The 115,343-nt window shown below is 63.1% G+C and carries 93 protein-coding genes, 4 tRNA genes, 6 pseudogenes and 2 riboswitches (1 of these 105 running past the window's edge); of the genes and pseudogenes, 63 read left to right on the top strand and 40 right to left on the bottom strand.

Features of this window, described 5'->3' with window-relative positions; translation table 11 throughout:
- Window positions 1–1,434, bottom strand: the start of a protein-coding gene (locus HGO92_RS16470) for a GH25 family lysozyme (RefSeq protein ID WP_169996706.1). Its footprint begins 1,443 nt before the window's first position; 1,434 of the gene's 2,877 nt are visible here — the first part of the coding sequence; it begins with the start codon at window positions 1,432–1,434; its stop codon lies beyond the left edge, outside the window.
- 96 nt (window positions 1,435–1,530) lie between these two features.
- Here HGO92_RS16470 and HGO92_RS16465 point away from each other — a divergent pair, with 96 nt between their 5' ends.
- Window positions 1,531–2,574 (top strand): substrate-binding domain-containing protein, encoded by a 1,044-nt coding sequence (locus tag HGO92_RS16465; RefSeq protein ID WP_169996770.1) that lies wholly within the window; start codon window positions 1,531–1,533, stop codon window positions 2,572–2,574.
- On the opposite strand, the gene HGO92_RS16460 is transcribed toward HGO92_RS16465, so the two are convergent.
- From HGO92_RS16460 to HGO92_RS16435, 6 genes are all read right to left on the bottom strand, one after another.
- Window positions 2,571–3,080 carry a gluconokinase gene (locus HGO92_RS16460; protein WP_346768990.1) on the bottom strand — a complete coding sequence of 170 codons (510 nt, stop codon included), beginning with the start codon at window positions 3,078–3,080 and terminating at the stop codon, window positions 2,571–2,573. The genes HGO92_RS16465 and HGO92_RS16460 overlap by 4 nt on opposite strands.
- Complete coding sequence (gene manD, locus HGO92_RS16455) at window positions 3,077–4,306, bottom strand: D-mannonate dehydratase ManD (RefSeq protein ID WP_169996704.1); 1,230 nt, start codon at window positions 4,304–4,306, stop codon at window positions 3,077–3,079. The genes HGO92_RS16460 and manD overlap by 4 nt, the downstream gene beginning before the upstream one ends.
- A 104-nt stretch (window positions 4,307–4,410) precedes the next feature.
- Window positions 4,411–5,853, bottom strand: a complete 1,443-nt coding sequence (locus HGO92_RS16450) for a mannitol dehydrogenase family protein (protein ID WP_169996702.1) — start codon at window positions 5,851–5,853, stop codon at window positions 4,411–4,413.
- A complete protein-coding gene (gene uxaC, locus HGO92_RS16445) occupies window positions 5,850–7,256 on the bottom strand; it encodes a glucuronate isomerase (protein ID WP_169996700.1) in 1,407 nt (468 codons plus the stop codon). Before uxaC ends, HGO92_RS16450 begins: the two co-directional genes overlap by 4 nt.
- A 61-nt stretch (window positions 7,257–7,317) precedes the next feature.
- A complete protein-coding gene (locus HGO92_RS16440) occupies window positions 7,318–9,255 on the bottom strand; it encodes a glycosyltransferase (RefSeq protein WP_169996698.1) in 1,938 nt (645 codons plus the stop codon).
- Between the two features lie 69 nt (window positions 9,256–9,324).
- Window positions 9,325–9,397, bottom strand: a tRNA-Arg gene (locus tag HGO92_RS16435).
- 195 nt (window positions 9,398–9,592) lie between these two features.
- On the opposite strand from HGO92_RS16435, the gene HGO92_RS16430 reads away from it, so the two are divergent.
- The 3 genes from HGO92_RS16430 to ettA all read left to right on the top strand — a co-directional run bounded on the left by HGO92_RS16430 (window position 9,593) and on the right by ettA (window position 12,486).
- Window positions 9,593–10,159, top strand: a complete 567-nt coding sequence (locus HGO92_RS16430; protein WP_169996696.1) for a single-stranded DNA-binding protein — start codon at window positions 9,593–9,595, stop codon at window positions 10,157–10,159.
- A 34-nt stretch (window positions 10,160–10,193) separates the two neighbouring features.
- A complete protein-coding gene (locus tag HGO92_RS23825) occupies window positions 10,194–10,697 on the top strand; it encodes a DUF6993 domain-containing protein (RefSeq protein ID WP_240974693.1) in 504 nt (167 codons plus the stop codon).
- A 106-nt stretch (window positions 10,698–10,803) separates the two neighbouring features.
- Entirely contained in the window at window positions 10,804–12,486 is a 1,683-nt protein-coding gene (ettA, locus tag HGO92_RS16420; RefSeq protein ID WP_169996694.1) for an energy-dependent translational throttle protein EttA, read from the top strand.
- A 132-nt stretch (window positions 12,487–12,618) separates the two neighbouring features.
- Here the strand turns inward: ettA and HGO92_RS16415 are convergent, their stop codons facing one another.
- The gene (locus HGO92_RS16415; RefSeq protein ID WP_169996692.1) at window positions 12,619–13,521 is read right to left on the bottom strand and encodes an acyl-CoA thioesterase; all 903 of its coding nucleotides are present in this window, start codon (window positions 13,519–13,521) and stop codon (window positions 12,619–12,621) included.
- A gap of 124 nt (window positions 13,522–13,645) precedes the next feature.
- Between HGO92_RS16415 and HGO92_RS16410 the strand changes: the two genes are divergently transcribed.
- Together HGO92_RS16410 and HGO92_RS16405 are read left to right on the top strand one after the other, a co-directional pair.
- Window positions 13,646–14,134 carry an acyl-CoA thioesterase gene (locus HGO92_RS16410; RefSeq protein ID WP_169996691.1) on the top strand — a complete coding sequence of 163 codons (489 nt, stop codon included), beginning with the start codon at window positions 13,646–13,648 and terminating at the stop codon, window positions 14,132–14,134.
- A 19-nt stretch (window positions 14,135–14,153) separates the two neighbouring features.
- On the top strand, window positions 14,154–14,795 hold the full coding sequence (locus HGO92_RS16405; RefSeq protein WP_169996764.1) for a DUF8185 domain-containing protein: 642 nt from the start codon (window positions 14,154–14,156) through the stop codon (window positions 14,793–14,795).
- 37 nt (window positions 14,796–14,832) lie between these two features.
- Here HGO92_RS16405 and HGO92_RS16400 read toward each other — a convergent pair whose 3' ends face one another.
- Window positions 14,833–15,252, bottom strand: coding sequence for a globin (locus HGO92_RS16400; protein WP_240974700.1), 420 nt, complete (start codon window positions 15,250–15,252; stop codon window positions 14,833–14,835).
- 266 nt (window positions 15,253–15,518) lie between these two features.
- Here HGO92_RS16400 and HGO92_RS16395 point away from each other — a divergent pair, with 266 nt between their 5' ends.
- The gene (locus HGO92_RS16395; protein WP_169996687.1) at window positions 15,519–15,962 is read left to right on the top strand and encodes an SRPBCC domain-containing protein; all 444 of its coding nucleotides are present in this window, start codon (window positions 15,519–15,521) and stop codon (window positions 15,960–15,962) included.
- A 71-nt stretch (window positions 15,963–16,033) separates the two neighbouring features.
- On the opposite strand, the gene HGO92_RS16390 is transcribed toward HGO92_RS16395, so the two are convergent.
- From HGO92_RS16390 to pepN, 3 genes are all read right to left on the bottom strand, one after another.
- The gene (locus HGO92_RS16390; RefSeq protein WP_169996685.1) at window positions 16,034–16,504 is read right to left on the bottom strand and encodes an OsmC family protein; all 471 of its coding nucleotides are present in this window, start codon (window positions 16,502–16,504) and stop codon (window positions 16,034–16,036) included.
- A 17-nt stretch (window positions 16,505–16,521) separates the two neighbouring features.
- The gene (locus HGO92_RS16385; RefSeq protein ID WP_346768989.1) at window positions 16,522–18,558 is read right to left on the bottom strand and encodes a DUF6541 family protein; all 2,037 of its coding nucleotides are present in this window, start codon (window positions 18,556–18,558) and stop codon (window positions 16,522–16,524) included.
- A 125-nt stretch (window positions 18,559–18,683) separates the two neighbouring features.
- Window positions 18,684–21,236: an aminopeptidase N gene (gene pepN / locus HGO92_RS16380; RefSeq protein WP_169996762.1), complete on the bottom strand. Its 2,553-nt coding sequence runs from the start codon at window positions 21,234–21,236 to the stop codon at window positions 18,684–18,686.
- A 261-nt stretch (window positions 21,237–21,497) separates the two neighbouring features.
- On the opposite strand from pepN, the gene HGO92_RS16375 reads away from it, so the two are divergent.
- The 10 genes from HGO92_RS16375 (at window position 21,498) to HGO92_RS16330 (ending at window position 29,770) form a co-directional block, all read left to right on the top strand.
- The gene (locus HGO92_RS16375) at window positions 21,498–21,971 is read left to right on the top strand and encodes a ribose-5-phosphate isomerase (RefSeq protein WP_169996681.1); all 474 of its coding nucleotides are present in this window, start codon (window positions 21,498–21,500) and stop codon (window positions 21,969–21,971) included.
- 5 nt (window positions 21,972–21,976) lie between these two features.
- Window positions 21,977–22,864: an Fpg/Nei family DNA glycosylase gene (locus HGO92_RS16370; protein WP_169996679.1), complete on the top strand. Its 888-nt coding sequence runs from the start codon at window positions 21,977–21,979 to the stop codon at window positions 22,862–22,864.
- A 62-nt stretch (window positions 22,865–22,926) separates the two neighbouring features.
- Window positions 22,927–22,997, top strand: a tRNA-Gly gene (locus tag HGO92_RS16365).
- A 111-nt stretch (window positions 22,998–23,108) separates the two neighbouring features.
- Window positions 23,109–23,181 (top strand) — tRNA-Pro (locus HGO92_RS16360).
- A gap of 54 nt (window positions 23,182–23,235) precedes the next feature.
- Entirely contained in the window at window positions 23,236–24,672 is a 1,437-nt protein-coding gene (gene tig / locus HGO92_RS16355) for a trigger factor (protein ID WP_169996677.1), read from the top strand.
- A 252-nt stretch (window positions 24,673–24,924) separates the two neighbouring features.
- Window positions 24,925–25,524: an ATP-dependent Clp protease proteolytic subunit gene (locus HGO92_RS16350; protein ID WP_169996759.1), complete on the top strand. Its 600-nt coding sequence runs from the start codon at window positions 24,925–24,927 to the stop codon at window positions 25,522–25,524.
- 51 nt (window positions 25,525–25,575) lie between these two features.
- A complete protein-coding gene (locus HGO92_RS16345) occupies window positions 25,576–26,250 on the top strand; it encodes an ATP-dependent Clp protease proteolytic subunit (protein WP_169996675.1) in 675 nt (224 codons plus the stop codon).
- Between the two features lie 206 nt (window positions 26,251–26,456).
- Complete coding sequence (gene clpX / locus HGO92_RS16340) at window positions 26,457–27,749, top strand: ATP-dependent Clp protease ATP-binding subunit ClpX (protein ID WP_169996673.1); 1,293 nt, start codon at window positions 26,457–26,459, stop codon at window positions 27,747–27,749.
- 51 nt (window positions 27,750–27,800) lie between these two features.
- Complete coding sequence (clpX, locus tag HGO92_RS16335; protein WP_169996671.1) at window positions 27,801–29,093, top strand: ATP-dependent Clp protease ATP-binding subunit ClpX; 1,293 nt, start codon at window positions 27,801–27,803, stop codon at window positions 29,091–29,093.
- Between the two features lie 56 nt (window positions 29,094–29,149).
- On the top strand, window positions 29,150–29,770 hold the full coding sequence (locus HGO92_RS16330) for a mycothiol-dependent nitroreductase Rv2466c family protein (RefSeq protein WP_169996669.1): 621 nt from the start codon (window positions 29,150–29,152) through the stop codon (window positions 29,768–29,770).
- 292 nt (window positions 29,771–30,062) lie between these two features.
- On the opposite strand, the gene valS is transcribed toward HGO92_RS16330, so the two are convergent.
- Window positions 30,063–32,684: a valine--tRNA ligase gene (valS, locus tag HGO92_RS16325; protein WP_169996667.1), complete on the bottom strand. Its 2,622-nt coding sequence runs from the start codon at window positions 32,682–32,684 to the stop codon at window positions 30,063–30,065.
- 103 nt (window positions 32,685–32,787) lie between these two features.
- Here valS and HGO92_RS16320 point away from each other — a divergent pair, with 103 nt between their 5' ends.
- From HGO92_RS16320 to ndk, 6 genes are all read left to right on the top strand, one after another.
- Window positions 32,788–33,147, top strand: a complete 360-nt coding sequence (locus HGO92_RS16320) for a DUF488 domain-containing protein (protein ID WP_169996665.1) — start codon at window positions 32,788–32,790, stop codon at window positions 33,145–33,147.
- An 18-nt stretch (window positions 33,148–33,165) separates the two neighbouring features.
- Window positions 33,166–33,909 carry an SDR family NAD(P)-dependent oxidoreductase gene (locus HGO92_RS16315; protein ID WP_169996663.1) on the top strand — a complete coding sequence of 248 codons (744 nt, stop codon included), beginning with the start codon at window positions 33,166–33,168 and terminating at the stop codon, window positions 33,907–33,909.
- A 348-nt stretch (window positions 33,910–34,257) separates the two neighbouring features.
- Entirely contained in the window at window positions 34,258–37,545 is a 3,288-nt protein-coding gene (gene ileS, locus HGO92_RS16310; protein ID WP_440915782.1) for an isoleucine--tRNA ligase, read from the top strand.
- Window positions 37,542–38,894: a bifunctional folylpolyglutamate synthase/dihydrofolate synthase gene (locus HGO92_RS16305; RefSeq protein ID WP_169996660.1), complete on the top strand. Its 1,353-nt coding sequence runs from the start codon at window positions 37,542–37,544 to the stop codon at window positions 38,892–38,894. Before ileS ends, HGO92_RS16305 begins: the two co-directional genes overlap by 4 nt.
- Before the next feature lie 3 nt (window positions 38,895–38,897).
- A complete protein-coding gene (locus tag HGO92_RS16300; RefSeq protein WP_169996658.1) occupies window positions 38,898–39,365 on the top strand; it encodes a DUF4233 domain-containing protein in 468 nt (155 codons plus the stop codon).
- A 70-nt stretch (window positions 39,366–39,435) separates the two neighbouring features.
- Entirely contained in the window at window positions 39,436–39,852 is a 417-nt protein-coding gene (gene ndk / locus HGO92_RS16295) for a nucleoside-diphosphate kinase (RefSeq protein WP_169996656.1), read from the top strand.
- Between the two features lie 107 nt (window positions 39,853–39,959).
- Here the strand turns inward: ndk and HGO92_RS16290 are convergent, their stop codons facing one another.
- Window positions 39,960–40,544 (bottom strand): vitamin K epoxide reductase family protein, encoded by a 585-nt coding sequence (locus HGO92_RS16290; protein WP_169996757.1) that lies wholly within the window; start codon window positions 40,542–40,544, stop codon window positions 39,960–39,962.
- Between the two features lie 495 nt (window positions 40,545–41,039).
- On the opposite strand from HGO92_RS16290, the gene HGO92_RS16285 reads away from it, so the two are divergent.
- From HGO92_RS16285 to metE, 14 genes are all read left to right on the top strand, one after another.
- The gene (locus HGO92_RS16285; RefSeq protein WP_169996654.1) at window positions 41,040–44,420 is read left to right on the top strand and encodes a ribonuclease E/G; all 3,381 of its coding nucleotides are present in this window, start codon (window positions 41,040–41,042) and stop codon (window positions 44,418–44,420) included.
- An 82-nt stretch (window positions 44,421–44,502) separates the two neighbouring features.
- A riboswitch (TPP riboswitch) is annotated at window positions 44,503–44,601 on the top strand.
- Between the two features lie 67 nt (window positions 44,602–44,668).
- Window positions 44,669–46,144 carry a bifunctional hydroxymethylpyrimidine kinase/phosphomethylpyrimidine kinase gene (gene thiD, locus HGO92_RS16280; protein WP_169996652.1) on the top strand — a complete coding sequence of 492 codons (1,476 nt, stop codon included), beginning with the start codon at window positions 44,669–44,671 and terminating at the stop codon, window positions 46,142–46,144.
- Between the two features lie 222 nt (window positions 46,145–46,366).
- Window positions 46,367–46,675, top strand: coding sequence for a 50S ribosomal protein L21 (gene rplU / locus HGO92_RS16275; RefSeq protein ID WP_169996755.1), 309 nt, complete (start codon window positions 46,367–46,369; stop codon window positions 46,673–46,675).
- Window positions 46,676–46,730: 55 nt separating this feature from the next.
- Entirely contained in the window at window positions 46,731–46,994 is a 264-nt protein-coding gene (rpmA, locus tag HGO92_RS16270) for a 50S ribosomal protein L27 (protein ID WP_169996650.1), read from the top strand.
- Between the two features lie 131 nt (window positions 46,995–47,125).
- Window positions 47,126–48,706, top strand: a complete 1,581-nt coding sequence (gene obgE, locus HGO92_RS16265; RefSeq protein ID WP_169996648.1) for a GTPase ObgE — start codon at window positions 47,126–47,128, stop codon at window positions 48,704–48,706.
- Window positions 48,696–49,826, top strand: coding sequence for a glutamate 5-kinase (gene proB, locus HGO92_RS16260; RefSeq protein ID WP_169996646.1), 1,131 nt, complete (start codon window positions 48,696–48,698; stop codon window positions 49,824–49,826). Before obgE ends, proB begins: the two co-directional genes overlap by 11 nt.
- A gap of 58 nt (window positions 49,827–49,884) precedes the next feature.
- Window positions 49,885–51,204 (top strand): glutamate-5-semialdehyde dehydrogenase, encoded by a 1,320-nt coding sequence (locus HGO92_RS16255; RefSeq protein WP_169996644.1) that lies wholly within the window; start codon window positions 49,885–49,887, stop codon window positions 51,202–51,204.
- A 134-nt stretch (window positions 51,205–51,338) separates the two neighbouring features.
- Window positions 51,339–51,566, top strand: a complete 228-nt coding sequence (locus tag HGO92_RS16250) for a hypothetical protein (protein ID WP_169996642.1) — start codon at window positions 51,339–51,341, stop codon at window positions 51,564–51,566.
- Between the two features lie 7 nt (window positions 51,567–51,573).
- Window positions 51,574–52,242 (top strand): nicotinate-nucleotide adenylyltransferase, encoded by a 669-nt coding sequence (gene nadD, locus HGO92_RS16245; protein ID WP_205834579.1) that lies wholly within the window; start codon window positions 51,574–51,576, stop codon window positions 52,240–52,242.
- Window positions 52,243–52,279: 37 nt separating this feature from the next.
- On the top strand, window positions 52,280–53,710 hold the full coding sequence (locus tag HGO92_RS16240) for a hypothetical protein (protein ID WP_169996638.1): 1,431 nt from the start codon (window positions 52,280–52,282) through the stop codon (window positions 53,708–53,710).
- Window positions 53,711–53,741: 31 nt separating this feature from the next.
- Window positions 53,742–54,131 carry a ribosome silencing factor gene (rsfS, locus tag HGO92_RS16235; RefSeq protein WP_169996636.1) on the top strand — a complete coding sequence of 130 codons (390 nt, stop codon included), beginning with the start codon at window positions 53,742–53,744 and terminating at the stop codon, window positions 54,129–54,131.
- A gap of 345 nt (window positions 54,132–54,476) precedes the next feature.
- Window positions 54,477–54,549, top strand: a tRNA-Ala gene (locus HGO92_RS16230).
- Between the two features lie 429 nt (window positions 54,550–54,978).
- On the top strand, window positions 54,979–55,929 hold the full coding sequence (locus HGO92_RS16225; RefSeq protein ID WP_169996635.1) for a methylenetetrahydrofolate reductase: 951 nt from the start codon (window positions 54,979–54,981) through the stop codon (window positions 55,927–55,929).
- Between the two features lie 79 nt (window positions 55,930–56,008).
- The gene (gene metE / locus HGO92_RS16220; RefSeq protein ID WP_169996633.1) at window positions 56,009–58,348 is read left to right on the top strand and encodes a 5-methyltetrahydropteroyltriglutamate--homocysteine S-methyltransferase; all 2,340 of its coding nucleotides are present in this window, start codon (window positions 56,009–56,011) and stop codon (window positions 58,346–58,348) included.
- 88 nt (window positions 58,349–58,436) lie between these two features.
- Here metE and HGO92_RS16215 read toward each other — a convergent pair whose 3' ends face one another.
- Window positions 58,437–59,360 (bottom strand): LysR family transcriptional regulator, encoded by a 924-nt coding sequence (locus HGO92_RS16215; protein ID WP_169996631.1) that lies wholly within the window; start codon window positions 59,358–59,360, stop codon window positions 58,437–58,439.
- A gap of 512 nt (window positions 59,361–59,872) precedes the next feature.
- Here HGO92_RS16215 and nrdH point away from each other — a divergent pair.
- From nrdH to nrdF, 4 genes are all read left to right on the top strand, one after another.
- A complete protein-coding gene (gene nrdH / locus HGO92_RS16210; RefSeq protein WP_074702172.1) occupies window positions 59,873–60,118 on the top strand; it encodes a glutaredoxin-like protein NrdH in 246 nt (81 codons plus the stop codon).
- Window positions 60,119–60,146: 28 nt separating this feature from the next.
- Window positions 60,147–60,632 carry a class Ib ribonucleoside-diphosphate reductase assembly flavoprotein NrdI gene (gene nrdI / locus HGO92_RS16205; protein ID WP_169996628.1) on the top strand — a complete coding sequence of 162 codons (486 nt, stop codon included), beginning with the start codon at window positions 60,147–60,149 and terminating at the stop codon, window positions 60,630–60,632.
- Window positions 60,633–60,649: 17 nt separating this feature from the next.
- On the top strand, window positions 60,650–62,770 hold the full coding sequence (gene nrdE / locus HGO92_RS16200; RefSeq protein ID WP_169996753.1) for a class 1b ribonucleoside-diphosphate reductase subunit alpha: 2,121 nt from the start codon (window positions 60,650–60,652) through the stop codon (window positions 62,768–62,770).
- Window positions 62,771–62,928: 158 nt separating this feature from the next.
- On the top strand, window positions 62,929–63,903 hold the full coding sequence (gene nrdF, locus HGO92_RS16195; RefSeq protein ID WP_101632650.1) for a class 1b ribonucleoside-diphosphate reductase subunit beta: 975 nt from the start codon (window positions 62,929–62,931) through the stop codon (window positions 63,901–63,903).
- Window positions 63,904–63,989: 86 nt separating this feature from the next.
- Here the strand turns inward: nrdF and HGO92_RS16190 are convergent, their stop codons facing one another.
- From HGO92_RS16190 to HGO92_RS16180, 3 genes are all read right to left on the bottom strand, one after another.
- Window positions 63,990–64,589, bottom strand: coding sequence for a recombinase family protein (locus HGO92_RS16190; protein ID WP_169996626.1), 600 nt, complete (start codon window positions 64,587–64,589; stop codon window positions 63,990–63,992).
- A 484-nt stretch (window positions 64,590–65,073) separates the two neighbouring features.
- The gene (locus HGO92_RS16185) at window positions 65,074–66,027 is read right to left on the bottom strand and encodes a M20/M25/M40 family metallo-hydrolase (RefSeq protein ID WP_169996624.1); all 954 of its coding nucleotides are present in this window, start codon (window positions 66,025–66,027) and stop codon (window positions 65,074–65,076) included.
- A gap of 738 nt (window positions 66,028–66,765) precedes the next feature.
- On the bottom strand, window positions 66,766–67,437 hold the full coding sequence (locus HGO92_RS16180) for a coiled-coil domain-containing protein (RefSeq protein ID WP_169996622.1): 672 nt from the start codon (window positions 67,435–67,437) through the stop codon (window positions 66,766–66,768).
- 470 nt (window positions 67,438–67,907) lie between these two features.
- Here HGO92_RS16180 and HGO92_RS16175 point away from each other — a divergent pair, with 470 nt between their 5' ends.
- Window positions 67,908–70,244, top strand: a complete 2,337-nt coding sequence (locus tag HGO92_RS16175; RefSeq protein WP_169996620.1) for a transglutaminase TgpA family protein — start codon at window positions 67,908–67,910, stop codon at window positions 70,242–70,244.
- 27 nt (window positions 70,245–70,271) lie between these two features.
- On the opposite strand, the pseudogene HGO92_RS16170 reads toward HGO92_RS16175, so the two are convergent.
- Both HGO92_RS16170 and HGO92_RS16165 read right to left on the bottom strand, forming a co-directional pair.
- Window positions 70,272–70,736 (bottom strand): annotated as a pseudogene (locus tag HGO92_RS16170) (transposase); the annotation flags it as partial.
- 8 nt (window positions 70,737–70,744) lie between these two features.
- Window positions 70,745–71,128, bottom strand: a pseudogene (locus HGO92_RS16165) (cation diffusion facilitator family transporter); the annotation flags it as partial.
- An 86-nt stretch (window positions 71,129–71,214) separates the two neighbouring features.
- On the opposite strand from HGO92_RS16165, the gene HGO92_RS16160 reads away from it, so the two are divergent.
- The 5 genes from HGO92_RS16160 (at window position 71,215) to HGO92_RS16140 (ending at window position 73,559) form a co-directional block, all read left to right on the top strand.
- Window positions 71,215–71,658, top strand: a complete 444-nt coding sequence (locus HGO92_RS16160) for a hypothetical protein (protein ID WP_169996618.1) — start codon at window positions 71,215–71,217, stop codon at window positions 71,656–71,658.
- A 188-nt stretch (window positions 71,659–71,846) separates the two neighbouring features.
- Window positions 71,847–72,179, top strand: coding sequence for a hypothetical protein (locus HGO92_RS16155; RefSeq protein ID WP_169996616.1), 333 nt, complete (start codon window positions 71,847–71,849; stop codon window positions 72,177–72,179).
- Window positions 72,176–72,472 (top strand): DUF3105 domain-containing protein, encoded by a 297-nt coding sequence (locus HGO92_RS16150; RefSeq protein WP_169996751.1) that lies wholly within the window; start codon window positions 72,176–72,178, stop codon window positions 72,470–72,472. The genes HGO92_RS16155 and HGO92_RS16150 overlap by 4 nt, the downstream gene beginning before the upstream one ends.
- A gap of 64 nt (window positions 72,473–72,536) precedes the next feature.
- Window positions 72,537–72,848, top strand: a complete 312-nt coding sequence (locus tag HGO92_RS16145) for a hypothetical protein (protein ID WP_205834578.1) — start codon at window positions 72,537–72,539, stop codon at window positions 72,846–72,848.
- Between the two features lie 123 nt (window positions 72,849–72,971).
- Window positions 72,972–73,559, top strand: coding sequence for a DUF3093 domain-containing protein (locus HGO92_RS16140; protein WP_169996614.1), 588 nt, complete (start codon window positions 72,972–72,974; stop codon window positions 73,557–73,559).
- Between the two features lie 236 nt (window positions 73,560–73,795).
- Here the strand turns inward: HGO92_RS16140 and HGO92_RS23820 are convergent.
- A pseudogene (locus HGO92_RS23820) lies at window positions 73,796–74,302 on the bottom strand (divalent metal cation transporter); the annotation flags it as partial.
- Between the two features lie 707 nt (window positions 74,303–75,009).
- The gene (locus tag HGO92_RS16135) at window positions 75,010–75,414 is read right to left on the bottom strand and encodes a hypothetical protein (protein ID WP_169996612.1); all 405 of its coding nucleotides are present in this window, start codon (window positions 75,412–75,414) and stop codon (window positions 75,010–75,012) included.
- A gap of 936 nt (window positions 75,415–76,350) precedes the next feature.
- Window positions 76,351–76,523: riboswitch (cyclic di-AMP (ydaO/yuaA leader) on the top strand.
- A gap of 4 nt (window positions 76,524–76,527) precedes the next feature.
- On the opposite strand from HGO92_RS16135, the gene HGO92_RS16130 reads away from it, so the two are divergent.
- Window positions 76,528–77,421, top strand: a complete 894-nt coding sequence (locus tag HGO92_RS16130) for a C40 family peptidase (RefSeq protein WP_240974692.1) — start codon at window positions 76,528–76,530, stop codon at window positions 77,419–77,421.
- Between the two features lie 358 nt (window positions 77,422–77,779).
- On the opposite strand, the gene HGO92_RS16125 is transcribed toward HGO92_RS16130, so the two are convergent.
- Complete coding sequence (locus tag HGO92_RS16125) at window positions 77,780–78,202, bottom strand: four-helix bundle copper-binding protein (RefSeq protein WP_169996610.1); 423 nt, start codon at window positions 78,200–78,202, stop codon at window positions 77,780–77,782.
- A gap of 174 nt (window positions 78,203–78,376) precedes the next feature.
- Here HGO92_RS16125 and HGO92_RS16120 point away from each other — a divergent pair, with 174 nt between their 5' ends.
- The 5 genes and pseudogenes from HGO92_RS16120 to HGO92_RS16100 form a co-directional block, all read left to right on the top strand.
- Window positions 78,377–79,060 (top strand): DUF305 domain-containing protein, encoded by a 684-nt coding sequence (locus HGO92_RS16120; RefSeq protein ID WP_169996608.1) that lies wholly within the window; start codon window positions 78,377–78,379, stop codon window positions 79,058–79,060.
- 302 nt (window positions 79,061–79,362) lie between these two features.
- A complete protein-coding gene (locus HGO92_RS16115; RefSeq protein ID WP_169996606.1) occupies window positions 79,363–79,536 on the top strand; it encodes a hypothetical protein in 174 nt (57 codons plus the stop codon).
- 189 nt (window positions 79,537–79,725) lie between these two features.
- Complete coding sequence (locus HGO92_RS16110; protein ID WP_169996604.1) at window positions 79,726–80,406, top strand: DsbA family protein; 681 nt, start codon at window positions 79,726–79,728, stop codon at window positions 80,404–80,406.
- 1,041 nt (window positions 80,407–81,447) lie between these two features.
- A complete protein-coding gene (locus HGO92_RS16105) occupies window positions 81,448–82,638 on the top strand; it encodes a heparan-alpha-glucosaminide N-acetyltransferase domain-containing protein (protein ID WP_169996602.1) in 1,191 nt (396 codons plus the stop codon).
- 199 nt (window positions 82,639–82,837) lie between these two features.
- Window positions 82,838–84,061 (top strand): annotated as a pseudogene (locus HGO92_RS16100) (ISAzo13 family transposase); the annotation flags it as partial.
- Window positions 84,062–84,329: 268 nt separating this feature from the next.
- Here the strand turns inward: HGO92_RS16100 and HGO92_RS16095 are convergent.
- The 3 genes from HGO92_RS16095 to HGO92_RS16085 form a co-directional block, all read right to left on the bottom strand.
- Window positions 84,330–85,625: a prolipoprotein diacylglyceryl transferase gene (locus HGO92_RS16095; RefSeq protein ID WP_169996598.1), complete on the bottom strand. Its 1,296-nt coding sequence runs from the start codon at window positions 85,623–85,625 to the stop codon at window positions 84,330–84,332.
- Between the two features lie 93 nt (window positions 85,626–85,718).
- Window positions 85,719–86,027, bottom strand: coding sequence for a hypothetical protein (locus HGO92_RS16090; RefSeq protein ID WP_169996596.1), 309 nt, complete (start codon window positions 86,025–86,027; stop codon window positions 85,719–85,721).
- A gap of 485 nt (window positions 86,028–86,512) precedes the next feature.
- Window positions 86,513–87,496, bottom strand: coding sequence for a hypothetical protein (locus tag HGO92_RS16085; RefSeq protein WP_169996594.1), 984 nt, complete (start codon window positions 87,494–87,496; stop codon window positions 86,513–86,515).
- A gap of 696 nt (window positions 87,497–88,192) precedes the next feature.
- Between HGO92_RS16085 and HGO92_RS16080 the strand changes: the two genes are divergently transcribed.
- Together HGO92_RS16080 and HGO92_RS16075 are read left to right on the top strand one after the other, a co-directional pair.
- Window positions 88,193–88,588, top strand: a complete 396-nt coding sequence (locus tag HGO92_RS16080) for a VOC family protein (protein ID WP_346768988.1) — start codon at window positions 88,193–88,195, stop codon at window positions 88,586–88,588.
- Window positions 88,589–88,970: 382 nt separating this feature from the next.
- A complete protein-coding gene (locus HGO92_RS16075; RefSeq protein ID WP_169996590.1) occupies window positions 88,971–89,174 on the top strand; it encodes a hypothetical protein in 204 nt (67 codons plus the stop codon).
- Window positions 89,175–90,319: 1,145 nt separating this feature from the next.
- Here HGO92_RS16075 and HGO92_RS16070 read toward each other — a convergent pair.
- The 9 genes and pseudogenes from HGO92_RS16070 to HGO92_RS16035 all read right to left on the bottom strand — a co-directional run.
- Window positions 90,320–90,528 (bottom strand): annotated as a pseudogene (locus tag HGO92_RS16070) (transposase); the annotation flags it as partial.
- 75 nt (window positions 90,529–90,603) lie between these two features.
- Entirely contained in the window at window positions 90,604–91,623 is a 1,020-nt protein-coding gene (ccsB, locus tag HGO92_RS16065; protein WP_169996588.1) for a c-type cytochrome biogenesis protein CcsB, read from the bottom strand.
- Entirely contained in the window at window positions 91,620–93,254 is a 1,635-nt protein-coding gene (gene resB, locus HGO92_RS16060; protein ID WP_169996586.1) for a cytochrome c biogenesis protein ResB, read from the bottom strand. Before resB ends, ccsB begins: the two co-directional genes overlap by 4 nt.
- A complete protein-coding gene (locus tag HGO92_RS16055) occupies window positions 93,251–93,862 on the bottom strand; it encodes a TlpA family protein disulfide reductase (protein ID WP_240974691.1) in 612 nt (203 codons plus the stop codon). Before HGO92_RS16055 ends, resB begins: the two co-directional genes overlap by 4 nt.
- Window positions 93,863–93,909: 47 nt before the next feature.
- Window positions 93,910–94,659 carry a cytochrome c biogenesis CcdA family protein gene (locus HGO92_RS16050; protein ID WP_169996584.1) on the bottom strand — a complete coding sequence of 250 codons (750 nt, stop codon included), beginning with the start codon at window positions 94,657–94,659 and terminating at the stop codon, window positions 93,910–93,912.
- Between the two features lie 31 nt (window positions 94,660–94,690).
- Window positions 94,691–94,828, bottom strand: a complete 138-nt coding sequence (locus HGO92_RS16045) for a hypothetical protein (RefSeq protein ID WP_205834577.1) — start codon at window positions 94,826–94,828, stop codon at window positions 94,691–94,693.
- A gap of 120 nt (window positions 94,829–94,948) precedes the next feature.
- Complete coding sequence (locus HGO92_RS16040) at window positions 94,949–95,413, bottom strand: hypothetical protein (RefSeq protein ID WP_240974690.1); 465 nt, start codon at window positions 95,411–95,413, stop codon at window positions 94,949–94,951.
- 840 nt (window positions 95,414–96,253) lie between these two features.
- The gene (locus tag HGO92_RS23815) at window positions 96,254–96,733 is read right to left on the bottom strand and encodes a hypothetical protein (RefSeq protein ID WP_240974689.1); all 480 of its coding nucleotides are present in this window, start codon (window positions 96,731–96,733) and stop codon (window positions 96,254–96,256) included.
- Window positions 96,714–97,877, bottom strand: a complete 1,164-nt coding sequence (locus HGO92_RS16035; RefSeq protein ID WP_240974688.1) for a hypothetical protein — start codon at window positions 97,875–97,877, stop codon at window positions 96,714–96,716. Before HGO92_RS16035 ends, HGO92_RS23815 begins: the two co-directional genes overlap by 20 nt.
- A gap of 1,100 nt (window positions 97,878–98,977) precedes the next feature.
- On the opposite strand from HGO92_RS16035, the gene HGO92_RS16030 reads away from it, so the two are divergent.
- Both HGO92_RS16030 and HGO92_RS16025 read left to right on the top strand, forming a co-directional pair.
- Complete coding sequence (locus HGO92_RS16030; RefSeq protein WP_346768987.1) at window positions 98,978–103,183, top strand: Pls/PosA family non-ribosomal peptide synthetase; 4,206 nt, start codon at window positions 98,978–98,980, stop codon at window positions 103,181–103,183.
- Window positions 103,184–103,339: 156 nt separating this feature from the next.
- A complete protein-coding gene (locus HGO92_RS16025) occupies window positions 103,340–103,516 on the top strand; it encodes a hypothetical protein (protein ID WP_169996580.1) in 177 nt (58 codons plus the stop codon).
- A gap of 90 nt (window positions 103,517–103,606) precedes the next feature.
- Here HGO92_RS16025 and HGO92_RS16020 read toward each other — a convergent pair whose 3' ends face one another.
- The gene (locus HGO92_RS16020; protein ID WP_169996579.1) at window positions 103,607–104,290 is read right to left on the bottom strand and encodes an AfsR/SARP family transcriptional regulator; all 684 of its coding nucleotides are present in this window, start codon (window positions 104,288–104,290) and stop codon (window positions 103,607–103,609) included.
- A gap of 400 nt (window positions 104,291–104,690) precedes the next feature.
- Between HGO92_RS16020 and HGO92_RS16015 the strand changes: the two genes are divergently transcribed.
- The 4 genes and pseudogenes from HGO92_RS16015 to HGO92_RS16000 all read left to right on the top strand — a co-directional run bounded on the left by HGO92_RS16015 (window position 104,691) and on the right by HGO92_RS16000 (window position 108,373).
- Window positions 104,691–105,983 (top strand): aspartate kinase, encoded by a 1,293-nt coding sequence (locus HGO92_RS16015; protein ID WP_346768986.1) that lies wholly within the window; start codon window positions 104,691–104,693, stop codon window positions 105,981–105,983.
- Between the two features lie 27 nt (window positions 105,984–106,010).
- Window positions 106,011–107,393 (top strand): aspartate aminotransferase family protein, encoded by a 1,383-nt coding sequence (locus HGO92_RS16010; RefSeq protein WP_169996577.1) that lies wholly within the window; start codon window positions 106,011–106,013, stop codon window positions 107,391–107,393.
- A 7-nt stretch (window positions 107,394–107,400) separates the two neighbouring features.
- Window positions 107,401–107,622: pseudogene (locus HGO92_RS16005) on the top strand (hypothetical protein); the annotation flags it as partial.
- Window positions 107,623–107,905: 283 nt separating this feature from the next.
- Window positions 107,906–108,373 (top strand): ATP/GTP-binding protein, encoded by a 468-nt coding sequence (locus tag HGO92_RS16000; protein ID WP_169996575.1) that lies wholly within the window; start codon window positions 107,906–107,908, stop codon window positions 108,371–108,373.
- Between the two features lie 550 nt (window positions 108,374–108,923).
- Here HGO92_RS16000 and HGO92_RS15995 read toward each other — a convergent pair.
- The gene (locus tag HGO92_RS15995; RefSeq protein ID WP_169996574.1) at window positions 108,924–110,108 is read right to left on the bottom strand and encodes a TerC family protein; all 1,185 of its coding nucleotides are present in this window, start codon (window positions 110,106–110,108) and stop codon (window positions 108,924–108,926) included.
- A gap of 1,004 nt (window positions 110,109–111,112) precedes the next feature.
- On the opposite strand from HGO92_RS15995, the gene HGO92_RS15990 reads away from it, so the two are divergent.
- Entirely contained in the window at window positions 111,113–111,610 is a 498-nt protein-coding gene (locus HGO92_RS15990) for a hypothetical protein (RefSeq protein ID WP_169996572.1), read from the top strand.
- A 649-nt stretch (window positions 111,611–112,259) separates the two neighbouring features.
- Here the strand turns inward: HGO92_RS15990 and HGO92_RS15985 are convergent.
- Complete coding sequence (locus HGO92_RS15985; RefSeq protein ID WP_169996570.1) at window positions 112,260–113,219, bottom strand: ABC transporter substrate-binding protein; 960 nt, start codon at window positions 113,217–113,219, stop codon at window positions 112,260–112,262.
- A gap of 1 nt (window position 113,220) precedes the next feature.
- Window positions 113,221–113,460: a winged helix-turn-helix domain-containing protein gene (locus HGO92_RS24750; protein WP_169996569.1), complete on the bottom strand. Its 240-nt coding sequence runs from the start codon at window positions 113,458–113,460 to the stop codon at window positions 113,221–113,223.
- 486 nt (window positions 113,461–113,946) lie between these two features.
- Here HGO92_RS24750 and HGO92_RS15975 point away from each other — a divergent pair, with 486 nt between their 5' ends.
- Window positions 113,947–114,408, top strand: coding sequence for a rhodanese-like domain-containing protein (locus tag HGO92_RS15975; protein ID WP_205834576.1), 462 nt, complete (start codon window positions 113,947–113,949; stop codon window positions 114,406–114,408).
- Between the two features lie 391 nt (window positions 114,409–114,799).
- Here the strand turns inward: HGO92_RS15975 and HGO92_RS15970 are convergent.
- Window positions 114,800–115,343: multicopper oxidase domain-containing protein (locus HGO92_RS15970; protein WP_169996567.1), on the bottom strand; the 544-nt coding region annotated here is incomplete at its 5' end.

Below are 115,343 nucleotides of genomic sequence, written 5' to 3'. Positions count from 1 at the left end.
GCGCGTGGGGGAACCATAGCCGCCCGAGCCGTTACCAGGGTAGTACCAAAGGGTGCCGTCGGTGCGCCGGGAGAGGAGGTCGCTTCGCCCGTCCCCGTTCAAGTCCCCTGGAGCTGCGCTGAGGACCGAAGTAGTAACGGTGTCGCTGGCATTTTTGGCAAAATTGCTCAGTTGCGTCATGGTGCCGTGCCAGACGTTTGAGTCTCCGACGAACGGGCCGCTTGAGCTGTACTGCCAGATATCGAAGCCGGACCAGCCTGCGGGCAGCCGCGGTTCGGCCAGGGTGTACCCATCCAGGGGGTAATGGGCCACGTGGAGCGGATGGTCCCTAAAAGCAGTGCTGTTGCCGGTGCAGTAGTCCCACCAGTCTGCCGTGGTGTAGATGGCCGGGAGCCGACCGGTGCGGGCCTTGATCGTGTTGGAGAAATCCTTGATCCAGGCGACCATCTCGCTCGGGGACATGCTGTAACACGTGTTGCCGAGCTCCGGGTAGGGGTTGTATTCGATGTCCAGCAGGGGCGGGAGGGTCTTACCGTCGGCAGACCAGCCGCCGCCGTTGTCGACCATGTAGTCGGCCTGGGCCTTGCCCGAGGAGACATTTGGGATCGCGAAGTGATACGAGCCGCGGATCATGCCCACGTTGTAGGACCCGGTGTATTGTTCCCGCCACTCTGGATTCTGATAGGACAGGGCCTCCGTGGTTTTGACGTAGGCGAACCGGGATCCGTAGTTCCACTCGGTGGTCCAGTTGACATCGGGCTGGTGGCTGCTGACATCAATGCCCTGGATCCCGTCCGGGCTCCACTTGTTGCGGTTGATCATGGGGACGGACAATGCTTGCACCGAGTTGGTCCGGTTGATCTCCAGGACGTCCATCTGCTCCTGGAGCTCTTCCTGCTTCTCCGGCTGCTTGAGTTCGGCCTCTCGTTGCTGCCGTTGTGCAAGTCCATGGCCCATCTGGGCGCCGTGGTCGCCCTGAAGCACTTCAAGCAGTGCGCGCAGCTGTTTCTGAGAGAGTTCCTCCACCGGAACTTCGATGTCAGCGTCGATTTTGGTCGTTCCCGTTTCCGTGGGCACAGGCCGCGGATCCTGGGTCGATTCAACGGAGTGTAGGGGAGCCGGATGTTCGCCGACCTGTGGCTGGCTGGTTGCAGGCGTTTCCGCCGGGTTCGATTTTTTCGGTGTAGCAGCCGCCGGCGAGGGCTGGGGGAGTTCCTGAGGTGTGGGCACAGTGGTTGCCGTGCTGTCCGGAGCAGACGGCATGGCCTCTGCGGGCTCGGTAGCGACCACCGGCGGCGTTGCGCTAGCCGCGCTGGCGGCCGGAGGGAGGATGAACCCCGAGACCGCCAGAGTCAGGGCGGTCAGTCCGGCGATCCCGGTTCCCCGGATACGCGCAGCGGTCGAAGGGGTATGTAACAGTGGGCGAGCGCTCATAGATTTACTCCGGTATTTCCCCAAGCGACGGGGTATGGCTGCCCAAGAGAGCGGCAGTTATGGTCGTCGACGGTTAACGGTAACACCAATGTGAAAATTGGGGCCAGAGTTAATGATGTTTCTTTTCCGTCTTGGAACGAGGGGAGTCCGCCGACTATTTACGACGTCGCCCGGGTTGCAGGCGTGTCCTCGTCCACGGTTTCGCGGGCATTTGCCCGGCCGGGCCGGGTGAGCCATGAAACGGCGCAGAAGATTTTTGCGGCTGCGATCGAGCTCGGTTATCGGTCCAAGCCGATGAACGGAGCAGGGCAGCCTGGCGGAACGCGTACATCCATGATCGCGTTGGTTATCGCCGACATCCGGAACCCGGTATATGCGGAGATGGTCCGCGGCGCTGAAGCTGCGGCAGCCGAAGCCGGCTACACAATGCTCCTTGCACACACCCAGGAATCCGACCGCCGCGAACGCCAGGCGCTGGAACGGGCAATGTCCACGGTTGACGGGATTGTGCTTTCCAGTTCCCGTATGTCGGATTCGGCCATCCGGATGATGGCCAAGCAGAAACCGACGATCGTGATGAACAGGGCAGTCGCGGATGTTGCCAGCGTGGTTACCGATAACGCCAGGGGGATCCGCCGTGCCGCAGAGCATCTGGGCGAGCACGGCCACGAGACAATCACCTATCTGGCAGGTCCGGAAGCCTCCTGGGCAGACGGTATGCGTTGGCGGTCCCTGCGGGAAGCTGCCCTGGAACTTGAACTGAATGTCCGGCGCACAGCGCCGGCTCAGCCCACTGTCCGAGGCGGTGAGGACGTAGCAGCCGAGTGGCTCCAGCATCGTACGTCGGCAGTCATTGCCTACAACGACCAGATGGCCATCGGATTCATCCGAGCCCTGCAACAGCAGGGGTTCAGCGTTCCCGAAGACGTCAGCGTGGTGGGCTTCGACAACAGCTACGGCGCGGATCTGATTACGCCGGCGCTGACGACTGTCGCGGCACCACTGTATGCCCTGGGCACAACGGCCGTGAATAACCTGTTGGCGTTCGCCGCGGGGGCTAAGTCCCAATCGGGTCAGCCGGTTGTCCTGCCGACCCGATTGGTTGTGCGTAATTCGACGGCCAGACGGGCCAAGCGCTAGCTGGTCTTTTCCAACCAAAGCTTGGCCGACTGCGCCAACTCTGCCGGCGAAGCGGCGACGTCAAGGACGACGCCGGCCTCCGCCGAATCAAGCGACTCCAGCGTTTCCAGCTGAGACTCCAGCAAGGAAGGCGGCATAAAATGCCCGCTGCGCGAAGTCATGCGGCCCTCGAGCAGTTCTTGGCTCCCTTGGAGATGGACGAACACTACTGAGGCGTCAGCGGCCCGGATAAGGTCGCGATAGGACTTCTTCAAGGCGCTGCAGGCAATGACCAACGAGCCCGGAGCCTGTGCAAAGGTCTCGCCGATTTTTTCGAGCCAGGGCTCGCGGTCGCCATCGTTGAGCGGCAGGCCGGATTCCATTTTTTCCACGTTGGCCCTCGGATGGAGGGCGTCTCCGTCGATGAAATCCGCGCCGATGTGCTCAGCCAGGAGCTCGCCTACTGTGGACTTTCCGGATCCGGAAACGCCCATCAGCACCACATGGTAGGGGCCTGAGGTGGTCACCAGTCGTGCACCGTGCCGTCGGCGAGACGGTTGTACGGCAGGTAGGCCTGTTGGTAGGGGAAGGAAGCCGCGGCTTCCTCGTTCAACTCGATGCCGAGTCCGGGCTTGTCGCCCGGGTGCAGGTAACCGTCGGCAAAGACCATGGACTGTTCAAACACTGTGTTGGTCTTCTCGCTGTGCTCCATGTATTCCTGAATACCGAAGTTATGGATAGCCAGCCCGACGTGGGTCTGCGCGGCAAGGCCGACCGGGGAGACATCCGTAGGGCCGTGGAAACCCGACTTGACCTGGTACTGGGCGGCGAAGTCCATGACCTTCTTCAGCGGGGAGATGCCGCCGAAGTGGGTGGAAGCCGCACGGACATAGTCGATCAGCTGTTCTTTGATCAGCGTCTGGAAATCGAAGACCGTGTTGAAGATTTCACCGATCGCCAGCGGGGTGGTGGTGTGCTGGCGGACGAGCCGGAGCGCTTCCTGGTTCTCAGCGGGGGTGCAGTCCTCGAGCCAGAACAGATCGTACGGCTCCAATGACTTGCCTAGCTTGGCTGCCTGTATCGGTGTCATGCGGTGGTGGCCGTCATGCAGCAGCGGCAGCTCCGGGCCGAACTCGTTACGGACCGCTTCGAAGACGGGAGGAAGGTGGCGCAGGTAGGCCCGGGTGTCCCAGTCTTCCTCGGTCGGCTGCGCTCCGCGGCCGGCGGGTTCGAAGTCATAGCGCTCACCCGTGGCCTGTGCCTGGGCAGCAACGCCGTAGAGTGCCTTGATCCCCGGCACAGACGTCTGCACACGGATGGACTTGTATCCTTCTTCCAGATGCTGGCGGATGGAGTCGAACAACTCCGGAATGTCGCGGCCGGAAGCATGCCCGTAGGTCCGAAGGCCGGTCCGTGAGGCGCCGCCCAGCAGCTGATAGACCGGCAGCTCGGCAACCTTGCCCTTGATGTCCCACAGCGCCATGTCGACTGCGGCGATAGCGGCCATGGTGACAGGGCCTCGGCGCCAGTAGGAGCTGCGGTAGAGGAACTGCCAAGTGTCTTCGATCCGGTGCGGATCCTTGCCGATCAGCAGCTGGGCAACGTGTTCCTTCAAATAAGTCGCCACGGCCAGCTCGCGGCCGTTCAGAGTGGCATCTCCCAGACCGGTAACACCGTCATCCGTGGTGATTTTCAGCGTCACAAAGTTGCGACTGGGGCTGGTCACAATGACATCAGCAGCAATGATCTTCAAGATAGGCCTTTCAATGATTTCAAATCTTCACGTAACCGTAGCTATGCCGGAAACCCGGTGGCAAGGAGTTGCCACAAGTTGCCGGATTTCCGGCACAGCGTCCGTTACTGGTCCTGGAACGATCCGCGCAGGGTATGGACCATTTCAACGATGCCGTCTTCTGCGGCAAAGTCCGGGTCCAGCAGTGCGACCAGCGCGGCGGTCTGTTCCCGCCCATCCAATGCCAGCAGCGGCATGATGCGTTCAGCCTCTGTATCGCGCACGCCTGCGCCGTCGCTACTGGCCTTTGTCAGGTAGTCGATCCAAGCGGCAATTAGGCGGGCAGCCGCCTGTCCTGGTCGTCCGGCCGCGCGTTCCGCCCGGATCACAGGGACGGCACGCATGCGCAGTTTGCTGCTCCCGTCGATGGCGATCTGGGCCAACATGTGGGCTATACGTGAATTGCCAAACCTTGCCAGCAGCGCCGCCCGGTACTCGTCGACCTTGAGCTCCGGCTCTATAAGGTGTTCTGTGGCCTCATTCCAGAATTCTTCCATCCAGCCAGCACAAGCGGGATCGCGCAGGGCCTGCGCTACGGTGTCGCTGCCGCGCAGCTGGCCGGCGTAGGCTAACAGGGAGTGGGCTCCGTTAAGCAACCACAGCTTGCGCCGCTCAAAATGCTCAATCCTGTCGACGAACACGGCGCCGGCATGTTCCCAGGCCGGCCGGCCGGCAGGGAAATCGCCGCAGAGGACCCAGTTATGGAACGGTTCGGTCACTACCGGGGACCGGTCAGCAAAACCGGTTGCAGCGGCAACGCCGGCTATGTCCTCATCCGTAGTCCGCGGCGTGATCCGATCAATGGATGTATCCACGAAGGACACCTTGGCGTCGATCCAGTCTGCCAGTTCCGGTGCGATCGACGATGCCAGACCACGTACGGCGTTGCGTGCAGCTGTGCCGTTGGCGCTGAGGTTGTCGCAGGAGACGACGGCTATGGGCCCGGCTTCTGCCCTCCGTCGCGCGTCTAAGCCAGTGAGTAACCGTGCAGCTGCGGTCGATGGGACACCGCGACGGCCGGAGCCGCTGGAACCAATGAGCGCTGCTGATGCGTTCCACCACTGGCTGAGCAAGGCCGCGTCGGCGGCTACCGATTCTGCCGTTAGATCGAGCTGTCCGTCGGAGCCGAGGTTGTACGCAGCTTCTGTCACCGTCAGCGTGACGATCGCCGTCGTCGGTTGCGACAGTAGCTCCGCGAGCCGCTCAATGTTTCCGCCGTCGTATGCCGCACTGATGCTTTCGATGACCTCGAAGCTGTCTGCGTCTTCGGCCCGCTCGACGAGGGTGTAAAGCCCGTTCTGGGCCTCAAGCGTTTCGGCAGCTTGCGGGCTGCGTCCGGTGAATGAAGCAATGCCCCATTCGTGGTTGGCATCGGCTTTGTGCGTGTACCACGCCTGGTGGGCGCGGTGGAAAGCGCCCAGCCCGATGTGGACAATACGGATCGGCGCTGGATCACCTGCCTGGTAGGTCTGCCGGTTCAGCGGCTGGGTTGCGGTTTGTGCAGTCACAGTTTGAAAGCCCTTCGGGGTGCGGCATCGACAATATCCACGATGAGCTCGGCGGCACGGGACTCGGAAACTCGGTGCTCGGCAACCAGCCGTGCCAGGAATGAAGCTTCAATCCGGCGGGACGCGTCGTGGCGGGCCGGGATGGAGCAGAAGGCGCGGGTGTCGTCGATGAAGCCGGATGAACGGTAGAACCCGGCGGTCTCTGTGATGGCCGAGCGGAAGCGCAGCATTGCATCCGGTGCGTCCAGGAACCACCACGGGGCGCCTACGTAGACGGCGGGGTAGAAGCCAGCCAAGGGGGCCAATTCCCGTGAAAACACCGTTTCATCCAAGGTGAAGAGGATCAGGTTGAAGCCCTCTGCCGTACCAAAGTCCTGCAGGACCGGGCGGATAGCTTCGGTGTAGCTGACGGCGAAGGGGATGTCGTGGCCAGTGTCAGCGCCGTATTTTTCGAAGGTCGGTAGATGGTGGTTGCGGAATGAGCCGGGGTGGACCGTCATGACCAGACCGTCCTGGACTGACATGCGAGCCATCTCGTACATCATGTGGGCTTCGAAAGCGTCGCGGTCGGCGTCGGTGGCTTCCCCGCGGCGGGCCTTGTTGAAAAGGCTTTCCGCCTCCGCGCGGTCCAGTTTGAGAGTCTGCGGCGTACGTACTCCGTGGTCGGCGGAGACGGCGCCGTGTTCGACGAAGTGCTGCCGGCGGTTTTCCAGTGCACGGATGTAACCCGCGTATCCGTTGGTACCGTCGCCGGCGGTGGTAATCAACTTGTCGACGTTTTCGACCCATGTCGGATGGCTGATGTTCAAGTACGCGTCCGGACGGAACGTAGGCAGAACCCGACCTTGGAACGTGGCATCCGCGGCCAAGGCCGCATGGGACTCCAAGCTGTCGAGGGGATCGTCAGTCGTGGCAAGGACCTCGATGTTGAAGTCCTCGAAGAGCTGACGCGGGCGGAAACCGGGTTCGCTGAGCTTGTTCTGGATGGCATCGAAAGTGGCGTCGGCGGTTGTTTCGGAGATTTCCTGTTCGAGCTTAAAGACATGTTCGAATTCGGACCGCAGCCAGTATCCGGACGCGGTGCCGTCAAACAACGGCCAAGCCTTGGCGAACTCCCGCCATACATCGCGGTGAGAGGCCGCAGTGGATCCTCCCACGCGCAGCCGATCGAGCGGGACACCGCTGGCATGAATGAGCCGGGTGACGTAGTGGTCGGGGCTGATCAGCAGCGTTGCAGGATCAGGGAAGGGAGAATTCTTGTCCAGGACAGCGGCGTCCACGTGACCGTGCGGAGAAATGATGGGCAGGTCATTAACAAGTTCCAGGAGCCCGCGCGCGATCTTTCGGACGCCGGGTTCAGCAGGTAGAAGCCGATCGGGTTCGGCGGCTAAAGAGATTGACATGGCACTATCGTTTCCATGCACGTGAAGTGCGGTCAACGAGTTGCCACTTGTTGGCGGCGGACTACTGCGCTTGAGGGCGGATTCTCCGTTTTAGCCAACGGCGTCCCTTGGCGACCAAACCATTGTTGATGTGGCGCACGGAGAATGAACCGTGTGCGGTTGCATAGATCTGCATAGGTGGCCTCTGGATGACATCGACGATATCGAAAGCCATACGCTTCTCGCTATGGCCGGCGAGCCGGATGAAAGCGTCGAAGATATCACCGGGCTCGCTCTCAGGCAGCTCCACCAGCCATTTTCCGTTGGAGGCCGGCACCACCGTGACATCGTCTGTGTGCCGACGGCGGAAGATGAGTTCCGTACCGGGGGCTGTTCCGTGTGGGGCCCGCACGAGCAGAGTCTTTCCACGCCATTCCGCGTGCTCTACCACGGCGTCGGTGGCGACGCGAGTAACACGTTCCGGACGTGGGGGAGCGGCCAGGACGCGCTTCCAGTTTTCAACGAAGCGCTTTGTATCGAAGCGGCTGAGCGTCTCTTTGGCAGCCGCTCCCATCCTGGTACGGAGACCGGGGTCCTGCATTAGCAGCAGGATCTTCTTAGCAAGGGCATCACTGTCGGCGAAGTCCGCCAGGTAGCCGTTCTCGCCGTCGACAATCACTTCCCGCGGTCCATAATTGGAGTCATATGCTACTACTGGGACCCCGTAAGACATACTTTCGAGCAGGATCAGGGGAAAACCCTCAGATGCTGAGGTCAGCAGGGTCGCGGAAGCCGTAGCGTAAATGTCGTCCGGATTACTGGTGAACGGCATGAAACGCACGCTATCCTCGAGCGACAACTCGGCTATGAGCTGGTGGATCTTGCGTTCTTCTTTGTCTTTGTATCCGAAGCCGTATACCTCAAGGATTGCGTCTGGATTGCCGTCAAGGACCTTTCGGAAGACCCTGATAGCTTCGTCGACACGTTTTTTCGGGTGTGTTCGGGCCACGAGGACCAGTCGGTTGGGGTCCGTTGGGACGGTGGCTTCCTTGCACGGGGGAGCCACTTGGGGAATGACTTCCAGCAATTGCTCGTGGCCGAAATCCGCTGCCATGTCCTCCCGCTGAGCGTTGGTCAACAGCACCAACGCGTCGAATTCATCGAGGCGATCAGCAAGTCTGCGCCAGTTGCCGCTTACGCCGGAGCCGGCGGTATAAGGAGGTTCAAGATGATTGCTATGCGCAGTTACCACTTTTCGCAGATGAGGGTGCCGTATGGATGCCACCACTTCATCCAGGTTCTGGTCGCGGAGGATGTCCAGGTTTTCCCGGAATTCCGACGTGATGGCAACGCTCTCGTGCTGCGCCAGAAGCTGTTCGAGAGCGTGCGTATATAGGATTCCCATTTCTGGAAAACTCCGGGGCTTGGGGCCGAAGAGGAAGCCTTGTTGCCAGTCATTCTTGCCTGCTGATTGCCAAACGGTTAGAAAGCATTGTCCGTCACGGCCTATATAGCGTTGGACCTTGGCCTCTTCAGTGCTAATCGGGAAATGAACAACCCGAACCAATCTGCCCGCATCATCCAGCTCGTCGCGCCTGACGTGGTGACGTTCTGAATTGAAGTAGTCGATGAGTACAGGCGTTCCTGTCGAATCAGTGCGCACAAGCATCTCCAACAAGCCGTCCCGGAAATACCGTACTGATCGGGGATTACCACCATCCTTGATGCCCGTAAGCCCTCTGTCCCGGAATGGGAAGGATGGTTTTCGCCGTTCCGTCTCCGGACTTGGGTCCAACGAGTACAGGACACTGTTGACCTGGACCGCTGGGTGAAGGTGGCCCGAATCCTTCATCATCTTGACGGTGCTGGACAGACGGGGCTGGAAACCGAGTACATCGATATGGATTCCTGCGAAAGAGCCTTCTTCCGCGAGGGCGCTTGCACGGTTCCGCACGGCCTTCACCAGGCCGCCTCTTTGAAGAGCAAGCGTGCTCACAGGGAAATGGACGTGCGTCTGCATGCTCGAAATATACCCCCGGCCGACTGCAAGTGCGCCCGATGCGCCCTTTCAGGCAATGCTGATTATGCGTGCCCCGGACAGGAATCGAACCTGCGACCAAGAGATTAGAAGGCTCCTGCTCTATCCGCTGAGCTACCGAGGCGGGCGGCGGATCGCTCCGCCAGTCAGCAAGTTTATCCTCTCGCCTGCGATTCTTCGAAGTCGCTACTTGTCCTGCACAACGGTCCGCGGTGTCCCGCACTCCACAAACGTGCCGGTACGGCTACTTTCCGACAGGAGGCATTCGCAGACTGGGGATGTCGGCAACTCCGCCGGCATCGTGAGGAGGAGCAGGATCATGACAGACATCATTACTGTTCGGGGAATTATAGGAACCGACATCAAGGCCGGAACGACCAAGGGCGGGACTGCCTGTGCTGATTTCCGGCTAGCTTCCAAAGAGCGGCGATTTGACCGCGAAACCCAGGAATGGGTAGACGGTCAGACCAACTGGTACACGGTGCAGTGCTATCGGAAGTTGGCCGAGAATATCGGATCAAGCCTGAGGAAGGGCCAACATGTCATCGTTACTGGCAAGCTGCGGCTCCGCCAATGGACCAGCGACGACGGGCGGCAGGGGACGGCCTGTGAGATCGACGCGGAGTCGCTCGGTCATGACTTGTTCTGGGGAACAGCGAATTTCGTTCGGAGTATTCCACCGAGGCAGGAGCCGCAAACCCAGCAGCTCTCAGCGAGCCCCCTCCCCGATGCGGAACAGAGGTCCCCGGCCGGCGTCAACGCCGGCACGGGAGAGGTATATGACTGGGGAACGGATACTTCAGCGGAGGCAGTTCCTGAGTTCAACGATGACAACTCGATTTTGATTGATGAACGCGATGAGAACGGCCTGCGGATGGCGGGATAGAAGAGTCGGAGCCGGGCCGTGACAGAATGACAGCGTGAAAAATCTGCACCGACAGGGACGTTCAGTTCAAGCGCGCGTTGCTGGCGCCGCGTCGTTATTTGCCGCCGGTTTCGCGTTGGTCGGATGCTCGGCTGTCGGATCGGGTGCCGCCGCGTCACCGGAAAGCGGCGATGTGTCTGCCGCCGAGACTGTGCCGGCCACAACTGAAACCGCTGACCCTGCAGTCCAGACGGCGGAAGCGTCGGCCGTAGAGGTAGCCGAAAGGCATGTGCGCGAGCAGCTGGAGAAACTCGCCGCTTCCTCGCCCCGGCCAAATGAGTCGCAGATGCTCAAGGCGATGACCGAGGCCGGATTCGCTGAGGACGACATCGAGGTCTCGGCCGATATCACTCCTACAGGCCTGGCGGTCGACGCGATCGAGGCTGCGGCACCGGTAGATGAGCAATGCATCATCGGGCAGGTCCGTGAAGGCGAGGTGGCGATGTCAGTGCTGCCGGTTCTGCCCGGTGGGAACTGCTTTGTCGGCTATGGCTCCTGATCGCAGCGGCTGCAGCGTCTAACTGCACGCGAACGGCGGCCGTGGACCATGGCAGACGGCGCCCTCAAATGTGAGTTCTGCCCCGCCACCCACTAGCCTTATGGGCATGGCGGAATTTATTTACACAATGACCAAGGCCCGCAAGGCCGTTGGTGACAAGGTCATCCTCGATGACGTGAGCATGTCCTTCTATCCCGGAGCCAAAATCGGCGTTGTCGGCCCGAATGGCGCCGGTAAGTCCACCATCCTGAAAATCATGGCTGGTCTGGACACACCGTCCAATGGTGAGGCCCGGCTCAGCCCCGGCTACTCAGTGGGAATCCTGCTGCAGGAGCCCCCACTGAACGAAGAGAAGACCGTCCTGGGCAACGTCCAGGAAGGCGTCGGCGAAATTTACGGCAAGATCCAGCGCTTCAACGAGATCTCCGAAGAAATGGCCAGCCCAGATGCAGACTACGACAAGCTGCTCGACGAGATGGGCAAACTGCAGGAGGCTATCGACGCCGCTGACGCATGGGACATCGATTCCCAGCTCGAACAGGCCATGGATGCCCTGCGCTGCCCACCCGGCGACTCCGACGTCACGGTACTCTCCGGCGGTGAGCGCCGCCGTGTTGCGCTGTGCAAGCTGCTCCTCCAGAAGCCTGACCTGCTGCTGCTTGACGAGCCCACTAACCACCTCGACGCCGAGAGCGTGCTCTGGCTCGAACAGCACCTGAAGTCCTACGCCGGTGCGGTGCTGGCCGTGACTCACGACCGGTACTTCCTTGACCATGTGGCCGAATGGATCGCCGAAGTGGACCGGGGCCACCTCTACCCCTACGAAGGTAACTACTCCACCTATCTGGAGAAGAAACGCGCCCGCCTCGAAGTCCAAGGCAAGAAGGACGCCAAGCTGGCCAGGCGTCTGTCGGACGAACTGGAATGGGTCCGCTCCAACGCCAAGGGACGCCAGACCAAGTCCAAGGCACGTCTGGCCCGCTATGAGGAAATGGCAGCCGAAGCGGACCGCACCCGGAAGCTTGACTTCGAAGAGATCCAGATCCCGCCGGGCCCCCGCCTCGGCCAGCTTGTCGTTGAAGGCAAGAATCTGCAGAAGGGCTTCGACGACCGCCCGCTGATCGACGGACTGTCCTTCTCCCTGCCTCGCAACGGTATCGTCGGCGTCATCGGCCCTAACGGCGTTGGCAAGACCACGCTGTTCAAGACCATCGTTGGCCTCGAGGAGCTCGACGGCGGCGACTTGAAGATTGGCGACTCCGTCAGGATTTCCTACGTGGACCAGAGCCGCGGGGGAATCGACCCGAACAAGTCGCTGTGGGAAGTCGTATCCGACGGACTGGACTTCATCCAGGTCGGTCAGGTGGAGATGCCCTCGCGTGCCTACGTGTCCGCCTTCGGCTTCAAGGGCCCGGACCAGCAGAAGAAGGCCGGCGTGCTCTCAGGTGGTGAGCGTAACCGGTTGAACCTGGCGCTGACCCTCAAGCAGGGCGGCAACCTGCTGCTCCTTGATGAGCCCACTAACGACCTCGACGTGGAGACGCTGTCCAGCCTGGAGAACGCCTTGCTCGAATTCGCCGGCTGCGCCGTGGTCATTTCGCACGACCGTTGGTTCCTCGACCGGGTGGCCACCCACATCCTGTCCTACGAAGGCACCGAGGACAATCCGGCGAACTGGTACTGGTTTGAAGGTAACTTCGAGGCCTACGAGCAGAACAAGATCGAGCGACTCGGTCCGGACGCCGCCAAGCCGCACCGCGTCACACACCGCCGGCTCACCCGCGACTAAATCGAGCATCCCTCGGCTGCTGAGGCGGTACAACGGGGACACGATGCAACTGAAGATGTCGCACAACTGAATAAAAGGGTCCGTCCGGCTGCCTGGCAGCCGGACGGACCCTTTTCGCCGGTCATACCGCCCTTATGCGTCCACGGCTTCGACGGGAATGCGCATCATGCCTTCCTGGGCCACCGTGGCCACGAGCTCACCGGAGCGGCTGAAGACCCGGCCCACGCCCAGGCCACGTGCACCGGACGCGCTCGGCGAATTCTGGACATAGAGCAGCCACTCATCTGCCCGGAACGGCCGGTGCCACCACATGGCGTGATCCAGACTCGCAAACTTGATGCCGGGGCTGATCCACGCTATGCCGTGGCGACGCAAGATCGGTTCAAGCAGGGTGTAATCACTGGCATACGCCAACGCCGCGCGATGCAGATTCAGGTCATCGGGAAGCGTGCCCTTGGATTTCATCCAGACCGCGTTAGTCGGTTCACGTTCGCCTTCAGCCCTTATGTACAAAGGGCTCTGCACATGACGGATATCGAAGGGCCGTTCGTACGCCCACTGTTGCGCGATCGGATGTTCGAATTCACCAAGGAGATCGGCTGTGCTCGGCAAGGACTCCGGGTCGGGAATGCCCTCCGGAAAGGGCTCGTGATGGTCCACCCCGTCGGCCGGAACCTGGAAAGAAGCGATCATGGACAGGATGGGCACGCCGTTCTGGTAGGCGTGGGTGCGTCTGGCGGAAAAGGACCGCCCGTCGCGGAGCTTCTGCACGCCGAAGGTGATAGGTGCGTTGGCGTCCCCCGGGCGGAGGAAATAGCCGTGCATGGAATGGATCTGCCGGTCCTCGTCCACGGTGCGGACGGCGGCCAGGATCGACTGCGCCAGGACCTGCCCGCCGAAAACCCGCCCGTGGGGCTGTGGCTCCGAAATTCCGACGAAAATGTCCTCATCGGTATTGGCGCCGTCCGCGTCAGAGAGGTCCAGCAGTTGCAGCAAGGCCGCGGTGGGCTCAATGCGCTCGTCAGAGGCAGTCATGGAATCTCCTTGCCGGCGTTACCCGAGAGTAATGGAACCCTTCCGAGACTAGTTCGCACCGGCGTCCGGCTCAACTACCTTCGCCGGTTCGCGCGGCGTGGCTGTGGCTTGAGAGGATGGCTTCATGCCTAATGTGTCCCGGTTCCCGTTGCAGCTCCGTTTCAGCGACATCGATTCCTACGGCCACGTGAACAACGTGACCTTTCTGAGTTACCTGGAGACAGCACGCGTCCAGCTGCACAGCAGCCCGTCAGGGCAGACGACGGACGACGGCGGACAGCTGTCCGTGAGCGATCTGGCCGGAGCGGGGAACTTCACTTTGGTGGGCCGGCAGGAGATTGAATACCTCGCGCCGCTGCTGTTCCGGCCGGAGCCGGTGTGGGTCAGCGTCTGGGTGACGGAGGTGGGCGGCTCCAGCTTTGCCCTGGGCTATAAGGTTTCCGAAGAGGACGGCTCGGCAACGTACGCCGTTGGGGAGACCACGATGGTGCTCGTCAACCGCGAATCCGGCCGGCCGGTTCCACTGCCGGAGCTGTACCGTAAAGCGCTGGAACGGTACCGGGGACGGGAAGTCCCCTTCCGCCGTCGTGCTTCGCAAAGTGCAGGTGCTTGATTCCGTGGATGAAACGATCATGCTGAGCCTGGCCGATCCACAGGTGACGGCGGACCTGCGCACGTTCATCACCCGGGCACGGGCTGCCGACGACGGCGCCGTGCACCTGCAGGTCTCCGGCGCTGTCCTCGCCGCCTACGTCTGCCTCATGAGGCCACGTTTGCTGGGGGAAGCAACGCCGACCATCCTGGGTCTGCGGACGATGGCGCTGGGCCTTCCGGCACAGGCCGAAATGACCGTATCGCTGGCGTCGATGGCCGACCGGCTGGCACGGATGGCCCAGAACGATGTGGTCCTGCCGCTGCCACCCATGCAGGTCAAGGAATCCTGGACCGGCGTACTGCCGCCGCGCTCGGGCTGGGAGCCGGTGGAACAGATCGCGTCCGCGGATCTGCGGGCTGCCGCCGAGACCGGCATCCGGGAAGTTGCTGCAGCCGTTCCGGCGCAACCGGGCCAGCTGATTGTCAATAATGCGCGCAGCGCCGTATGGGGCAGGTCGTTGCCGTCGGTCAGCGTGGCGTTGCCGGCCGGTGCAGCATTCGCGGCGCTGACACTAGGCTTCCTTGATGATCAACCGGCAGCACTGTTCCGCAGTGGCCGCTGGTTGCGGCTGTCCACCGCCCGCGGCCACGTGCTGGTCCGCAGCGGTGCGTCCCTTTAGACCTTGCACGCGGCGGCGGAAATGCCAGTCAGGAGAGCTAGGCGCTGTTGACCATCGAGTGGGCTGCCCGCTCGAAGTAGTCCCATAGGGTCTGTTCGTACAGTGGGGGCAGCTCGAGCGAGTCCACGGCCTTGCGCATGTGGGAAAGCCAGCGGTCGCGGGCATCGAAATCCACCTTGAACGGCTGGTGGCGCATCCGAAGCCGGGGATGGCCGCGCTGCTCGCTGTAGGTACCGGGGCCGCCCCAGTACTGCTCGAGGAACATCCGCATCCGCTCCGTGGCAGGCCCCAGATCCTCCTCCGGGTACATCTGCCGGAGCACTTCGTCCTCGGCGATGCCCTCGTAGAAAACGTCGACGAGCTTTACGAAGGTCGCGTGTCCGCCCACGGCATCATAGAAGTTGTCCGTGTACTCCGGCTGTTGGAACGCGTTGGCAGCCCGTGCCGCCGGCTGCAGTGTCGCGATGGGCTGGCCGAACCGCGACTGTAGGGGGATGGCCGCTGTACCGCCTTCGGCAGCGGCAGGGGTAGCCTCTGGCAGCGGGGCAGAGGGGAGATCTTTGTCAGTCATAACTATTGGCAGCCTGTTCGTTGGTGTCGGGTCCCATTGTCTCCAACATTGGCCCGTTGCAGCTAATTCCCCGGGGCTCCGGATCCGGAGCGGTGGAGAGGACTTAGTCTGGTGGCAGCGGGAGTTGTTGTGATGATCAGGAGGGCGCAATCATGCATGAGGACATCAGCATAGAACATGATCTGGTTATCGACGCACCGCCCGAGAGGGTTTGGAGCCTGCTGACCGATCCCGACGCTATCCGGCGCTGGTACGCGTTCGACGGTGCGGTCTGCGAAACGGTTAACGGCGGCCGGATCGAACACCGGTGGAGCGAACATGGCCGCTTCCTTGGAAAGGTATTGCAGGTCCAGCCGTACGGACTTTTCCAGTACCGCTATGCCGCGCAACCTGAGACGGAACCACAGTTGGGTGCCAGTACCGTGGTGACCTTCCGGCTGGAGCCGGAGGGGACCGGCACCAGGCTCTTCGTGACCGAGCATGGATTCGAGCAGATCGCCGGGTCGATGGTGGAGGCCCGTGAACTGGCCGCGTTGAACCTTACGGCGTGGCGCGCCGGGTTCACCACGTTGAGCGATCTGGCCCGCCGCCGCTGAAGATACCGCACGGGCGCGTTGCCTGGCCAAGCTCCATCCTGTGTTGGCCGCAGCCGGGCAGAGGCGCGGGGTTAGTTCATGGTGACAGGTTCGTGCAATACCGGGAAATTGACGCTGCGGGCAATGAAGCACACTTGGTTCGCGTCGTGGTGTAGCTTCTGCGCCAGTTCGTTATGGGCCGGGTCCGCAACCGTGACGCGCGGTCGAAGCGTTGCGGACGTAAATTCGCCGCTGCCGTCCCGGTTCAGGCGCAAGGTGCCCTCGGCGTCGTCCGTGTAGTCGGTCACTACAATGCCGTGTTTCACGGCGAGATGCAGGTAGGAGAGCATGTGGCACTGAGCCAGTGCGGTGAGCAGGAGTTGCTCCGGATTCCACCGGTCTTTGTCCCCATGGAAGGTCGGGTCGGCGGTGCCGGCGAGATCCGGAAGCCCCGGCGCGGTGATGAGGTGGTCACGTCCATAGCTCCGGTATGACGACGTGCCTTCGCCACGGTTGCCGGTCCAGGCGAGCGAGATACGGTAGCGGTGGTTACTGAGGTCCATGACCGGATTAAAGCACGTCAGGTAATGTGCCGGGAGCCGATGCGTTGCTTCATGCTCCTGCGGTTGCACGCGGTGATTTTATACAGCGCGGCGTGTTCGGCAGATGCCAACAACTCGAATCCTTGAGAAACGTCCACGTCATAAAAGCCGGGCCACTGAAGGTAGGGGTTGAACTGCCGCGCCCGTTCGGCACCGCCTAAGTACACGTACTCTGCACCAGTTCGCTTCAAGGCAGCACACACCTCCGGATCGCGATGGATGTCCCGGAAGCGTGTCCGCAGGAACTTCTCGTCCGCGGTGCGGTCTGCAAACCCGTACTGGGAGTAGACGACATGTCGTCCAGTGAGCGCATAAATGAACGTCGATCCGTTGAACGGGTCCCCGATGACGGTCGCGTCCGCCGGCAGGACGTCGGCCAACGACTTGATGAAGTCTTGCTCGCCTGACAGTATGCTCCGCCCGAACTCGTCCGACTCAACGTCATAGTGAGGCACTGCCGCTTCCTGACGCGTGTCATAGCGGAAGGCATTCGTAGCCACTACAGTGCAGACGGTCGCGGCTACGATGGCAGCCGCGGCCGCACGTCTTCCATTGACCGGCACATACCACAGCAGCGCCGTGAAAATTTGATCGAGGGCATAAGCGGCAAAGACGCAGGCGACGACGGCGGAGACGGCAGCGATACGGACGGCGTCGTGGTACCAAAGGCCGGTCATCCACGAGAGCGGTCTGGCAGGGTGAAGGGCGGCCAGGTAGAGAACAACAGTTACGCCAAGGCCAACGGCAGCAGGCCAGCTTCTTTTCCGCCGCAGTGCACAGAAGGCGCCGAGGATAACCAGCGGGCCGATCCAGAAGTTGTAGTCACGCAGCTGGATCCGCTCGTCATCAGGGGACCTGGGAAGATCAAAAAACAGGCGCTCGGCGGCGTCCGGGAACGGTGCTGTGACGGCAGTGTTATCCGCCATGCCAGCCACAATGGGGGAGGTGCTGATCAGCCAGACTGCGCTACCTGTACAAAGGGCCCAGAAGGCAACCCAGAGACGTCCGTGCCGCCGGTCCTGCAACCAGCTGGCCCTGCACATCAGGACGATGTACCGCAGCACGTAGATACAGCCCAGCGCGATCAGGGCGAAAATGGCACTGGGGTGAATCCAGGCCGCACTCGCCGTCGCCAGCACGAGCACTAGTGATTTCACGGTCTGGTTTCGTCCGTCCGGATGCGTGGACCGAACATCCACGGGTGGGGCTGTGCGCTGCTGGTGCAGACTAGCAGCGAGCTCGATCCCCAGAGCGAGGATTGCCGGCACCAAGGCCACCGCCAACGCATTTGGCCATTGTGCACTGCGGCTCTGCTGAATGATGGGAAACGCAATGACGCCGGCGGCCGCGGCCGGCGTCAGCACCCATGTGAGTCTTCGTTGTGGGAAGAGGGCCACAGCCAGGTATGTCAGCGAAGTCGGCCACACGACGCACGCCACGATGAGCGTGGCCAGGTTCGCTGAGGTAACGACGTCACCCGGCGGCAGCGCCACCAGCGCATGCCAGCCGGCGGGATAGAAAGAGCCTGTTCCCTGGCTGTAGATGGGATTGATATCCCAAGGCGATGCCTGCCCGTTTTCTTTGATCCAGCGGAGTGCGTTCACATGAAAGCTGGGATCCCAGGCTTGGTTGACTCTATCGACGTTGTTCATCGCATCGAGCATGGTCCACCCGTTGAGTACAGCTGCAGCAATCAGCGAGCCGGCTACGAGGAGCTTCGTTGGCCAGGGGGGCCCTGGCTCAGCGTGCGGCATCCGCCTTGGCCGGATCAGCAGGTAGAGGCAGGCAGCGATAACGGCAGCGAGCAAGCTGACGGCAAGGAGCATCGACGGACCCCAGCGGATACCGGTGATCCGGCACAGCAAGGTTCCGGCAGCTACGAGGGACCCCGAGACCGCGGGAGCCAGGACCAAGGCCCTCAGATGGTTGAGCCGTAGCCCGCGCAGGACCATGTACCCAGGGAAGTAGAAGACCGCGAGAAGTGCGGTCAGCTGGCCGATCGCAACCCAGGACATAGATTCACCTCACAGCCCGGTGCACTGCCTCCAGCCAGAATATAGACAGGACATGCCTGCGGGGAACCAGTCCCGCAGGCATGTCCTGAGCTGTGCGACCGTCGGTGGACGGTCTTTCGGCGTCGTTACCTGTCGACGGCCTGGGCCTTCAGCGCCCGCACAATTCCGTCGCGGCTCTCCAGCACCAGACGCCGCAGTGATGGCGAGTCGGTGCCGAGCGCCTTAAGGAACTCGTCGGTCTGGTCAACGGTGGACTGCGTGGCCAGCTGCGAGGGGTAGAGCCCCACCACAATCTGCTGCGCAATCTCATGCGTACGCGTGGTCCAGATGTCCTCGACCGCGGCAAAGTACGCCGCCGCGTAGGGCTCCAGCAGGGCGGTGTCGTGGACCCTGTTGAAACCGGCGATGACGGACTGCTGGGTGGCGTTGGGCAGATCACCACGAACGACGACGGCGTCCCAGGCTGCCGCTTTCGCGTCGGCTGTGGGGATGGCCGCTTGGGCCAGGGCAGCGGCGCGCTGGCCGGTGGCCGTGGCGTCGCGCTCTAGTTCGGCGTCGATCTCCGGCTGCCCGAATTCGCCGCCGGCTACCAGCGACGTCAGCAGCTCCCAGCGCAGGTCTGCGTCGACGGTGAGGCCGTCCAGGACGCGCTCGCCGGAGAGGAGCGAGGCTACCGCGGCGAGCTGGGCTTCGGTCTGGGCATGCAGCGCGAAGGCCTTGACGAACTGCAGCTGCGCGTCGGAACCGGCCTCGGCACTTTGGCTGAGTTCCCACAGCCGGTCAGCCGCAGCGAGGGTCAGGCGCTTGCGGTCCGCGGGGTTGACGTAGAAGGCCAGCGTGGTTGCCAGCTGACGCAACAGCACCAGCACCACCGAGGAATCGGATTCGTAGGCGATGTTGTTCAGGACCAGCTCCGCGTACTCCCGTGCCGGGGTTTCGCCGTCGCGGGTAGCATCCCAGGCGGAGGCGAGCACCAGGGTCCGCGGCAGGGACTCGGTGAAGTCCTTTACATGGACCTTCGACGTCGCGAGGGAGACCTCGTCAAGCCGGATCTTGGCGTAGGCCAGATCATCGTCGTTCAGCAGCACCAGGGCGGGCCGCTCGAGGCCGGCGAGTTCGGGCACCTCCGTGCGCTCGCCGTCGACGTCGAGCTCCTCGCGGTGGGTACGGACCAGCTTGCCTTCGGCGTCGAGGTTATAGAAGCCGACGGCGAGCCGGTGCGGCCGGATGGTCGGGAACTCGGGTACGGCGGACTGGAGGATCGCGAACGAGGTGATCTTGCCGCTGTCGTCCGTTGTGATTTCCGGACGCAACGTATTGACGCCGGCGGTCTCCAGCCACTGGGCGGACCATTCCTTCAGGTCGCGGCCGCTGGAAACCTCAAGCTCCGAGAGCAGGTCCTCCAGTTCGGTGTTCTGCCAGGCATGCTTGTTGAAGTATTCGCGCACGCCGGCCATGAACTGCTCCTGGCCGACCCAGGCCACGAGCTGGCGCAGGACGGAAGCGCCCTTGGCGTAGGTGATGCCGTCAAAGTTGACCTGCACCGCCTGCAGGTCCGGGATGTCCGCGACGATGGGGTGCGTGGAGGGCAGCTGGTCCTGGCGGTAAGCCCAGGACTTCTCCATTGAGGCGAACGTGGTCCAGGCCTGCTTCCACTCGGTGGCTTCCGCGGCGGCGAGCGTGGACATGAACTCGGCAAAGGACTCGTTCAGCCACAGGTCGTTCCACCAGCGCATGGTCACCAGGTCTCCGAACCACATATGCGCCAGCTCGTGCAGGATGGTGATGGCGCGGCGCTCCACCAAGGCCTCGGCCACCTTGGACCGGAAGACGTAGTTCTCCAGGAAAGTCACGGCACCCGCGTTCTCCATCGCGCCGGCGTTGAACTCTGGCACGAAGAGCTGGTCGTACTTGGCGAAGGGGTACGGCGTGCCGAACTGCTTTTCATAGAAGGCGAAGCCCTGGCGCGTGAGTTCGAAGATGTTCTCGGCGTCCATGTACTGCATCAGCGACTTGCGGGCAAAGACGCCCAGCGGGACCGTGCGCCCGTCGGAGCTGGTGAGCTCGCTGCGCACCGACTGATACGGTCCGGCGATGAGCGCGGTGATGTAGGAAGAGATGCGGGGAGTCGGCTCGAAGTCCCAGGTCGAGGCAGCGCCGCCTTCCTCGATGGACCCGGCAGCGACTGGCTCCGGCGTGGGGGAGTTGGAGATGACGTCCCAGTGCGACGGCGCCGTCACCGTGAACCGGAAGGCAGCTTTCAGGTCCGGCTGCTCAAAGACGGCGAACATGCGGCGGGAATCGGGCACTTCGAACTGGCTGTAAAGGTAGACCTCGTTGTCCACCGGGTCCACGAAGCGGTGCAGCCCCTCGCCGGTGTTCATGTACAGCGCATCCGCGTCGATGACCAGGACATTGGACGCCGCCAGGTTGGGCAACTGGATGCGGACGCCGTCGGAAACCTCCGCGGGGTCCAGCTCCACACCGTTGAGCGTTACGGAGCGCACCGTATCCGTGATGGCGTCGATGAACGTTGACGCACCCGCCGTCGCGGAGAACTTCACCACGGTCGTGGAGCCGAAGACCTTCTCGCCCCGGGTCAGGTCCAGAGTGACGTCGTAGGACTCAACGTTGAGCAATGCGGCGCGCTCGCGGGCCTCGGCGCGGGTCAGATTCAAACCTGGCAAAGTGATGCCTCCAGTGTCGTAGCGGGTCCCGGCGGGGACTGTGCGGGTGCAGGGGCTGTATGAAGGAACCCTTGCATAGTTCGGCCATTCTTTCACCGCCCCCGCGGATGTACAGCACCGGCGTGATGCGATGAAGGAAAAAGTTGCCGTTCCGTTGCGCCGCCGTTCCGCCCGTGGCCGCTAGCAAGCACGTTGGTTCAGAGTAGGCTTGAAGCCGTCATTCTTCCGCCCCTCCCGCCTGAAGGACCGTATATGCGCGTTCACATTGCCACCGACCACGCCGGACTCGAGCTGAGCCACCATCTGATCGACCACCTGACCGGCAAAGGCTACGAGGTCGTCGACCACGGCCCCAAGGAATACGACGCGGAGGATGACTACCCGTCTTTCTGCATCAACGCGGCCCTCGCGGTAGTGGCTGACCAGGCCGCGGGCCAGGACGCCCTCGGCATCGTGCTGGGCGGATCCGGCAACGGCGAGCAGATTGCCGCCAACAAGGTCAAGGGCGCACGCGCGGCGCTGGCCTGGAACCTGGACACGGCCAAGCTGGCCCGCGAGCACAATGACGCGAACGTCGTCGCCGTGGGCGGCCGCCAGCACAGCGTCGACGAGGCTACCGCCATCATCGAAGCGTTCCTGGCCGAACCGTTTTCCAACGCCGAACGCCACGTGCGGCGGATCGGCAAGATCGCCGAGTACGAAACCACCGGCGAAGTTCCCGCCTAAAGCACATGCCTGAAGGCCACTCGGTCCACCGCCTCGCCGCCCAGTTCAATTCCGTCTTTGGCGGTCAGCGCCTCGCCGTCAGTAGTCCGCAAGGCCGCTTCGCTGCCGGCGCGGAGAGGGTCAACGGACACATCCTGGAAGCTGCCCGCGCGCACGGCAAGCAACTGTTCCTGCACTTCGACAACGAGCTGATTCTGCGCGTCCACCTCGGTCTCTACGGCGCCTGGGACTTCGGCGGTGACGAAACCTTCCGTGGCGCCTCCAGCATCGGCGCGCCGCGCCGGGTAGGGGAGCGTGAAGCGTACGACGACGATCCGCACCTTGCGTACGACGGCCCGCCGGAGCCGGTGGGCCAGGTGCGCGCGAGGCTCGTATCAGCCCATGGCTGGGCGGATCTACGCGGCCCGACGGCCTGCGAAGTGATCACCGAAGGCGAGCAGTCCGCCGTCGTCGCCAAACTGGGGCCGGACCCGCTCCAGCCGGATGCCGGCCCGGACGAGTTTGTCCGGCGGCTGGCATCGAAAGGCTCCGCGGTGGGCACATTGCTGATGAGCCAGGACGTCATCGCCGGCGTCGGCAACATCTACCGCGCGGAGACGCTGTTCCGCTGCGGGCTGAATCCCTGGCGCCCGGGCAAAAGCCTGTCAGCCGAGGAAGCGGCACTGCTGTGGGAGGACATCGCCCTGGTCATGCGCGACGGTGTCCGGGACGGGCTGATCATCACTACGCGTGCCGAACACCGCGAGGGCAGTGGCCTGCCGGTGTGGCCGGACAACGCGCACTACGTCTATCAGCGCCAGGGACTCGGCTGCCGCGTCTGCGGCACTGACGTGGTGCTGGCGGAGATGGGAAGCCGCAAGCTGTACTGGTGTCCGGACTGCCAGCAGGCCTGAACGGAGCGCGGGCCGCCGATTTGCGAAACCGGTCCGTGGTCATGCTAGAGTTTCAACGTCCTGGGGATGTAGCTCAATGGTAGAGCCTCAGTCTTCCAAACTGATTACGCGGGTTCGATTCCCGTCATCCCCTCTGCGATGAGACGGGCCGGCAGCGGTCCGTCTTTTTCGTTAAGGCGGCAGTCCTTTTGCCGCCGCCGATTGTGCACGGAGTCTGCTTAGGCCGTAGACTTGCCGTGCACTACGGGGCGTAGCGTAGTGGCTAGCGCGCCTGCTTTGGGAGCAGGAGATCGCAGGTTCGAGTCCTGTCGCCCCGACTCTGTATTCTTGGTGCAGATCCAACCCCTATAGCTATCAGGAGTTCTAACGCTGTGAAGAGCGCTGTCGAAAACCTCACCCCCACCCGGGTCAAGCTCAATGTTGAGGTTCCCTTTGAGGAACTCAAGCCCAGCATTGACGAGGCCTACAAGACAATCGGCTCCCAGATCCAGGTGCCTGGCTTCCGCAAGGGCAAGGTTCCCTCCAAGCTCATCGACCAGCGGGTTGGACGCGGCTATGTCATCGAGACGGCCATCAACGAGGGCCTGAACGGTTTCTACCAGAACGCTGTGCAGGAGAGCGGCATCCGCCCCCTGAGCCGTCCCGAGGTTGAGATCACCGAGGTCCCGGACCCGGCTGCCACCGAAGGCCAGCTGTCCTTCCACGTCGAGGTGGACATCCGCCCCGAAATCGAACTGCCGGAGTACTCCGGACTCGAGGTCACCGTTGAAGCTGCCGAAGCCAGCGACGCCGACGTCGAAAAGGCCATGGACGACCTGCGCGGCCGGTTCGGCACGCTGAAGTCCGTTGACCGTCCCGCGGCCCAGGATGACTTCATCACCATGGACCTCACCGCCAAGGTGAATGGCGAAGAGGTTGACTCCGCAGCTGACCTGTCCTACCAGGTCGGTGCCGGAACCATGCTCGAGGGCCTGGACGAAGCCGTTACCGGCCTGAGTGCCGACGAAGACGCGACTTTCATGACCACGCTGGCCGGTGGCGAGCATGCCGGCGAAGAAGCCGAAGTCAAGGTCATCATCAAGGCTGTCAAGGAGCGCGAGCTGCCGGAGGCAAACGATGACTTTGCCCAGCTGGCCAGCGAATTCGACACCATTGCCGAGCTGAAGGAAGACCTGGCGAAGCAGGCTGCCGCCAGCAAGGTCACGGAGCAGGGAGTCGAAGCACGCGACAAGGTGCTGGACAAGCTGATGGAACTCGTTGAGGTTCCCGTTCCCGAATCCGTGGTTGAAGAGCAGCTCGAGCAGCACTTCCGCCCGGAGAACAGCGACGGCAGCGAAGAGCACGACACCGAAGAGCACCGCGCTGAAGTCCGCCAGAACACGGAGCGCGCGTTCCAGAACGAAATCATCCTTGACGCCGTAGCGGACAAGGAAGAGGTTGGCGTCAGCCAGGCAGAACTGATCGACTACATCGTTTCCTCCGCCAGCCAGTACGGCATGGATCCGAACCAGTTCGCACAGCTCATCGACCAGAGCGGCCAGGTGCCGATGATGGTTTCCGAGGTCCGCCGCCGCAAGGCCCTGGCCAAGGTGCTGGAGCTGGCCAAGGTTACGGACACCAACGGTGCCGAGGTTGACCTCAGCGACTTCGTCCGCCCCGCTGGTGAAGAAGAGCCGAACGTTGAGGACATGATCCAGGCTGCCCAGGCAGAAGCCGCTCAGGCTGACGAAGCCCCGGCCGAGGAAGCCCCGGCTGAGGCCGCTTCCGAGGAGAGCACGGACGACAGCGCTGCCGAGTCCAAGGCCTAACCAGCAGAGTTTCATGGCGGCCGCCTATCCTTCGCGGGGTAGGCGGTTGCCGCGTTTAACCACCTGCCTGCTACGTCCCGGTGCGCTGGTGCGCCGTCAGCGAACAGCCCATGAATAAGGCAGAAACGGGCACTGATCCGCGTTAGTGTCCAAGAAGGAAAAAGAACCTGGGGACTGCACCGGACACCGGTGAAGCCTGTGGGGACAAGCGAGAGGTATTTCAGAATGTCCAGTGAATCAACCACTCCGAAGATGGCCACCGTCGACCCGGCCACACGGGAAGACTACATCTACAACCGCCTGCTGAAGGAACGCATCATCTGGCTCGGGTCGGAAGTGCGCGACGAGAACGCCAATGCCATCTGTTCCCAGCTGCTGCTGCTTTCGGCCGAGGATCCTGACAAGGACATCTACCTCTACATCAACTCGCCCGGCGGTTCGGTGACGGCAGGCATGGCCATCTATGACACCATTCAGTTCATTCCGAACGACGTCGTTACGGTCGCCACCGGTCTGGCAGCGTCCATGGGCCAGTTCCTGCTGTCGTCGGGAACCAAGGGCAAGCGCTACGCCACCCCGCACGCGCGCATCCTGATGCACCAGCCCTCCGGCGGCATCGGCGGTACTGCGTCCGACATCAAGATCCAGGCCGAGCTGATTCTGCACATGAAGCGGGTCATGGCGGAACTGACCGCGGAGCAGACCGGCCAGACGGTGGAGCAGATCCTCATTGACAATGACCGCGACAAGTGGTTTACGGCCGAGGAAGGGCTCGAGTACGGCTTCTTCGACAAGATTTCGGCCCACGCCGGCGGCGTTACCGGCGGCGGCGGAACTTCACAGGATTCATGATCGCAGGTTCTGCGACACGCCCCTACGATCATTAGAAGCAGGAGAATCACGATGAACCACAATTTTGCTGCCGCTGCCGGCGGCCATGCAGCCAACCTTCCGACCAGCCGCTATGTGCTGCCGCAGTTCGAAGAGCGCACGCCTTACGGCTTCAAGCGCCAGGACCCCTACACCAAGCTCTTCGAGGACCGGATCATCTTCCTCGGCGTGCAGGTGGACGACGCCTCGGCGGACGACGTCATGGCGCAGCTGCTTGTCCTGGAATCCACGGATCCGGACCGCGACATCACGTTGTACATCAACTCGCCCGGCGGCTCGTTCACTGCGATGACCGCCATCTACGACACGATGCAGTACATCCGTCCCGAGATCCAGACGGTTTGCCTCGGGCAAGCGGCCAGTGCTGCCGCTGTATTGCTGGCGGCGGGTACCCCGGGCAAGCGCCTGGCTTTGCCGAACGCACGCGTGCTGATCCACCAGCCGGCACTCGGCGGCGGTGAACGCGGGCAGGCATCGGACCTGGAGATCCAGGCAGCCGAGGTCATGCGTATGCGCTCCTGGCTTGAAGATACTCTGGCACTGCACAGCGGCAGGACCTCCGAGCAGGTTAATGTTGACATCGAACGCGACAAGATCCTGGCGGCCGCGGACGCGCTGTCCTACGGACTGATCGACCAGGTCCTCGATTCGCGCAAGATTCACAAGCCGGCCATCAACAAGGCCTAAATATTGTGACTTGGCAATTTCATTGCTGATCTACTCAGCCCGTGGTGCTTAACATGGCACCACGGGCTCTGTGGTTACTGAAACTGTCAGCCAAGTGATTTAGAGTGGAAGCAAGTCAGCCGCCTTCATTCGTCTGAGCATGGGAGCTCCGCACGCTGCTCCCGGGCGTTGACCGATTCCAGTAGGACCAAGTAAGGGGACTGAATATGGCTCGCATTGGTGAGAGCGCTGACCTGCTCAAGTGCTCCTTCTGCGGCAAAAGCCAGAAACAAGTCCGGAAGCTGATCGCCGGCCCCGGCGTCTATATCTGTGACGAATGCATTGAGCTCTGCAACGAGATCATCGAAGAGGAGCTGTCGGAGGTTTCGGACCTCGGCTCCTTCGAACTGCCCAAGCCGCGTGAAATATTCGACTTCCTGCAGGAATACGTCATCGGACAGGAACCGGCGAAGCGGGCCTTGGCCGTTGCCGTCTACAACCATTACAAGCGGATCCAGTCCGGTCACACGCCCAAGAGCGCGGGGAACCTCTCCGACACCAGCCCGTTGGACGACGTCGAGGTCGGCAAGTCCAACATTCTGCTGATTGGACCCACCGGCTGCGGCAAGACGTATCTGGCCCAGACCCTGGCACGCCGGCTGAACGTTCCCTTTGCCGTCGCGGATGCCACCGCGTTGACCGAAGCCGGCTACGTCGGCGAAGACGTCGAGAACATTCTGCTCAAGCTCATCCAGGCCGCTGACTATGACGTCAAGAAGGCCGAGCAAGGGATCATCTACATTGACGAAATCGACAAGATCTCGCGCAAGAGCGAGAATCCGTCCATCACCCGGGACGTTTCCGGAGAGGGTGTCCAGCAGGCACTGCTGAAGATCCTGGAGGGAACAGTGGCATCCGTTCCGCCGCAAGGCGGCCGGAAGCACCCGCATCAGGAATTCATCCAGATCGACACCACCAATGTGCTCTTCATCGTGGCCGGCGCGTTCGCCGGACTGGAGGAAATCATCGGTTCACGGGCCGGTCGCAAGGGCATCGGGTTCGGTGCTCCACTGAGCGACGCCAGCAAGGACGCCGACAGCTACGGCGAAGTCATGCCGGAGGACCTGCTGAAGTTCGGCTTGATCCCCGAATTCATCGGCCGTCTGCCGGTGATCACCACGGTATCGCACCTTGACCGCACCGCCCTGATCCAGATCCTGACCGAACCTAAGAACGCATTGATCAAGCAGTACCAGAAGATGTTCCAACTGGATGGTGTTGAACTCTCCTTCGAGCCGGAGGCTCTGGAAGCCGTGGCCCAGCTCGCACTCGAGCGGGGGACAGGCGCCCGTGGCCTGCGCGCCATTGTCGAGGAGGCCCTGCAGCCGGTGATGTTCGACCTGCCCAGCCGCGAAGACATCGCTGCCGTCGTGATTACCGCCGACGTGGTGAACGGCAAGGGGGAGCCTTCCCTCATTTCCCACGATGTAGTTGCCAAGCGGCGGAACAAGTCGGCCTGACCGGAACTGGCGCCGCACAATCCAGACAGACGACCAGGTAGAGGACGGAATATGGCCCGCATCGGTGGAAACGGCGACCTGCTCAAATGCTCTTTCTGCGCTAAAAGCCAGAAACAGGTCCGAAAGCTGGTCGCGGGCCACGGGGTCTACATCTGTGACGAGTGCATCGAGCTGTGCAACGAGATGCTTGCGGAGGAATTCTCCGTAGCGGCAGAGCCTGTCGGCTTCGAACTGCCCAAGCCGCGGGAGATTTTTGAGTCTTTGCAGGAGTACGTCATCGGGCAGGAACCGGCGAAGCGGGCCTTGGCGGTTGCTGTCTACAACCACTACAAACGTACCCAGCCAGCTCGGGTGTCCGAAGGTTCTCCTGATTCCTACGCTGCCGGTCCGCTGGGCGACGTCGAGGTCGGCAAATCCAATATTTTGCTGGTCGGTCCAACCGGCTGCGGTAAGACGTTTCTTGCGCAGACCCTGGCACGTCGGCTCAACGTTCCGTTCGCCATTGCCGATGCGACCGCCCTGACTGAGGCCGGCTATGTTGGTGAAGACGTCGAGAACATTCTGCTCAAGCTTCTCCAGGCCGCTGACTATGACGTCAAGAAGGCCGAGCAAGGGATCATCTACATTGACGAGATCGACAAGATCTCGCGCAAGAGCGAGAACCCCTCCATCACCCGGGACGTTTCCGGAGAGGGTGTCCAGCAGGCACTGCTGAAGATCCTGGAGGGGACCGTCGCCTCCGTCCCGCCGCAGGGCGGCAAGAAGCAGCCGCAGCAGGAAGCCATCCAGATCGATACGACCAACGTGCTCTTTATCGTGGCCGGTGCCTTCGCCGGACTCGAGGACATCGTTGAGAGTAGGTCCGGAGGCAAGGGCGTCGGCTTTGGTGCAATGCTGCGCGAGGTCTCCAAGGATGTGGACAGCCACGGGCAGGTCATGCCCGAAGATCTGCTGAAGTTCGGTTTGATCCCCGAGTTTATCGGCCGTCTGCCGGTGATCGCCACGGTATCGAAATTGGACCGTGCGGCACTGATCCAGATCCTGACAGAGCCGAAGAACGCGCTCATCAAGCAGTACCAGAAGCTGTTCCAGTTGGATGGTGTGGAGCTGTCCTTCGAGCCGGAGGCTCTCGAAGCGGTTGCAGAACTCGCGCTTGAGCGCGGGACAGGCGCCCGCGGCCTGCGGGCCATAGTGGAAGAAGCGCTGCAGCCGGTGATGTTCGAGATGCCGAGCCGCCAGGATATCGCCTCCGTGGCCATTACCGGCGACGTCATCAAGGGCAAGGGCGATCCCATCCTGATACCGCAGGACGTTGCAGCCATGCGCCGGAACAAATCCGCCTGATCCCCGGTTGCGCATTTAAGCACGACAAATATTTTCCACAATAAGGAGTTTCGAGTATGCCCGATAACAACGCGCCGTCGACCGTTGATTTCTGGTTCGATCCGGCATGCCCGTTCGCCTGGATTACCTCGCGCTGGATGCTTGAGGTTGAAAAGGTCCGCGAGGTCAAGGTGGACTGGCACGTCATGAGCCTGGCCGTGCTGAACGATGGCCGGGACGAGTTGCCCGACACCTACAAGGAATTCCTGAAGACCGCCTGGGGACCCGTCCGCGTCATCATCGCGGCCCGGGAACTGCACGGCGCCGACTACGTTAAGCGGCTCTACGACGCCATGGGCACCCGCATCCACGACGAAGGCAACAAGGAGATCGAAGCCGTCATCGCGGCATCGCTAGCGGAGGTGGGCCTTCCGACGGACCTGGCAACCTATGCCACCTCTGATGAGTATGACGAGCAGCTGCGTGCCAGCCATGAGGAAGGCATCAGCTTGGTGGGTGACGAGGTCGGAACTCCGGTCGTCGCATTCAACGGGACAGCCTTCTTCGGACCGGTACTGACCCGGATCCCCCGAGGAGATGCCGCTGGCCGGATCTTCGACGGAGCCGTCGCACTGGCGGAATTCCCGTACTTCTATGAGATCAAGCGTTCCCGCACTACCAGTCCTGAGTTCAACTAATGCGGCGGCACGCCGGAGATATTTCGGAAAAAATTCCGGATGCTCTGGCGTGTCGGCTTGCGGGGGAGTATAAATGTTTATACGCATCCACCAAAAGATGCGGGAACGAACACCAAAGATTCAGAGACAAGTTGACTGGACTCAGTTCCACCAACTGCCAGCCTGTGACGAGGCTTGGAAGACCTGAAGTTCTGCGGAGTTCGGGAGATTCTGAACGTCACTACACGAATCATCGAGTCGAAGCCCCACCAACGGCTAAACGCTGATGGGGCTTCCCCTCGTTAAGGGCTTGTTACGCCGGCTCTCCAGCTGCGGCCAGTTCGACGCCGGAGACCGCCAGTTCACCGTCCGCCTCCGTGAGCTTTAGCTCACTGGCGTTGCCTGCCGCCTTCAGATCGCCCAGACCGGCTTCCAGCTGTGCCATCTGCTTCGCGGACCCGCTGATCAGAGCGGTCACGACCTCGGTGCGCTGCTTGACCTTGGCCTCGGACTTGGCCTTCCGGATGCCGCCGAGGGCAAGACCGACCGTGCCGAGTAAATCCTTGTCGGCGTCCGCGGCGATACCCGACAGCGCCGCCGTCGTCGGCCATTCGGTGCGGTGGACGGAACCGGCGCGCCACCATCCCCACACTTCTTCAGTGGCGAACGGCAGGAAGGGAGCGAAGAGCCGCAGCAGGGCGTCCAGGGTTGTGGCCAGCGTGGCCAGCACACTCGCCTGCTCTGCATCCCCGGCACCGCCGTAGGCGCGATCCTTGATCAGCTCGACATAATCGTCGGTGAAGGACCAGAAGAAGCTCTCGCTGATCTGGAGCGCCCGGGCGTAGTCGTACTTCTCGAATGCCGCGGTGGCCTGCTCGACCACATCGGCCAACTGGCCCAGCAGCGACTTGTCCAGCGGGTTGGTGATCACCGATGCGTCGGAGGAGATGACCGACGTTTCGGTGGCCCCCAAATTCAGCACAAACTTGGAGGCGTTGAGCAGCTTGATGGCCAGCCTGCGGCCGATCTTCATCTGCGCGATTTCATAGGCCGTGTCTGCGCCCAGCTTGGCCGAAGCGGCCCAGTAACGCACCGCGTCAGCACCGAACTGCTCGAGGACATCCGTAGGAACCACGACGTTGCCCTTGGACTTGGACATCTTCTTGCGGTCCGGGTCCAGGATCCAGCCGGAGATCGCGGCATGCTTCCACGGTGCGCAGTTGTTGAGCGCGTCCGCGCGCACAGCCGTGGAGAAGAGCCAGGTCCGGATGATGTCGTGGCCCTGCGGACGCAGGTCGAACGGAAAGACCTTGCCGAAGAACTCTTCGTCGCGGCTCCATTTGCCCACGATCTGAGGGGTCAGCGAGGAGGTGGCCCAGGTATCCAGGACATCGGCGTCCCCGGTAAAGCCGCCGGGAACGTCGCGCTGGGATTCGTCGTAACCCGGGGCTGCTTCCGCGGCCGGATCCACCGGCAGCATCTCGTCAGCCGGCAGCACCGGATTGTCGTAGTCCGGGTTTCCTGCGGAGTCCAAGGGGTACCAGACCGGGATCGGAACTCCGAAGAAACGCTGGCGGGAGACCAGCCAGTCACCGTTGAGGCCTTCGATCCAGTTCTCGTAGCGGGAGCGCATGAAGGACGGGTGGAACTCGATGTCCCGACCGCGGCCGATCAGCCGCTCCCGGCGTTCTGCGTCGCGGCCGCCGTTGCGGATGTACCACTGGCGCGACGTGACGACTTCGAGCGGCTTGTCGCCCTTTTCGTAGAAGTTGACCGGATGGGACATCTTCTTCGGCTCTCCGTCCAGCTCTCCGGCTGCGTCCAACAACTCGACAACCTTTTCCTTGGCGGAGAAGACGGTTTTGCCGGCGATCTCGGCGAAGTTGGCCTTACCCTCGTCCGAAGTTATCCACTCCGGCGTCTCGGCTGCGATTCGGCCGTCCCGTCCCACAATGGCCCGGGTAGGCAACTGCAGTTCACGCCACCAGGTGACGTCTGTGAGGTCGCCGAAAGTACAGACCATGGCGATGCCCGCGCCCTTGTCGGGCTTGGCCAGCGGGTGGGGTTTGACCTCTACCTCGACGCCGAACAACGGGGATTTCACCTTCGTGCCGAACAGCGGCTGGTAGCGCTCGTCGTCGGGGTGGGCGACGAGTGCCACACACGCGGCCAGCAGCTCGGGCCGGGTGGTTTCGATGTGGATCTTCTCGCCGGCCGGCGTTTCGAAGGCGTAACGGTAGTACGCACCGGGCATTTCCCGGTCTTCGAGCTCCGCCTGGGCAACGGCAGTGCGGAACGTGACGTCCCACAGCGTCGGGGCTTCGGCCATGTAGGCGTCACCGGCGGTCAGATTGGCCAGGAAGGCACGCTGGGAGACGGAACGGGAAACGTCGTCGATGGTCCGGTAGGTCAGTTCCCAGTCGACGGAAAGGCCCAGCGTGCTGAAGAGGTTTTCAAAAACCTTCTCGTCCTCGACGGCGAGTTCTTCGCAGAGCTCGATGAAAGTCCGCCGGGACACGACGTCGAAATCACGCTGGTTCTTTGCGGGCTTGGCCGGCGGCTGGTAATCGGGGTTGTACGGCACGGACGGATCGCAGCGGACACCGTAGAAATTCTGTACGCGACGTTCGGTAGGCAGGCCGTTGTCATCCCAGCCCATCGGATAGAAGACGTTCTTGCCCTGCATGCGCTGGAAACGGGCCAGAACGTCTGTCTGCGTGTAGGAGAACATGTGGCCCACGTGCAGCGAACCCGACGCGGTCGGCGGGGGAGTGTCGATCGAGTAGACCTGTTCCCGGGTAGTGTCCGGGTTGAACTTGTAGGTTCCTTCCTCGCGCCACCGCTGGGTGAGGACAGCCTCGAGGCCTTCGAGGGCCGGCTTGTCGGGGACATTTACGGTTGCGGGCGTGTCTGTGCCCGATTCATGTTCAGCCATGGGGGTCATTCTCCCATGACAGCGGGAGCAGATTCATATCCGACGTCCGGGCCTGCTGGCATGGCTTCTGTCGGAAGCACGCCGTCCGGCGTAGCATGCGGCTATGGGAAGCATCCGGATCAAACGCATCTATCAAGAACCTGATCCAGCGGACGGATACCGGGTTCTGGTGGACCGACTGTGGCCGCGGGGCATCAAGAAGGAAGACGCACATATTGACCTTTGGCTCAAAGACGTCGGTCCCTCTGACGGGCTCCGCAAAGAGTTCGGCCACGATCCGAAGAAATTCGATGATTTTGCCCAGGCCTACCGCAAGGAGTTGCAGCAGTCGGACGCTGTCCAGGTCCTGATCGATGCCGCCGGGGAACATGACTCGATGACATTGCTCTTCGGTGCCAAGGACGAGGAGCACAACCAAGCAGTTGTGTTAAACGCGTACTTAAACGCGCGATTGAGCACCTGACCTGTTTACGCTGGTCCTGTGACTAAACGTGCAGTAGTGACCGGGGCGAGTTCAGGCATTGGCAAGGCATCGGTGAAGGCGCTGCGTGACAGCGGCTGGGACGTGATAGCGGTCGCACGTCGAGCGGAGCGGCTCGAAGACCTGGCCGCCGAAACCGGAGCCACCGCATATGCCGCCGACATTACCGATGCTGCCTCCGTGGACCGTCTGGTCAAGAATGTGCTGGCAACCGGCGGAATCGATGCGCTGGTCAACATCGCCGGCGGCGCCTTCGGCACGGACTCGATGCTTGAGGGCAAACTGGCCGACTGGGAGCACATGTACAACGTCAACGTCCTCGGCACGCTGCGCATGATCCAGGGATTCCTCCCGGCACTGCGCGAAAATGGCGAAGGTTCAGTGCTGCTGCTGACGTCGACGGCGGGACTGGCCGCCTACGAAAACGGCGGCGGGTACGTGGCGGCCAAGTTCGCGGAGCACTCGATGGCGAACACGCTGCGGCTCGAAGAGGCAGAACACAACGTCCGTGTGATCGAGATTGCCCCGGGTCTGGTCCGCACCGAGGAGTTCTCGCTCAACCGGCTCGGCGGTGACCGGACCGCAGCCGACAAGATCTATCAGGGCGTGGACAAGCCCCTGGTAGCTGCCGATGTGGCCGACGTCGTCGCCTATTCGCTGAATCTGCCGCATCACATCAATCTGGACCAAGTGGTCATCCGGCCGGTCGCGCAGGCAGCGGCACACAAGCTGATCCGGCGCTGAAGCGGGCACCCGGCCGCCGATGTTTCGACATTGGAGCCCGCAGCCATCTAAACTGGAAGGCAACAGCTTGGACCCGGCCATCACCGGTGAGCTTCCGGAAGAACGGTTCCGTGCCAACCGGCGCGGCACCCAGTAGAACCGGACGGGTAAGCCCGTCACAGCAGTGAATGAGGGGCTGCCCCTTCAGGTTCCCGTGAGGAGCCCGGGGAGGTCAGCAAGTGAGGTGGTACCGCGGGTTCCGCTCCCGGCCGCCGGGCGAGTTGAGACAACTGGCACGGCTGCTTGGTTCAGAGCACGTCCTCGCAGGAAGTGTCCACGCTTGCTAGCTGTCTTTCCAGGATGACGAATATGCCCCAGATTTATCCCAAGGCCACCACCGCCGGCGCAGCCGCTGCCCAGAGCTCCCCGAAGTTCCCGGAGATCGAGGAACTGGTGCTCAAGTACTGGAAAGAAGACGGCACCTTCCAGGCCTCCATCGACCAGCGCGACGCCGGCGAGAACGGCGCCAACGAGTTCGTCTTCTATGACGGCCCGCCCTTTGCCAACGGCCTGCCGCATTACGGCCACCTGCTGACCGGCTACGTCAAGGACATTGTCGGCCGGTACCAGACCCAGCGCGGCAAGCGGGTTGAACGCCGGTTCGGCTGGGACACCCACGGCCTGCCCGCCGAGCTGGAAGCGATGAAGCAGCTCGGCATGACCGACAAGCAGCAGATCGAAACCATGGGCATCGACAAGTTCAACGATGCCTGCCGCACTTCCGTGATGAAGTATGCCAGCGAGTGGCAGGCCTATGTGACCCGCCAGGCCCGCTGGGTGGACTTCGAGAACGACTACAAGACGCTCAACGTCGAGTACATGGAGTCGGTGATCTGGGCGTTCAAGCAGCTGCATGAGAAGGGCCTGACCTACAGCGGCTACCGCGTGCTGCCGTACTGCTGGAAGGACGAAACGCCGCTGTCCAACCATGAGCTGCGCATGGACGACGACGTCTACAAGAACCGCCAGGACCAGACCGTCACGGTGACCTTCCCGATCGTCGCGGGTGAAAGCGCGCTCAGCCGCGAGCTGGTTGGTGTCAACGCCCTGGCCTGGACCACCACGCCCTGGACCCTGCCCACCAACCAGGCCCTCGCCGTCGGGCCTGAAATCGTCTACGCTGTGGTCCCTGTTGGGCCCAACGGCAGCACCGCCGAGGGGGAGAAGTTCCTCATCGCGCAGGACCTGCTGGCCAGCTACGCGAAGGACCTGGGGTACGACGACGGCGCTGCCGCGGCCGACGCTGTCACCGCCACCTACACCGGCGCCCAGTTGGATGGCCTGCAGTACGAGCCGCTCTGGGACTACTACACGGACGCCGAGAAATGGGGTACCGGGACGTCCTGGCGCTTCGTCGTGGCGGACTACGTGACAACCACTGACGGTACCGGCCTGGTGCACCAGGCCCCGGCCTACGGTGAAGATGACCAGAGGGTCTGCGAAGCCCACGGCATCCCCGTCATTGTTTCCGTGGACGAGGGCGCCAAGTTCCTGCCCTACTTCAGCGAGGGGCCGCTCTCGGAGATCGCCGGGCTGCAGGTCTTCGAGGCCAACAAGCCTATCACCCGTGTCCTCAAGGCCCAGGGCCGGCTGGTTCGCCAGGCCAGCTTCGAGCACAGCTATCCGCACTGCTGGCGCTGCCGGAATCCGCTGATCTACCGCGCCATCTCCTCCTGGTACGTCGAGGTCACCAAGATCAAGGACCGGATGGTCGAGCTGAACCAGCAGATCAACTGGATCCCGGACAACGTCAAGGACGGACAGTTCGGCAAGTGGCTGGAAAATGCACGCGACTGGTCCATCAGCCGCAACCGGTACTGGGGCAGCCCCATCCCGGTGTGGGAATCGGACAACCCGGACTACCCGCGCCAGGACGTCTACGGTTCGCTGGCCGAGATTGAAGCCGACTTCGGCCGGCTGCCGCTGAACGAGGCGGGCGAGCCGGACCTGCACCGGCCCTTCATCGACGAACTCACCCGGCCCAATCCGGACGACCCCACCGGCCAGTCCACCATGCGCCGCGTGGAGGATGTGCTGGACGTTTGGTTCGATTCGGGTTCGATGCCGTACGCCCAGGTCCACTACCCGCACGAAAACCAGGACTGGTTTGAGCACCACAACCCGGGTGACTTCATTGTCGAGTACATCGGCCAGACCCGCGGCTGGTTCTACACCTTGCACATCCTGGCTACCGCGCTCTTTGACCGGCCGGCGTTCCGCAACGTGATCAGCCATGGCATTGTGCTCGGTTCGGACGGGCAGAAGATGTCCAAGAGTCTGCACAACTACCCGGATGTCTCCGAGGTGCTGGACCGCGACGGTTCCGACGCGATGCGCTGGTTCCTGATGTCCTCGCCGATCCTGCGCGGCGGCAACCTCATCGTCACCGAACAGGGTATCCGTGACGGCGTCCGCCAGGTCATCCTGCCGCTGTGGAACGTGTGGCACTTCTTCAAGCTCTACACGAACACCGCGGACAACGGTGCCGGCTACGAGGCGAAGTCCGTTGCCGGCGACACCGCCCGGATCGAGTCCCTGGACTCGCTGGACCAGTACATCCTGGCCCACACAGGGGACCTGGTCCGCTCCATCACGGAGAGCCTGGACAGCTACGACGTCTCCGGAGCCTGCGACGCGCTGCGCGAGTATCTGGACACGCTGACCAACTGGTACGTGCGCCGCAGCCGCCAGCGGTTCTTCGACGAGGACCAGGACGCGTTCGACGTGCTCTTCACCTGCCTCGAAGCGGTGTGCCGTTCCGCGGCGTCGCTGCTTCCCCTGGTGACCGAGGAAATCTGGCGCGGCCTCACCGGAGGCCGTTCGGTGCACCTCGCGGAATGGCCCGACGCCGGTATGTTCCCCGCCAAGGAGGATCTGGTCACCCGGATGGAGAGCACCCGGATTATCTGCTCCGCGGGCTCCAGCCTGCGCAAGGCAGCGAACCTGCGGGTGCGGCTGCCGCTGTCCGAACTGACCGTCGTCGCTGCCGGTGCCGAAGAGCTGGCCGGCGGATACGAGGACATCATCAAGGACGAGCTGAACATCAAGTCCGTCCGCCTGATCGACGCCGGTACCGCTTCCCCCGAGGAGTTCGGCATCGAGCAGAAGCTGGTGGTCAATGCCCGGGCCGCAGGCCCGCGGCTGGGCAAAGACGTCCAGACCGCCATCAAGGCGTCCAAATCCGGAGATTGGTCCGTGGACGACGCCGGTACGGTCACCGCGGGTGGGCTGGAACTCCAGCCGCAGGAATACACGCTGGAGACGGTCGTGACGGACAGCGCCGGTGGAGGTTCTGCCTCGGTCGCGGTGCTGCCCGGTGGCGGTTTCGTGGTGCTGAACACGGAAGTGACCCGCGATCTGGAAGCCGAGGGTGTGGCGCGTGACTTTGTCCGTACCATCCAGCAAGCCCGCAAGGACGCCGATCTGGTGGTCAGCGACAGGATCCGCACCACAGTCAGTGCGGAGCAGCCGGTGTTGGATGCCTTGGGCATGCATGAGTCGTTGGTTTCCGAAGAAACACTGACCGTCGAGCTGGTGCTGGTGCCCTCGGACAACGGCCAGGAAGTCACTGTCGAGAAGGTCGAGGGAAAATCATGAGCGACGAATTCGGCGTAGAGAGTGTCTACGCAGAACTGCTCAGCCGTGCTCCGGAAAACAAGATGGAGCCACGGATGGAGCCCCTTTACCGGGCCATGGAGATCCTGGGGGAGCCGAACAAGGCGTTCGCCAGCATCCATCTGACCGGTACGAACGGCAAGACGTCCACGGCCCGCATTATTGAAGCTGGACTGCGCGCCCATGGTCTGCGGACCGGGCGCTATACCAGCCCGCACCTGACCAAGGTGACCGAGCGGATCAGCATCGACGGTGAGCCTGTGAGGGACGAGACCTTCGTGCGCATCTGGGATGAAATCCGTCCCTACCTCGAAATCGTTGATACCGAACTGGCCGCTGCCAGCGAGCCGCGGCTGACGTATTTCGAGTGCGTAACCATTCTGGCCATCGCCGTTTTCGCGGACGAGCCGGTCGAGGTGGCGGTCATCGAAGTGGGACTTGGCGGCATCACGGATGCTACCAATGTGATCGACGGCCAGGTTTCCGTCATCACGCCGATTTCGCTGGACCACACGGACCTGCTGGGGGAGACCACCGAAGAGATCGCGTTGGAGAAAGCCGGGATCATCAAGCCCGGCAGTTTCCTGATCAGCGCGGCCCAGCCGGCCGATGCGGCCCAGGTGCTGCTGGAGAAAGCCCAGGACGTGGGCGTGCCGTTCCGGTTCGAAGGCGTCGAATTCGGCGTCGAGTCCCGGCTCATGGCCGTCGGCGGACAGCAGCTGACCATCGCCGGTCTGGCGGGACGCTACGAGGACCTGCTACTGCCGCTGCACGGGGCGCACCAGGCGCAGAATGCCGCGGTAGCCGTGGCCGCCCTTGAGGCGTTCCTGGGCGGCGGCGTGAAGGAACTGAACATCGAGCTGCTGCGCGAAGGGTTCAGCCAGGTGACCTCGCCGGGCCGCCTCGAAGTGCTCCGGACCGCGCCTACCGTGATTGTCGACGCGGCCCACAACCCGGATGGCATGCGCGCGACGGCGGCCGCAGTGAAAGAGGCCTTCAACCTCTCGCGGCTGGTGCCGATCGTCGGTGTGCTGCGGGAAAAGGATGCCATCGGTCTGCTCGAGCAGCTGAAGGAACACCTGGGCGATCTGGTGGACGAGATCTGCGTGACGGTATCCAACTCGCCGCGCGCCATCCCGGCGGAGCAACTGGCGGAAGATGCGATGGCCGCCGGCTTTGCCGAGGGTTCCATCCACGTGGCCCAGAAGCTGGACGACGCGATTGAGTGGGCGGTGGAACGGGCCGAATCACAGAACGACCTTGCCGGCGGAGTCCTGATCACGGGGTCCATCACCTTGGTGGCCGACGCACGCATACTGTTGGGGAAATAACACATGGCGAAACTGACAAAAGCACAACGTGAATGGCGTCCGGACATGCCGAAGAAGCGGCGTTCCATCAAGGTCATGTTCGCCTCGACCGTGCTCCTGCTGGAGGCCTTCGTCGTGTTCTTCGGGACACTCGTGGCTTTCGGGCTGCACAAGGACCGCTTCCCGCAGCCGGTGATTCTCAGCGTCGGTATTGCGCTGGCGCTGGTGCTGGTTCTTTGCTGCGCGCTGCTCCGCAAGCCGGCCGGAATCGCCCTGGGCTGGATCCTGCAGCTGCTGATCATCGCCACGGGATTCGTCGAGCCGATGATGTTTGTTGTCGGCGTGCTGTTCGCGCTGACGTGGTGGTACGGGATCAGGACGGGCATGCGGCTGGACCGGGAGAATGCCCAGCGCGACGCCGAGCAGGCCGAATGGGAACGGACCCACCCGCAGGACGGGCCAACGCCCGGCCCGGAGGCATCCGGAAACTAGCCCCGGCCCGTTCGCATAGGATTGAACGGGCTCTCGAGCCAGAACTGAAGCGATTTGAGGAGAAGAAAACGTGAGCGTTGAACGCACTCTTGTACTGGTCAAGCCGGACGGTGTGACCCGCGGGCTGACCGGAACCATCCTGACCCGGGTGGAAGCCAAGGGATACAAGCTCGTCGAGCTGAAACTGGTCAACGCAACCCGTGAACTGCTGGAGCAGCACTACGCCGAGCACGTCGGCAAGCCGTTCTACGAGCCGCTGGTGGAGTTCATGCTTAGCGGGCCGGTTGCGGCAGCTGTCTTCGAAGGGCAGCGCGTGATCGAAGGCTTCCGTTCGTTGGCCGGATCCACGGAACCGACGGCGGCGGCACCGGGGACAATCCGCGGTGATCTCGGACGTGACTGGGGCCTGAAGGTCCAGCAGAACCTCGTCCACGGCTCGGATTCGCCTGAATCCGCCGAGCGCGAGATCGGTATCTGGTTCAGCTGAACCTCCCGCAGCCGGTCTCCGGCCGCAACGGCAAAGGCCGCGTACATCCTCGCCGGATGTGCGCGGCCTTTGCCGTTCGGGTTATCGGCACCTCACTGCCGCCTGCCTCAGCCGCCGAGGAACACGTTCATAAAGCGGATGAAAACGCTCGCCGCAGTGGCTACCCAGAGGATGATCGTCAGGGTCCACGCCCAGTCGCTGGCGAAGGCAACCACGCCAGCCGGCGCCTTGATCACCCCATGCACCAGGTTGCGTACGGTCACCATAACGAACATCGGGATCATCATGGCCCAAACCACTATGCAGTAGATGCACAGGATAAAGATGTCGAACAGGGCCTGGCTCCACAGCCAGACCACGAAGATGAATCCCAGCGTCACTCCGGCCTGCAGACCGATCCAGTACCAGCGGCGGAGCCGGGCGCCGGCGAGCATCGCCATCGCCGTCGTAATCGGAACGGCAAAGGCCACGATCCCGATGAACGGATTCGGAAACCCGAAGATCGCTGCCTGCCAGGTCTTGAAGACTTCGCCGCAGGACACCCACGGATTGACGTCGCAGCTGGTGATGTGGCTCGGGTCTACGTAGACGGCCAGCCGCTCCAGGACCAGGATGGCCGAGGCGATCCAACCGACGACGCCGGTGGCGAGCAGGAGCCAAGCGAAAGGTTTGTGCCGCGAATGTACCGCCACGGCGCTGTCAGGCCGATGTCCGGCCGGGACGGTTTCTTCGCCGGATTCGGCGTGGGCCGCGTGGTGGTTCACCGGGCTCCTCTTCCATTGGGGGATGTCTGGGACGATTCTAACCGCTGCAGAAGCGGCAAATGATAACGAAAACCGGGCCCATATGAGAGAATGGCTCTTGGCTGGTAATGGAACCACATGCCACTACCGGTCCAGCGACAGGCTTCCAGGTTTGTCGGCGATGCTTCCGGTGTCGGAGCCCATCATCCGGATGGGCCCTGCGGAATCCGCCAGATGACCCTACCGATGAAGAGAATATATGCGGTAGTAGGAAAAGCGCCGCTGGTCCCTGAGTGTACCGCGCCCCACAGTTGGCGCGAGCTCGGGAGATACGACAAGGACTTCCGGTGACGGGTGGCCACGTGGCCCGAAGGATAACCGGCTACTTTCCTTGGCGGTGCCGGAATGTGGCCGGTGCCTCCATGGGCTGGAGTGCAGTAATAAATGGATAATGAACAGGTAAACCCGGCAACATCCGATCAGTCGGATACTTCCGGAGCAGCGGGCACCGACAGCGCCGCCGCAATCGCAACACCAGAAGCAACCGAAACCACGGCCAAGGCGCCGGTCAAGCGGGCCACCCGCGCCCGACGCAAGCCCGCGGTGGAAACAGCGGAGGTCCCGTCGACAGCCGGGGAAGAAGCCGCACCGGCGAAGACCCGTGTGCGCCGGACCCGCAAGACGGCATCGGCCCCGGTCGACGAAGATTCAGCAGCGGGCGTCACCGTGCCGCCCATGCCGACAGACCCTCCCGCCATGGCCGCCGCCGATGCAGTTCCGGCAGGAGAGACGGCAGCAGAGCCGGCTGACGCGGCTGAGGCCAAGACGCCGCGCAAGCGCAGGAAGGCACAGCCCCGGACCGAAACACCGGAGGTTGCCGCGGACAGCGTGGCAAGCACGCCCTCGCAGGAAACTGCGGTTGACGCGGCACCGGACACTGCCGCCGCTAGCACCGACACCGACACTTCCGCGGGCACCGACGCCGCGAGCACCGACACCGGCGTAGAGTCCGCCGCAGGCGCCGGGTCCGGGACTGTATCGGCGCCAAGTGAAGCGGATTCCTCCGAAACCGCCGAGCCCGCCACGCGTTCCCGCACCCGTGCCCGCCGGACGGCGGCTCCGAAGGCCGCGCAGGAGAGCCCCGCCACGGCCGACCTGGATGCGTCCCCCACTGATGCGTCCGCCCCAGCTCCGTCCACGGAGCCGGTTTCCGGCCAGGCGCCGGAGAACGCACCCGCGGCAGAGGAACAGCCAGAAGAGGACAACGAGCCGGCAGTGCTGAGTCCCTTCGCCGTCCCCGAATCGCCCGTACAGGTCCTCTTCCACGCACCGGATCTGACCGCTGTCCGCCCGGTCCGTCCGGCCGCCGCAGAGGAAGAGGCGGACGAGGATGAAGAAAGCGGCCGCCGCCGCAGCCGCCGGAACCGCCGCAGCAAGGGCCGGAACCGCGCGGACGCCGTCGAAACCGGCACCGAGACCGAGACAGAGACCCAGGGTGAAGATACCGAAGAAGGGCCGGCGGAGTCCGGCGACGGCGTAACTGCCCGCCGCCGTCGTCGTCGGCGCCGCGGCGACCAGGATCTCGAACTCACCGGCGGGCAGGACGACGATCCGCCCAACACGGTGACCCGCGTACGCGCTCCCCGTCCGGTCAGCGAGACCCCGCCGAGCGACAAAGTCTCCTCGGTGAAGGGCTCCACCCGCCTCGAGGCCAAGAAACAGCGCCGGCGTGAATCGCGCGAAACCGGCCGGCGGCGCCAGGTGATTACCGAGGCAGAGTTCCTGGCCCGACGTGAATCCGTAGACCGCCAGATGATTGTCCGCCAGCGCGATGACAGGATCCAGATCGGTGTCCTCGAAGACGGGGTGCTGGCCGAGCATTTCGTGTCCAAGACGCAGCAAGACTCCCTGATCGGCAACGTCTATGTCGGCAAGGTCCAGAACGTGCTGCCCAGCATGGAAGCGGCGTTCGTTGACATCGGGCGCGGCCGCAATGCCGTGCTGTACGCGGGTGAGGTCAACTGGGAAGCCGCCCATCTGGAGGGCCAGCCCCGCCGGATCGAGAACGCGCTGAAGTCCGGCGACTCGGTGCTCGTCCAGGTCACCAAGGATCCGGTGGGCCACAAGGGCGCACGCCTGACCAGCCAGGTCTCGCTGCCCGGACGCTTCCTCGTCTACGTGCCGGGTGGGTCCATGACCGGCATCTCCCGGAAGCTGCCCGACGTGGAGCGCAACCGGCTCAAGAAGATCCTGAAGGAACACGTTCCCGACGGCGCCGGCGTTATTGTCCGCACCGCGGCCGAAGGCGCCAGCGAAGAAGAGTTGATGAACGACATCAACCGGTTGCGCGCGCAGTGGGAAGGGATCGAACGCAAATCGACCTCCAACAAGACGCTGCCGCCGGAACTGCTCTACGCGGAGCCTGACCTGACCATCAAGGTGGTCCGCGACGTCTTCAACGAGGACTTCTCTAAGCTCATCGTGTCCGGTGAAGAGGCCTGGGACACCATCGAAGCCTATGTGACCTACGTGGCACCTGACCTCGTGGACCGGCTGGAGAAGTGGACCGGCGCAGAGGACATTTTCGCGGCCAACCGGATCGACGAGCAGATCCACAAGGCCCTCGAACGCAAGGTCTTCCTGCCCTCCGGCGGCTCGCTGGTTATTGATCGCACCGAAGCCATGACCGTAGTAGACGTCAATACCGGCAAGTTCACCGGTTCCGGCGGCAACCTCGAAGAGACCGTCACCAAGAACAACCTGGAAGCGGCCGAAGAAGTTGTCCGGCAACTGCGCCTGCGCGATATTGGCGGCATCATCGTCATCGACTTCATTGACATGGTGCTCGAGGCCAACCGCGATCTGGTGCTGCGCCGCCTGGTGGAGTGCCTGGGCCGGGACCGTACCAAGCACCAGGTAGCCGAAGTTACGTCCCTGGGCCTGGTCCAGATGACCCGCAAGCGGATGGGTACCGGGCTGCTGGAGGTCTTCGGCGAGAACTGCGAGCATTGCGGCGGCCGCGGCGTGGTCACCCATGACGAACCGCTGGAGCACCGCCGTGCCGCGGTGGCTGCCGAGCATCATCAGCACCTTGTCCGCGCCGAAAAGCCGGGGCGGCCGGAGAAGCCGTCCCGCAGCGAAAAGCGCCGGAGCAAGAGCCAGAACAACCAGGGCACTGCGCCCTCGGCGCCGGAAGCTATTGCGGAACCGGAGCATGAGGACGACGCCGAGCGGCAAGCCAAGGCGCAGGCGACCCGTGCCGCACTGGCGTCTATCGCAGCGGCAACCCACGCAGCCCACGAGGCGGAGGAACACGAGGCTGCGCTCAAGGCAGAACCGGCTGCGCGCAAGGCAGAACCGGACGCCGCCCCCGAGGCTCCGGTCTTGACCATCAACGGCGAAAAGGTTGTGCTGCCCCGTGCCGAGCACAGCCCGGTGGCGGCCAGTGAGGAGCCGGCCCTGACTCTGGCGAGCCTGACGGATGCCTTCAACAAGGTAAGTCCGGAGACCGTCACGAAACCAGGGCCGGAACCGGAGGCAAAGCCTGAGGCGAAACCTGAGGCGACGGCGCCGCCGGAGCGCCGCGGCCGCCGTCGTCGTGCCGCAAGCAGCCCCCAGGGAGCCGCGAATCAGGCACCCATTGAGCAGCGGGACGGCATGGAGCAGTCCGCGAAGGCTGCCCCGGCGGTTCAGCCGGTCTCCGGAGCGGGCGGCGCCGATGCATCAACGGGCCGTGATGAAGCGGCGGCCAAGCCGGAGGCCGAGAAGAAGACTCCGGTGCAGCCGGTCATTCTGGGAGTCGGAGTTCCTGCGTCGGAACTCTGATCCAGCACTGAGCAATTCCTGCTAATGCATCAGGGGCGGTCCTTTCATGTCGAAAGGACCGCCCCTGATGCATTAGGCTGGCAGCAGTGACACGGGGTGCCGGCGACTAGCCGGCTGAGATTTGAGACCCGTTGAACCTGAACCAGTTAGGACTGGCGGAGGGATGTCGCTGCAGTCTTCGGGCCACAGGCTGGCCAGCTGTGGAATTCTGCCGTGCACGTTCCGCCCTGAGCAGCAACGGAGCAGCCATGACCATTCGAACCACCCCCAGGGTTTTAAGCATTGCCGGCACCGATCCGACCGGCGGCGCCGGGATCCAGGCAGACCTGAAGAGCATCGCAGCGAACGGCGGCTACGGTATGGCCGCAGTGACCGCACTGGTAGCCCAGAACACCCAGGGCGTCCGCTCCGTCCATACACCGCCGCCGTCATTCCTCACCGAGCAGCTTGCGGCGGTCAGCGACGACGTCTGCATCGACGCGGTGAAGATCGGCATGCTTGGTGACAGCGAGGTGATTGGAACGGTAGGGCGCTGGCTCGCTGAGGTGAGCCCCGCCGTCGTTGTTCTGGACCCGGTGATGGTGGCCACCAGCGGCGACCGCCTGCTGGCCACAGACGCAGAGGAAGCGCTGCGCCGGTTGCTCGACCAGGCCCACCTCGTGACGCCGAACCTGCCGGAGCTGGCGGTGCTGCTCGGTGCCGAGCCCGCGGCTGACTGGCAGGAGGCGCTGGCGCAGGGGAGGGAGCTCTCCCGCAGGCATGGCGTCATGGTGCTGGTCAAGGGCGGACACCTGACCGCGGAGGACTGCCCCGATGCGCTGGTGGATGTGAATGGCCGGCTGGCGGGCGAGGTGGTTGAATTCCGCTCCGGGCGGGTGCGGACGAAAAACACGCATGGGACCGGCTGCTCGCTCTCGGCAGCGATGGCCACGGTGCAGGCCCGGACGGGGGACTGGACGGAGTCGCTCAAAGAGGTCAAGGAATGGCTGTTCGGCGCGCTGGTGCGCGCGGACGAGCTGGAGGTCGGGAAGGGCAGCGGGCCCATCCACCATTTCCACCAGCACACGCCGCGTCCGGCGGGCCGGTTCAGCACGGAAGCCTGGGAACGCACCGCAGGCATCCGGGCGGAGATCATGGAGGTGGAATTTGTGCGGTCGCTCGCGGCTGGGACTCTCGATGAACCGCAGTTCGGTTACTACCTGGCCCAGGACGCGCGTTACCTCAATGGCTACTCGCGGGCACTGGCACGGGCCAGCGCGCTGGCGCCCACCGAGCAGGAACAGCTGTTCTGGGCTAAGGGCGCACATAACTGCCTTGAGGTCGAGGCGCAGCTGCACCGCGAATGGCTCGCCGGACGCGACATTGCGCCGGAACAAGGGCCGGTCACCAAGGCGTACGTGGACCATCTGCTTGCCGTCAGCGCTGCGGGGAGCTACGCCGAGCTGGTGGCGGCCGTGGTGCCGTGCTACTGGTTGTATGCGCATGTCGGCAGCGAACTGTATGGCCGGTACAAGTCCTCCGGAGCCGCCGGCCACCCGTACGGCGCGTGGATCGAGACCTATGCGGACGAGGATTTCGGGGAGGCCACCCGGCAGGCCGTGGCAATCATGGACGGGGCTGCGCGGCAGATCCCGGAGCAGGAACGCGAACGCATGATGGCCGCGTTCGAGCATTCGGCCCGCTACGAGCTCCGCTTTTTCGATGCACCGAGGCTTCATGCGTGAGCGGCGGCCGGTGTGGTCGACCTAACAGTGCGGTTCCGCGGCACGCCGCCGAGGCGTCATTTGCAGGAAATAGCGGAAATAGCGTAATCTTGATCTTCGGTGCGAACGCCTTCGAAGGGTAAATCCCGTAGGCGTCACTGCACAGTGCTGACAGGCTTCTTTTTTACCGCCTGTATTCAAAGCGCATAACTGTATTAAACGTCGAGAGAAGTGAGTTCCCAAGTGGTGTACGCGATTGTCCGCGCAGGCGGCCGCCAAGAAAAGGTTTCCGTCGGAGACCTCGTAACCCTTGACCGCGTCCCCGGTGGAGCCGGTAGCACCTTCGAGCTGCCCGCGCTGCTCCTGGTCGATGGCGACAAGGTTACCTCCGCAGTTGATGAGCTGGCCAAGGTCAAGGTCACTGCAGAGATCATTGAGAATCTTCGCGGGCCGAAGATTGTCATCCAGAAGTTCAAGAACAAGACCGGCTACAAGAAGCGCCAGGGTCACCGTTCAGAACTGACCAAGGTCAAGGTCACCTCCATCGCGTAATTGCGGTCGGCAGGCTTCCAGCAGTTTCCATAGACAAAAAAGGTAGGCATAGCAAATGGCACATAAGAAAGGTGCGAGCTCTACTCGCAACGGTCGCGATTCCAACGCTCAGTTCCTGGGCGTAAAGCGCTTCGGCGGCCAGGTTGTTTCCGCTGGTGAGATCATCGTCCGCCAGCGCGGCACCCACTTCCACCCGGGCGCCAACGTCGGCCGTGGCGGCGACGACACCCTGTTCGCCCTCGAGGCCGGCGCGGTTGAGTTTGGTACTCGCCGCGGACGCCGCGTTGTGAACATCGTTGCTGCAGCAGCTGCCGAGTAATTTTCGGCAGTAATTTCAGCTTTCCAGTGAGGCGGGCCGCGGGTCCGCCTCACTGGTGTTTAACCAGACTAGAATCACTGATGGGCACATCCGGTGTGAACCGGGATCACCTGAAGTAAAAGGAGATAAACGTGGCAACTTTCGTTGACCGGGTTGTATTGCATGTATCCGGTGGAACCGGGGGCCACGGCTGTGTTTCCGTCAAGCGTGAAAAGTTCAAGCCGCTGGGCGGTCCGGACGGCGGTAACGGTGGCAACGGCGGCGACGTCATCCTGCGGGTCGACTCGCAGACCACCACCCTGCTGTCCTACCACCACGCACCGCACCGGCACGCCAGCAACGGCGACTTCGGCAAGGGCGATCTGCGCCATGGCAGCAACGGCGAAACGCTGATCCTGCCTGTCCCGGACGGGACCGTGGTCAAGACCAAGGACGGCGAAGTGCTGGCCGACCTTATTGGCGAAGGCGCCGAGTATGTGGCGGCGGCCGGTGGCCAGGGCGGGCTGGGCAACGCCTCGCTGTCCTCGCAGAAGCGCAAGGCTCCCGGCTTCGCACTGCTGGGTGTACCGGGCGACGAGCGCGACATCGTGCTGGAGCTGAAGACCGTGGCGGATATCGCGCTGGTGGGCTTCCCCTCGGCCGGTAAGTCGAGCCTGATTGCGGCCTTGAGTGCTGCGCGGCCGAAGATCGCCGACTATCCGTTCACCACCCTGGTGCCGAACCTGGGTGTAGTCCAGGCCGGCGACGTGCGGTTCACCGTCGCCGATGTGCCCGGGCTGATCCCCGGTGCCAGCGAAGGCAAGGGGCTGGGCCACGAATTCCTGCGCCACGTGGAGCGGTGCGCCGCCCTGGTGCATGTGCTCGACTGCGCCAGCCTGGAAGCCGACCGCGACCCGATCTCTGATCTGGAGACCATCGAGGCGGAACTGGCTGCCTACGCCGTCGACCTCAGCTACGCCGGTGCCGACGGCGCCGTCGTGCCCTTGAACGAGCGGCCCCGGCTGGTGGCGCTGAACAAGGTGGATGTACCCGACGGCAAGGATATGGCGGAGTTCGTCCGGCCCGAACTCGAGAAGCGCGGCTACAGAGTCTTCGAAATCTCTGCGGTCAGCCACGAGGGACTGCGCCAACTGAGCTTTGCCATGGCGGACATCGTCGTGGCGGCACGGCAGGAGGCGGCAGCCGCACCGGCACCGGTCAAGGTTGTCCTGCGGCCCAGGGCCGTCAACGAAGCCGGATTCATCATCCGCAAGGAAGAGAAGAACCTCGAGCCGTTGTACCGGGTGCTCGGCGAGAAGCCGGAGCGCTGGGTCAAGCAGACGGACTTCAACAACGACGAGGCCGTGGGCTACCTCTCGGACCGCCTGGCCAAACTGGGTGTCGAGGACAAACTCTTCAAGGCCGGAGCCGTGCCGGGATCCACCGTGGTCATCGGCGAAGACGACGCCGTTGTCTTCGACTGGGAGCCGACCATGATGGGCGGCGCCGAGCTGCTGGCCGGCGCACCGCGCGGAACAGATATCCGGCTCGACGACTTCAGCGGCCGTCCCACGCGCAGCCAGAAGCGCCAGGAACAGCAGGAGCGGAAGGACGCCAGGGCCGCGGCACGCGCGGAGCTGGAAGCCGAGCGCAAGGCAGGCATCTGGACCGAATCCGTCAATTACAAGCACCACGCCGGAAGCGGGGCCTCGGAAGAAGACGATGAAAGCTAGCGCTCAACCGGCGGACCGTACACTGCTGCGGGCCGCCGGCAGAGTAGTAGTCAAGGTCGGCTCATCGTCGCTGACCTCCGTGGCCGGAGGCATCTCCGAGGACGCGCTGTTGTCCCTGGTGGATGTGCTGGCCGCGCGCCGCAACACCGGCACGGAGCTGATCCTGGTTTCTTCGGGTGCGATTGCTGCCGGGCTGGCCCCGCTGGGACTTGGACGCCGTCCCCGCGACCTGGCCACCCAGCAAGCAGCGGCGAGCGTCGGCCAGGGACTGTTGATGGCCCGCTATACCCAGGCCTTCGGCGCCCACGGCGTGGCAGTCAGCCAGGTGCTGCTGACCGCCGAGGACCTGATGCGCCGCCAGCACTATGCGAATGCCTACCGGGCGCTGAACCGGTTGCTGCACCTCGGCGTCGTTCCTGTGGTTAATGAGAACGACACCGTGGCCACGCATGAAATCCGGTTCGGTGACAATGACCGGTTGGCCGCGCTGGTGGCCCACCTGGTCAAGGCTGATGCGCTGGTCCTGCTTTCCGACGTCGATGCCCTCTATGACGGGCCGCCGAAGGCCGGGGCCAAACGCATCGCCCACGTTGCCGGGCCCGCCGATCTGGACGGGGTCAGCATCGGCCGCACGGGCAAGGCCGGTGTGGGTACCGGGGGAATGGTGACCAAAGTCGAGGCCGCCGCCATGGCTGCGGAGTCCGGCATTCCCGCGCTTGTCACGGCAACGGCCAATGCGGAAGCGGCCTTAGCGGGCGAGGATGTGGGCACCTGGTTCAGCACCAACGGCACGCGCCGCCCGGTGCGGCTGCTCTGGCTGGCACACTTGGCTACCATCCAGGGCCGCCTGATAATCGACGACGGCGCCGTGCAGGCCGTGCGCGAACGTCACCGCTCGCTGCTGCCGGCCGGGATCACGTCGGTCAAGGGCACCTTCGAGCCGGGAGATCCGGTGGAAATCGCCGACTCTGCCGGCCGCATCGTTGCCCGCGGGCTCGTGAACTTCTCCTCCTATGAGCTGCCCCGGATGCTGGGGCGCTCCACCAAAGAGCTGGGGGCGAGCCTGGGGCGCCAGTACGAGCGCGAGGTCATCCACGTGGACGACCTCGTGGTGCTGTAGGGACGGCAGACTACGTAACGCGAAAACGGTCAGGAACTATAACGGCTAAAATCGGACTATGACCCAGACAGCTGCCTCCCAGACCCCGGCCGTTACCGAGCAGTCCGCTGCAGAGCAGCCGGATGTCACTGCTGCCGTCCATAGCATTGCCGAACGCTCTCGCACCGCTTCACGGCGGATGGCCCGCGCCAACCGCGCCTGGAAGGACCGGGCGCTGGTGGAGATCGCCGAGCAGCTGGTCGCCAAGCGCGACATTGTGCTGCATGCGAACCGGCTGGATGTGGAGAAAGGCCGGGACAACGGGACCAGCAAGGCGATGCTGGACCGCCTGAAGCTGGATCCCGCCCGCATCGACTCGCTTGCGGCGGCACTGCACAGCCTGGCCGGCCTGCCGGATCCCGTGGGTACCGTGATGCGGGGGCAGACGCTGCCCAATGGGCTGCGGCTGCGGCAGGTCCATGTACCCATGGGCGTGGTTGCTGCCATCTACGAAGCGCGTCCCAATGTCACCGTGGACATCGCCGGTCTGGCGCTCAAGAGCGGCAACGCCGTCATCCTGCGGGGCGGTAGTGCGGCAGCCGAGACGAATGTTGCCTTGCTGGGGATCATCCGGGATTCGCTGGACAGGGTGGGCCTGCCCTCGGATGCGGTGCTGAGCGTCGATGAGTACGGCCGCGAGGGTGCGAATGCGCTGATGCAGGCCCGCGGCAAGGTGGATGTGCTCATTCCCCGCGGCGGCCGTGACCTGATCCAGACCGTGCTTAATACGGCCAGGGTGCCCGTGATCGAAACCGGCGAAGGCAACGTGCACATCTACGTGGATGAATCCGCAGACACCGAAATGGCCGTGGAGATCCTGCTTAATGCCAAGACCCAGCGGCCATCGGTGTGCAATACCGTAGAGACCTTGCTCCTGCATTCGAGAGCTGGGGCGGGCGCGGACGTGCTCCGCTCGCTCGCGGGGGCCGGTGTCCGGCTCCACGTCGATGACCGTGTAGCCGCGATCGTGCCGGCCGGAATCCAGGTCGAGCGGGCAACGGATGAAGACTGGGGCCGTGAATACATGGATCTGGACCTCGCCGTGGCCATGGTTGACTCGATGGACGACGCGCTCGATCACATCCGCAGGTGGACCACCGGGCACACCGAGGCCATCATCACCAATGATCTTGGTAACGCCGACCGTTTCGTTGCGGAGATTGATTCCGCTGCGGTTATCGTCAACGCCTCCACCCGGTTTACCGACGGCGGCGAGCTGGGCTTGGGCGCCGAGGTCGGCATCTCCACCCAGAAGATGCATGCCCGTGGCCCCATGGGCCTGCGGGAGCTGACCACCACCAAGTGGATTGTGCAGGGCGAAGGCCAGGTCCGGGACTAAGCACCCGGCTGCCACCGGCCCCGGCCCACCGCTCCGACGCGTGCCGGTGGGTGTTCCGCCGCGCGAACGCGTACCATTAGACAGAACTGAACTTCCGCCTGCCCAGGCGGTCCACCATTCCCAAGGGAGAAAATATGCTGACTCAGGTATTCGGCGCCGCGCTGGTGGCCAGCGAGGCCCACGTTGAACTTCCGGTGTCTCCGGTCGTCATCGGCGGCGGGATCTTCTTGGTCTTCCTGATCATGATGTTCTCCACCGTCGCCTTTACCAGTGTCGGCCACCGCCACTCCGCCGTCGAGGAACATGTGGATCCGCACCGCCAGCACCCGAACAAGCACGATCACGGCCAAGCCCAGCACTAAAGTGCCTATGGCTTTCCCCACAACCGGAACAGCGGCTACGCTGCCTGGCAGCACAGCCTCCGGCCGCAAATTCCGGCTGGGGGTCATGGGCGGCACGTTCGATCCGATCCACCACGGACACTTGGTCGCGGCCAGTGAGGTGGCGGCGGTTTTTGATCTGGACGAAGTGGTCTTTGTCCCCACGGGCCATCCCTGGCAGAAATCGTCCCGGTCTGTTTCACCCGCGGAGCATCGTTATCTGATGACAGTGATTGCCACCGCTTCGAACCCGCGGTTCACGGTGAGCAGGGTGGACATCGACCGTCCAGGGTTGACGTACACGATCGATACGCTGCGTGACCTGCGGGCCGCCCGTCCGGAAGCTGAGCTGTACTTCATCACCGGTGCGGACGCGCTGGCGCAGATCATGTCGTGGAAGGACATCGATGAACTGTGGTCACTGGCACACTTCGTCGGAGTCACGCGTCCGGGCCACGTGCTGCACGATCTGGGGCGTAAGGACGTCAGCCTCCTCGAGGTCCCGGCCATGGCCATCTCCTCGACCGACTGCCGGGACCGGGTGGCCGAAGACCAACCCGTCTGGTACCTCGTTCCGGACGGCGTAGTACAGTACATTGCCAAATACGGTCTCTACCGGGCACTGGAACCGGCTGATCGGTTCCCCGCAACAAATTAGCCGTACATACCTCCACATTCTGGGTGAAAAGTTATCAATGAGTAAGGAATCGCAGACGCCGCGCAGCCGGAGAGAAGCCCGGCTGCAGCGTGGGCCCGGCGGGAACCCGGACGCCGGTGGCACGCCGGCAGGAGTTGCGGGCAGTATGACACCGCCGTCAGTCCCGTCCGAAGGTACCGAGCGGTCTTCCCAAGCCCGCGCCCGGGATCGTGAAGCACACCGAGCCTACCGCGCCCTGACGGAGGCGATACCCGTTGTTCCTGCCGCGCAGGCACAACCCACCCGGCGCCAACTGAGGCGGCAGCAACTGGAGCGGGAACAAGGCCCGCAGACCGAGGGGTCGTCCCGCCCGCCTGTAGCCGCCCCCACGAACCGGCCCGTCAAGCCGGTCTCCGCAGCAGCGGGGGAGGCGCCGGCAAAGGACCGTCCCCTTCAAGCACCGCAGACCGATGCGCAGTACCGTTCCAACCGGCCTCCGATCGAGGGCGGACGCCGGGAGCGCCGCCGCCGTAGCACGGCCACAGCGACTGGGCTAGCCGAATCCCCAACAACTGATGAAGCGGCTCTGCCGGACGCCGCCGCTGAAGCCGTCGACGCTGGAAAGATGACCGTCGAGCAGGCCCTGGTGGCCAAGGAACTGCTGATGGGCCAAGCCAAGAACCTGGCCGCGATGATGGAGGCGCGCAAGGACCAGGACCCCCGGACGGTTGATCTGGAAATCCTTGCCCAGCAGAAGGCCTTGGCCGAGCGTGCGGCGGTGCTGAACCGCCGGGCCGCGGACAAGCAACGGTTGAGCCAGGAGAACCAGCAGCGGCGGCAGACTGCGGGACCGGGAGACATCGCGTCGGCCCCGATGGAATTCGTGCGTCTGCCGGGCAGTGATAAACACGTCCTGCGTCCGTCCCCGACGTCCAATGTGCCGCTGGTGAGCAATGCCCCGGAACGGGCCGTGGAAGCAGGGACAGCCGTCCCCGTACAGCCTGCTGCAGACGCCCAGCCGCAGACCCCCAAGGGGTCGCAAGTGCCCCAACGGAAGGCTGCGCCGGCGGAAAAGCCGACGCCGGTTGACAACTCTGCGCCGACAGACAGGCTTGCCTCGATCGAAAAGGCCGTGCGCAACACCAGCCCTGTGTCGGAGGTCTCCGACAAGTCGAGGCCCGCGCCGGCAGTGCCGGGACCAAAGCCGGCAACGCGCGGCCCCGGGCCGGTGACGCCGGGGACGAGGCCGTCCACCTCATCAGCGCCGGCCAGGTCCAGGCTCCTGGCCCAGGCCGAAGCCGTCGCCGATGGTCGCGGCAGGAAAGTGGAACCACTCAGTGCCAGGAGCGCTCATGGACTGGACCCGCTGGATGCACGGACCGCTGGCCAGGCCAACAGTGCCAGGGTTGCTGTCATCGCTGCTCTGGTGCTCGGTGGAGCAGCCTTTATTATCGGACTGATTATGATGATCGTCGGTCTCAGCAATTAGTTCCACTACCACCTAACCAAAAAGGAGCCCTATGGCAGCCTCAGAAGATTCGATTTCCATTGCGCGCATGGCTGCCAAGGCTGCCTCCGACAAAATCGGCCAGGACATCATCGCCCTCGACGTCAGCGAGCGTCTGGCGATCACGGACGTTTTTGTGATTGCTTCGGCTACTAATGAACGTCAGGTCAACGCGATCGTCGACGGCATCGAAGAAGAGCTGCACAAGCGTGATCTGAAACCGGTCCGTCGCGAAGGCCGGTCCGAAGGGCGCTGGGTGCTGCTCGACTACGCCACGGTTGTCATCCACGTCCAGCACGAGGAAGACAGGGTCTTCTACGCCTTGGAGCGCCTGTGGAAGGACTGCCCGCCGATCGACCTGCAGCTCGACGAGGCCCCGGCAACAGCGTCCGACGGCGAGTGATTAAGTAACGCTCGAAGCTTCCGGCTGTGAGCTGAATCCCCGGCTACCTTTTATCGGTAGGCCGGGGATTTTTGCATTGGCGCTCCCGACCGAAGGGGATAAGTGCTCGTCGCAGCGGATGGGTCGAATAACAGCAATGTGATTTAGGTCAAACTCAAACCCTGTCGGCGGCGACAACCTCGTAGATTTTGAGCCGAAAGCCGCGGAACGGCGCGGTTTTTGCGGGAATTGGGGCTGAGGCGGGCTCGATTTGGAATCTGACGGACCCTCTGCATAGAATATTCAAGTTGCTGCGGCACGGGGAGGGAACGAACCGGGCAGGGCAACACGGTAGAAACCGGAAACGGGGCTGTGGCGCAGCTGGTAGCGCACCTGCATGGCATGCAGGGGGTCAGGGGTTCGAGTCCCCTCAGCTCCACCGATGAAAAGAGTCGCTCAGATTGAGCGGCTCTTTTCTTTTCCCCGCTTTTGTCTTCGGGCTTATCGGTCCCGTCTATGCACGTCACAATCCGTCCGGGATGACGCTCCGCCCGTCACATATGCCCCGGGCGCCGTCAAGAACGGAAACGTGCCGTCACCATAGGCCGTTTGCTTGTCCGCTCTGCTGCCCGTGCGTAGAGTTCTGGGCAAGTTACTTCCGTAACAGGTCAGCGACCCTCTCGATGAGGGTGTGGGTGCCCCGGGTGTGGGTCTGACATTTGGCACAGGAGTCCCCGTTGCGTGCGGCCGCACGCAACGCAGGTAGGCTCCTGAGCTCCTTTCCGAACTATCACGTGTGCTGCCCAGCGGCGGTTCTTCCGCCCCTGGATTCTCCGCAACCGCGTGTGACCTCACCGTAAGGATACAAATGTCACCGCCAACCCCGACGGTTCCGCACTTCGATGCGGAAATCACCAACCATCCCGCCCTGTCCTATGAGCTCTTTCCGCCCAGGAATGCGCAGGCCAACGAAGCGCTCTGGCGGACCATCCGTGAACTGGAAGGTACTGCCCCGGACTATGTTTCGGTAACCTACGGTGCCGGAGGCTCCAATCAGGGGACGGCCCTGGAGCTGCTTGAACGCCTGCAGAATGAAACCCGGCTGCGGCCGCTGGCGCACCTGACCTGTGTCGGGAGCAGCGGACCGGAGCTGGCCCGGACCATCGAGGCAATTCTTGGCAGGGGAGTCAGAGGAATCCTGGCGCTGCGCGGCGATGCCCCTGCCGGCAGCTCGGGACGCCCCTCAGGAGAACTGCGGTACGCGCAGCAGCTGGTCGAACTGATCCGGCGGATTGAACGCCGACGGACCGCCCACCTGGCGGCCGGGAAAGTGGCCATCGGTGTGGCTGCCTATTCCAGCCGCCATCCCGAATCGCCCAGCTTCGAGCACGACGTCGAAGTGCTGCTGGCCAAGCAGTCCTCGGGCGCCGACTTCGCGATCACGCAGATCTTCTTTGACGCCAACGATTATTCATCGCTGCTGCGCCGTGCCCAGCAGGCGGGAGTGCGCATTCCGATCATTCCCGGCATCATGCCGCTGACCAGTGTGCGCCGGCTCGACCGGCTTGCCCAGCTGGCCGGCATCGACGTAGATCTTGCCGTCCGCGACCGGCTGGCCAGCGCCGGTGACGACTCGACGCGTCAGCGCATCGGGATCCAGGCCACCGTCGATCTTGCCAACGCCGCTTTGGACGCCGGGGCGCCCGGACTCCATTTGTATACCTTCAACGAGCATGTGTCCGCCCTCCAGCTGCTGGAGAAACTGCAGCTGCCCCGACCGACTGCCCCGGTTCGCCACAAAGTGCTGGCCCGGGCGTAAAACCTCACCCACGACGGCGCCCAAAGGGCTACCGCCGCAACTCATCTTCTGCGCTACACCAGAATTAAGGACTTATCCCATGACTGACAATACTTTCCCCGCTGCCACCATTCTTGGCTACCCCAGAATCGGACCCCGCCGGGAGCTGAAGAAGGCTCTGGAGAACTTCTGGTCCGGCGCCAGAACTGCAGCCGAGCTGGAGCAAACCTGCCAGGACCTGCGCCACCGCAGCTACGCGCACCTGACCGAACTCGGTCTGGACGCGCACGCGTCGGCGGTCCCGGCGTCGTTCTCTTACTATGACCAGGTCCTGGACACCGCCGTGACGCTGGGCGCGGTTCCATCCCGCTTTGCCGACCTGTTCGACGGCGAGGGCAGGCTGGGGCTCGACGCCTACTTCACGCTAGCCCGCGGCGACGCCGACCGCGCTCCGTTGGAGATGACCAAGTGGTTCGACACGAACTACCATTACCTGGTCCCCGAACTGGGCCCGGAGACGGCATTCCAGATCGCCAATGAATGGATCGTGGAGAACTTCACGGCGGCACGTCAGGCAGGTTTCACCACCAGGCCAGTGCTCGTGGGACCGGTCAGCTTCCTGCTCCTGAGCAAAGCAGCAGACGACGCCGGCGCGGGCTTCGAGCCGCTGTCGCGGCTGCCCGATGTGCTGCCGGCCTACGCCGAGGTCCTCCGCACGCTGGCGGCGGCCGGGGTTGAGTGGGTCCAGCTCGAGGAGCCGGCCCTGGTGGCCGACCAGGACTTGCACGAAGGGGAACTGGCGGAGGCGGTACGGCTGGCCTACACCGCGCTGGCCACGGAACTTCAGGCCCCGCAGCGGCCGCGCCTACTGGTGACATCGTCCTACGGCTCGCTGGACGGGCTGCTGCCCGTGCTGGCAGCTTCCGGCGTCGATGCCCTCCACCTGGACCTCGTCAACGGCGCCGTCCCCGCCGCGGCGGAGCTGGAGGCCCTGGGGAGCACCGTGCTGGTCGCAGGCCTGGTGGACGGAGAGAACATCTGGAAGGCAGATTTGGCCGCCGCAGCAGACAAGCTGGGACGTTTGGAGGAGTCCGTTTCCCGGCTTGCCGTTGCGACGTCGACCTCGCTTTTCCACGTTCCGCACGATGCAGAGCAGGAGCAGCAGCTGGACCCGGTCCTGCGCAGCTGGCTCGCCTTCGCCGATCAGAAGGTGGAGGAGGTCCGCACCCTGGCCCGCGCGGTAGGCAAGCCGGAAGCGAATGCCGCACAGATCGCCGCCGCTGCTGCCGTCCTGGAAACCCGCCGGCAGTCTCCGGGCGTACGGCAAAGCGCAGTGCGCGCCCGGACCGGGGGACTGGTTCCGGCCGACTTCACCCGCGGTGACTTCGAGAGCCGGCGGATCGCGCAGCAGGACGTGCTCCGGCTGCCCGCGCTGCCCACGACCACCATTGGATCCTTCCCGCAAACCCGCGACATCCGGCTGGCCCGTGCCCGCGCGCTGAAAGGGGAACTGGCGGCCGGTGCCTACGAGCAGCTCATGAAGGACGAGATCAAGGGCGTCATCGAACTGCAGGAAGAGCTGGGTCTCGACGTGTTGGTCCACGGAGAGCCCGAGCGCAACGACATGGTGCAGTATTTTGCCGAGAACCTGGACGGCTTCGACGTTACAGTGCACGGCTGGGTTCAGTCCTACGGCAGCCGCTGCACCCGCCCCTCCATTCTCTGGGGCGACGTCAGCCGTCCGGCGCCGATCACGGTTCCGTGGACACGCTACGCGCAGTCGCTGACGGAGAAGCCGGTGAAGGGAATGCTGACCGGGCCCGTGACCATTCTGGCCTGGTCCTTTGTCCGGGACGACCAGCCGCTGGAGGAGACCGCCAACCAGGTGGCACTGGCATTGCGGGACGAAATTTCGGACCTGCAGGAAGCCGGCATCAAGATCATCCAGGTGGATGAGCCTGCGTTGCGGGAACTGCTGCCGTTGCGCCGGCGCGACCACGCGGACTACTTGCGCTGGTCCGTTGACTCCTTCAGGCTCGCCACTTCCGGCGTGGCCGCCGCCACGCAGATCCATACGCATCTGTGCTATTCCGAATTCGGCGAGATCATCGACGCCATCGATGCCTTGGACGCGGACGTGACAAGCATCGAGGCGGCCCGATCCCGGATGGAGGTAGTCAAGGACCTCGAGCAGCACGGCTTTGCCAGAGGCGTGGGACCGGGGATCTACGACATCCACTCGCCGCGAATCCCGTCGGCAGCCGAGCTTCAGGAACTACTGGCTGCCGCCGTTGCACATGTGCCGGTGCGCCAGCTGTGGGTCAACCCGGACTGCGGCTTGAAGACCCGCGCCTACCCGGAGACCAAGGCGTCCCTGGAGAACCTTGTGCAGGCGGCCCGGGCGGTGCGCGCATCACTGGTGGATAGCCTGGCCGGCTAGCACTTTTCGACACGTTCAAAACGCGATGTCCCGGCCGGCTGCTGCCTGCCGGGACATCGCGTTTTTCCATGGCGGCCCCAGCGTCTGGTCAGCGGCGCCGCGGGCTGATGCTCAGGCCGCGGAGGATATCGGAGAGCTGTTCCATGAACAGGCCGACCTGGGCATTCTGCTTTTCATTGATGAGCAGGGCAAAAATGTTCCGGGCCAGGCGGATTTCCGGCACATCCAGGACCACCACGCCGCTGTCCATGTGCTGCATGGCCAGCTCGGGCACCAGAGCCGCCCCGAATCCGGCGGATGCCATTTCGAGGCTGGCGTTGAAGTCGTCGCAATAGGCGACCACCCGCGGGTGGAGGTTGCAGCTGGCGAAGAGCCGTTCGATTACCGTGGCATCGGAGGTGCCGGGGTGATGCATGATCCAGGGCATTTCCGCCAGCTGCGACGCGGAGACCTGGGAGCCGGCCTGCAGCCCCCACGATTCCGGCAGGACCACGCGGAAATTATCGTCGCCCAGCCATTGCCTGTTGACCGAATGCGGCCAGGCCAGTCCGCCCTGGCCTACCTGGTACACCAGCGCCAGATCCAGTTCGCCGCCGGTGCGCAGGCCCTGGATGGTCTGGGCCGGTTCCGCCACGAAAACTTTCAGATTGATGCCCAGATTGGGCCACTGCGGCAGGCGGAGCAGTCTCGGCAACGCATACGTAGCCAGACTTGGAAAGATCCCCAGCCGGACTTCCTGGGCGGTGGTGTCATGGGTACGCGAGGTTGCCGCCAGCAGGGCGTCGATGTCGGTCAGGACCTTCGCAGCATGGCGGGCCATGACGAATGCGGTCTCGGTAGGGCGGACACTGCGTGCTGAACGCTCAAAAAGGGTCACCCCGGCCTCGCGCTCCAAAGCGGACATCTGCTGCGAGACGGCGGAGGCCGTGTAGCCGAGCTGCACGGCGGCGGCAGCGAACGAGCCGCGCCGGGTCACCTCCAGCAGTGTGCGCAAATGGACCGGGTTGACCATCGGAATTCCTCACGCTCGGCGAATGTTGTGTTAATGGCATCTTATGCACCGGCAGGGGCAGGACACGGGAGCAGGGCAACTGAACCTGCAGTGCCGGTGTCGGCAGAGGCAACAAATCACAGCGGGAGCAGCTTCCACCCCGGGTAGATCTGTGTAACCGGCCACTGGCCAGGGTGACGGCCAACGCTATTCGACACGCCCGGAGAATCAGCGACACGAAGTATTTGTGTCTGTGGGGATCGTTGTCCACAGCTTGTGGACGGGGGAGTGAAAACTGCGCGAAATCAAGGGCCGGGAGCAGGAATTATCCCCAATGCCTGTGGACTGACGGACGCACAAATGACATACTTGTAATACATCATCTAGGGGTTCGCCCCAGAGGCGTGCACTAGATGTAGTGGATGTAGTAGATTGAAACCGCTGGCAGGGACAGACTCAGGAACACCTGAACTACCAACTTGAATCCCGACAGACAGCGACTAATAGTCACCAAGTTTTAGGGGAGAGGGACCATGACTGTAACGGTTTACACGAAGCCAGCATGCGTGCAGTGCAACGCAACTTACCGAGCTCTGGACAAGAAGGGCATCGCCTACCAGAGCGTTGATCTCTCCCAGGACCCGGCTGCACTGGAGCGCGTCCGTTCGCTCGGCTACATGCAGGCTCCTGTAGTCGTCACCGAGCAGGATCACTGGTCCGGGTTCCGCCCGGACAAGATCGCCGAGCTCGCCCAGTCTGCGGCTACTTCGGTGGCCTGATTTCCAACAAAGTCGGGAGGCAATCTCCATGGCAGCTACGCTGATGGCAAAAGGAGCCATGACGCACGGCTCCGGAGCAGGCCCCGGTTCATCGACCAGTGCGTCACTGATCTACTTCTCTTCGGCGTCGGACAATACGCACCGATTTGTCACGAAGCTGGGTGTGGAAGCGGCAAGAATCCCGCTGCGTACCCAGGAAGAAACGATTTATGCCCGGAAACCTTACGTTCTGATTGTTCCCACTTACGGTGGGGAATCAGGCCGGAATTCGATTCCCAAGCAAGTGCTCAAGTTCCTCGGCAACGAGGGAAACAGATCGCAGCTCAGGGGCGTTATCGGCGCCGGAAACACGAACTTCGGTACTACTTACTGCCTGGCCGCGGACAAGATCGCGGCCAAATGCGAAGTACCGCACCTTTACAGATTTGAGCTCATGGGCACGTCGGACGACGTCGAGCGTGTGAAACAAGGATTGGAAGACTTTTGGAAACGACAGTTGAAGACCCAGCAGTAGCGGATTCGAAGCCGGAGCTGCCCGAGGCGTACAAGGGCCTGGGTTACCACGAGCTCAACGCCATGTTGAATCTGTACGGTCCCGACGGCAAGATCCAGTTCGAGGCGGACCGGGAGGCGGCACACCAGTACTTCCTCCAGCATGTCAACAACAACACCGTCTTCTTCCACGACCTTGAGGAGAAGCTGGACTACCTGGTCAAGAATGACTACTACGAGCGTGAAACGCTTGACCAGTACACCATGAACTTCATGCGAGGCCTGTGGGACCGCGCATACAAGAAGAAGTTCCGGTTTGAAACCTTCCTGGGTGCCTTCAAGTTCTACACTTCCTACACACTGAAGACGTTCGACGGCAAGCGTTTCCTGGAGCGCTACGAAGACCGCGTCTGCATGGTGGCCCTCCACCTCGCCCGCGGCGACGAGCAGCTCGCCACCCAGATGATGGACGAAATCATCGAGGGACGTTTCCAGCCGGCCACGCCGACCTTCCTCAACGCCGGCAAGAAGCAGCGCGGTGAGCTGGTCTCCTGCTTCCTGCTGCGCATCGAAGACAACATGGAGTCCATCGGCCGCTCCATCAACTCCGCCCTGCAGCTGTCCAAGCGCGGCGGCGGCGTCGCCTTTGCCCTGACCAACATCCGCGAGGTCGGCGCGCCGATCAAGCAGATCGAGAACCAGTCCTCCGGCGTCATCCCCGTGATGAAGCTGCTCGAAGACAGCTTCTCCTACGCCAACCAGCTCGGTGCGCGCCAGGGCGCCGGTGCCGTCTACCTGCACGCGCACCACCCGGACATCTACCGGTTCCTGGATACCAAGCGCGAAAACGCGGACGAGAAGGTCCGGATCAAGACCCTCTCGCTCGGCGTCGTAATTCCGGATATCACCTTCGAACTCGCCAAAAAGGGCGAGGACATGTACCTCTTCTCCCCGTATGACGTGGAGAAGGTCTACGGCATGCCCTTCTCGGACATCTCGGTGACCGAGAAGTACTACGAGATGGTGGATGACAGCCGAATCAAGAAGACCAAGATCAAGGCGCGCGACTTCTTCCAGACCCTGGCGGAGATCCAGTTCGAGTCCGGCTACCCGTACATCATGTTCGAGGACACGGTGAACCGGGCCAACCCGATCGACGGCAAAATCATCATGTCCAACCTGTGCTCGGAGATCCTGCAGGTTTCGCAGCCGACCACGTACCATGACGACCTGTCTTACGACGAGACCGGCAAGGACATCTCCTGCAACCTGGGCTCGCTGAACATTGCCAAGACCATGGACTCGCCGGACTTCGGCCGGACGATCGAGACCGCCATCCGCACGTTGACCGCGGTGTCGGACATGTCCAACATCGGCTCCGTACCGTCGATCGCCAAGGGCAATGACCAGTCGCACGCCATTGGCCTGGGCCAGATGAACCTGCACGGCTACCTGGCCCGGGAACGGGTCCACTACGGTTCCGAAGAAGGCCTGGACTTCACCAACATCTACTTCTACTCCGTGGTCTACCACGCAATCCGTTCGTCCAACCGGATTGCTATGGAGACCGGCCGGACCTTCGGCGGATTCGAGAAGTCCAAGTACGCCAGCGGCGAGTTCTTCGACAAGTACACGGACCAGGTCTGGGAGCCCCAGACCGAGAAGGTCAAGGCGCTGTTCGACGGCATCCACATTCCCACCCAAGAGGACTGGCGGGAGCTGAAGGCCTCGGTCATGGAGCATGGGATCTACAACCAGAACCTGCAGGCTGTCCCGCCGACAGGCTCGATCTCCTACATCAACAACTCCACGTCCTCGATCCACCCGGTGGCGTCGAAGATCGAGATCCGCAAGGAAGGCAAGATCGGCCGCGTGTACTACCCGGCTCCTTACCTGACCAATGACAACCTGGACTACTACCAGGACGCGTACGAAATCGGCTACGAGAAGATCATCGACACCTACGCCGTTGCAACGCAGCACGTGGACCAGGGCCTGTCCCTGACGCTGTTCTTCAAGGACACCGCCACCACCCGCGACATCAACAAGTCCCAGATCTACGCGTGGCGCAAGGGCATCAAGACCATCTACTACATCCGCCTGCGCCAGCTCGCGCTGGAAGGCACGGAGGTGGAGGGCTGCGTCAGCTGCATGCTGTAGTAGCCCAAAGCAACTGAAAAGTACGACGGCGGGTGCGCGCCCGCCGTCGTACGCCCACCGAGCGGCGCCCTTCCCAAAAGGGCGCGGCTTCGGCGCTTAACCGCCACACCGCGCGAACTAGACTTGAAGTAAACACCAAAGGAATCCGAGGGTTAGAAATGACGGAGAAGGTCAAGCTGCTCCACCACGTTGAGGCCATCAACTGGAACCGCATCCAGGACGAGAAGGACGTGGAGGTCTGGAACCGTCTGGTCAACAACTTCTGGTTGCCGGAGAAGGTGCCGCTGTCTAACGATGTGCAGTCCTGGGCCACGCTGACCCCGGCCGAGCAGGAAATGACCATGCGGGTCTTCACCGGCCTGACGCTGCTGGACACGGTGCAGGGCACCGTCGGCGCCGTCAGCCTGATTCCGGATGCCATCACCCAGCATGAGGAGGCGGTGTACACCAACATCGCGTTCATGGAGTCGGTGCACGCCAAGAGCTACTCCTCGATCTTCTCCACGCTGTGCTCCACCAAGGAGATCGACGAGGCCTTCCGCTGGTCCAACGAGAACGAGAATCTGCAGAAGAAGGCGCAGATCATCGTGGACTACTACACCGGCGATGACCCGCTCAAGCGCAAGGTTGCCAGCACCTTGCTTGAGTCCTTCTTGTTCTACTCCGGCTTCTACCTGCCGATGTACTGGTCGTCCCGGGCCAAGCTGACCAACACCGCCGACCTGATCCGCCTGATCATCCGCGACGAGGCCGTGCACGGCTACTACATCGGCTACAAGTTCCAAAAGGGACTGGAGAAGGTGGACGAGGCGAAGCGGCAGGAACTGAAGGACTACACCTTCGACCTGCTCTACGAGCTGTACGAAAACGAAGTGCAGTACACCCACGATCTTTACGACGGCGTGGGCCTGGCGGAGGACGTGAAGAAGTTCCTCCACTACAACGCCAACAAGGCGCTGATGAACCTGGGCTACGAGGCCATGTTCCCGTCGTCCCTGACGGACGTGAACCCGGCCATCCTGTCGGCACTGTCCCCGAACGCGGACGAGAACCATGACTTCTTCTCCGGCTCCGGCTCGTCCTACGTGATCGGCAAGGCCGTCAACACTGAAGACGAGGACTGGGACTTCTAAGGCCTGTTTTACTTCAGGACCCGTTCACAATGGAGGCACCGCGGCAGAGCTGCGGTGCCTCCATCATCAGATGGCGCCTGCACAGCTCAAGCACCGTCCTCCTTGGTGGACTTTAGCTTTGCTCTTTCGATGGCGCGGTAGACGGTGGATCGGCCAACGGAGAACAGCTCAGCCAGTTCATACATGGTGTGTTCGCCAGCGATGTGCAGCTTGTAAAGATGAGCTTCCTGCTTGGGCGACAGTTTCGGTTGTTTGCCGCGCAGGCGGCCTTTGGCCTTGGCGATTTTCATGCCCTCGCGGGTTCGAGAACGAATGAGGTCGGTTTCGAACTCCGCGATCATTGCCAGGACGTTGAATAGAAGCTTGCCCATAGGGTCGGTCGGATCGTGGACTGAGCCCCCGATGTTCAGTTTGATTTCCCGACTTGCCAGATCGTCTGCGATGTCATGGGCGTCTCGAACGGACCGGGCCAAACGGTCCAGCTTGGTCACAATCAACGTGTCGCCAGCACGGCAGGCCGCCATTGCCTCGCGCAGCCCTGGCCGATTTCTATTGGTTCCGGTGAGTCCGTGATCGACATAGATCCGTTCCGTGGCGACGCCGAGGCGAGCCAACGCGTCGCGCTGCGCGGTGAGGTCCTGCTCCTCGGTCGAGCATCTGGCGTAACCAACAAGTAATTCAGCCATGCCAATGAGTGTGTCACATAACTCCCCGTCACCGGCCAGTTCACTGGTCTATCTATATGGGATGGTGTCCAGTCAGCCACCTCGACACTGCTAGTCAAGGTGGGTTTGTCCGATCGAGGGACCGGCTTGCGGGCGTCCATCAGAGACGTGAGGTCGAGGTGCGTCGTGTCTCGTGTCGGCGGTCCGTGCCATCATGTAGCCGTGACATCCATCGAGCGCATCCGTCCTGAAGGGCTCGTCCGGAGTCCGGCCTTCTTTTCAGAGCGGAAACGTCTAAGGGAGCCCACTCCGGGGTCGCGGCCGAGCTGGAGGGTGCACGCGAACGGAAGCTTCAGCAGCGGTTGGTGTTTCCCTAGATCGGTGCCTGGGACATGGGTCCGGGACTTCGGCGCGATCTGCGCCGTGAGCGCGATCGTCTCGGCTATGAGGTCGCCATCCCTGTGGCCGCGGCAGTCTGGCTCACCTCGATCTTTGGGGAGGGGTTCTACCGGTGCCCCGCTGGCTTGAGGGCGCTGTGGTCGTGGGCCAGGCGGGTGGCGGCGTGGGTGATCGCGTCGGTCATCAGGCTCAGCGCCTCCAGATCGACGTTGCTGAGGTCATCGCTTGGCCGGTGGTAGTTCGGATCGCAGGGCCGCTTGGCGGTGCCGCCGAAGAGGCGGGCCTGCTTGGTGGTTTTCTTCTCGTCGTCTCCGGTGTACAGCCCGCCCACGGCGACACCCTTCTTCACGAACGACAACTGATCCGAGTCCTCGTCCCAATCGGTGGCGACCCAAGGCTGGTCGTGGGTGTCGAAGTAGTCAGTGAAGACGTCCATGATCTCCGTCGAACCTTCGGGCACGTCGTGATGGGGCTTGGGGTCCCGTGCGTCGTAGACCCCGATGATGGGGTTGGGCGAGGCGATCATGTCGAAGTTCAGGTAGGCGGCGATCCTGCCGAGTGCCTCACTGTCGCTCTTGGCCAGGTGCTTGACGTAGTGCCGGGACCCGTACTCCTTCTTGTACTCCTCGGCCCCCCACCAGGCGAAGCGCACCGTGTTGCTGAGGCCCTCCTGCCGGCCGAGCGCTTTGGCGGCCTCTAGCACGGCCGCCACCCCGGAGCCGTTGTCATTGATCGCCGGACAGCCGGGCACCCCGTCGAGGTGGGCCCCGAGCATGATCACGTTCTCGTCGCTGCCGGATGCGGTCTCGGCGAGGATGTTGAAGGTCTCGATCTGCTCGCCGCGGTGTTTGAAGGTGAAGTGCTGGCGCGTGCTGCGGTAGCCGGCGCTGGCGAGTTGGTGTTCGACGTACTGGGCCGCGGCCTCGTACCCGGAGGTGCCGGTGGCACGGTCGCCGTGCTCCTCGGCCAGGGCCTGGAACTTCTTTAGATGTTCGTAGGCGGCGGGAACCTCGCCCGGTGAGATAACGAGACCTGATCTCAGGCGACGGCTTAGCTTCATATCGTCCCTATCCAGTACAACACGGAGACGGTGGCAGTCTACCCTCCCAGTGCAGGTCAGCGACACTCTGGCGGCCGGTCTATGGGGTGAGGATCAAGTCCCCGGACCGTCGGCCCGGTCTCCGGTGCGACCGTCACGCCGCGCCGCGGGCCCCTTCCCAGCCCTGACGCGTGAAATCGGTGCACCATCGGCGCCGTTCAGGGAACGACATCCAGGACCGCCTGCCATTATGTCTGACGCGCGACGGTCCTACCGGCTCACCGCCACCGAGACCCGCCTTCCTGCAGCATCCGTAAGACACTATCAACCCGGTAACCGCCCCAGTCCCGAAACATCTCGATACGCGGAAGGCTCCGTTCATCCCCGCCGGCCGGATCACCGGCCGCAGCGACGACATAAGGACCGGTTCGGCGAGGACGTCCTGCTCACCGGCCGGCACGCCCCGCAAACTCACGGTGAGACCCTCGAAACGGACAGACGCCGCACGTCTGCGGGAAGTCTCGTGCCTCATCCAGAATGCGTCAGCGGCCTCGGCCCGGCCGCGTCGGCAGTTTCTTCGACAATGCCGATAACCAAGAATATGCCTTGGAGTGACGTTGGTATCACTACTGAGGCCAAAGCCACCAGAGGAAGCATGCGAATGGGAGTTCGCGTCTTGTCAGAGTGAAATCTAAGACTGCGAGAGCGGGGTGTCAGAAATGGGAGGCGGGAGCTCTATTCTGACGGGATTACGACCAATCATTTGACGTCAGTTTGGGGTGTACTCCAACCTGACGTCCTCTTTCCGCCGCGATCCTCGATGTAGACGTTGCCAACTTCGCAAGGGCCTCCTCGGCCTGGTTTAAGATCACGGATTTCCTCCTCAACCGCTATGAGCCGCGCCTCCGAGTTGAAGTTGATGGCGTTTTGTTGGGATAGCTGCTCTATGGCGGCGTTCTGGCTGCGCAGCGCTTGATTCACGATGTCGATGGAATGGGTGAGGCTATCCGGGCTTTCAGCACCAAGCAATAACGAAATACCGGAAGGTATACCACCGCTTTTATAAGCCTGACTGGCAATCTGCCCGATCACCGCACGGTTCGCGGCCATCTCCTCCCGGTCTCGCTCACGCTGTTCGGTGAGAGTGTTCTTTGTACCCTGCGCAAGGTCCACGCGCTGAGCCAGTACGGCCACCTCATCGGCGGCGGCCGCAACTCGGGCCTGCGCCGCAGCCAGAGACTGCTGCGCTGCCGGCAGCTCATCCTGGTAGCCCTGCAGTTGAGCAACCGTTTCGATGATGTCAGCATCCAGGAAGTCCATCGATTGCTGCACTTCGGCGATCTGGCTTTCAAGAGCGTTCTTGCGCTTGTCCAGCTCATCGGCGTAAACCGGTCCACTACTACCGACCACCAGTGCCATAACAAGGAACACGATGTGTTTCTAAGGATCTTGGCCCCAACGGAGATCCTGCCCGCTGACCGCAGCCGGGAAACAACATCCACAGTTTCTCCATTCGTTGCTCATTACATAACCCTGAAGCCAGGGAACAACGAAGAAGAGAAACCCCGCAAAGTTCTTCGTGCTCCTGGTCAAGGTCGGCAGTGGTATCGGTTCTGTCCAGAACCGTCGCGGCGGACGCCCGCCGCGTGGAACTTTTGATCACTGCAGCAAGTTGTCACAGTAACCAATTCACCGTGCGTTGCTATGAGAGCCATGGATAACCATAATCGGACCTTCGCGGACTACCCGGATGCCGATGCCGGTGCCGTCCGCGTGTCCCTTGCAGGGTCCATGAGATGTTCGGAACTCATCAACATGTGTGACCCGCTGTGGCTGCGGCAGAGAATGACCCGGGCACATCAGCCCGAACGGACTCAGATCACCCTAAGGGGGCAGGGACGATGATGACGACCACACCGCTGCCGGCACCATCCGGGCCCGGGCAGCATCCGGCTCAGCAGCGCCGCGCTCCACATGATCAACGGCGCTTCGTGCTTTCGCTGGTCTCGATGGCAGCCGTGATTCTCGCTTCGTTGAGCCTCAACGGTGTTATCCAGGGCTGGCTCTGGTTGCCCTCCGTCGCCCTCACGATCGGAAGTGTGTTCGCCGGCATGGCCGTCGTGCGAAGACTGCGCTTCCCTGACCCGCTGATCTTCGTGACCGGCCTGCTCACCCTGGTCGGCACCCTGAATTGGCAATACTTTCCTGACCAGAGCATCCTGGGCGTCATTCCGGGACCGGAGTTCCCGGAACGGCTGACATTTTTGCTCAAGGATGCAGAAGACACCGTGGTCTCCCAGCTGGCCCCAGTGCTACCCGGTGTGGGAATTCTCCTCATCATCAGTGCCACAACGGGGCTAATGGCGATACTGGTGGACACATTAGCCATCACACTGAGGATGCCGGCTGTCAGCGGCATCCTTCTCCTGGTGATCCTCGTACCTCCAGCGATCATCAAACCCGACGGGGTGGGTATGCCCGCGTTCGTCGCTGCTGCGACCGGTTACCTGCTTCTCCTCGCCGCTGGGCAATGGCGGGAGAAACCCGAAAAGACGGCCAGCACCGGCAGGACCTCCGACGGGTTCTTCACTCGCGCAGTATCGATAGGCGCGGTGGCACTCACCGCCGCCCTTGTGTTGCCCTTGATGATCCCGGGATTCAATTCGGGTACGTTTCCACAGGGGTCCCGCCTGAATCCGTGGGGTACGGCGACCGGGTTGAACCCGAGCGTGACACTGGGCAATGACCTGCGCAATCCGGCCGGTTTCGGGCGCATCACTTATGCCACCAACGCGGACGAGCCGCTGTATCTACGATCATCAACTTTGGAAGATTTCTCCGGGCAACGGTGGGAGCCAGACCAGCGGCTGGATTCCCGACGCACGGGGATCAGGGCAATGGAGGGAAATGATCGAACCGGCAGCACCGTAGTGACCACGATTACCACAGGGAGCTTCACCAGCACCTGGCTGCTGGCGCCGTACGCGCCGACAAGCATTACTAATGTGGAGGGTAGTTGGTCGTGGGACCCGCAGAACCTCACCATACTGGCCTCTGACGGCGGATCCACAGCGCAGCAAACGTATCAGGTGCGAAGTTCAACCCCGAAACTTACCCGGGAACTACTCGCACACATAGGACCCGTTCCGGACGGTGAAGTTTCCCCAGAATTTATGGCACTGCCCGATAACATCCCGGCAGCCATTGAAACGACCGCGCGTGGGCTGACGGCTGAAACGGCCAACCCTTTCTACAAGGCCATGGCAATTCAGAACTACCTCAGGGGTGAGGATTTCACGTATTCCCTGGAAGCGCCGGTGGAGGGCGGTTATGACGGCAACAGTATGGGCGTGATCGAGCGTTTCCTGGACGTCAAGGCCGGCTATTGCGTCCAGTTCGCCGGCACCATGGCCGTAATGGCGCGACTGGTCGGGATCCCAAGCCGGGTCGCGGTCGGATACGCCCCAGGCACTCCCACCGGAAACACAATTCGGGGCCCCCACGGTGAGGAACTCACGGAATTCGCCGTCGATTCAAGAGATGCCCACGCATGGCCCGAGCTCTACTTCAGGGATGTCGGCTGGGTGAAGTTCGAACCCACCCCGGGCCGCGGGGTGGTTCCTGGCTATGCCCAAGCCCAACCGCTACCGCCTGAGGTACTCGCCGAGGATAACCTCACACCCCAGGATTCGTCGGTGTCTGCCGCACAACCTCCTTCCACATCGGGTTCCGGCGCGGCGGATGACTTGGCGGGCCCTGACCGTTTTAGATCAAACTGGGTCCTGATAGCCGGAACGCTGCTGCTGCTGCTCGCACTGATTTCCGTTACACCACTCCTTAGACGTGAAGCACGGTCCTCCCGCCGCCGCCGGTTGCTCACCTCGGGGACCCACAACCCGGCCAGAATAGCCTGGGCCGAAACAACTGAAATAGCAGGAGACTACGGTTATCCGACGGTGCCATCGGACACGCCGCGCACATTCGCTGAGCGCCTCAGATCCAAGGCCGCACTTGAGGGTCAGGCAGCGGTTTCACTGTCGAGGCTGCAGCATGCTTACGAGATCGAGGAATTTGCTCAAGCAACCGGATCTCCGCGCCAAGCTGCCGGAACGCTTCACACCTGGGAGGACGTGCAGACGGTCATCAGTGCCCTGCGTAGTGCCGCTAAACCCGCTACACGGCTCAAGGCACAGCTCCTGCCCTACTCCCTCCGTCACCCATTCGGGACTGTCCGATAGACGGTGTGTGGGGTCCGGCGGTTTTCATTAGTGGGGGGTTCTTTCGAACCGACCGGCGAAGGTGATCGCGAACGCGTTGAGCGCAGGCTTCCACCTCATCACCCAGCGTGCCCGGCCTCCGCCGGTAGGGTCAAGAGACCTGGTGACCAGCTAGAGGTCTTTCAGTGCAGCGGCCTCGTTGGGGAAGTGCCCGCGCGCCCTCACCGCCTGCCGGTAGCGGGCATTGATCGACTCGATCGCGTTCGTCGTGCAGATCACCCGCCGGATCTCCACGTCGTACTCCAGGAACGGCACAAACTCCGCCCAAGAGGATTCCCAGAGCTGCAAGATGGCTGGATACCGTTGGCCCCACTCGGCTTTGAATTCGTCGAACCTGTCCTTCGCGGCCTGCTCACTCGGCGCGGTGTAGACCGGTTTGAGCGCCTTGACGATCCCGTCGCGGTGCTGCCGGCCGGCGTAGCGGAAGCTGTTGCGGATCAGGTGCACGATGCAGATAAGGTCTGCAGATCGGCGAGCACGACGGAGACGTGGTCGGCCGTCAGGCAGGAGTCCCGGACCGTGACGTGTGCGCTGAGCACGGAGGTGTCGGAATCGACGCGGGAGGCGTGCAGGTCATGGACGTCGATGACGTGGGGCAGCGCGAGAAGCCGCCGGCGGACCTGGTCAAGGTCGAGGCCCCTGGGCGCGGTTTCCATCAGCACGTCGATCGTGTCCCGGAGCAGGACCAGGGTCCGGGGGATGATCAGGGCCCCGATCAGGAGGGAGACGATGGCGTCCGCGCGGGTCCAGCCCGTGGCGGCGATGATGACCGCGGAGACGATGACGGCGGCGGAGCCGAGAGCGTCGTTGAGGACTTCCAGAAATGCGGCCTTCATGTTCAGGTTGAGGAAACCCACCGGCAGCCGGAGTGTCAGGCAGGCGGCGGCATCCGGCTTATCCTGTTAGGGGCACTGAAACGATGGGAGGCAGCATGAGGCAAACAAGCGCGTTCCCCGGATCGGCATTCCTTGCCGTTCCATCCGGATGGCGTGCTGCCGTCCTGCTGACTGCGCTGGTCGTTTCGCTTCTGGGACTGCACCTGTGGAACGGGCCCGCCGCGGCCTCCGCCGCCGAGCTTCACCCCGCAAACCAGGCCGGCATCGTCTCGTCCGGCCCTTCCCAGCACGCAACCGCGGAAGAAGACCAGCGTGTTGTTCCCCCGGCCGACGCGCACCCGGGCGTTTGCCCGGCAGAGTCCGGTGCCGGCGAGCAGTGCCTCATCGCGAACCCCGCCACCATGCTTATTCTGGTGCCGGCCGGCACCGGGATGCCCGTTCCAGGCCCCGCACCGCTGGCTGCCCCGGGACATAATCCGGGGCTGCCGTTCGCCGCGGAACCCCCCTCACTGCACAGGCTCTCCATTAGCCGGACCTGACGCACGCCCGGGCGGGTGCCACCATATTCGCTCGAAATCCGTGTCCGCATGACGCCGGAAACCGGGCCCGGGACCACTGCTTTACGCATCCTGGCCCAACGCGGCACCGGCCATGACCGCCCCACCGGACGATGCCACCAGCCCTGCTGCCGGCACGCCGTAACGGCAAATGATTTACCAGGACCAACGTGTACCCATCAGAAAATCATGACCTCGACCGTGCTTTGGAACTTGCGCAAACCCGCACCCGCAACCGTGCTGCCCGCCGGCGAAGAACGTTCGCATACGGCACCGGTGCCCTGACAACCGCCGCAGCCACAGCCGTCATCATCACGGCCGCGGCAGGACAGGCCCAGCGCCAGGCAGCAATCGAAGGCGCCGCACAACGCCCGATTGAAGGAATCCAGCCCTACACCGTCCTGTCGCCGCAAGCCGCGGCCGCGACAGGGGACAAGCAGGAGGCTGCCGGAACTACCATGCCCGTGCCGAAACCGCTTGCACCACCTACACCGCACCCGTGAAAGAAGGCCTTGCCCTGCGCACGCTCGAACACGGCGCCGTCCTGCTGACCTACCATCCAAATCTCCCGGAGAAGGAAATTCGGCAGCTCGAGGACATCGCCGCCGACTACCCCTCGGTCCTGCTCAGCCCCACACCAGGCCAGTCCGAGCCGGTCACCGCCACGGCATGGAACGTGCGGCTCGAAGTCCAAGGCGCCGAAGACGAACTCATCGAGCCCTTCATCATCAAATACTCCCAAAACCCCCAGGCGCCCGAACCCGGCGCTGGCTGCACCGGCGCCACCATCGGCTGAATCAGAAGCCCCGCTACCCGCCTGCGGTCAGGCCGTATACCACTTCCGTAGAGGAGAAACCCCTTTGAAACATCTCATCCTTGGCGTGACAAACCCGTTCCCGGACCAGGAAACCAAGCTGCGCCCCGGCCTCGACCCCGACCAGGTCACCCCAGGAGCACTCGGATTCTTCGCAACCTTCTTCATGGTGCTGGCCATCGTGCTGCTGATGCGCTCCATGGCCAAACGCATCCGCCGCGTCCGCTACCGGGAAATGGTCACCGAACAGGACAATCCACCCGTATCCCGGCCCAACACAAAGGTGCAGGATCCTGAACCCGCCCGCCCGCACGATAAGCAAGCTCTCGCGCAAAGCACGGCCTCCAGCCCGAACTGAGGCTTCCGGCACGCCAGGCCGGCGGCAGGCCACGGCATGAGCCGCCGCCTCCAGCAGGCCACGCCCACGCCCCCGTCTACTGTGCCGCCTGCAACATCCCTCCAAGGCAAGGAACCCCTCCCGATGACAAAGAACACAACAGGAACCCCCCGCAATCCTGTGCCAACGAAAGCCGGCACTGCCGCTGGACCCGTACCCCGCGAACGGAACAAGACGTCCGGACCAGCCCCTGCCCCCGTACTGTATGACGAACGGTTGTGGCCTTCCCCCGCGGTATGGATCATCGCCGCAGGCCTGGCAGCAGCGGTGATAGTGGTTCTGGCGCCGATAAACCTCGCCGTGGGCTACATCGCCAGCGCCAGCACCGCCGTTCTCCTCGCGGTCCTGCTGGCAGCTTCCACACCCCGCATAACGGTGACGGATCTGACCCTGAGGGTCGGGCGGGCCGAAATCGAGCGGCGCTTCATTGGGGACGTAGAAGCCTACGAGGCAGAGGAAGCCACGGCACAACGGGGGCGGAAACTCAACGGAACCGCCTATATGTGCTTCCGCGGCTGGATCGACCCGGTCGTCAAGATCGGCATCACGGACGAAGCCGACCGCACCCCGTACTGGCTGGTGTCCACACGGCGGCCCGAGCAACTGGTTTCTTCCCTCCGGCCCATCAGGAAGAACAGGCCTGAAGATCTGGCCAGCGTTTCCCGTCCGTAAACCGCCCGCGGCAGGAGAAAGAAGGCCGATGCGTGGAGGCGAACCTGCGCCAACGTTGAATCCTGGATAAAAACACCTCCGGCAGCTGAAAGTCGGATGCGGTTTTGGTGTGCGGCCTTTCGTGAAGAAGGGCTGGAGGCCTTGCTGCCGCTCCATACCGGACCGGGGACAGGGTACTGACGCGAGGCACGGTTGCGCAGTGGCTGCTGCCCGGAGGGCGTGAGCACGATCAGTACGCAGTTCAACCCGACGATCAAGATGGCGCTGACGATACCGGCCACTCGAAGCGGGACGGAGCCGACGTGGATCCCCATAATCTCGCGGTTCCCTGTCAGACGGATCAACGGGATCAACGCGAACGGTATGCCGAAACTCAGCAGCACCTGGCTCAGCACAAGCGCCCATGTCGGCTCGATCCCTGCCCTCAGGATGATCAGGGCGGGAATCAGGGTAATGAATCTGCGCAGCAGCAACGGAACGCGTACGTGCAGCAGGCCGCCCATGATGGTCGCGCCGGCGTAACAGCCGACCGACGTTGACGCCAGACCCGAAGCCAGCAGCCCCCGAAGAACACTCGGACGACCGGGCCCAGCGCGTCGGTAATCGCGGCATGCGCGCCGGCAATAGTGTCGGTGCCTTCCGTTCCGCGCAGGCTGGAAGCTGCCAGCAGAAGCATGGCAAATAGTCACCGCGCCGGCAACCAGCAGGGCGCCGACGACATCCCACCGCGTCGGCCGGATCAACCGTTGCCGCTGTTTCAGGTCCTCTCCACTCGGCCCTGGCGAGGGACCGGTATGGCTTCGCCGCGCATCAACGACCCGCCCCCGCCGTCACCGGAGGACATCGAAGTGGCGGGCCTGCAGACGTTCGACGATCTGAGCGCTAATCATGTCGCCCCGGCGGTTGCTTACGCGACCACGCATCCCGCTGGCTAAACTGCGGCACCTACCGCGAACCCGTCCCCGGCGAGAACGTCGTACCTGCGCTCGAATACGGCGCCGTCTGGACGCCGGTTTGCTCGGCGGGGGGTGGGGTGAAGGCTCACACGGCTGGCAACTGTGAAATCCAGGCCAGGCTAAACACGAAACCTTCGGATCGGCGGGTTACCAAATCCGGGGGCATCTTGATACAGCTTCCTCAGATATCTGGGGCCGGGGGAATCAATCCTGCTGTTTCCACTAGTTCCTTTACTCATCCCCCTAGTTGGGTCGTGTGCTCAAATAGTGGGTTGGCGTGTGTTGACAGATTCCTGCCATCGCGTTGTCTTTGGCTCAGCAGGTTGATCGTATGCACTGTTGCCGGGGCTGAGGCCCTGTAATCCCCGTCCCGTTGGCGTTAAGCCGGACCTCGACATCGAGAGGATCCCGGTTTCACGGCTGTGATTGAACGCCCTGTTACCCGCAATGCAAGCGAAGGGCTCTAAGGCCGCTTCGGGCAGCCGCGCATGGGTTTACGCCTGGACCTCCGGGACAGGCACGGCAAGTTCGCCGGCTTTCACGGCCGCGAACGTGAGAGCCAGCAAAGCCGGCGTCAGTAGGTTTGCCGGCCTGAAGACATGACGCCGCTTCCAGCGCCAAAATCCGGTCAACGCGATAACTCCTGCATATGCAAGGGCAACCGCGATCATGAAGACGGATCCCTCGCCCCAGAAGTACGGCAGGCTGACAGCTCCCGCAATCACCAATTCCCCCATACCTGTCACACGCTGCACAGCAGGTTTGGGATCGTTCGCATAAAGGAACCACGGGAACCGGAAGATGTTGGCGAACGCGCTGCCCAGTAGAAACAAAACAAAGGCGATGTGGGCGAACGCCACCACAATCTCGTAAACGCCCAGTCCATCATTGGCAACCATCCTGTGCACGCTCCATCAATTATCAGGGCAAAGGTCCTACCTGAAGAACTGCCCCTAACCTGAAGTAGTTCCTGTTGCACCGGCGATGGGAGCCAGATCACCCCCCGGGGGCACCGCCTGCCGAGCCCGGGGCATAACCGTCTCGCTGTTATCGGTTCTGGGTGCCCTGATTTTCGTCCGATCGCCGCCGCAGCCGTTCAGCTGGCTGTCAGGGAACGTTGCTCTTGTACACATAAACGACGGCTAGAGTCGAAGCTGCCTCTTAGGCGCTAGTGAACAGGGCACCGGCCGGTCAGGAGGGATCCCAACCTCCGAACCGGCCGGTGCCCACTAATTTAATGGCCTCTGTCCTATTGCGTCTCGTTTCGGTTTCTTCCGGCCTGAGCCGGGCACCTTCCATCAGCAGGGGGACCGGGACCGATGCCCGACGCAACCTAACGACTGCCGAAGCGTGGCAGGCAGCGGAATACCGATCATCCTGCTTTCAGCACCGATCGATGGGAAGATGAGGCAAGCTTGCGCATTCTTCGCAATTGACACTGTGACCTCGGCCATGATCTGGAACTTGTGCAACCCGACCCGGCAGTCAGGCTTCCCGGCATGGCGATGGGAGGGGCATGCGGCCTGCTGCGCCAGTGCCGTGGTACGACCCGAAGGTGCAGACCCCTAATTGTGCGCGAGAGGCGAAGGCGGGATCTGAAACCGTTCCTCGCGTTGCTTCTCCGCTCCGGGATCACCACGCCGAGATTACTTCGGATTCCTATCCCGCCGTCCGGAGTGCACCTTCCGGACACTAACCGTAAACCACCCAGCAACCTTCTGTTGGCGGCGTGTCCGTTTTGCGCAGTTATCGATTCGTTATGTAGGGTGGCAATCACGTCGGCGCTTCCTGGGCCGGCCCCCTCGGAATGGCTTTGCCTAACTCTGCCACCGTTCCGAGTCCGTTCGCAGACATTCGGCAGAGGCGGGGGACCCACGTTTACGGGCTCCCTCCAGAGCCCTTGGGGTTAAGCCGCACTTCACACGGAGCGATTTTCCGGGGTGGAACGCGGCCGGGTGACTCCCATCCGAACCCGACAGCTTACCTCGCAGGCATTGGGAGAGGCTACAACCTTGTTCAAGAACAATCACGCACGCCACCGTGCCACCCCGGTCCGCAGCAACCCGTTCAGCGGAGTTTCCAAGGCCGTATCGTCCCACGCAGGTACCGTTGGCCGCAGTGCCGCAGTTGTCACCGCTGCCGGTGGCCTGATGCTCGGCGCCGGCCTGCCCGCCAATGCTGCTGCAGAAGTGGATTCCAGCAACTTCGCAGCCCAGACCCAAACTGAAACCGTTGCCGCTCCGGCCAACGCCAGCCCCGGATCATCCTCCGCTGAAGGCGCTGCAAGCCACACTGTCAAGGCCGGCGACACGCTCGGTGCCATCGCCTCGCAGTACGGCGTGGACCTGAACGATCTCTTCGCGGCCAACGGCCTCGACTGGACTTCGATCATCTACCCCGGTGACGTCATCGAACTCTCCGGTGCCTCGCAGGCGCCGGCTGCCCAGGCCCCGGCCCAGGCTGCTCCGGCCCCCGCTCCGGCTCCGGCGGAAGCACCGGCCCAGACCGCACCGCAGGAAGAGGCCTTCACGGTTGCCGCAGCCAGCTCTAGCATTGAGCATGCTGCCAGTACTTCCGGCATCGCCGATATCGCCAAGTCCATGGTGGATTCTCCGTATGTTTACGGCGGAACTTCACCGAGCACCGGGTGGGACTGCTCCGGCTTCACCAAATGGGTCTATGCCCAGGCAGGCATCGACCTTCCCCGTACCAGCCAGCAGCAAATCGCGGCCATGAAGCCGACCAGCAACCCGCAGCCGGGTGACCTGGTATCCCAGAACGGCGGAGGCCATATCGGTATCTACCTGGGCGGCGGCAAGATGGTCAGTGCCCTGAACCCGGGCGATGGCACTCTGGTCCACCCGATCAGCTGGATGCCGGTAGACGGTTACTACACCGTCCGGTAAATCCCCGCAGCAGCGGCAGCAATAGAGGTATGCATCGTCGGAACTGCCGACGGTGCATACCTCTTTAAGTTCTGGTTCAGGGTCTGTCTGCTGCAGGCCTCTTGCAATTTCCCGCCGGGCCCACTCAGCAGGGCGGCGATTCGGCGTCCTTGAAACCCAGGGTAACGGGAAGCTCCATGTCCAGCTCCTTATCCCCTCCCTCGTATGACCGGCAGCCGGTGAACATTGGGTGGGTTCCTTTGGCTGTCGAGCCAACCTCACTGGCGACTGCGAGGGCTGCCCCTGTCCCCCTTTCCGGGGCGGCGTGTCCGCGTCAGGGACAGGTATTCCTGATCAGCCCGGTACCGGCATTGATTCCCTACCCGGAGGCGACGCGTCCGAGCGAGGCCAGCAGCTCGTCGCAGGCTTTTTCGCAGCGGCGGCAGGCTTCGGCGCAGACCTGGCAGTGTTCGTGCATTTGAGCGTGCTTCCCGCATTCGTCGGCGCAGGCCCTGCAAGCGGCGCGGCAGGCCTCCACGATGGCCCTGGTGATGTTGGCGTCATAGCCGGTGTGGCGGGAAAGGACGTTGCCGGTGGCCGCGCAGATATCGGCGCAGTCCAGGTTGGTGCGGATGCACTTGGTCAGGTCGGCGACCATGTCTTCCGCGAGGCACGAGTCAGCGCAGGCAGTGCAGTTCTGGGCACACTCGAAACAGGCGGCAATGCACTCGGCGAGCTTCTGGCGGTCCACGCCGCCCAGGTCCTTGGGGTAGGTGTCGAGCATCGAGCTGATGTGCGTCATTTTCCTGCTCCTTTTCATCCATTTCCGGGCCGGCGGGTACCGGCCGCCTCTTAAGCACAGTAGCCTTACTATCAGGCGGATGCTACCGGCACATCACTCGGCACCCCCTTTGAGGTACAAGGCCGGGGACGATGCAAGTCCTCCGGCGCCGGAGACCATATTGGAGTAGCAAACATGAAGGACACCTCAGTCAGCAAGCAGTATCTTTCGCTGCCGGCCCTCGCTGTCGCCGCAGCCGTGGCCCTGTCCGGATGCGGCGGTGGCGGTGGCGGCACTTCACCGGAAACCACGGCGCCGGCAGCACCAACTACCGCGGCGACATCTGCGTCCGCGGCAGAGCACAACAGTATGGACACGATGTTCGCGCAAATGATGATTCCGCACCATCAACAGGCCAACGAAATGAGCGAGATCATACTGGCCAAGGACGGGATCGATCCCAAAATCACGGACATGGCCAACGAAATGATTGCCAAGCAAACTTCCGAGATCCAAACAATGCAGGGCTGGCTGACAGCTTGGAACGAACCGTCCACGATGAGCGGCAGCGCGTCCCCCGGCATGAGCGGTCCTGACATGGAAGGCATGACCGGCAGCCCTTCGCCCGGGATGAGCGGCATGCCTGAAATGAAGATGATGACCCCGGAGGAAATGGAAAAACTTGAGAGCGCCCAAGGCGCCGAGGCCGAGGAGCTCTTCCTCACACAGATGAGCGCCCACCACGAAAGTGCCATCCAGATGGCCGAACACCAGGTCGAAAACGGGTCCAACCCGGAAGCGGTCGCCCTGGCCGAGCAGATTATCGAAGACCAGGAAGCGGAGATCCAGGAAATGAAGGACATGCTCGCCGCCCAATAACGGTCTGGTCCTGTATCCGGCAACAGCGTGAAGGCATGGCCCTGACGGGATCCGATGTCCAGGAACACGCTGAGCCCGTGTTCGTACACGCCAAGGTGTCCCTGTGGCATGGCGGCTCTGGATACCCTCAGGGGCCGGTCAGCCAATCGCCGCCGGTTCCAGGCAGCGGATGCCGCTGCCCAGCGGTGTGGTGCCGCCATGCCCGGCATGCGGTACACGGGCAGCGACCAATCCGGCTTGGCTAATGCCATGGCATGCAGGCACTACATTGCAACCACGGAGCAAGGGACTACATTGGAAGGATGGAGTATCTGTGGGTCTTGGCACCTTCTACCGGTGTGGGGTTGATCTTCTATTTCGCCATGAAGGCAGTCTTTAACGCCGACCGGAAGGAGCGTGAAGCGCTGGCCGAGGCAGAACGAGAGGCCGAGGAGCGCGGAGGGCGCCAGACGAATGAATCCGGTCCCCCGCGCTGAGCCGGTCTCCCCACAGTTCTGTGCAGGCAGTACGTCTTGGGAGAATGCCATCAGTCCGGACGGCAACCAGCAGCCTTCGCATCCTTTCCTACGTGTACTGCCGGAGCCGGCCTTCGTATTCCGGGGAATCGAACCGGGTCCGCAGCCGAACCATCTGCCTTGCGGCCGGAAAGATGGAACAGGAAACACATGAGAACCGGCACCGCAGGCACGGACAGAACCAAAAAAGCGAAAATCCTCGCCTGGTCCCTTCTCGGACTCGTCGTCATCGGATCGATCATCGGCATCTTTCTGATGAACAACTACCTGAACGGTCGAACTGCACCGGGCGACGGCGGCAATGTCGTGCGCGAGAACAGCCGGGTCCTCTCCCAGGCACCGGATGAGAAGGCCGTCCTGGTGGAGTTCCTGGACTTCGAGTGCGAACCCTGCCTGACCGCGTACCCGTTTGTGGAGGAACTGCGCGCCGACTACGGCGACAAAATCACCTTCGTGCACCGATATTTCCCGCTGCCGGGGCACAAGAATTCGATGAACGCGGCCCTGTCGGCGGAAGCTGCCGCCCAGCAGGGCAAGTACGAACAGATGTATAAGAAGATGTTTGACACCCAGACCCAGTGGGGTGAGTCCGACGACGATCAAAGTTCGCTTTTCCGCAGCTACGCCCAAGAGCTCGGCCTCGACATGGCCGCCTACGACGCCGCGGTCGCGGACCCGGCGACCAGGGAACGCATCGAAGCTGACAAGCGTGACGGACAGGCCCTCGGTATTGCCGGCGCACCCACCTTCTACCTTGACGGCAAACTTTTAAACCCCAAAACCCTGGACGAATTCCGGGACCTGGTCGAAGCGGCGGCCACCCGCCCCTGATACCCGTTGAACTCTGGCACCCAACGCTGCGTATCCATAAGATACTTCTCCTCCCGGGCACATCCGTTCCCGCTGCCAGCCGTCATCTCCGAGGCCATAATCCTGCCCCCCCGTTTCGTGCTCCGTTGCGAGTCACGGTGTGCTGGTCTGAGGCCACCGGCATATTCCTGCCCCGGTCGACCATGATCCGATTCCCCAGTACCGTCGAACCGCTGTCCGGGCGGTGCCATCAGGAGTGTGGAGAGAATTGACGGGCGGTAAAGGTGGTGCCCCTTTTCGGGGATGCACAAACACCCGATCAACGTGGTAGAGGAGCCATGACCAATGCCGGACCGACTGCTGGAACTACGGGTTGGGGGTATTTCCGAGGCCGGTGCCGAAGGGCGCCTTGTTCCTGGCCCATAAGTGCCGGGGAAACGGACCGGCGCTGCCGCGAAGCAGCAACCGGCCCGCTTCGTCCCGCCACTCACGGCAGGGACTCGATACTGTAGGGCCGCAACCTTGGGAGAAGCTGAAAGCGGGCAGTGGCGGCGGGCTCCGCTGCCTGTCGAACACTAGGACATCTGGATCGTTCCGTACGGATCTTCACGCCGATTTCTGGAGGCAGGGAAACAATACCGTAGTGCTGCTGTGATCCGGGCCACGGGTCAGATGCCGTGATGCCGGCCGTCGCGGGCGGAAGGAAATGCTGGCAGCTGCGCCGCATGTTTGAACCGCAGCGGCATCGATGCCTGGCGGGGAAATCAGATCCGTGATCGAGGACGGCTTACGGGGCACCGTGAAAAATGCGTGGCGAGGAGACGAGGGAGGCGAAGGATTGCAGATGTCGGGAGGATAAACCGTGCTGTCCGGAACCTCGGCCGGTGCAAGAGTGCGTCGTTGCGTCGTTGCGTCGTTGCCCGGCATGTCCGGCCCGTGACCTGGAATACTCCAATGAGCGGGAATCCATTCAGGGACTCAAACTGCCCGGCGGCGCCTGCCGGGGCCGCCGTCGGAATCCGGCGGCACCTATCCGGACAGGTGGCTGTGGGATTATGGCTTATGGCAGAAACAACCCGTCGGCGGATATCCGGCATTGACGCGGCCCGTGGCATCGCCCTGCTGGGGATGATGGCGGCCCACGTCTTCCCGCTCTGGGACACCGGCGTGACCGCCGAGCCCAATGTTGTCGGCTTGGTGTTTTCGGGTCGTTCGTCCGCATTGTTCGCGGTGTTGGCCGGCGTCGGGTTGGCCCTGCTGACCGGGGGCAGCCGTCCGCACACTGGTCGGGACCTGAGGGCCGACCGCACCGCCATCACCGTGCGGGCGGCGTTCATCGGTCTCGTCGGAATGCTGCTGGGCTACTTGAATGTCAATATCGCCATCATCATGGTCCACTATGCGGTGCTTTTCCTGTGTGCCCTGCCTTTCCTGCATCTTCGGCTGCGGGTCCTTGCGGCGTGGGCCGGCGGCTGGCTGTTACTTTCCCCGGTCCTGGCGTTTGTGCTGCGCCCGTGGGCACTGGAGAACGTCCAGCCGGCCGGCGTGCTGGAGCACAACGTGGTGATCGAAGACTTCTTCACTCCGGCGGCGCTGCTCTCCGATCTTTTCCTCACCGGGTTCTACCCGGTGCTGCAATGGCTGTCCTACATTCTGATCGGCCTGGCCATCGGCCGGCTGGATCTGCTGCGCACCACCATTCAGCTGCGGCTTCTGGCCGGTGGAATCGCGGCGGCGGCCAGCGCCAAAGCGGTGTCCTGGTTCGTGATGGGGCAGCTGGGCGGCTATGAACAGGTGGCGGCTACGGAGGGGGCGCAGCGGCCCGATTTCGAGATCATCTATCAGGTCAACCTCGGCTGGATCGAGCAGGAGGATTCCTGGTGGTGGCTGGGCTCCTCCTCGCCGCACGCCGGCTCCAGCCTGGACCTGCTGCACACCTCCGGCACGGCCGCTATCGTGCTGGCCGTGTGCCTGCTGCTGACCGGCAGGCTGCCTGGGCTGCTGCTGCCGCTCTCCGGGGCCGGAGCGATGACACTGTCCCTGTACTCAGCCCACGTCTGGACGATGAGCTGGGCGGATGCGATTCCGGGCGTGTCCGACGGGGTGCTGTACTGGTTCCAGGTAATCATCGTCCTCGCGCTGGGAACCGTCTTTGCCGCCTTCCATTGGCGCGGCCCGCTGGAATCGATGACCTCCACGTTCTCCCAGTTCACCCGTGACGGCATCCGCGGCAGCGGTATCCGGCACCGCTAACCGTCCGGATGGAAGGAAAGGGCGGGGAGGGGGCCTTCGTATCCGGTTTGGGGGAACCAAACGACGTATCGCCTGGTTTCGTGCCTTGGGACGGTTGAAAAGCGGTCATGACGGACGCACCAGGAGGTCCGGCCGGGGCTAAGGAAACGTCAGTAATAAATAACCACTCCGTTTGGCGTTTGGTACGTGACAATGGTGTATGGCCATTGGTGCGGATGTGGAGTCGTCGTTGAGGGCGAAGTTCGAGGCGGTGCTGCCGCATCTGGATGAACGGTCGGCGCGGCTGGTGCTCGCCGGTGAGGCCAGGTCGCTGGGCCGTGGTGGGATCGCGGCTGTGGCGCGTGCCTCGGGGGCATCGAGGTCGCGTGTTCAGCAGGGTGTGGCCGAGCTGGACTTGGGAGAGAAGCCGTTGGGTCGGGTGCGCCGGGCTGGCGGCGGGCGCAAGCCGGCGGCGGCGGCCGATCCGGAGCTGGCACCGGCGCTGCTGGCCCTGGTAGAGCCCACCCGGCGGGGTGATCCGACCTCGGCGCTGTGCTGGACGACCCTGTCGGTGCGCCACCTGGCTGCGGAGCTGACCGCGGCGGGGCACCGGGTCAGCCAGGAGACGGTCGCGAAGCTGCTGCGCGCTGAGGGGTTCAGCCTGCAATCCAACGCCAAGACCGTCGAGGGCGGGCAGCATCCGGACCGGGACGGGCAGTTCTCCTACCTCAATGATCAGGCCGAGCAGCACCTGGACGCCGGGCAGCCGGTGATCAGTGTGGACACCAAGAAGAAGGAGCTCGTCGGGGCGGACAAGAACGACGGGGCCGAGTGGCGCCCGGCCGGTGACCCCGAGCGGGTGAAGGTCCACGACTGCATCGACCCGGCCCTGGGTAAGGCCAACCCCTACGGGGTCTATGACGTGGCCGCGAACGCCGGGTGGGTTTCGGTGGGCGCCGACCACGATACCGCCGCGTTCGCCGTCAACACCATCCGATCCTGGTGGCGCACCACCGGCAACGCCGCATACCCGGGCGCGTCGCGGCTGCTGATCGCCGCCGGCGGCGGCTCCAACGGCTACCGCACCCGGGCCTGGAAGACCGAACTGGCCGCCCTGGCCGACCAGACCGGCCTAATGATCACGGTCTGCCACCTACCACCGGGGACCAGCAGGTGGAACAAGATCGAGCACCGCCTCTTCTCCCACATCTCGATGAACTGGCGCGGACGGCCCCTGACCAGCCACGACGTCATCGTCAACACCATCGCCGCGACCACCACCCGCACCGGGCTGACGGTCCAGGCCGAGCTCGACACGAGCCAGTACCCCACCGGGGTGAAGATCCCCGACCAACAGATGAAGGACCTCGAGACCAGCGGCGCGCTCATCCGCCACGACTGGCACGGCGAGTGGAATTACACCCTCAACCCCAAAACCGACAGGCCCTAAACTGGTGCCCCTCCGGCGCAGGTGAACGATGCTCTCTTCGACGGCGCTGACTTCGCCCAGCTACTGATGTTCGCGGGCTCGTCCGGCCGCTCTGTCCGTCCCGGCTGCCAGGCTGAGGCGCCTTGAAACTGACACAAGGGGGAGCCGCGGAGTGGCCGAGTATGAGTCCTTCCCCTCGTCCGGGACCCGGAAAGCACCCACCCGGGGTGAAGAGGTGCCGGTGCTGGCCGTGTCCGCGGGTGGTGTGGCGGCCCGCCGCACGTCAAGCGAGGTTCGGGAGAACCGCATAGCCGACGGTGAGCAGGATGCCGGCCACGGATACCAGGATAGTGAGCAGTCTGCCCCGGGCCGTTCTGGATTCCTTACGCAGGGGGAAGAGGAACTGGCGGCCGATAATGTAGAGCAGCATCCCGATGACGAAAACAGCGCCGGTACCGGCAGTATCAAAAGCCAGGACGGCGACGAACGCGAGGATGGTGATGAACAGTGCCATGGCCGCTTCGACAAGCTGGACCGGATAGCGCCTGCGGCCTTCACGGCGGTCCGAAGACCAAAGGGCCCACTTCGCCGCCGAGGGGCGGCCGTAGCAGCAGCCCGTGAGGAAACATCCGGGGCGGCCGACGGCGAGTCCAAGGAAAATGCCGGGCGCGGACAGGTCAAAGTAGACGCCAAGCGGTATCTGGAAGACCAGGGATCCGAGCAGCATGACCAGAACAGCCCCGACAATGAAGCCCTGTATGCACGCCCCTGCGCTCATGAATTGGCGCAAAGGTTTCCGGTGCAGGGCCAGTGCCCACAGGCGGGCGCCAACGATGCCGACAAGAATTCCTATGCTTGCTATAAGGAACGGCTGCCACCAGGGCCAGCCGCCCGCGGCCAGGAAGAGGACCTGCAGCACCAGCGCAAAAAGGGCACCGAGGCCGACCAGCAGCGGCCAGGAGAGCACATTGACCCCCGGACCGAACGCGATGAGATGGTACCGCGTCCGGACATCGGAAAGCTGCGACCGTTCGGGCTGTTCGACTCCGTCCATGACGGGCGTGGCACGCACCCGCCAGATGCCCCGTTGGGCCACTTTGTGGCGCAGCGTGACAGCAATTCTGCCTGTGTCCGGTTCGATATCCTCAACGACTTCATCACGGACAAAAGTGTTCGACTCGTTGGCGTCGGCATCGGAGAGTAGACCGCGGAAGCGCACGGTCACCCGGCGGCTACCGGCCCAGCCCGCAGTATCGAGCCAGTAGGTTACCGCCACTGACTGTGGATCGAGCCCGTCAACAGCTCTTTCCAAGGTACTCAGAGGCCGGACGCTCTCCGGATCAACATGAATCCGGAAGGGGGCCTGCGGCGGACGGCTGGATTTCTGCCCCCGCGCGGCCGCGGCCCGGGGCTTGGACGACAGGGCTGGTTGCGCCCGTTTGCTGGCGTCGATTTGTTCAAGCTTGCGCCGGACTTCGGCCCATGCGGCGGCATTCTGGTCCTGCTTCTGCGGGCCGGATTGAGGACTTCGGCCAGCAGGTTTCGGGCTGCGGCGGGTGGACTTACGTTTTTGGGACATGGCTAACCTTTGGGAAGTGGCTCGACAGGAGACGGCAACCGGAAACCGGTGGCCACGGGACAGACGCCGTGCCACCTGATCCGGATGGCCGGCCTATAGGCGGAGTATCCCTGTCGGTTTTAAGCCAGGCACTACTGCCGGGCCGGGCTGCACCACGGCGCGGCGGGCAGACGGATCCGGGGCGCCGGCAAGTCCGGCGGGGGCGGTGCCCAAAGCCACGGCGCCGACGCCGCTGGTGGCTTTCTCTGTGTCGTTGCCCTGGTCACAGGCCGCGGCGTAGTCAGGGGCACCGGCGGGAATCTGTGCATCCGATTGCGAGACGGGTTGGTACGACGAGGCGAATGAAACGTCCGGGCTGGTTTGAAAACTGCACAGCGGCGCCGCCACCAATGCCAGGAGCACGGCGAAGCAGGCCTTGAGAAAGACCCACCGAAGGCGCAAAGCCCCGTCAGAGGACCGATATCCGGCCCGCGTCCTCAGCGCCAATTCCACCAACTCTCCGGCTCGTCTTCGCGGTAGCGGCTATAGCATCGGGCAGCGCACTAAGCACTTGCAGCCACCGCGCCAGTCTACAGCCGGCAGGCGAGGGGGCGGACCGCCGCAGCATTGCCCCGATGGGGATGAACAACGGCCCCGACAGCAGCGAAGCCGGAACCGCACCTGGGCCGCGTGCTGCTCGCCGCCGTCTTCGCCGTCGCGACGGCCTGCGTTGTCGTGACGTATACGTGCCGATCATCACGCAGATCCTCAACACGGAGAGACATACGGCAGGGACGCCGCGCCGCTGCCACACTGCCAGATGCCTCAGCTCCAGGACAGTTCTCTAGAGACCAGGGCCGGCCACCATCGCAACCCGTTCCAAAATCAGTGAATGAATTCACAGGCGTCTACAATTCCGGTACCGCACTCGAGGGTGCAGCTAAACCGGCAGCGACACCGGCGCTCAGCGCCACCACACCGGCCCAAAGCGATACCGGCCAGCCAAGTCCTTCTGCTATGGCAAGCCCTGCGAGCTGACCCGCCCATATGAACACGGCGATTCCCGCTGCCGCAACGGGGAGCCACCGCCGCGTCAGCTCGACGGGCACGCGGGCTAATACAAGATCCGTCAGCACTGCTGCCACGGTCGCACCGAGGGCGCCGGCCACCGCGGCGGAAGGCAGGCTGGCGATTCCCACGGACAGCCACGCAACCGTCGAAACCACCGCGGTGACCGTAAGGCGGGGAATCCGGCTGCCGGAGGCGAGCACATAGAGTATCGGAACGATCAACAACATGGTGGTGACGATGTATCCGCCCAGCGCCGCAACCACCGGCAGCTCTGCCTCCTCGTGCCCCGGGGCACCTTCGGGGACAGGAACAAACTCCATGAGAGGAGCAGAAAACATGAAAGCTGACGTATAGACCAGAAAGAACGCCGCCAGACCGGTCACGAGCAGCAAAGACAACATCGCCGGGGCAGCCCACGGCCGGGACGGTCTCATCGTGCGCTGACTACGAACACCCGTGCCGAGGATCAGCATTCCACCGGCTCCCAACAACAAATGTGTCGGGCTGACTAATGCGTCCAGTGCCACCTCGATGCCAAACAGCTCGTGCCAAGCCACATCGAGTAACCCGCCCAAGGCAAACAGGCCGATTCCCAGCAGCGTCCCCCCATACCCCTTGGGCAGAGAGTGGCGGAGCGGCAGCCCTTGCCGGCGGCCACGCCGCATCAGTACAGCCATCCAGATGCCAATCATCCCCAGACCGGCATACAATGCTGAATGCCACGGCGTGAAAAACGTCTCCGTCCCGACATCATTCAAGTGCGCCCAGCCGTCGAGATACACAGCGAGCAGCAGCCACGTACCGATCACACCGGTGACCAAGTCACGAACCGGTGCCGGGTAAGTTTTCGCAACCACTTGTGCTGGAGTCACGGGAATCGTCCCCCTAATGCAGCCGTCCCAGCCATTGTGAACCTTGCCGGGCGTCAAGTGCTACACGTGCGGCTGCGAAAGCGGTGAAGTCGGCATCATTCTTGCCCGGGTAAAGATAAAAGTGCCCCTTTTTTCCTCTCCCACTCCGGCGGGTTATTAGCCGTATCCAGCCAGCCCAGGCCCGGGAAGCTTTCCATGATCCAGGCAGCTCATCGATTTGGGATGTCATGTATGACTCTCTTGGCCGATGGCCGATGGCCGTGACGTGCGTACAGCGGCCCGGAACTAAACATCGCGCTCAGTAGTTGCAGACGATAGCCTCGGCGCGGAAAATGCAGCTGCCGGCCCAGGGCAGGTCCGGCCAATACGAAACATTCAAAACTGTTGGCGTGAGCCCGACAGGTTGAGACAAAGCACCGACGGTCGGTGCCACGCGAGTAGAAGCGACGCCTCTTCTGGTCATACCCACCCATAACCTGTCCCGGGTTGGTGCCAACCCTTGAAATTTGCGGGTGGTACCGGGGTCATGAAGGGCTGGCATCCAGTGCCCTTTTCCCTGAAAGATTGTTTGCATGCCCTTTTCGGTGCGCTGAACGAGGGAAACGCTGATAGTAGGGGAAAATGGTTGGAAACGAAGGAGTCACCGTGCCGAGAATCGTTCTAGCAAACGTTTACGTCGACGATCAGGCAAAAGCACTCGCCTTCTACACCGATGTCCTCGGTTTCGTCCTAAAAACTGACCAACCGGCAGGTGAATACCGATGGCTGACCGTGGTCAGCGCCGAAGCCCCGGACGGTGTGGAGCTGCTTCTGGAGCCCGATGCAAACCCGGCCATCAAGGTATTCAAAGAGGCCCTCGTCGCTGACGGCATCGCGTTTACCTCATTCGCAGTCGAGGACGTGGCAGCGGCATACGAGCAACTCAGTCTCCGGGGCATCCGCTTCACCCAGCCACCGGCTCAAGTGGGAACCTGCGTGATGGCCGTGCTGGACGATACCTGCGGAAACCTGATCGAGATCTGTTCCACAATCCCTCAGTAGTCATACGCGCCGGCCGGCAGGGGCGGTCCCGGAATCATCGAAGCACTGCCGGAAGATGGCATGTTTCTGCCATCCATTTCTCTGTCTATTTCCCAGGGGTGGTGCTACGTTTGACCGCGGATGCTCCACCGAGATACCGCTTTTAGGCGATTCCGGGGGAGGGGTTGGCTAACTGGTCGCGGGGCGTCCCGAAGGGTGTGCTCCCTCGGCGAAGCAGGGGGATCCGAGGGAGCTACGCCTGCTGCCGCTTGAGTAAAGTTGCCATATGCGCGGCATTGCACATCCCGATCCTTCGCTCGGGAACAGCTGCAAACCGATATTCACAGCAGCGTCACAGCAGCTGTACAGGTCCTTCCGAAGCGCGGGGCGAATGCTCGGTCTCATGGAGAGTAAGCCGAACCGAGGCTGGTTGGCGCGGCTGCGCGGCTCCACTTACCTGCCGTGGATCATTTTCCTGGCCATCGTGGTGCTTCTTTTCATTGGCGCCGGACTTTATTTGTGGTTCACCCGCGGTTTGCCGATCCTGAACGAGGTATTATCTGGCACGGATTACGGAACGATGCGCCTCTTACGGCATCCAACCTGAGTTTTTGCAGGATGCTGACCACCAGCACCCCTTCTCACAGGTCCATGCTTACCGGATTCTTCAGCCGCGCTGTTATCGGCGCTATAAACTGCTGCCCGGCGCGCACGGTTACGCCCGCATCCCCGCGTCTGGTTGCGGGCAAGGCCTGCAGCGTCGATGTCCCTGAGACGGTGCAGCACCTCATCGAGGTCGTGAAGGTCTGCCACTGCCGCACAGAGCAGCCGCTGCTGGTCTTCCCGGGGATGGGCTGCGGTTCAACGCAGGAGTTTCCGGGGCGCCGTCAGGAATGGAGGAGAGCATCTCCAGCAGGCTTTCGGCCATTTGGTGTCTCTGCACTGTCAGGGTTCCCAGATGTTTCAGCTGCTGATCGTCCACGAATGCCCGGGATCTTCGCCGCTACAAGATTTTCTTTGAAGATTTCCCTGTCGCCCGGTGGCGGCAGCGACGCGTGGCTGATCAGCATTCGGTTTCCTCACCAGTGCCTCGCCCACCCTTCCCGGCCGGACCGGTGTCGTAGGGTGCGATGGTTGGTCAGCCTCGTGCGGGCCCTGAAGGCTGGCTCGACGCCCCGGGCTGGTGGAAGAACCTGGTGACCGATTCATGAACGCGCTCCACACGATGAATGTTTTGTCGGTCCGCTTCTTGAGCCTGAGAAGAGCGTAAGCACTTCCGGGGCTGAGGGACACCCTGCGGCGCCAGGAAAGGACGTACAGCTACTTCACAGGGCCACAACAGGGGCGCGGGAATGCGGCCGCAGCCGACATATCCGCTGCAGGTATCTGCCCGTACGGGTGGTGGTCCCGACAGCTTCTGGAGGGCACCATGAAGCCGCCGGGCATGCCCAGTCTCGCGGCTCAGACGGGTGCTGTCACGGTCTCTGCGGGCCCCAAAGTTGGGGGATTGAAAGGTCCTAAAAAGCGGGCGGCAGCGCGACTTTCCGACTAGTCCTCTTGCTGTCTGCGGTCCAAACCACCCTGAGGTCGCCCCGACGGTGGTCTCGCCCCCGCCCCACAACCGGCGGGAGCTTCCTGCACGCGCCGTTGCCTCTCCACGAAACCCGGCCGGGCGTCGTCCCATTCGGCCCAGGTCCGCATCGGAATCGAGTCCTTGAGGAGCGCAGGCTTCCACCTCACCCCCGGTCTTCAACCCCGGGCGTTCAGGGAGAGCGCGATCTGATCGACCCCGTCCAAGCGCCGTTTCCGCTTGGGCACGATCAGCGGCTCGAAGGATCCCTCGCGGTCCCACGGCACCTCGATCTCCACCGGCCCGATCTCGGTCAACACGGTCTTGGAACGGGTGCTATTGCGCATGTTTGCCGCGATCGGAGCCCGCCGTGCTCGTGGCCGAGGTGCTCGGCCGTTGTTGGTATTTGCCGCCGGCAGCAGTCGGGAGTATTGGCTGCCGCCGGCGGCGTGGCCGGCCTTGATGTTTAGAGGCCGGAGTAGGAGTGCAGGCCGGGGAAGTAGACGTTGACCACCGCGAAGTTGAAGATGACACACAGGTAGCCGGTGATCGAGAGCCAGGCCGCCCGGGTGCCGTCCCAGCCGCGGGTGGCGCGGGCATGGAGGTAACCGGCGTAGACGACCCAGATCACGAAGGTCCATACTTCCTTGGTGTCCCAGCCCCAGTAGCGTCCCCAGGCAGCCTCGGCCCAGATGGCGCCCGCCATGAGGGTGAAGGTCCAGAGGATGAACCCGATGGCGTTGAGCCGGTAGGCAAGCTGCTCCAGGCTGACGGGGCCGGGCACCAGCCGCAGCAGCCCGGCCGTGCGGGGTTTGCCGCTTTTTTCCTGGCGGGTTTTTGCCAGTTGCAGGACTGAGAGCGCGAACGTCAGGGTGAAGATCGCCGCGGACAGGACCGCGACGGAGACGTGGATGATGAGCCAGTAGCTCTGCAGGGCCGGGATGAGCTGCGCAACAGGGGTGGGGAACGCGATCGCTCCGGCCATGAGCATGACCAGGACCAGGCCGGTGATGAAGGTTCCGAGGAAACGCAGGTCCCGGAACAGCAGCGCCGTGAGGAACACTGCCATGACCAGCATGGCGCCGGTTGTCGTGAATTCATACATGTTGCCCCACGGCACACGGTGGGCGGCGATACCGCGGGTGACCACACCGGCGGCATGGACAACCAGGCCCAGGATACCGACGGCGACGCCGATTCGCGCCGCGGGCCGCCGCAGGGCCTTGTAGCCCATGGCGTCGTCCACCACGGCGTCGTTGTGGTTGTTTGCCTTGCCGGCACCGGAACCATGGGACCATTGCACTGTTCCCAGGGTGCCGGCAGCCGCAAGCGCCGGCTCCTGCGCCGGTTCCGCCGGCGCCGTCGTGACCTTACGCGCGCGCACCAAGTCGGCGGCGAACGCGATGAATGAAACCGTGTAGGTCAGGGCGGCCAGCAGCATGAACAGCTCGCTGTACTGGCCCAGGGTTTCGTTGACCGTTGTCATGGTGTTGCCTGCCTGTTCTGATCGTTCGCTTTGTTCCAGTGTGCGGTCAGGGCCGATCCGATCCGGATGGCTTCCTTGGCCAGGGAATGGTCTTCTCCGCGGGCCAGAAGCCCGTACTCGACCATGGTGCGTCCGTCCTCGTGCTGGCCGGCACGGATCCAGACCCTGCGCCGCGCGGTCGTGAGCGTGATAATCAGGCCGAACAACGCCAGCGTGGTAAAGACCAACGCCCCCGCCTTGCCCGGATCGTAAACGATGTCCAGGGCTACGTAGCGTTTCAGCCCTTCGAAGGTGATGGATCCCTTGCCGTCCGGAAGTTCGTACGTCTGGTAGGCGCCGAGCACAATGCCGCCGTCCGGCATGTCCCTGCCGTTAAGCTGCGTCAACTCGGTGGTATCGAGCTGGTAAACCGAAACCGCGTTGCCGTCGTCGAGCCCGAGGTCCCCGGTGTAGGAGTTGAGGTTCAGCTGGGGGTTGTACGGGTCCGGATCCGAGCCGAAGGCCACCCCGTCCTCGTCCACCATGGCCGTGGGCAGGAAGAAGCCAACAAAACCGAGCTGGTCGGGCCGGGCATCGGGTGCCTTGATGACGATGGTCGAGTTATAAGTGGCATCGGTGGGAAGTGAGGCGACCGGTCCTTGGAGTGCGATGTTACCTTCGCCGTCGCGGACCGTTATCTCCGGGGCGTAACCGTTGCCGATCAGGTACACGTTCGTGCCGCCGAAACCGATAGGTTCATTGACCCGCAGGGTTTCCTGCCGCGGCGTGTCCGAAGGACTGTCCTGGACTGTCATATCCGCCGTGAAGTCTATGGGGTTGCCGTAGCTGGCCGGGTTGCGGTCGAACGTGACGTCAAAATCGTTGAGCGTCAGCGAGAACGGGACGAGCGCCCCGGGGTTGAAGTTGGTGCCGGGGAAGAAGGAATCGTAGCCAAGTTCGGCGTTGGTGAACCCCTCGCCTTCGATGATGAGCTTCTGTGCCCGGTAGCCGAGCATGCCGCCGACGGCAATGGATACCAGCACACCGATCATCGCGGTGTGGAAGACGAGGTTGCCTGCTTCTTTCAGGTATCCACGTTCGGCTGCCACCGAGGGCAGGTCCGTGCCGGTATCGCGCAACTGCACCCTGTAGCCGCGTCGGCGGAGGACGTTGGCTGCGTCCTCGATGGCCCGGCCCGGGGTCAGGTCCGTGTCGGCGGCGACGGTCATTGTGCCGTATTCAGGCAGCCTGGACAGGCGCCGGGGGGTCCGTGGCGGCTGGGAGCGAAGCGCTTTCCAGTGCTGGACGGCCCGCGGGATGACGCACCCGATCAGGGAGACGAAAAGTAGCAGGTAGATGGCGGAGAACCAGAGCGATGAATAAACATCGAACAGCTGGAACCGGTCCAGCCACGGTCCTAACCCGGGGTTGTCCTGAATGTACTGGGTCACCACGGCAGGGTTCGCCGGACGCTGGGGAAACAGCGACCCGGGCACGGCCGCCACTGCCAGCAGCAGCAGCAGCTGAAGGGCAGTTTTCATGCTGGTCAGTTGACGCCAGGCCCAGCGCAGCATCCCCGTCGGGCCCAGCCGGGGCATAGCGACGTCCTCGCGGCCAGGTTTCTGCGGCGGGGAACTCGTTGTGGTGGTCATGGCTTTTCGGGGCCAGGAGCGGCTAAGGCGTCCTCGATAATCGCCTTAAGGGTGCTTTTTTCAGCGATACCCAGGATCCGGGCGGCGACGCGGCCTTCCTTGTCCAGCACGAGGGTCGTTGGTACGGCCTGGGGCGGCACGTAGTCGGTCAGCGCGAGCAGGATCTGGCCGTTTTTGTCTTTGAAGCTCGGATATTCGATGCCAAAGGAGCGCTCGAACGCGGCTGCGGTGGGTGCCTCGTCGCGGGTGTTGATCCCGTAGAACTTTACGCCCTGAGGCTCGAACTCGGCGTGCAGGGCGGACAGGTCAGGGGCTTCAACCCGGCACGGCGCACACGCCGCATACCAGACGTTCAACACGGTTACCTGGCCTGCCCAGTCATCGTTGGCCGCCGTCGTTCCGTCGAAAAGCTGACCGCTGAACCGGACAGTATCGCCGCGGATTTCTGCAGCGTATTCGGCAACCGAACCGTCGCCGGCTACATAGCTGTTGGTTCCGGCGTTGACCTTTTCCGCCAACGGATCTTCGACTGCGCAGCCGGAAATCAGCAGCGAGGCAAGAACAGCAGCGGCAGCGGCCTGGCGGCGGCTCAGTAGGGAGAGTTTCATCATTCTTTCTTTCAAAGTCCGGTTCATCGAGCAGCGTCTGCGGCCCGTCAGACGGGTGTGAGGAAGGTTCCGGCGAGGTTCTGGAGCTGGTAGATCCAGAGCATCCAGATGCCGGAGACCATCAGGACCCCGACAAGGATCAGCAGGCCGCCGCCTATGAGGTTGAAGGTCCGGATGTGGCGACGGATAAAGGCCAGTGTGGTCGTCACCCAGTTCAAGCCCATGGCGACCATGACGAACGGGATGCCCAGGCCCAGGCAGTAAACGAAGCCGAGCAATGCGCCGCGCCAGGCGCCGCCGGTCGTCGTGCTCAACGCCAGTACCGCGCTGAGCGTCGGTCCCATGCAGGGTGTCCAGCCGAGGCCGAAGACCACACCGAGCAAGGGAGCCCCTGCTATGCCGGTTTTCGGCTTGACCGGCAGCCGCATGGTCCGCTGCATCAGCGAGAACTTTCCGATCAGCACCAGGCCCATGACGATGACGAATATGCCGAGGACTCTGATGAGGAGATCCTGCCAGCGCAGCAGCCACCCGCCGATCGCGCCGAATGCAGCGCCATAGAGCGTGAACACGGCGGCGAATCCCAGGATGAACAAGCCGACACCGGTCATCACCCGGCGCCTGTTATCCGGAGCGGCAGGATCGGCCAGGCCGGAGACATACCCGAGGTAGCCGGGCACCAACGGCAGGATGCAGGGGGAGATGAAGGAAACGATTCCTGCGGTCATCGCCAGGGGAACTGCTATCAGCAGCGCACCCGACTGCACCATCTCCGCGAAATACACTCCAATGGTCAACGGTATGCCTCCGGCCCGGTGCGTACCCCAATCAATGGGCGAACCTGGCGTCCACGCTGCTACGGTCGGCGGCAACGCCGGAAGAGGCAGCGGAAGGGGATGCGGTGTCCGAGCCGGTCAGGAAGAGGGCTGCGACGGCGGTTGCTGGAAGGACGGTAAAGCGCTTCATGGCGGGATTCCTTCGGAAAAGTGTGCTCAAAAAACTGCTGGCTATCAGTGACACAGTGCCCGGCACCTGCTGCAGGGCATGCGGAAACGGGCCTTCCCCGCATGGGAGAAGGCGCCGATTCTAGGTACGGTTGATAGAGAGCTGAACGAGCGAAGGAGAATAAAGGCCCGAGGGGACCAACATCGCCGGCTGCGGGGGTGCACGCAGACCACGGCGGCTTTCCACCCGGAGCTGTTGAGGGATGAAAAGCAGCACGACACCGGCCACGATGGTCATCAGGACGCAGACGGCGCCCATCAAGGTGTGCCCGCTTTCGCACAGGTTGGCCCAGCCTGCAGCCTGCAGAGGTTCGGGCGCAGTTACTTCCGGTGCGACCGCCCCTTGAGTCGCTGCCCCCACGTCGTGACCGGAGACGGCCATGACTGACGTGGTACGCTCAACGGCGCTCATATCCGGGGCAAGATAGGACACGTTGAGGATATGCACCCCGAAAATCCCGGCGATCACCGCGGCCAACCCCAAAAGCAGTACCAGAGAGTGCTGCAGAGACAGGGAAAGGTGCGAATTGATGGGGTAGCTCATCATTCCTGCCTTTCCTGCCAAATAGTCCCGCCCCCGTGCTCAAGGGTATCGAAGGGTGGGGCCACCGGCGAATCCGCCAAGTCCCGCCCCCGGTCCGGCCGTTACTGGCCGTCATCACTTGCCGTGATCTGGTCAGCATGGGCCGGCGCCAGTTCGGCGTTCAGGGAAAAGTGATCGTGGAGACTGACATCGAGCACTGCGGCCACCTGCTCTTAGCACCGCACGAAAGCAACGGCTGGCGGACCGGCGGCCGAGGGGACCTGATGATTGCAGCCACAGCCTTGGGGCATGAAACAAAGTGTTGTCTCCGAACTTAGGGCCGTAGAACTGCTTTCTTTTCATCCATTGAATGAATGTCGCACCTTTGGGCGGCGTCTCGCTGAACCCGACAGCCCTCGGTTCCCAACCTAAGCAGCAGGACAACCTCGGACTAAGACAAGCGAGGAGGGCAACCGGTGCTCCTACGATGACGGATTTAGTCCATGAACCGGTTGGAGAGAGCAGGAAAGGATTCACAAGTGCCTACCCAGGTCTCCTCGGATGAAGCAGTTGGGCATTAAGCGCGACGATGATCGCGGAAACCGGCATGAGGGCTCGTCCTCCAGGCTAACCGCGCCGGCGTGTCCATCGCGGATGAGATGAAGCATCGGGCACCCCGTTTGATCCAGGGCCAGTGTGTTCGTGCAGCTCGCGCTTCACCAAGCGGGGAGCGACCGCGGCGCGTACTTGTTGGTCCGTTCGCTCTTCCTCGCAACGCGCGATTCTCTCGGCTTAACGCCTTCACGTGTCTCGGCCGCCCTCCGCTTCTGGAATCTCAAAACATTGGCCGGGAGCGGTGCTCCATCATGATGATGCACCTTCGATAGGCGCTTTAAGGATCCAGTGGGAGGTCAGACCACCCGGATACATACCACCGGCAGCGGTCTGGGAGGATTCGGAGTGGCAGTGCATCGGGTACGCCCAGTCCTCCTTCCGTGCATGCCAGACCGGATCGACCGCGTCCGGCGGCCGCTTGATCGGGATAATGGCATCCTTGGATTCCATCCCCCTGACCTTGATGACGTCTTCCCACTGCTGGATGCAGACGTACCCGTTCTCATCCACGAACCCCTCGGTGCGGGGCCAGTCCACGTTGTTGCAGCGCACGCTCCACAGGTGGTTGCCGTGGAAGTGCATCTGGTGGTAGACAATCCCGCAGTTGACCAATCGCACCAGCTGACCGCCGCGCAGTGAGCCGATGGCCGAGCCCTCGGCGAACTCCCGGGCGTCGAACTGCCGCGGGTACCCAGAAATGGTGGTCTCTTCATCGGCGGCCCGGTTCAACGCCTCCGTTGCGGGTCATGCCCATGGACTCGTACCCGCTGCGGCCGTTGAGCGTGAAGTACCGCGGCACGGCCTTCTGCCGGACCGGGTCCACCGTGCCGCCCTTGGCCTCGATGTTTGCCCACACCGGATCGACGGCATGGCAGAGCCAGACCCACTGGCGTTCGAACTCGGCTGCGTCCGGCGAGATGCACCATGCGTCCGACGGGTCCATGACCACCAGCGCTCCGTACAGGCCCAGGGTCCGTTCCACCGGCTGGTTGCCCGGATCGCTGTAGATGTAGACACCGGGTTCCGGCGCTTTCAGTTCCAGCATGCCGACCTTGCCGGGAGCGATTTTGCCCGTGCTGACATCTTCGCCGTCGTCGCCGGCCTTGTGGATGGCCAACTCGTGCTCCTTGGCCAGCCGGTTGTGCACGCGCAGCGTGATCTTGCTGCCGGTTTCGGCAACGATCACGCGCTCGGGCATAAAGCTGCCCCAGTAGCTCCTCCGGACGTAGTACTGGCCCGGATTATTCGGATCCGGCTGCAGCGGCGTCGGCGTACCGCGTGGCGGTTCCGGTGCCCCTACCGGGTAGATCCGGCTGTCCACCCAGGTGTCGTCCTTCAGGAAGACCTTGGGCTTGATGGTGAGACTGGGATTGGCATCGTTCTTCTCGGTGGGGCGGTCGCCGAACCCGCGGAAGTAGACCAGCGAGTCATCCACCATCTTGAGGTAGCCCTCGTTGATGTAGACGTCCAGCACCTCCCGGTCCGATTCCAGCAGCTTTGCGTCCGGAGCTTCCGCTTCATCGCTCGCCTCGTCAGTGGGCTCCAGATCCTCAGCTTCGTCGGTCGCCTCGTCAGTCGGCTCCAGATCCTCAGCTTCGTCGGTCGCCTCGTCAGTCGGCTCCAGGTCCTCAGCCTCTTCAGTAGCCACGCCGGTCGCCAGTCCTGCGGCTAGATCGGTGGGCTCGGGTGCCTCAGCCTCTTCGGTCGGCGTCGTGGTTCGCGCATGGGCCGGCTGCGCACCGGCCAGTGCCAGCGCGCCGAGCCCTGCGGCGGCCCCGTATTTCACAAAGCTCCAGCGGCTCACCGGCGCGTTCTCGCCAAAGGAGGCCCCGCCATCGTCGTTTTGCTCGCCGTTGTTTTCCAACTCATCCATGGCCGTGCTCCAACCAACTGGGCCCGCATATTATGACGGGTGCTACGCCGGCCCTTACTAGTCCTCTAAATATCGTGCGCGTGAGGCCGTTTGGAACCCCGGTTCCTTCGGTCCCAGGCAAGTCAGTAAATTCCCCAACTACTGTCATCATTTCCGTACCCCAATTACGTATGGATGGTGATTGTGACAGCTTGCAGCGGCCACCTTGGAGAAAAGTTTGGGATCGCAGGCGACGAAGCGAAAACCGTAAATAAAGCCCGCGAATCCGAGCTGTCAACGACGGTATGGTTTTCCCGCATCGATGGCCAAGGCCAAACAAGATCGGGATCATGAAACGAATTGGCCGGCTGGCAACTGTTAGCACGCCGTCTCCTCCGCCATGTCCGAGGTCTGTCCGGCGTAGCCATACTGCGCATTCAGATAGGCTCCATGACGGCTTCCGTACTGGATGGCCCAGGGGCTAAGAGCCGTCGAGAAGTACCAGGGCTCGCAGCTGACCGTGTAAGGCAATCCGGGTAACCCCGTTACGCACGCGACTGGCCAGCCCCAGTTTGAGAAGTCGACAGCGGCCGGAACCGGATTTGTGTTGTTGCGGCGACGGAATTCATGACGACGTAGCGTTCAAGCCAGATCGAGTGCGCGCCTCATTTCGTGACGATGGTGGTCAGAGCACCGTTGTCGGTTGACCGGTCCAACGGCGGCGTGTACTAGGCGATGATCGCGTTTTCCATGTAGGCTCCGGACCCGTCCCATCGCATTTGCTGAACGACTGACTTTCCGCCACGCCCTTCGTACCTTGTTCCAGGTACTGGGGACGGATGAAAGGCAGGCTTCGGCAGGACTGCCACCGTTTGACGGAGCCACTCGCCTGGGGTGGAAAGCATAAGAGCGCCCGGTTTCCCCCGCTGAGCTGCGGCTGGCGCAACGGCCCACACCTCTTGCGTTGAGTCATATGTTGCCAGCGACTGCGGTTCATGACAGTCCAAAGGGCCGGGAGATAACACCTTCGTGATGTGTCAGTAACGGGCTCCGCGGTTGACTTGAGCAGATCTTTTGGTGTTCAGGGGAGGGACAGCATGAGGAAAAAGGCGAGAACTGACGTGGTCGCAAACCGCCCGGTGGAGCTTCAGGGCCGGATCGCCACGAGTGAGGGTGTGGGGGAGGGCGCCGTTCTGACGTCCGATGCACCTGACCATTCCATCCGCTGGCGCCCGGGTGAACGGTTGGAGCGGCTTTTTGAAGACCGTTGCGACCAGCTCCGGATACAGGGATTGGGCACCCGGCTTGCAGTTGATGCCGGGGATGTCCGTTTGACCTATAAGCACTTGGACGAGCACGCCAACCAGCTCGCACGCCACTTGCTGGTGTTGGGAGCACGCCCCGGTGACCGCATTGCTCTGCTGTTCGACCAGCCGTGGCGTGCCTATGCGGCCATGCTGGCCGTACTGAAGATCGGTGCCGCGTATGTGCCGATGGATCCGGCGTTTCCCTCCGACCGGTTGAAATACATCGTCGAGGACGCCGACGCTGCCATGGTGCTCTCGCTCACCCATCTGAAGGACCTGCTGCCTGAAGTCGCAGCTCCCGTGATGTGCCTCGACCACGAGCATCTGCACATAGCCGGGTGCGAATCCTCCCGCCTGACCGACTTGTCGGACTGGGGCACACCCACCGAGCTGGCGTACATCATCTACACCTCCGGCTCGACCGGCCGGCCCAAGGGCGTGGCCGTTGACCATGCCAGCATCTGCAACTTCGTCCGTGTGGCCTCGGACGTCTACGGGATCCGGTCCTCGGACCGTGTCTACCAAGGCATGACCCTGGCCTTCGACTTCTCTGTGGAGGAAATCTGGGTTCCATGGCTGGCCGGGGCTACCCTGGTGCCCAAACCCGGCGGGTCGAGCCTGCTCGGGGCCGAACTTTCAGCGTTCCTGACGCAGAAGCAGATCACCGCGCTGTGCTGCGTGCCGACCTTGCTCGCCACCATCGAAGAGGAGCTGCCGGATCTGCGGTTCCTGCTGGTCTCCGGGGAAGCCTGCCCTCGGGATCTGATCGTGCGCTGGCACCGGCCCGGTCTTCGCTTCCTCAACGTTTACGGTCCGACCGAAGCCACTGTCACCGCAACATGGAACGTTGTTGATCCGGACCGTCCGGTCACGCTGGGAGTGCCGCTGCCGACCTATACTGCAGTCATCCTTGACCCGGAGGAGAACCGGGCACTTGGCCCGGGCGAAACAGGTGAAATCGGCCTGGCCGGCGTAGGGCTGGCACGAGGCTACGTGAACCGCGACGACCTGACCGAAAAGGCGTTCATCCCCGATTTTCTCGGGATCGAGAATAACCCGTCAGCGCGTATCTACCGGACCGGGGACCTGGGCCGGATCAACGCGGAGGGCGAGATTGAGTATTTCGGCCGGATCGATACCCAGGTCAAGATCCGCGGTTACCGGATCGAGCTGACAGAGATCGAGTCCGTACTGCTGAAGGCCCCCGGCGTGGCCCAGGCGGTCGTGGGCACCTATGAGCCGGCGCCGGGCTTCGTGGAGCTTGTCGCGTACTACACCGTCCGCCACGACACGGCTGACCCGGATGAACAGAAGATCCACGAGATGCTCCGGAAGCTCCTGCCCGGCTACATGGTGCCGGCGTATTTCGAGCGGCTTGAGGCCATCCCGATGATGGCCAGTGACAAGGCGGACCGCAAGAAGCTGCCCGCCCCGACGAACAGGCGCAGCCTCACCGGTCCTGACAGCTACACTGCCCCGGCGGCCGGAACGGAAGAAGCCCTGGCAACGCAGCTCGGCGCAGTCCTGGGCCTGGAGCGGGTGTCCGCCGAGGCGAACTTCTTCGAAGACCTGGGAGCGAACTCGCTGCTGCTCGCGCATTTCAGCGCCAGGGTCAGGAAGCACACCGGGCTGCCGCCGATCGCCATGCAGGACGTCTACCAATCCCCGACGGTCCGGCAGCTGGCCGTGGTCCTGGACGCTGCACAGTCCGCAGCGGACCTTGAACCGGCAGCGTCGACGCCGCCCGCAGCGGTCCCTGCCGGCCCGTTGCCGGGTACGGGCAGCTTCGTTCTGTGCGGTGCCATCCAGCTGCTGATTTTCCTTGGCTACACGACGTACGCCGCGTTCCTGCTGGTCTTCGGCTTCACCTGGGTTTCCGAAGGCACCAGCGTGATCGACATGTGGGTCCGGTCCGTCGGCTTCGGCGCTGTGATGTTCGTGGCGCTCTCCATCGCCCCCATCATGATGAAGTGGATACTGGTCGGCCGTTGGAAGCCGGCCGAGATCCCGCTCTGGAGCATGACCTACATCCGGTTCTGGGCCGTCAAAACACTGACCCGGGCCAACCCCCTCGTGATGTTCGTCGGCTCACCCCTCTACATCCTCTACCTGCGCGCGCTGGGGGCGAAGATCGGGAAGAACGTGGTGATCTTCTCCCGCACCGTGCCGGTGTGTACCGACCTGATCACCATCGGAGCAGACACCGTCATCCACAAGAACTCGTTCTTCCTCGGCTACCGGGCCCGCTCCGGTGCCATCGAGACCGGCCCGGTGACACTGGGACGAAACGTCCTCATTTCCGAGAAGACCACCCTGGACATCGGATCCTCGATGGGCGACAACACCCAGCTCGGGCATGCCTCTTCACTGCAAAGTTCACAATCAGTCCCGGACGGGCAGACCTGGCACGGATCCCCGGCCGTCCCCACGAACGCCAACTACCGGACGGTCGAACCCGCGAGCTGCACCACCCGCCGGAGGGTCATCTACAGTCTGCTGCAGCTGTTCAACCGCTTCGTCCTGGTCGTCCCTGCCGGCCTCATCGGCCTGGCCATGCTGCTCCCGGACTACCTGGAGAGCCAACACCTGCAGCTGGACAATCCGCGCTTCTACCTCGACGTGCTGGCCTCCACCGTGGTGCTGTTCGCCACCGGACTTCTCACCGGCCTCGTCATTGCGTTCACCGTCCCCAGGCTCCTGAACCTGGCGCTGAAACCGGATACTGTCTACCCGCTCTACGGCGTGCATTTCACGATCCAGCGGATGATCGCCGGCATGACGAACGTCAAGCTGTATAGGGACATCTTCGGCGACAGCTCATACATTGTGTATTTCCTGCAGGCACTGGGATACGACCTGGGCAAAGTCGAGCAAACCGGGTCGAATTTCGGCCCCGAAGTCGCACATGAAACGCCCTACCTGAGCTCCGTCGGTTCCGGCACGATGGTCTCGGACGGGTTGAACATCATGAACGCGGATTTTTCCAGCTCGTCCTTCCGCGTCTCGCGCGTCACCATCGGCGAACGCAATTTTCTCGGTAATGACATCACCTTCCCTCTCGCGGCGCGTACCGGAGATAACTGCCTGCTCGCGACCAAGGTCATGGTCCCGATCGACGGGCCCATCCGGGAAGGTGTGGGCCTGCTCGGATCCCCGCCGTTTGAAATACCCAGGATTGTCGACCGGGACAAGGAATTCGATGAACTCAAGAACGAAGAAATCAGAAAGCCGCTCATTAAGGCCAAGAACAAGCACAATATTGTGACCATGGGGCTGTTCCTGTTCGTGCGGTGGTTCCTGTTCTTCGAGGCGACACTGCTCGCGGCCATCGCCGTAACCTTCTACGATGACTTCGGTGCGCTGGCCGTGGGCGTCGCGACCCTTGCGTTCCTGGTCGTGGGCATCCTGATCAGTGTGGTGGCCGAGCGCTCCGTGCTGGGCTTCGGCCGGCTGAAGCCGCAATACTGTTCCATCTACGACCCCTACTTTTGGCACCACGAACGGCTGTGGAAACTCCTGGCCGTGGCCCCGTTCAGCGGCACGCCCTTCAAGTCCATGATCTGGAGACTGCTCGGCGTGAGGGTCGGGAAGCGGCTTTACGATGCCGGCTGCGACATTCCGGAAAAGACTCTGGTCTCGATCGGCGACGACTGCGCGCTCAATGAAGGCACTGCCATCCAAAGCCACTCGATGGAAGACGGCACCTTCAAATCCGACTACATCACCCTCCGTGACCGCTGCTCACTGGGCGTCGCGTCCTTCGTCAACTACGCAGTCACCATGCGGAACGGGTCGACGTTGCTGGCCGATTCCTTCCTGATGAAGGGCGGAGAAGTCCCGGAAAACGCCGTGTACGGCGCCAATCCGGCACGCGAGATAAGGGACAGCAGCGTGTACCTGCCGTCCCCGGTCACACTTCCGCGCATCCCCCGTCACCGCGCCATCCGCCGGATGGGACTGGGGAGGCCGACGCGAGACCATAGAACAAACCCGGGCAAGCACGAGGGCATTCCCGCCTAATCGCGCCGGACGATCGAGAAGCCCGGCCGCACACTATCCAACGTGCGATGCAAGTGATCGATCGCGGTAATGACGTGGCTGGCCCGCCTTTTCGGACTGTTTTTGGCAAGCCGGGCGGCAAGGGCCGGCAGATGAACTCATCGACCCTTTTCCGGGATGCTGCTTCCCGCACGCGATGTGGTCAATCTGCTGGTGCGCCGTATCCGTCCTGCCCTCGAGGGAGCCGGTGACATAGACTGGGGGGACGCGTCCTTGGAGCGTTTATGGACCGATGGCATTGGCGCTGACCGCCAGCGGCGGGCCACGGCCTTGGGGCGGGCCTACCCGCATTGATGGTCCTCTACACTGGCTCCCTGACCGGCGAAGCTTGATGCGGAACTATCCGTGTCCGCTGCTGTGGCCGAAATGCTGTTCCCCGTCCGATCAGTCCATCAGGAGCGAACTAACCAAGTCAGCAGTGGTGGGCGAGGGGTCGACCCCGAACTCCTGGCGGAGCTTGATCCGAAAAGACTGGTAGGCGCGCAGTGCTTCCGCCTGGTTTCCCTCGGCCAGGTAACCCTGGAGTAACAGCCGTTGCGCGCTTTCGCGAAGTGGGTCAATGGTCGTGGCGGCGCGAGCCGCTTCCACCGCCGGTTCGATCTTTCCCTGCAGCAGGAATTGCCTGGCCAGCCGTTCGAGCACGGAGAGCCGCCAACGCTGCCAACGCTCCTGTTCCGCAATGACCCAGTCTTCATACCAGCCAGGTAGCAGTTCAGCCTCCAGGACGGAATCGAGCATGCTCTGCGGGAGGTCCGGACCGGTCTGCTCTTCCACGCGGGATGCCTGCGCCCTGATGTCCCGGACGTCAATCCGGGCCCGCTCAGCCAGATCCAAAGAATGCAGCGTTGGTACCAGGAGCTTCGGCAGATTCCGGTTCACCACGAAGACACTCTCCCGCAGATTGCCGAATGCCTGATGTTCGGGGCGGTCCGGCCATAGCAAACCGGCCAGAAACGTCCGGGGTTGCCTGCCGTACAACGCCAGAGCGGCGATAAGGCGCTGCTGGCGCAGGGCAACTGTGACCGGTTGGTCTCCGCGGTGCAGCTGCCATCCGCCCAACAGCTGCAATTTCCAAATTCGATCGGTAGCCATAGCTGTAGTGACCCCCACAGTCCCACTCCACAAAGAGCCAGCCGGACCGTCCGGCCGCGGCTCCCCTCGCGGGCCCCACCGCTTGGAACCTTCAGCATCGCCAAAGCGCGATTCCCTGTCAATGAATGGTGCAAGCGAATTCAGGAAAGCCCAAGGTCCAAGAAAAATCCAAGGTTTTTTGGCACTTATCCGATTTCGTGACGAGGCAGTAACAAACGGATAACAGCAGTTGCAGTCAACTGTTGCTGTCAGCAAGGGAGGCATCATGGACCGTCAATCGGCCCACGGTGGGGGGATGCTGGGTCTCACCTCAACACCGCGACGGCAAATCAGCCCACTCAGGGCTTCAAGACCCCTTGATTCATCGGACCTCGTCGTGCAGAAATTCGGAGGTTCATCTATCGCCGATGCGGACGGCATTAAGCGCGCCGCACAGCGCATCCTGGAAACCCGGGCAGCCGGGCACAACGTTGTGGTGGTGCTGTCGGCCATGGGAGACACAACAGACGACCTGCTGGACCTCGCGGCCACAGTCTCACCGTCACCGGCCCCACGCGATCTCGATTTCCTGCTTACCACCGGCGAATGCATCTCCATCGCTTTGCTGGGTATGGCCTTGGCCAACCTGGACGTTCCGTCGCAGCTGTTCACCGGTCACCGTGCCGGCCTCAAGACCGACGACGTTCACGGCAAGGCGCATATTGTCGACGTGGATCCGCGGGAGCTGCGCACCGTCCTGGCCGGCGGCGAAATTCCCATCGTGGCAGGCTTCCAGGGGACGGGTGTGGGGTCGAAGGAAATCACAACCTTGGGCCGCGGCGGTTCCGACATTACCGCCATCGCTCTTGCCGCCGCCTTGGGTGCCGGTATATGCGAAATCTACACGGACGTCGACGGCGTCTACAGCGCCGACCCCCGCGTGGTGCCGGCCGCCCGGAAGCTGGAGGCTATTACCAGCGCCGAAATGCTGGAACTCGCCGCTTGCGGCGCCAAGGTACTCCAAGCACGATGCGTGGAGTATGCCCGCCGTTTCGGCGTCCTCCTGCACGTCCGCTCGTCCTTTACCCACTTGAACGGAACGCTGGTGGTCCCGGACGGGGGCCGCGTCGGCTCGGGACCGGGGGCCTTCACCGAGCGCCCGGTGATTTCCGCCGTCGGCTATGAAAACAGCACGGCCAGTATCCGGGTCGAGTCGGTTCCGGACGTTCCGGGCAAGGCCGCCCAAGTCTTCGCTGCCCTGTCCACCGTTGGTTCCGCTGCCGACATGGTGGGCCAGAGCGTCTCTGCCGTGGCTGGCTACAAGGACATGGTCCTGGCACTTCCGGCGACGGAGGCGGCGGCCGCCTGCCAGGCCCTCCAGGCAGCGCGGCAGACGATCGGCTTCAGCACCCTGCACTGTGATGAGCACATGGGCAAGCTTTCCCTCACCGGCGCCGGTATGCGTCTCGACCCTGAGGTGTCCTACCGCTTCTTCAGGGCGCTCACGAATGCAGATATACCCATCAACCTCATATCCGCCTCGGACTTCACCTTGAGCGTGCTGACCCGCGCCGACCTGCTCGACGCTGCCGTCCTGGCCGTCCGCCGGATGTTCGGCTGGGAGCCCGGTACCGCACCGGTTACCGTCCCTGTCCTTGCACCTCCTGCCGTCGTTCATCTTGCCCAGTAAAACCCTGGCCCTGCGATCGGAGCAATCATGACTTTGCAAATGGAACCTGTGAATTTCACCCGCCCGCATGTCTCGGGCCCGTTGCCCGGGCCGAAATCGGCCGAACTGCTCTCGCGCCAGGAAAAGCGCGAGTCGAATGCGCGCGCCTATCCCCGGCACCTGCCGATCGCGATCGCCGACGCCGCAGGATCATTTGTCCGTGATCTCGACGGGAATGTCTTCATCGATTTCCTTGCCGGTGCCGGCGTCCTCTCGCTCGGTCACAACCACCCGGAGCTCGTCGAGATCGCCAGAAGGCAACTGGGCACGCTGGCCCACGGACTGGATTTTCCGACGCCGGTCAAGGACGCCTTTATCGAAGCACAGCTGTCCATGCTTCCGCTGGGCATGCGTGACCGCATGAAGATGCACTTCTGCGGACCAACCGGGGCCAATGCTGTCGACGCAGCGGTCAAACTGTGCAAGACAGCGACCGGACGCTCCGAGATCATCTCCTTCCAGGGCGGTTTCCACGGCAGCAGCGCCGCTGCCATGGCCCTGACCGGCCTTGTCGAGCAAAAGCGGCCGGTAGCCAACGGCATGCCCGGAGTGCACTTCTTCCCCTACTCCTACTGCTCGCGGTGCCCGGTGAACCTCCGCCCCGAGACCTGTGCGATCAACTGCATCGGCTACCTGGAGAACTCCCTCCATGATGGCAACGGCGGCATCCCGCTTCCGGCTGCGGTCATCGTTGAAATGGTGCAGGGCGAAGGCGGAGTGATCCCGGCGCGGCTCGAGTTCGTCCAGCGGCTGCGGCAACTGACGCGGCAGCTGGAGATCCCGCTCATCGTCGACGAGGTACAGACCGGCTGCGGCAGGACCGGGACTTGGTTCGCGTTCGAGCAGTACGGGATCGAACCGGACGTCATCGTCGCTTCGAAAGCGTTGAGCGGCATCGGCACGCCGGTTGCCCTGATCATGTACGACGCTTCGCTTGATACCTGGGCACCCGCAGCCCACACAGGGACCTTCCGCGGCAACCAGTTGGCATTCGCCACCGGAGCAGAAGCCGTCCGCATCGTCCAGCGGGACGGAGTGCTGGATAACGTCCGCGAACGCGGGGAACAGGTAGCCGGCCTGCTTGCACCGCTGGAGTCGCTGCCGTGGGTACGCGAGATCCGCGGCCGGGGACTGATGTGGGGCATCGAGCTGCAGGACCCGGAAACGGGCAGCCCTGCAGGCGACCTCGCGGTCTCCGTCCAGGAACAGGTGCTTCGCCTCGGACTGATCCTCGAAACCGGCGGCAGGAACGGCTGCGTAGTCCGCATGCTGCCGCCGCTGAACGTGACAGCCGACGTGACCGAGTCTGCCTGCCGGATCCTGGTCAATGCGATCCAAGCGCTGATGCCCCGGACACAGGAGGCAGAATAAGCGCCCGTATCGGGGGGCAGTGAAAGCGTGCGGGCATATTCCCACCGAACTGGCCGCGCTAAAGTGCCTGTCTGGTCACCCGGTCCCTCGCCCCGGCCGGTACCGGCAGAACCCGATGGACAGGCGCTGGAAGCCTGCTTTGAACGCGTTCGCCATCACCTTCAGCGACCGGTTCCCGACCGCTGAAAGCTACGAATGGAAACCGCCGGGTAGACCGTTAACGGGATAGTCCCCCGGCCACGGGAAACTCACAGAGAGAACGTCTATGGTGGGAAAACCTCTAAAGAGGTGCGTGGGAAAGACCGGTGGTTTGAACCATTACTGCGTTGGTTCGAACCACCGGTCCTTCTTTGAATCCAAGATGCCGTCGTTCGGCATATGGAAACGGGTGCGCGGGACATGTATGTCGGCCCACAGTCCACGCCGACAGCTTGACGGGGTGAAGGCGTCTCTCGCCTAAGAAGGATCAAAAGCGGTCCGGGGGAAACCCGGGGGCCGGAAATGAGGACCGCATGTCACAGCATGATGCCCCTGCGGTGGCAGAACGTATGCCGTTGCTGTTCCGCCGGTTGATTTTGGTCGGCACGCTATGCGCGCTTGCCGGGGTTTTGGCGGGTCAGTTCATGATGGGACCTCAGATGCTCTCGGTGGCGGGAATCGCGGTACTGTTCACCGGACTGACGTATAACGGGACAGGCGGGCGGAAGCTGCTGTGGATTTGTGCGGGAGCTGGATCGGCGTGGACCGTCGCGACGCTTATCTCCGGGTGGTTGCTGCTGGATGCCCTCGATAGTGCCATCGTCTCCGGCCGGAGTCTCGACGTTCCTGGCGCCGGGCTGTTTGTGTTAGTTGCGGGAGCGGCAGCTTTCACGCTGATGGTCGTTACTGCAATCGTGGCCGCAGGCGGAAGGTCGCGTGTGCGTCGGGAATCCGTACCGCCACCGGTTCCAGCAGGCACTTCATCAAGCTCTGCGGCTTGACCTCCACCTAGCTTCCGTTGTGTTGCTGCGGGTTGGAACAGGTATATAGCATGGCGTCTGCCATCGGCATTGGACAGTGCATTCCGGCCGCAGGGCAGGGCGATCTATGTCACCGGATTCGCTGGCATGCATTTGGGCGTCATTACCCTACGACGTGACCGTTGGACGACTGGAAAGCCAGAGACGATGCGTAATGGACGGTGTCGGGCCTCGTCCTGCTTGTGCGCTGTCCTAAGCCCGCTGGTACTCCTGGCCGTGGCCGGCACATGCGACGTTGTCCGGTTATCGTCGCCGTCTCGTCGAAGGCGAAATTGTTGGACATCATGAACTGCCGGGCTGCCTGCCCTGCGCCATGATTTCGCTCAGTTCCCGCACAGTCTGCGGCAAGTCTTTCCTTTCCTACCGGCGGTGCACCGCGTTACCAAGGACCCGGGGGCAACCCATGGTGCCCTGGCAGGAACCGGGCCCCTGCCCCGCCACCCACGGGGCTGCTGTAGCCAAGGTTCTTGGATCTCTCGCCGGGGTTCGGATTCGTCCCGGGTGGAAGCGGCTAGCGGGCCAGGTACTGCTCGTGCTGGCGGTGGGCTTCGGCGACCTGGGCGCGGATCGTGTCCACGTCCTTGGCCTTGTTGCGGTATTTCGGCTCCATGTGTTCGATCTGCCGCTCTTCCTCGCGCAGCGCGTTGTAGATACGCTCGCGCTCGGCGGGGTCGGCGGTGTATCCGAGGTCCAGGTAACTGACAGCGTGGCGGCGGGCGTTGTTGATCGCGGTCTGCGCTTTGCCGGCCTTGCTCAGCAGCGACGCCACGATGGTCACGACGAGCACGCCGATGATGACGGTCAGGGACAGGCCGGTGGTGATTTCGAAGACCGGAACCGGTTCGCCGCCGTTGACGAACGGCAGGTTGTTTTCGTGCAGGGCGTGCAGGATGAGCTTGGCCCCGATGAAGGCGAGGATCGCGGCCAGGCCGTAGGAGAGGTAGATCAGCCGGTCCAGCAGGCCGTCGATCAGGAAGTACAGCTGGCGCAGGCCCATCAGCGAGAACGCGGTGGCGGTGAAGACGATGTAGACGTTCTGCGTCAGGCCGAAGATGGCCGGAATCGAGTCCAGCGCGAACAGGATGTCCGTACCGCCGATGGCCACCATGACCAGCAGCATCGGGGTCAGGACTTTCTTGCCGTCCTGAATGGTGAACAGCTTGTCGCCGTCGTAATGCTCGGAAGTGTGGAAGAACTTGCGGGCCAGCCGGATCATGAAGTTGTCTGCTTCGCCGCTGCCGTGGTCAGGTTTGAGCATGTTGCCGGCGGTGATCAGCAGGATCAGGCCGAAGGCGTAGAAAACCCAGGCAAAGGAGTTGATCAGCGCGGCACCGAGGAAAATGAAGCCGGTGCGGGCGATCAGCGAGAACACGATGCCGAACAGCAGCACCTTCTGCTGGTCCTCGCGCGGGACCCGGAAGCTGGCGATAATGATCAGGAAGACAAACAGGTTGTCCACCGAGAGCGCCTTCTCCGTGATGTACCCGGCGAAATACTCCGAGCCCATGGTCGGCCCGCCGTAGATCAGTACGAGAATACCGAAGACAATGGCGATGCCCACATAGATGGCGGACCAGATGGCCGCTTCCTTCAGCTGCGGAACGTGCGCTTTGCGGATGTGGAAGAAGTAGTCAAAGGCCAGCAGGGCCAGTATGACCACTATCGTGATGCCCCAGATCAGGGGAGAAACAGTCAATGTATGCCTGCTTTCGTAAGGTGGGTAGCACTGAGGCGGGCAAGTCTCTCCGCCCGCCGTCCGGCTGGCCGCTGCACCCGGCAAGGCATCGGTGCCTGACGTGTTGACGTGTGCAGCGCTTCGGAATACTCCCTTACGCATTTTCACTCTACCGGGCTTGCAGTCGGAGACGAATACTCCCGGTACCACACCGGAAGCTGCCAAACCCGCGGTGGAGAGAATTGCCGGACAACGTAGCTCCCGCGTCCAGCTGTCGCTTTTAGCGCAGAAACACCTACAAAGGGGCAGTAAAGGCTGTACCGCGGCCACCGCCCCACAACCGGCGTCCCAGAGCGGAGGTGCCTATGCTTGTGGAGTCGGGGAGTTCAGAGGGCCGAATTGCAGAACTGAGGGATCATCGCTTCTCGTTCTGGCCTGAAGGGAACTCCTGATCTAGCTGCAGTAAGCACCGGTGCCATCAGTTCGTTGCTGTTCGAGCCCGGACCCCATGATCGGTCGCGACTAGGTGAATTCTGGGTCAGTAGTCGCCTCTCTGCGCTTTTCAGCGCTGCTACGTCGAAATTCCTTGAGGTTGTAGGCCAGTGCCCGGGCCTTGAACCGCGGTGGAGCGCGAGGATGTTTCCGCGGCGGTAATATCGACGAAGCGCCCGGTCAGGTGGGCCGAGGCGGCGATGCGATGCGTGAGCCACTGGTCCAGGTCCAGATCCCCGGTGGGGACACGATGGGTAGTCCTGTCTGCCGTCTTCTCTGCCGTCTTCGTCCTCGACGATGTTCTCCGGTTTTGGACCCTTTATGCTCTGGCTCTGGTTCGCCCTGGTTCGACACTGCAGGGAGGGGTGAGTTAGATTACGGGAATGTCTGAAGAGCAGGGAAGGCCCGGTTCCGCCGGCCAGGTAGGCGGGGTGGAGCCTGCGGCGTGGACGCAGACAGGACCGTCTGGGCCTCCGAGACCCGGACCGTCGGAAGTGCCTCCGCCGCCCGTACAGTCCGGGCCCCCGCGGCAGGTGAAGGCAACACGTACCCTGTGGCTTCTCAGTTTCCTGGCCGGATTCGTTGCCATCGTGTTCGCGTACCTGTCTCGGGATGCCCGGTTGGAGTGGCTTCGGGCACTTGCCGCCGAACTTGGTCCGGACCAGGATTCGCAGACCCTGGACGCCGTGGCGGCCCTGGCGCATTGGGGCAGTCTGGGCGTCCTGGTGCTTATCATCGTGATCGAGGCGCTGTTGCTGCGGCCGATGATGCGTCAACGGGGGTGGGTGCGCTGGGTGCAGTTGGGCGTCCTGTTATCCCATGGCGGTGCGGCCGTGCTCGCGGACGCAGTCCTCGTTGCCCCGGGCGGCGGGGAAGACTATCTGCGCCTGCTGCTGGGCGTACAACTGGTGCTGGCCGCCGCCGCCCTGGTCATCAGCGTGCTGCCCGGTGCCAGTAACTGGTTTTCGGGCAGCAGGAAACGTAACGCCGGCCGGGCCGCTGACGCCCGCGGCGGGGCGGGCAGCGCATAGCCGTTACATCCTGGAGCATTGGCAGGCCCCGGCTGCCTCTGCACTATCCGCGAAGTTGTGCTAATCGAAGACGGCGAGCGGCGGCGGAGACGGGTTCTCAGGCCAGGTCCATTCGCGTGGTGTAGTGCCGTTGCCGCGTTACACCACGCCACTTGACCCGGGTGGCCCACCTTTCCCGAGGAATCAGGCCTCAACGAAAGCGATATGCTCTCCACTGGGTATCGTGAAGCACTGAGTAACGGGGATTCGCCGTTTAGGTGGTTTTCGCGATCCTGAAATTGCTGCAGCCGGGCTTACCCAGGCACAGGCCGACCAACAGGGCATTAACACCCGCTTCGCCGATTTGGATCTGGCTGGAGCGACTGCCCGGCCGTGGACCTATGAACGCGACCCGCGGGGGCAAGTGGGCCTGCTCATCGACACGCTGAATCGTACCGGGGCCTGGGGCGTGGCGCCGCTGGCCGGGGGAGTGGGTCCACCAGGCATCTCTTGCAATCCGGGCAAAGGTGCCGACTACCACCCTGCATGACCAGGTGGCACGGTTCCCCAGTTACAGCGAAGCCTTCCAGACGGCCTTCGAAAATATCAAGTACCGCAAGGAAGAATGGTTTATGGTGGGCGCCGCCTGCGAAGGAAAACTGCCCTGGCATCAACCCTGCGACTGCGATACGGTTCCCCCGGCGGTGAATCCGTTGTCTTCGAGCCATGATGCGGCAGCGTCACGGGCGCTGCGCTTTGCGTCTCCGGAAACTTCCTCGTTGAGCTCGATGAGGTCTTCGGTGGTCAGTTCACGGGAGACCTCATTGAGCACCTCGACTGCTTCGGCATCAACGCGGTCTTCCCGGACCAGGGGCACCACCTGCTGGGCGGCAAAATTGTCCTTCGGGTCTTCCAATGTGATCAGGTTGTGCGTGGCAATCAGCGGGGAAGTGCTGAAAACGTTGGCTGCCTGGATCTTGTCTTCCAACAGCGCGTTCACGGTGACAGGTCCGCCGGAGTCATTGATCGGCACGAATTCCTGGGGTACGCATCCGTAGGCTGCCTTGAGTCCGGGAAGTCCCTGCGGCCGCTCCTCAGCTTCGGGCGGCATGCCCAAGGCAATACGGTCGCAGACCTTGCCGAGATCGGTAAGGCTCTTCAAACCGTACTCTTCTGCCGTGGCTTGCGTGACGACGATGGAGTTCTTGTTCTCCGCCGCTGCCGGTTCCAGCACGGCCAGGCCAGCAGACAGCTCGGCGGACAGGGCCTGCATGACGTCTTCGGCGCTGACGGCCGTGGCGTCAGAATCCGCGTAACGCAGCAGGTTGCCGCTGTAATCGGGAACCAGATCGATGGAGCCGTCCTGCAGCGCCCGAACGTAAACCTCTCGGGATCCAATGGACAGCCTGGTAGTCGCCGGAATGCCGGCCGCGTTTAGCGCGCCTGCGTAAATTTCCGCCAACGTCTCGTTTTCGGGAAAATTCGCGGAGCCCACGACTAAAGACCCGTTTTCAGGACCGGAGGTTCCACCGTTGTCGAGGGGATTCGATGTTGCACCACAGGCCGTAAGTGCCAAGACGGATAGGGTGCCCGCCGTCACGGCGACCCAACGTTCGGGGACTGCTCGCATGTCATGTTCCTTTCGATAATTCCTGGCACGGATGATGAGTTCCGTGCAACGGCGCGGGTCGACCCCGCTTCTCTCCGATAGGAATGTTGCCGCTGATCGCCCCGAGGTCCTCCAACGCGCTCAGGTGATATCCGAGAGTAGGAGCAGAAAGTTCAGTGGCATGCTCGATCGCTGCACGTAGTGAGGGGCCTGCCTCCGCGAGATAGCGCAGTATCTGGACCCGGACGCGATTGCCCAACACTTCGATAGCCTGTCGTGATTTCCGGTCATGACGTGCATGCCCAGGATCCCGGCGATGACGGCCAGCATCCCCGCCAACAGGCCGGCGCTGCGGAGGAAGACCATGACAGGGCCGCGTGAGTGGTTTGTCATGGTCTTCCTCCTTCCGTGCCGGTATAGCGTGACTGAGCGTACCGGCTCAGGCTGAGCCGGTACGCCGCCTGCGCGGCCAAGAGGTTCAACGTACCCGGGCGGAGTTTGGTTTCACCAGGTGCGGCAACTGGGCGTTCGCGGAAAATGGATGTTGGGGGTCACAGCGGGCTCGTTGAGACGGACATCAGCTATGGCGCCGGGGACAATTCAACACCTGCAAGCAGTCGGGCCGTGAATAATCACCGGAAGGGAACCACCGCGGCAAATGACCAGTCAGGCCGCCCCCCCGCTTGGCGGGAGCCAATTTACGTCGATGATCTATGGCTACCGATTCCGGGGCAGGTACTATGCAGAAATGGCACCTCAGCAAGTGACTTCGACGTTCGTCGCGATGGTAGCGTCGGCGCTGCTGCTTTCCGGTTGCGGCGCAGCCGGCACTGGCAGCGCCGCCGGCCCCGCCCAGTCCGGCGCGGCACCGTCCGCGTCGATCCCGGCTGGACGTCTGTTGGATCCTGATGCTTTCGCTTCAGCGATGGCGGAACCGGAACGGGTCACCATCAACGTCCATGTTCCGTTCGCTGGGCAGATCGCAGGCACCGACCAAATGATTCCGTATGACCAGATTGGGGACAAAGCCGCGAAGCTCCCCGCCGATGTGCAGACACCGCTGGCTGTTTACTGCCGTAGCGGTAGCATGAGCAGCACTGCCGTGCGCGCCCTCATCGCACTCGGCTACACCAACATCGTAGAACTTGACGGCGGTATGGATGCCTGGGCCGCTTCCGGTCGCCCCCTGCTGTCCAATCCACCGGAATAAGCTCACCACGAGGGCCAACGCGTGACCGCCAATAACGGTGTATTCGACCCAACGCGTCCCCCGCGCGTTGCAACGACCGCCAAGGAGTGACGGGTGATGGCTGTCGCCGCTCTCATCCTCTCCATAGTCTTCGGCCTGCCCGACGGCGCGCGCCACCTGATCCAATGGCACCGCACGGGCGACGCCGGGAACAGGCAGTTCTCTGTCAGGCCGGCATCCCCTGATCCGGCTCTACTGCCTGCACGGAACCAGTTTAATTACCACGCAGACAGGTCCGGCAGGCGCCTTGGACCCGGCCACATCACACACGAAAATTGTTCTGCTGGCAAGGAAGGCTGGCTGGGTGTGCGGGCCGCCGGGCGGGCAGATGCATCGCCGGCGGCCCGGTCGGTTACTTGAGGTAGGAGAAGACGCCCATCATGCCGCGTTCGGCGTGGTAGGCGTTGTGGCAGTGCGTGAGCCATTGGCCGGGGTTGTCGGCATCAAATTCGAAGACCACGGTCTGCTTGGGTTTGACGATGACGGTGTCTTTGCGGGCACCGTTGTCGGCAAGCTGGAAGGTGTGTCCGTGCAGGTGCATGGGGTGCCACATGTCGGTGTCGTTGACGATTTTGACCTGTACGCGTTCGTTCAGCCGGAGGTCGAAGGCGCCGTCGAGCGGTTTGGCCATGTCGAAGCGGCGGCCGTTGATGCCCCAGTCGTATTTCTCCATGGACCCGGTCAGCCGCATCTCGTGGACCCGGTCCGGCGGCTTGGGCGCGAACAGGACTGATTCGTCTGCTTTCAGGCGGCTGCCATCCGTGACGGTTCCGTCCAGCGTCTTGGGCATCCGCCCTGCCGGGGGAGGTGTTCCGATTCCGGTGCTGATCAAACCGTAGGCGTTGCCTTCCTTGCCTTCCGGCAGTGCCAGGACGGGCGTGTAGCCGTCGCGCACG

The organism is Crystallibacter degradans (assembly GCF_012952295.1).
GTDB classification, from domain to species: domain Bacteria; phylum Actinomycetota; class Actinomycetes; order Actinomycetales; family Micrococcaceae; genus Crystallibacter; species Crystallibacter degradans.
The sequence above is the reverse complement of the archived record's forward strand: the minus strand, read 5'-3'. Positions and strand labels throughout refer to the sequence as shown.

Excerpts from the sequence above, each read along its gene's own strand:
- HGO92_RS16140 (WP_169996614.1), top strand. The coding sequence starts at position 72,972 with ATGACAAAGAACACAACAGGAACCCCCCGCAATCCTGTGCCAACGAAA.
- HGO92_RS16440 (WP_169996698.1), bottom strand. The coding sequence starts at position 9,255 with ATGCAGACGCACGTCCATTTCCCTGTGAGCACGCTTGCTCTTCAAAGA.
- rpmA (WP_169996650.1), top strand. The coding sequence starts at position 46,731 with ATGGCACATAAGAAAGGTGCGAGCTCTACTCGCAACGGTCGCGATTCC.
- HGO92_RS16405 (WP_169996764.1), top strand. The coding sequence starts at position 14,154 with ATGCTGAGCCTGGCCGATCCACAGGTGACGGCGGACCTGCGCACGTTC.
- HGO92_RS16075 (WP_169996590.1), top strand. The coding sequence starts at position 88,971 with ATGGAGAGTAAGCCGAACCGAGGCTGGTTGGCGCGGCTGCGCGGCTCC.
- uxaC (WP_169996700.1), bottom strand. The coding sequence starts at position 7,256 with ATGTCAATCTCTTTAGCCGCCGAACCCGATCGGCTTCTACCTGCTGAA.
- rsfS (WP_169996636.1), top strand. The coding sequence starts at position 53,742 with ATGGCAGCCTCAGAAGATTCGATTTCCATTGCGCGCATGGCTGCCAAG.
- HGO92_RS16375 (WP_169996681.1), top strand. The coding sequence starts at position 21,498 with ATGCGCGTTCACATTGCCACCGACCACGCCGGACTCGAGCTGAGCCAC.
- HGO92_RS16345 (WP_169996675.1), top strand. The coding sequence starts at position 25,576 with ATGAACCACAATTTTGCTGCCGCTGCCGGCGGCCATGCAGCCAACCTT.
- metE (WP_169996633.1), top strand. The coding sequence starts at position 56,009 with ATGACTGACAATACTTTCCCCGCTGCCACCATTCTTGGCTACCCCAGA.
- nrdF (WP_101632650.1), top strand. The coding sequence starts at position 62,929 with ATGACGGAGAAGGTCAAGCTGCTCCACCACGTTGAGGCCATCAACTGG.
- HGO92_RS16175 (WP_169996620.1), top strand. The coding sequence starts at position 67,908 with ATGATGACGACCACACCGCTGCCGGCACCATCCGGGCCCGGGCAGCAT.
- resB (WP_169996586.1), bottom strand. The coding sequence starts at position 93,254 with ATGACCACCACAACGAGTTCCCCGCCGCAGAAACCTGGCCGCGAGGAC.
- HGO92_RS16185 (WP_169996624.1), bottom strand. The coding sequence starts at position 66,027 with ATGAAGCTAAGCCGTCGCCTGAGATCAGGTCTCGTTATCTCACCGGGC.
- HGO92_RS16285 (WP_169996654.1), top strand. The coding sequence starts at position 41,040 with ATGGATAATGAACAGGTAAACCCGGCAACATCCGATCAGTCGGATACT.
- HGO92_RS16055 (WP_240974691.1), bottom strand. The coding sequence starts at position 93,862 with ATGAAACTCTCCCTACTGAGCCGCCGCCAGGCCGCTGCCGCTGCTGTT.
- HGO92_RS16390 (WP_169996685.1), bottom strand. The coding sequence starts at position 16,504 with ATGGACCTCAGTAACCACCGCTACCGTATCTCGCTCGCCTGGACCGGC.
- nadD (WP_205834579.1), top strand. The coding sequence starts at position 51,574 with ATGGCTTTCCCCACAACCGGAACAGCGGCTACGCTGCCTGGCAGCACA.
- HGO92_RS16025 (WP_169996580.1), top strand. The coding sequence starts at position 103,340 with ATGCTGCTTCCCGCACGCGATGTGGTCAATCTGCTGGTGCGCCGTATC.
- HGO92_RS16300 (WP_169996658.1), top strand. The coding sequence starts at position 38,898 with ATGGCGAAACTGACAAAAGCACAACGTGAATGGCGTCCGGACATGCCG.
- HGO92_RS15975 (WP_205834576.1), top strand. The coding sequence starts at position 113,947 with ATGGCACCTCAGCAAGTGACTTCGACGTTCGTCGCGATGGTAGCGTCG.
- HGO92_RS16095 (WP_169996598.1), bottom strand. The coding sequence starts at position 85,625 with ATGTCCCAAAAACGTAAGTCCACCCGCCGCAGCCCGAAACCTGCTGGC.
- HGO92_RS16225 (WP_169996635.1), top strand. The coding sequence starts at position 54,979 with ATGTCACCGCCAACCCCGACGGTTCCGCACTTCGATGCGGAAATCACC.
- HGO92_RS16255 (WP_169996644.1), top strand. The coding sequence starts at position 49,885 with ATGACCCAGACAGCTGCCTCCCAGACCCCGGCCGTTACCGAGCAGTCC.
- HGO92_RS16040 (WP_240974690.1), bottom strand. The coding sequence starts at position 95,413 with ATGATGAGCTACCCCATCAATTCGCACCTTTCCCTGTCTCTGCAGCAC.
- HGO92_RS16035 (WP_240974688.1), bottom strand. The coding sequence starts at position 97,877 with ATGGATGAGTTGGAAAACAACGGCGAGCAAAACGACGATGGCGGGGCC.
- HGO92_RS16385 (WP_346768989.1), bottom strand. The coding sequence starts at position 18,558 with ATGTCCTGGGTTGCGATCGGCCAGCTGACCGCACTTCTCGCGGTCTTC.
- HGO92_RS15985 (WP_169996570.1), bottom strand. The coding sequence starts at position 113,219 with ATGCGAGCAGTCCCCGAACGTTGGGTCGCCGTGACGGCGGGCACCCTA.
- HGO92_RS16250 (WP_169996642.1), top strand. The coding sequence starts at position 51,339 with ATGCTGACTCAGGTATTCGGCGCCGCGCTGGTGGCCAGCGAGGCCCAC.
- thiD (WP_169996652.1), top strand. The coding sequence starts at position 44,669 with ATGACCATTCGAACCACCCCCAGGGTTTTAAGCATTGCCGGCACCGAT.
- HGO92_RS16240 (WP_169996638.1), top strand. The coding sequence starts at position 52,280 with ATGAGTAAGGAATCGCAGACGCCGCGCAGCCGGAGAGAAGCCCGGCTG.
- ileS (WP_440915782.1), top strand. The coding sequence starts at position 34,258 with ATGCCCCAGATTTATCCCAAGGCCACCACCGCCGGCGCAGCCGCTGCC.
- HGO92_RS16000 (WP_169996575.1), top strand. The coding sequence starts at position 107,906 with ATGTCACAGCATGATGCCCCTGCGGTGGCAGAACGTATGCCGTTGCTG.
- HGO92_RS16350 (WP_169996759.1), top strand. The coding sequence starts at position 24,925 with ATGGCCACCGTCGACCCGGCCACACGGGAAGACTACATCTACAACCGC.
- ccsB (WP_169996588.1), bottom strand. The coding sequence starts at position 91,623 with ATGACAACGGTCAACGAAACCCTGGGCCAGTACAGCGAGCTGTTCATG.
- HGO92_RS16215 (WP_169996631.1), bottom strand. The coding sequence starts at position 59,360 with ATGGTCAACCCGGTCCATTTGCGCACACTGCTGGAGGTGACCCGGCGC.
- HGO92_RS16415 (WP_169996692.1), bottom strand. The coding sequence starts at position 13,521 with ATGACTGCCTCTGACGAGCGCATTGAGCCCACCGCGGCCTTGCTGCAA.
- clpX (WP_169996671.1), top strand. The coding sequence starts at position 27,801 with ATGGCCCGCATCGGTGGAAACGGCGACCTGCTCAAATGCTCTTTCTGC.
- HGO92_RS16330 (WP_169996669.1), top strand. The coding sequence starts at position 29,150 with ATGCCCGATAACAACGCGCCGTCGACCGTTGATTTCTGGTTCGATCCG.
- HGO92_RS16120 (WP_169996608.1), top strand. The coding sequence starts at position 78,377 with ATGAAGGACACCTCAGTCAGCAAGCAGTATCTTTCGCTGCCGGCCCTC.
- HGO92_RS16430 (WP_169996696.1), top strand. The coding sequence starts at position 9,593 with ATGACAGACATCATTACTGTTCGGGGAATTATAGGAACCGACATCAAG.
- HGO92_RS16305 (WP_169996660.1), top strand. The coding sequence starts at position 37,542 with ATGAGCGACGAATTCGGCGTAGAGAGTGTCTACGCAGAACTGCTCAGC.
- HGO92_RS16045 (WP_205834577.1), bottom strand. The coding sequence starts at position 94,828 with ATGAAGCGCTTTACCGTCCTTCCAGCAACCGCCGTCGCAGCCCTCTTC.
- clpX (WP_169996673.1), top strand. The coding sequence starts at position 26,457 with ATGGCTCGCATTGGTGAGAGCGCTGACCTGCTCAAGTGCTCCTTCTGC.
- HGO92_RS16135 (WP_169996612.1), bottom strand. The coding sequence starts at position 75,414 with ATGGTTGCCAATGATGGACTGGGCGTTTACGAGATTGTGGTGGCGTTC.
- HGO92_RS16110 (WP_169996604.1), top strand. The coding sequence starts at position 79,726 with ATGAGAACCGGCACCGCAGGCACGGACAGAACCAAAAAAGCGAAAATC.
- HGO92_RS16410 (WP_169996691.1), top strand. The coding sequence starts at position 13,646 with ATGCCTAATGTGTCCCGGTTCCCGTTGCAGCTCCGTTTCAGCGACATC.
- proB (WP_169996646.1), top strand. The coding sequence starts at position 48,696 with ATGAAAGCTAGCGCTCAACCGGCGGACCGTACACTGCTGCGGGCCGCC.
- HGO92_RS16115 (WP_169996606.1), top strand. The coding sequence starts at position 79,363 with ATGGAGTATCTGTGGGTCTTGGCACCTTCTACCGGTGTGGGGTTGATC.
- HGO92_RS16105 (WP_169996602.1), top strand. The coding sequence starts at position 81,448 with ATGGCAGAAACAACCCGTCGGCGGATATCCGGCATTGACGCGGCCCGT.
- nrdH (WP_074702172.1), top strand. The coding sequence starts at position 59,873 with ATGACTGTAACGGTTTACACGAAGCCAGCATGCGTGCAGTGCAACGCA.
- HGO92_RS16010 (WP_169996577.1), top strand. The coding sequence starts at position 106,011 with ATGACTTTGCAAATGGAACCTGTGAATTTCACCCGCCCGCATGTCTCG.
- HGO92_RS16395 (WP_169996687.1), top strand. The coding sequence starts at position 15,519 with ATGCATGAGGACATCAGCATAGAACATGATCTGGTTATCGACGCACCG.
- HGO92_RS16320 (WP_169996665.1), top strand. The coding sequence starts at position 32,788 with ATGGGAAGCATCCGGATCAAACGCATCTATCAAGAACCTGATCCAGCG.
- HGO92_RS16190 (WP_169996626.1), bottom strand. The coding sequence starts at position 64,589 with ATGGCTGAATTACTTGTTGGTTACGCCAGATGCTCGACCGAGGAGCAG.
- ettA (WP_169996694.1), top strand. The coding sequence starts at position 10,804 with ATGGCGGAATTTATTTACACAATGACCAAGGCCCGCAAGGCCGTTGGT.
- HGO92_RS16370 (WP_169996679.1), top strand. The coding sequence starts at position 21,977 with ATGCCTGAAGGCCACTCGGTCCACCGCCTCGCCGCCCAGTTCAATTCC.
- HGO92_RS16125 (WP_169996610.1), bottom strand. The coding sequence starts at position 78,202 with ATGACGCACATCAGCTCGATGCTCGACACCTACCCCAAGGACCTGGGC.
- HGO92_RS16160 (WP_169996618.1), top strand. The coding sequence starts at position 71,215 with ATGAGGCAAACAAGCGCGTTCCCCGGATCGGCATTCCTTGCCGTTCCA.
- nrdI (WP_169996628.1), top strand. The coding sequence starts at position 60,147 with ATGGCAGCTACGCTGATGGCAAAAGGAGCCATGACGCACGGCTCCGGA.
- valS (WP_169996667.1), bottom strand. The coding sequence starts at position 32,684 with ATGGCTGAACATGAATCGGGCACAGACACGCCCGCAACCGTAAATGTC.